General features: G+C 62.3%; 99 protein-coding genes, 2 tRNA genes and 2 CRISPR repeat arrays (2 of these 103 cut by a window edge). Of the genes, 46 read left to right on the top strand and 55 right to left on the bottom strand.

Translation table 11 applies throughout. The annotated features are described in order from the left end of the window. Positions 1 to 1,061: the 3' portion of a quinone-dependent dihydroorotate dehydrogenase gene (locus ABGM93_RS09675; protein WP_321499054.1), read on the top strand. Its footprint begins 16 nt before the window's first position; only the last 1,061 of its 1,077 coding nucleotides appear in the window; the start codon falls outside the window, past its left edge; it ends in the stop codon at positions 1,059 to 1,061. Positions 1,062 to 1,072: 11 nt separating this feature from the next. Here ABGM93_RS09675 and ABGM93_RS09670 read toward each other — a convergent pair whose 3' ends face one another. Next, complete coding sequence (locus tag ABGM93_RS09670) at positions 1,073 to 2,419, bottom strand: MATE family efflux transporter (RefSeq protein WP_321499053.1); 1,347 nt, start codon at positions 2,417 to 2,419, stop codon at positions 1,073 to 1,075. Positions 2,420 to 2,594: 175 nt separating this feature from the next. On the opposite strand from ABGM93_RS09670, the gene ABGM93_RS09665 reads away from it, so the two are divergent. Beyond that, positions 2,595 to 3,497 carry a histone deacetylase gene (locus ABGM93_RS09665; protein ID WP_319772268.1) on the top strand — a complete coding sequence of 301 codons (903 nt, stop codon included), beginning with the start codon at positions 2,595 to 2,597 and terminating at the stop codon, positions 3,495 to 3,497. A gap of 19 nt (positions 3,498 to 3,516) precedes the next feature. On the opposite strand, the gene ABGM93_RS09660 is transcribed toward ABGM93_RS09665, so the two are convergent. After that, positions 3,517 to 3,795, bottom strand: a complete 279-nt coding sequence (locus tag ABGM93_RS09660) for a DUF6460 domain-containing protein (RefSeq protein ID WP_319772267.1) — start codon at positions 3,793 to 3,795, stop codon at positions 3,517 to 3,519. Positions 3,796 to 4,059: 264 nt separating this feature from the next. Between ABGM93_RS09660 and ABGM93_RS09655 the strand changes: the two genes are divergently transcribed. The 3 genes from ABGM93_RS09655 to ABGM93_RS09645 are packed head-to-tail and all read left to right on the top strand — an operon-like array spanning position 4,060 to position 6,459. Further along, on the top strand, positions 4,060 to 4,620 hold the full coding sequence (locus tag ABGM93_RS09655) for a dTDP-4-dehydrorhamnose 3,5-epimerase family protein (protein WP_321499052.1): 561 nt from the start codon (positions 4,060 to 4,062) through the stop codon (positions 4,618 to 4,620). Between the two features lie 11 nt (positions 4,621 to 4,631). Then, the gene (locus ABGM93_RS09650) at positions 4,632 to 5,549 is read left to right on the top strand and encodes a Gfo/Idh/MocA family oxidoreductase (RefSeq protein WP_321499051.1); all 918 of its coding nucleotides are present in this window, start codon (positions 4,632 to 4,634) and stop codon (positions 5,547 to 5,549) included. A gap of 1 nt (position 5,550) precedes the next feature. Further along, entirely contained in the window at positions 5,551 to 6,459 is a 909-nt protein-coding gene (locus tag ABGM93_RS09645) for a glycosyltransferase (protein WP_321499050.1), read from the top strand. Between the two features lie 156 nt (positions 6,460 to 6,615). Here ABGM93_RS09645 and ABGM93_RS09640 read toward each other — a convergent pair whose 3' ends face one another. From ABGM93_RS09640 to ABGM93_RS09615, 6 genes are all read right to left on the bottom strand, one after another. Then, on the bottom strand, positions 6,616 to 8,838 hold the full coding sequence (locus ABGM93_RS09640; RefSeq protein WP_321499049.1) for a 3-hydroxyacyl-CoA dehydrogenase NAD-binding domain-containing protein: 2,223 nt from the start codon (positions 8,836 to 8,838) through the stop codon (positions 6,616 to 6,618). 20 nt (positions 8,839 to 8,858) lie between these two features. Beyond that, on the bottom strand, positions 8,859 to 9,242 hold the full coding sequence (locus ABGM93_RS09635; RefSeq protein ID WP_321499048.1) for a cupin domain-containing protein: 384 nt from the start codon (positions 9,240 to 9,242) through the stop codon (positions 8,859 to 8,861). 2 nt (positions 9,243 to 9,244) lie between these two features. Continuing rightward, a complete protein-coding gene (locus ABGM93_RS09630; RefSeq protein ID WP_321499047.1) occupies positions 9,245 to 10,453 on the bottom strand; it encodes an acetyl-CoA C-acetyltransferase in 1,209 nt (402 codons plus the stop codon). A gap of 30 nt (positions 10,454 to 10,483) precedes the next feature. Beyond that, positions 10,484 to 11,641: an acyl-CoA dehydrogenase family protein gene (locus ABGM93_RS09625; RefSeq protein WP_321499046.1), complete on the bottom strand. Its 1,158-nt coding sequence runs from the start codon at positions 11,639 to 11,641 to the stop codon at positions 10,484 to 10,486. An 81-nt stretch (positions 11,642 to 11,722) separates the two neighbouring features. Beyond that, the gene (locus tag ABGM93_RS09620) at positions 11,723 to 13,519 is read right to left on the bottom strand and encodes an acyl-CoA dehydrogenase C-terminal domain-containing protein (RefSeq protein ID WP_321499045.1); all 1,797 of its coding nucleotides are present in this window, start codon (positions 13,517 to 13,519) and stop codon (positions 11,723 to 11,725) included. Between the two features lie 130 nt (positions 13,520 to 13,649). Continuing rightward, complete coding sequence (locus ABGM93_RS09615) at positions 13,650 to 14,105, bottom strand: MerR family DNA-binding transcriptional regulator (RefSeq protein ID WP_321499044.1); 456 nt, start codon at positions 14,103 to 14,105, stop codon at positions 13,650 to 13,652. A 412-nt stretch (positions 14,106 to 14,517) separates the two neighbouring features. Here ABGM93_RS09615 and ABGM93_RS09610 point away from each other — a divergent pair, with 412 nt between their 5' ends. From ABGM93_RS09610 to ABGM93_RS09600, 3 genes are all read left to right on the top strand, one after another. Continuing rightward, positions 14,518 to 18,738 (top strand): peptidoglycan-binding protein, encoded by a 4,221-nt coding sequence (locus ABGM93_RS09610; RefSeq protein WP_321499043.1) that lies wholly within the window; start codon positions 14,518 to 14,520, stop codon positions 18,736 to 18,738. A 192-nt stretch (positions 18,739 to 18,930) separates the two neighbouring features. Next, entirely contained in the window at positions 18,931 to 19,860 is a 930-nt protein-coding gene (locus ABGM93_RS09605; RefSeq protein WP_321499042.1) for a sulfite exporter TauE/SafE family protein, read from the top strand. Next, the gene (locus tag ABGM93_RS09600; protein WP_321499041.1) at positions 19,857 to 20,666 is read left to right on the top strand and encodes a TIGR02186 family protein; all 810 of its coding nucleotides are present in this window, start codon (positions 19,857 to 19,859) and stop codon (positions 20,664 to 20,666) included. Before ABGM93_RS09605 ends, ABGM93_RS09600 begins: the two co-directional genes overlap by 4 nt. Positions 20,667 to 20,672: 6 nt before the next feature. On the opposite strand, the gene pdeM is transcribed toward ABGM93_RS09600, so the two are convergent. Both pdeM and ABGM93_RS09590 read right to left on the bottom strand, forming a co-directional pair. Beyond that, on the bottom strand, positions 20,673 to 21,398 hold the full coding sequence (pdeM, locus tag ABGM93_RS09595; protein WP_321499040.1) for a ligase-associated DNA damage response endonuclease PdeM: 726 nt from the start codon (positions 21,396 to 21,398) through the stop codon (positions 20,673 to 20,675). Next, complete coding sequence (locus ABGM93_RS09590; protein ID WP_321505677.1) at positions 21,395 to 23,932, bottom strand: ligase-associated DNA damage response DEXH box helicase; 2,538 nt, start codon at positions 23,930 to 23,932, stop codon at positions 21,395 to 21,397. The genes pdeM and ABGM93_RS09590 overlap by 4 nt, the downstream gene beginning before the upstream one ends. 298 nt (positions 23,933 to 24,230) lie before the next feature. Here ABGM93_RS09590 and ABGM93_RS09585 point away from each other — a divergent pair, with 298 nt between their 5' ends. The 3 genes from ABGM93_RS09585 (at position 24,231) to ABGM93_RS09575 (ending at position 25,991) form a co-directional block, all read left to right on the top strand. Then, the gene (locus tag ABGM93_RS09585) at positions 24,231 to 24,620 is read left to right on the top strand and encodes a nuclear transport factor 2 family protein (protein WP_319772252.1); all 390 of its coding nucleotides are present in this window, start codon (positions 24,231 to 24,233) and stop codon (positions 24,618 to 24,620) included. Positions 24,621 to 24,765: 145 nt separating this feature from the next. Continuing rightward, positions 24,766 to 25,386, top strand: coding sequence for a 2-hydroxychromene-2-carboxylate isomerase (locus tag ABGM93_RS09580; RefSeq protein WP_321505675.1), 621 nt, complete (start codon positions 24,766 to 24,768; stop codon positions 25,384 to 25,386). Further along, a complete protein-coding gene (locus ABGM93_RS09575) occupies positions 25,383 to 25,991 on the top strand; it encodes a hypothetical protein (RefSeq protein ID WP_321505673.1) in 609 nt (202 codons plus the stop codon). The genes ABGM93_RS09580 and ABGM93_RS09575 overlap by 4 nt, the downstream gene beginning before the upstream one ends. A gap of 61 nt (positions 25,992 to 26,052) precedes the next feature. Here the strand turns inward: ABGM93_RS09575 and ABGM93_RS09570 are convergent, their stop codons facing one another. The 4 genes from ABGM93_RS09570 to ABGM93_RS09555 form a co-directional block, all read right to left on the bottom strand. Continuing rightward, positions 26,053 to 26,922: a thioesterase family protein gene (locus tag ABGM93_RS09570; protein ID WP_321505671.1), complete on the bottom strand. Its 870-nt coding sequence runs from the start codon at positions 26,920 to 26,922 to the stop codon at positions 26,053 to 26,055. 161 nt (positions 26,923 to 27,083) lie between these two features. Next, complete coding sequence (locus ABGM93_RS09565) at positions 27,084 to 28,043, bottom strand: alpha/beta hydrolase (RefSeq protein WP_321505668.1); 960 nt, start codon at positions 28,041 to 28,043, stop codon at positions 27,084 to 27,086. Positions 28,044 to 28,165: 122 nt separating this feature from the next. Next, the gene (locus ABGM93_RS09560; RefSeq protein ID WP_321505666.1) at positions 28,166 to 30,022 is read right to left on the bottom strand and encodes a VC_2705 family sodium/solute symporter; all 1,857 of its coding nucleotides are present in this window, start codon (positions 30,020 to 30,022) and stop codon (positions 28,166 to 28,168) included. Next, the gene (locus ABGM93_RS09555) at positions 30,015 to 30,275 is read right to left on the bottom strand and encodes a sodium/substrate symporter small subunit (RefSeq protein ID WP_321505664.1); all 261 of its coding nucleotides are present in this window, start codon (positions 30,273 to 30,275) and stop codon (positions 30,015 to 30,017) included. Before ABGM93_RS09555 ends, ABGM93_RS09560 begins: the two co-directional genes overlap by 8 nt. 395 nt (positions 30,276 to 30,670) lie before the next feature. Between ABGM93_RS09555 and ABGM93_RS09550 the strand changes: the two genes are divergently transcribed. Next, positions 30,671 to 31,336 (top strand): response regulator transcription factor, encoded by a 666-nt coding sequence (locus tag ABGM93_RS09550; RefSeq protein ID WP_321505662.1) that lies wholly within the window; start codon positions 30,671 to 30,673, stop codon positions 31,334 to 31,336. A gap of 156 nt (positions 31,337 to 31,492) precedes the next feature. Here the strand turns inward: ABGM93_RS09550 and ABGM93_RS09545 are convergent, their stop codons facing one another. Next, the gene (locus ABGM93_RS09545) at positions 31,493 to 35,056 is read right to left on the bottom strand and encodes a NahK/ErcS family hybrid sensor histidine kinase/response regulator (protein WP_321505660.1); all 3,564 of its coding nucleotides are present in this window, start codon (positions 35,054 to 35,056) and stop codon (positions 31,493 to 31,495) included. 666 nt (positions 35,057 to 35,722) lie between these two features. On the opposite strand from ABGM93_RS09545, the gene ABGM93_RS09540 reads away from it, so the two are divergent. The 3 genes from ABGM93_RS09540 (at position 35,723) to ABGM93_RS09530 (ending at position 38,949) form a co-directional block, all read left to right on the top strand. Then, a complete protein-coding gene (locus tag ABGM93_RS09540) occupies positions 35,723 to 36,883 on the top strand; it encodes a PAS domain S-box protein (protein ID WP_321505657.1) in 1,161 nt (386 codons plus the stop codon). Between the two features lie 27 nt (positions 36,884 to 36,910). Beyond that, the gene (locus ABGM93_RS09535; protein WP_319772242.1) at positions 36,911 to 37,525 is read left to right on the top strand and encodes a response regulator; all 615 of its coding nucleotides are present in this window, start codon (positions 36,911 to 36,913) and stop codon (positions 37,523 to 37,525) included. Between the two features lie 710 nt (positions 37,526 to 38,235). Continuing rightward, positions 38,236 to 38,949: a helix-turn-helix domain-containing protein gene (locus tag ABGM93_RS09530; RefSeq protein ID WP_321505655.1), complete on the top strand. Its 714-nt coding sequence runs from the start codon at positions 38,236 to 38,238 to the stop codon at positions 38,947 to 38,949. 150 nt (positions 38,950 to 39,099) lie between these two features. Here ABGM93_RS09530 and hemN read toward each other — a convergent pair whose 3' ends face one another. Continuing rightward, entirely contained in the window at positions 39,100 to 40,446 is a 1,347-nt protein-coding gene (gene hemN, locus ABGM93_RS09525; RefSeq protein WP_321505653.1) for an oxygen-independent coproporphyrinogen III oxidase, read from the bottom strand. An 859-nt stretch (positions 40,447 to 41,305) separates the two neighbouring features. Between hemN and ccoN the strand changes: the two genes are divergently transcribed. The 8 genes from ccoN (at position 41,306) to ccoS (ending at position 49,462) form a co-directional block, all read left to right on the top strand. After that, complete coding sequence (gene ccoN, locus ABGM93_RS09520) at positions 41,306 to 42,952, top strand: cytochrome-c oxidase, cbb3-type subunit I (RefSeq protein WP_319772239.1); 1,647 nt, start codon at positions 41,306 to 41,308, stop codon at positions 42,950 to 42,952. 13 nt (positions 42,953 to 42,965) lie between these two features. After that, on the top strand, positions 42,966 to 43,700 hold the full coding sequence (ccoO, locus tag ABGM93_RS09515) for a cytochrome-c oxidase, cbb3-type subunit II (RefSeq protein ID WP_321505651.1): 735 nt from the start codon (positions 42,966 to 42,968) through the stop codon (positions 43,698 to 43,700). An 11-nt stretch (positions 43,701 to 43,711) separates the two neighbouring features. Next, a complete protein-coding gene (locus ABGM93_RS09510; RefSeq protein WP_321505648.1) occupies positions 43,712 to 43,864 on the top strand; it encodes a cbb3-type cytochrome c oxidase subunit 3 in 153 nt (50 codons plus the stop codon). A 3-nt stretch (positions 43,865 to 43,867) separates the two neighbouring features. Then, a complete protein-coding gene (gene ccoP, locus ABGM93_RS09505) occupies positions 43,868 to 44,746 on the top strand; it encodes a cytochrome-c oxidase, cbb3-type subunit III (protein ID WP_319772236.1) in 879 nt (292 codons plus the stop codon). Positions 44,747 to 44,960: 214 nt separating this feature from the next. Continuing rightward, the gene (gene ccoG, locus ABGM93_RS09500; protein WP_321505642.1) at positions 44,961 to 46,418 is read left to right on the top strand and encodes a cytochrome c oxidase accessory protein CcoG; all 1,458 of its coding nucleotides are present in this window, start codon (positions 44,961 to 44,963) and stop codon (positions 46,416 to 46,418) included. Between the two features lie 14 nt (positions 46,419 to 46,432). Further along, positions 46,433 to 46,951, top strand: a complete 519-nt coding sequence (locus ABGM93_RS09495) for a FixH family protein (protein ID WP_321505809.1) — start codon at positions 46,433 to 46,435, stop codon at positions 46,949 to 46,951. Positions 46,952 to 47,070: 119 nt separating this feature from the next. Further along, complete coding sequence (locus ABGM93_RS09490) at positions 47,071 to 49,266, top strand: heavy metal translocating P-type ATPase (protein WP_321505640.1); 2,196 nt, start codon at positions 47,071 to 47,073, stop codon at positions 49,264 to 49,266. Positions 49,267 to 49,294: 28 nt separating this feature from the next. Continuing rightward, the gene (gene ccoS, locus ABGM93_RS09485; protein ID WP_319772233.1) at positions 49,295 to 49,462 is read left to right on the top strand and encodes a cbb3-type cytochrome oxidase assembly protein CcoS; all 168 of its coding nucleotides are present in this window, start codon (positions 49,295 to 49,297) and stop codon (positions 49,460 to 49,462) included. A gap of 90 nt (positions 49,463 to 49,552) precedes the next feature. On the opposite strand, the gene hemA is transcribed toward ccoS, so the two are convergent. Then, complete coding sequence (gene hemA, locus ABGM93_RS09480; protein ID WP_319772232.1) at positions 49,553 to 50,833, bottom strand: 5-aminolevulinate synthase; 1,281 nt, start codon at positions 50,831 to 50,833, stop codon at positions 49,553 to 49,555. Between the two features lie 237 nt (positions 50,834 to 51,070). Between hemA and ABGM93_RS09475 the strand changes: the two genes are divergently transcribed. From ABGM93_RS09475 to ABGM93_RS09455, 5 genes are all read left to right on the top strand, one after another. Beyond that, entirely contained in the window at positions 51,071 to 51,505 is a 435-nt protein-coding gene (locus ABGM93_RS09475) for a response regulator (protein WP_321505807.1), read from the top strand. A gap of 336 nt (positions 51,506 to 51,841) precedes the next feature. Continuing rightward, entirely contained in the window at positions 51,842 to 53,128 is a 1,287-nt protein-coding gene (locus ABGM93_RS09470) for a response regulator (protein ID WP_321505637.1), read from the top strand. Between the two features lie 67 nt (positions 53,129 to 53,195). Then, positions 53,196 to 53,819: a bifunctional 4-hydroxy-2-oxoglutarate aldolase/2-dehydro-3-deoxy-phosphogluconate aldolase gene (locus tag ABGM93_RS09465; RefSeq protein WP_321338550.1), complete on the top strand. Its 624-nt coding sequence runs from the start codon at positions 53,196 to 53,198 to the stop codon at positions 53,817 to 53,819. A gap of 167 nt (positions 53,820 to 53,986) precedes the next feature. After that, positions 53,987 to 54,727, top strand: coding sequence for a sulfite exporter TauE/SafE family protein (locus ABGM93_RS09460; RefSeq protein ID WP_321505634.1), 741 nt, complete (start codon positions 53,987 to 53,989; stop codon positions 54,725 to 54,727). A gap of 549 nt (positions 54,728 to 55,276) precedes the next feature. Then, a complete protein-coding gene (locus tag ABGM93_RS09455; protein ID WP_321505632.1) occupies positions 55,277 to 56,590 on the top strand; it encodes a threonine/serine exporter family protein in 1,314 nt (437 codons plus the stop codon). 180 nt (positions 56,591 to 56,770) lie between these two features. Here ABGM93_RS09455 and ABGM93_RS09450 read toward each other — a convergent pair whose 3' ends face one another. Next, the gene (locus ABGM93_RS09450) at positions 56,771 to 58,162 is read right to left on the bottom strand and encodes an MATE family efflux transporter (protein ID WP_321505629.1); all 1,392 of its coding nucleotides are present in this window, start codon (positions 58,160 to 58,162) and stop codon (positions 56,771 to 56,773) included. A 1,131-nt stretch (positions 58,163 to 59,293) separates the two neighbouring features. Then, positions 59,294 to 59,750: direct repeats of the CRISPR family, unit length 29 nt; unit sequence GTGTTCCCCGCACGCGCGGGGATGAACCG. A gap of 127 nt (positions 59,751 to 59,877) precedes the next feature. On the opposite strand from ABGM93_RS09450, the gene cas3 reads away from it, so the two are divergent. The 8 genes from cas3 to cas2e all read left to right on the top strand — a co-directional run bounded on the left by cas3 (position 59,878) and on the right by cas2e (position 68,878). Beyond that, the gene (gene cas3 / locus ABGM93_RS09445; protein ID WP_321505627.1) at positions 59,878 to 62,622 is read left to right on the top strand and encodes a CRISPR-associated helicase Cas3'; all 2,745 of its coding nucleotides are present in this window, start codon (positions 59,878 to 59,880) and stop codon (positions 62,620 to 62,622) included. A 192-nt stretch (positions 62,623 to 62,814) separates the two neighbouring features. Next, on the top strand, positions 62,815 to 64,443 hold the full coding sequence (gene casA / locus ABGM93_RS09440; protein ID WP_321505625.1) for a type I-E CRISPR-associated protein Cse1/CasA: 1,629 nt from the start codon (positions 62,815 to 62,817) through the stop codon (positions 64,441 to 64,443). Further along, on the top strand, positions 64,440 to 65,051 hold the full coding sequence (casB, locus tag ABGM93_RS09435; protein WP_321505623.1) for a type I-E CRISPR-associated protein Cse2/CasB: 612 nt from the start codon (positions 64,440 to 64,442) through the stop codon (positions 65,049 to 65,051). The genes casA and casB overlap by 4 nt, the downstream gene beginning before the upstream one ends. 12 nt (positions 65,052 to 65,063) lie before the next feature. Next, positions 65,064 to 66,140: a type I-E CRISPR-associated protein Cas7/Cse4/CasC gene (cas7e, locus tag ABGM93_RS09430; protein WP_321505621.1), complete on the top strand. Its 1,077-nt coding sequence runs from the start codon at positions 65,064 to 65,066 to the stop codon at positions 66,138 to 66,140. Beyond that, the gene (cas5e, locus tag ABGM93_RS09425) at positions 66,137 to 66,886 is read left to right on the top strand and encodes a type I-E CRISPR-associated protein Cas5/CasD (RefSeq protein WP_321505619.1); all 750 of its coding nucleotides are present in this window, start codon (positions 66,137 to 66,139) and stop codon (positions 66,884 to 66,886) included. Before cas7e ends, cas5e begins: the two co-directional genes overlap by 4 nt. Then, positions 66,883 to 67,632 (top strand): type I-E CRISPR-associated protein Cas6/Cse3/CasE, encoded by a 750-nt coding sequence (gene cas6e, locus ABGM93_RS09420; RefSeq protein ID WP_321505617.1) that lies wholly within the window; start codon positions 66,883 to 66,885, stop codon positions 67,630 to 67,632. The genes cas5e and cas6e overlap by 4 nt, the downstream gene beginning before the upstream one ends. A gap of 2 nt (positions 67,633 to 67,634) precedes the next feature. Beyond that, positions 67,635 to 68,594: a type I-E CRISPR-associated endonuclease Cas1e gene (gene cas1e / locus ABGM93_RS09415; RefSeq protein WP_321505615.1), complete on the top strand. Its 960-nt coding sequence runs from the start codon at positions 67,635 to 67,637 to the stop codon at positions 68,592 to 68,594. After that, on the top strand, positions 68,591 to 68,878 hold the full coding sequence (gene cas2e / locus ABGM93_RS09410; RefSeq protein ID WP_321505613.1) for a type I-E CRISPR-associated endoribonuclease Cas2e: 288 nt from the start codon (positions 68,591 to 68,593) through the stop codon (positions 68,876 to 68,878). Before cas1e ends, cas2e begins: the two co-directional genes overlap by 4 nt. Positions 68,879 to 68,959: 81 nt before the next feature. Further along, positions 68,960 to 69,476: a CRISPR direct-repeat array (repeat unit 29 nt; unit sequence GTGTTCCCCGCACGCGCGGGGATGAACCG). 287 nt (positions 69,477 to 69,763) lie between these two features. On the opposite strand, the gene ABGM93_RS09405 is transcribed toward cas2e, so the two are convergent. The 10 genes from ABGM93_RS09405 to ABGM93_RS09360 all read right to left on the bottom strand — a co-directional run bounded on the left by ABGM93_RS09405 (position 69,764) and on the right by ABGM93_RS09360 (position 77,020). Beyond that, positions 69,764 to 69,839, bottom strand: a tRNA-Phe gene (locus ABGM93_RS09405). A 703-nt stretch (positions 69,840 to 70,542) separates the two neighbouring features. After that, positions 70,543 to 70,743: a DNA gyrase inhibitor YacG gene (gene yacG, locus ABGM93_RS09400; RefSeq protein WP_321505805.1), complete on the bottom strand. Its 201-nt coding sequence runs from the start codon at positions 70,741 to 70,743 to the stop codon at positions 70,543 to 70,545. A 119-nt stretch (positions 70,744 to 70,862) separates the two neighbouring features. Next, positions 70,863 to 71,498: a Maf-like protein gene (locus tag ABGM93_RS09395; RefSeq protein WP_321505609.1), complete on the bottom strand. Its 636-nt coding sequence runs from the start codon at positions 71,496 to 71,498 to the stop codon at positions 70,863 to 70,865. A gap of 55 nt (positions 71,499 to 71,553) precedes the next feature. Continuing rightward, entirely contained in the window at positions 71,554 to 71,772 is a 219-nt protein-coding gene (infA, locus tag ABGM93_RS09390) for a translation initiation factor IF-1 (RefSeq protein WP_319772216.1), read from the bottom strand. A 276-nt stretch (positions 71,773 to 72,048) separates the two neighbouring features. Further along, positions 72,049 to 72,507 carry a low molecular weight phosphatase family protein gene (locus ABGM93_RS09385; protein WP_319772215.1) on the bottom strand — a complete coding sequence of 153 codons (459 nt, stop codon included), beginning with the start codon at positions 72,505 to 72,507 and terminating at the stop codon, positions 72,049 to 72,051. Between the two features lie 7 nt (positions 72,508 to 72,514). Then, entirely contained in the window at positions 72,515 to 73,003 is a 489-nt protein-coding gene (locus tag ABGM93_RS09380) for a UPF0262 family protein (protein ID WP_319772326.1), read from the bottom strand. 212 nt (positions 73,004 to 73,215) lie between these two features. Beyond that, a complete protein-coding gene (gene hisD, locus ABGM93_RS09375) occupies positions 73,216 to 74,508 on the bottom strand; it encodes a histidinol dehydrogenase (RefSeq protein ID WP_321505607.1) in 1,293 nt (430 codons plus the stop codon). Positions 74,509 to 74,603: 95 nt separating this feature from the next. Beyond that, on the bottom strand, positions 74,604 to 75,056 hold the full coding sequence (locus tag ABGM93_RS09370; protein WP_319772213.1) for a DUF2948 family protein: 453 nt from the start codon (positions 75,054 to 75,056) through the stop codon (positions 74,604 to 74,606). A 143-nt stretch (positions 75,057 to 75,199) separates the two neighbouring features. After that, positions 75,200 to 76,492, bottom strand: a complete 1,293-nt coding sequence (gene murA, locus ABGM93_RS09365; protein ID WP_319772212.1) for a UDP-N-acetylglucosamine 1-carboxyvinyltransferase — start codon at positions 76,490 to 76,492, stop codon at positions 75,200 to 75,202. A 318-nt stretch (positions 76,493 to 76,810) separates the two neighbouring features. Then, a complete protein-coding gene (locus ABGM93_RS09360) occupies positions 76,811 to 77,020 on the bottom strand; it encodes a hypothetical protein (protein ID WP_321505604.1) in 210 nt (69 codons plus the stop codon). 280 nt (positions 77,021 to 77,300) lie between these two features. Between ABGM93_RS09360 and ABGM93_RS09355 the strand changes: the two genes are divergently transcribed. The 3 genes from ABGM93_RS09355 (at position 77,301) to purU (ending at position 80,198) form a co-directional block, all read left to right on the top strand. Continuing rightward, positions 77,301 to 77,375: transfer RNA gene (locus ABGM93_RS09355), tRNA-Thr, on the top strand. A gap of 1,009 nt (positions 77,376 to 78,384) precedes the next feature. Further along, positions 78,385 to 79,095 carry a hypothetical protein gene (locus ABGM93_RS09350; protein WP_321505602.1) on the top strand — a complete coding sequence of 237 codons (711 nt, stop codon included), beginning with the start codon at positions 78,385 to 78,387 and terminating at the stop codon, positions 79,093 to 79,095. A 242-nt stretch (positions 79,096 to 79,337) separates the two neighbouring features. Further along, positions 79,338 to 80,198, top strand: coding sequence for a formyltetrahydrofolate deformylase (purU, locus tag ABGM93_RS09345; protein ID WP_321505599.1), 861 nt, complete (start codon positions 79,338 to 79,340; stop codon positions 80,196 to 80,198). An 18-nt stretch (positions 80,199 to 80,216) separates the two neighbouring features. Here the strand turns inward: purU and ABGM93_RS09340 are convergent, their stop codons facing one another. The 3 genes from ABGM93_RS09340 to ABGM93_RS09330 form a co-directional block, all read right to left on the bottom strand. Next, positions 80,217 to 81,227 carry a D-cysteine desulfhydrase family protein gene (locus ABGM93_RS09340; protein WP_321505597.1) on the bottom strand — a complete coding sequence of 337 codons (1,011 nt, stop codon included), beginning with the start codon at positions 81,225 to 81,227 and terminating at the stop codon, positions 80,217 to 80,219. 158 nt (positions 81,228 to 81,385) lie between these two features. Next, entirely contained in the window at positions 81,386 to 81,823 is a 438-nt protein-coding gene (locus ABGM93_RS09335) for a peptidylprolyl isomerase (protein WP_321505595.1), read from the bottom strand. Positions 81,824 to 82,332: 509 nt separating this feature from the next. After that, on the bottom strand, positions 82,333 to 82,791 hold the full coding sequence (locus tag ABGM93_RS09330; RefSeq protein WP_321505593.1) for a hypothetical protein: 459 nt from the start codon (positions 82,789 to 82,791) through the stop codon (positions 82,333 to 82,335). 80 nt (positions 82,792 to 82,871) lie between these two features. Between ABGM93_RS09330 and ABGM93_RS09325 the strand changes: the two genes are divergently transcribed. Further along, positions 82,872 to 83,336: a MarR family winged helix-turn-helix transcriptional regulator gene (locus ABGM93_RS09325; RefSeq protein ID WP_321505591.1), complete on the top strand. Its 465-nt coding sequence runs from the start codon at positions 82,872 to 82,874 to the stop codon at positions 83,334 to 83,336. Between the two features lie 190 nt (positions 83,337 to 83,526). On the opposite strand, the gene ABGM93_RS09320 is transcribed toward ABGM93_RS09325, so the two are convergent. Beyond that, positions 83,527 to 83,931: a hypothetical protein gene (locus tag ABGM93_RS09320; RefSeq protein WP_321505586.1), complete on the bottom strand. Its 405-nt coding sequence runs from the start codon at positions 83,929 to 83,931 to the stop codon at positions 83,527 to 83,529. A 176-nt stretch (positions 83,932 to 84,107) separates the two neighbouring features. Between ABGM93_RS09320 and ABGM93_RS09315 the strand changes: the two genes are divergently transcribed. The 3 genes from ABGM93_RS09315 (at position 84,108) to ABGM93_RS09305 (ending at position 87,569) form a co-directional block, all read left to right on the top strand. After that, a complete protein-coding gene (locus tag ABGM93_RS09315; protein WP_321505584.1) occupies positions 84,108 to 84,956 on the top strand; it encodes a helix-turn-helix transcriptional regulator in 849 nt (282 codons plus the stop codon). A gap of 316 nt (positions 84,957 to 85,272) precedes the next feature. Further along, the gene (locus ABGM93_RS09310) at positions 85,273 to 85,542 is read left to right on the top strand and encodes a hypothetical protein (RefSeq protein ID WP_321505582.1); all 270 of its coding nucleotides are present in this window, start codon (positions 85,273 to 85,275) and stop codon (positions 85,540 to 85,542) included. 593 nt (positions 85,543 to 86,135) lie between these two features. Next, entirely contained in the window at positions 86,136 to 87,569 is a 1,434-nt protein-coding gene (locus tag ABGM93_RS09305) for a caspase family protein (RefSeq protein ID WP_321505581.1), read from the top strand. Between the two features lie 198 nt (positions 87,570 to 87,767). On the opposite strand, the gene ABGM93_RS09300 is transcribed toward ABGM93_RS09305, so the two are convergent. Both ABGM93_RS09300 and ABGM93_RS09295 read right to left on the bottom strand, forming a co-directional pair. Further along, positions 87,768 to 88,895: a 5-methyltetrahydropteroyltriglutamate--homocysteine S-methyltransferase gene (locus tag ABGM93_RS09300; protein ID WP_319772199.1), complete on the bottom strand. Its 1,128-nt coding sequence runs from the start codon at positions 88,893 to 88,895 to the stop codon at positions 87,768 to 87,770. A gap of 237 nt (positions 88,896 to 89,132) precedes the next feature. Beyond that, positions 89,133 to 90,179: a DUF1402 family protein gene (locus ABGM93_RS09295; protein WP_321505580.1), complete on the bottom strand. Its 1,047-nt coding sequence runs from the start codon at positions 90,177 to 90,179 to the stop codon at positions 89,133 to 89,135. A 543-nt stretch (positions 90,180 to 90,722) separates the two neighbouring features. On the opposite strand from ABGM93_RS09295, the gene ABGM93_RS09290 reads away from it, so the two are divergent. Continuing rightward, entirely contained in the window at positions 90,723 to 91,418 is a 696-nt protein-coding gene (locus ABGM93_RS09290) for a response regulator transcription factor (RefSeq protein WP_321505578.1), read from the top strand. Here ABGM93_RS09290 and ABGM93_RS09285 read toward each other — a convergent pair. From ABGM93_RS09285 to ABGM93_RS09250, 8 genes are all read right to left on the bottom strand, one after another. After that, positions 91,346 to 93,676 (bottom strand): NahK/ErcS family hybrid sensor histidine kinase/response regulator, encoded by a 2,331-nt coding sequence (locus ABGM93_RS09285; protein ID WP_321505576.1) that lies wholly within the window; start codon positions 93,674 to 93,676, stop codon positions 91,346 to 91,348. The genes ABGM93_RS09290 and ABGM93_RS09285 overlap by 73 nt on opposite strands. Further along, the gene (locus tag ABGM93_RS09280; protein ID WP_321505574.1) at positions 93,673 to 94,845 is read right to left on the bottom strand and encodes an FIST N-terminal domain-containing protein; all 1,173 of its coding nucleotides are present in this window, start codon (positions 94,843 to 94,845) and stop codon (positions 93,673 to 93,675) included. The genes ABGM93_RS09285 and ABGM93_RS09280 overlap by 4 nt, the downstream gene beginning before the upstream one ends. A gap of 354 nt (positions 94,846 to 95,199) precedes the next feature. Further along, entirely contained in the window at positions 95,200 to 95,535 is a 336-nt protein-coding gene (locus ABGM93_RS09275) for a hypothetical protein (RefSeq protein WP_321338672.1), read from the bottom strand. 35 nt (positions 95,536 to 95,570) lie between these two features. After that, positions 95,571 to 96,275, bottom strand: coding sequence for a hypothetical protein (locus ABGM93_RS09270; protein ID WP_321505572.1), 705 nt, complete (start codon positions 96,273 to 96,275; stop codon positions 95,571 to 95,573). Positions 96,276 to 96,277: 2 nt separating this feature from the next. Further along, positions 96,278 to 96,904: a hypothetical protein gene (locus tag ABGM93_RS09265; protein ID WP_321505570.1), complete on the bottom strand. Its 627-nt coding sequence runs from the start codon at positions 96,902 to 96,904 to the stop codon at positions 96,278 to 96,280. A gap of 4 nt (positions 96,905 to 96,908) precedes the next feature. Beyond that, positions 96,909 to 97,358, bottom strand: coding sequence for a copper-binding protein (locus ABGM93_RS09260; RefSeq protein ID WP_321338501.1), 450 nt, complete (start codon positions 97,356 to 97,358; stop codon positions 96,909 to 96,911). 31 nt (positions 97,359 to 97,389) lie between these two features. Continuing rightward, positions 97,390 to 98,349 carry a YVTN family beta-propeller repeat protein gene (locus tag ABGM93_RS09255; RefSeq protein WP_321505802.1) on the bottom strand — a complete coding sequence of 320 codons (960 nt, stop codon included), beginning with the start codon at positions 98,347 to 98,349 and terminating at the stop codon, positions 97,390 to 97,392. A gap of 55 nt (positions 98,350 to 98,404) precedes the next feature. Beyond that, entirely contained in the window at positions 98,405 to 99,703 is a 1,299-nt protein-coding gene (locus tag ABGM93_RS09250; RefSeq protein WP_321505568.1) for an ABC transporter substrate-binding protein, read from the bottom strand. A 449-nt stretch (positions 99,704 to 100,152) separates the two neighbouring features. Here ABGM93_RS09250 and ABGM93_RS09245 point away from each other — a divergent pair, with 449 nt between their 5' ends. Both ABGM93_RS09245 and fghA read left to right on the top strand, forming a co-directional pair. Beyond that, positions 100,153 to 101,283 (top strand): S-(hydroxymethyl)glutathione dehydrogenase/class III alcohol dehydrogenase, encoded by a 1,131-nt coding sequence (locus tag ABGM93_RS09245; protein ID WP_321505566.1) that lies wholly within the window; start codon positions 100,153 to 100,155, stop codon positions 101,281 to 101,283. Positions 101,284 to 101,413: 130 nt separating this feature from the next. Further along, positions 101,414 to 102,253: an S-formylglutathione hydrolase gene (gene fghA / locus ABGM93_RS09240; protein WP_321505564.1), complete on the top strand. Its 840-nt coding sequence runs from the start codon at positions 101,414 to 101,416 to the stop codon at positions 102,251 to 102,253. A 28-nt stretch (positions 102,254 to 102,281) separates the two neighbouring features. On the opposite strand, the gene ABGM93_RS09235 is transcribed toward fghA, so the two are convergent. The 13 genes from ABGM93_RS09235 to ABGM93_RS09175 form a co-directional block, all read right to left on the bottom strand. After that, positions 102,282 to 104,303, bottom strand: coding sequence for a hypothetical protein (locus tag ABGM93_RS09235; protein ID WP_321505562.1), 2,022 nt, complete (start codon positions 104,301 to 104,303; stop codon positions 102,282 to 102,284). A 149-nt stretch (positions 104,304 to 104,452) separates the two neighbouring features. After that, a complete protein-coding gene (locus ABGM93_RS09230; protein ID WP_321505560.1) occupies positions 104,453 to 105,262 on the bottom strand; it encodes an ABC transporter permease in 810 nt (269 codons plus the stop codon). Next, positions 105,259 to 106,017: an ATP-binding cassette domain-containing protein gene (locus ABGM93_RS09225; RefSeq protein ID WP_321505558.1), complete on the bottom strand. Its 759-nt coding sequence runs from the start codon at positions 106,015 to 106,017 to the stop codon at positions 105,259 to 105,261. The genes ABGM93_RS09230 and ABGM93_RS09225 overlap by 4 nt, the downstream gene beginning before the upstream one ends. Positions 106,018 to 106,377: 360 nt before the next feature. Continuing rightward, positions 106,378 to 106,917, bottom strand: coding sequence for a DUF3280 domain-containing protein (locus tag ABGM93_RS09220; RefSeq protein WP_321338488.1), 540 nt, complete (start codon positions 106,915 to 106,917; stop codon positions 106,378 to 106,380). After that, a complete protein-coding gene (locus ABGM93_RS09215; protein ID WP_321505556.1) occupies positions 106,914 to 107,759 on the bottom strand; it encodes a quinoprotein dehydrogenase-associated SoxYZ-like carrier in 846 nt (281 codons plus the stop codon). Before ABGM93_RS09215 ends, ABGM93_RS09220 begins: the two co-directional genes overlap by 4 nt. Next, positions 107,756 to 108,745 (bottom strand): quinoprotein relay system zinc metallohydrolase 2, encoded by a 990-nt coding sequence (locus ABGM93_RS09210; protein WP_321505554.1) that lies wholly within the window; start codon positions 108,743 to 108,745, stop codon positions 107,756 to 107,758. The genes ABGM93_RS09215 and ABGM93_RS09210 overlap by 4 nt, the downstream gene beginning before the upstream one ends. An 81-nt stretch (positions 108,746 to 108,826) precedes the next feature. Beyond that, complete coding sequence (locus tag ABGM93_RS09205) at positions 108,827 to 110,248, bottom strand: quinoprotein dehydrogenase-associated putative ABC transporter substrate-binding protein (protein ID WP_321505552.1); 1,422 nt, start codon at positions 110,246 to 110,248, stop codon at positions 108,827 to 108,829. Continuing rightward, positions 110,245 to 110,706, bottom strand: a complete 462-nt coding sequence (locus ABGM93_RS09200; RefSeq protein WP_321505550.1) for a c-type cytochrome — start codon at positions 110,704 to 110,706, stop codon at positions 110,245 to 110,247. The genes ABGM93_RS09205 and ABGM93_RS09200 overlap by 4 nt, the downstream gene beginning before the upstream one ends. Positions 110,707 to 111,034: 328 nt before the next feature. After that, on the bottom strand, positions 111,035 to 112,843 hold the full coding sequence (locus tag ABGM93_RS09195; protein ID WP_321505547.1) for a methanol/ethanol family PQQ-dependent dehydrogenase: 1,809 nt from the start codon (positions 112,841 to 112,843) through the stop codon (positions 111,035 to 111,037). Between the two features lie 400 nt (positions 112,844 to 113,243). Further along, positions 113,244 to 113,600 carry a hypothetical protein gene (locus tag ABGM93_RS09190; RefSeq protein WP_321505545.1) on the bottom strand — a complete coding sequence of 119 codons (357 nt, stop codon included), beginning with the start codon at positions 113,598 to 113,600 and terminating at the stop codon, positions 113,244 to 113,246. Between the two features lie 96 nt (positions 113,601 to 113,696). Then, positions 113,697 to 114,398 (bottom strand): ATP-binding cassette domain-containing protein, encoded by a 702-nt coding sequence (locus tag ABGM93_RS09185; RefSeq protein ID WP_321505796.1) that lies wholly within the window; start codon positions 114,396 to 114,398, stop codon positions 113,697 to 113,699. Positions 114,399 to 114,405: 7 nt separating this feature from the next. After that, positions 114,406 to 115,113, bottom strand: a complete 708-nt coding sequence (locus ABGM93_RS09180; protein WP_321505794.1) for an ABC transporter permease — start codon at positions 115,111 to 115,113, stop codon at positions 114,406 to 114,408. A gap of 130 nt (positions 115,114 to 115,243) precedes the next feature. After that, positions 115,244 to 115,343, bottom strand: the end of a protein-coding gene (locus ABGM93_RS09175; protein WP_321505543.1) for an ABC transporter substrate-binding protein. It continues 1,028 nt past the right edge of the window; only the last 100 of its 1,128 coding nucleotides appear in the window; the start codon falls outside the window, past its right edge — the gene reads right to left on this strand; its stop codon occupies positions 115,244 to 115,246.

Raw genomic sequence — 115,343 nt, 5'->3', positions numbered from 1 at the left:
TCAACCGGCTGGGCCGCAAGGCGATGTTCCTGTTCGAGCCCGAAACCTCGCACCACCTTGCGATGCGGGCCTTGTCCCGCGGACTGGTGCCGGGCACGTCATTCAAGGTCGACCCGCGTCTGAAACGAACGCTTTTCGGGCTCGATTTCCCAAATCCGGTCGGCCTTGCCGCCGGTTTCGACAAGAACGCCCAGGCGCCTGACGCGCTGCTCGGACTTGGCTTCGGCTATGTCGAGGTCGGCACCGTCACGCCGCTCGCCCAGCCTGGAAATCCCTCGCCGCGCATGTTCCGCCTCGCCGAGGATCGCGCCATCATAAACCGGATGGGCTTCAACAACGATGGTCATGCGGCGATGCGCGCCCGGCTGGAGCGTCGCCGTGCGCGCGGCGGGCTCGTGGGCGTCAATGTGGGGGCGAACAAGGAAGCCGCGGACCGCGTTGCCGACTATGTGGCGGGCATCACGGCTTTCGCCGATCTCGCATCCTTCTTCACGATCAACATTTCCTCGCCCAACACGCCGGGCCTGCGCGATCTCCAGGCGCGCGAGAGCCTGCGTCCGCTCCTGCAACAGTCGCTTGTCGCCCGCGATGATGCGATCGCTCGCGTGGGGCGCAGCGTCCCGGTCCTGCTCAAGATTGCCCCCGACGTCGACGAGGCGGGGCTGGAGGACATCTGTGCCGAAGTGCTGGAATGCGGCATCGATGGTCTGATCATCTCCAACACGACGCTGTCGCGCGATGGCTTGCACGATGCGGCCAAGGCGCAGGAGGCGGGAGGCCTTTCCGGGCGTCCGCTTTTCGAGCTCTCAACCCGCATGCTGGCCCGTGCGCGCGGTCTCGTCGGGCCGGATCTGCCGTTGATCGGCGTCGGCGGCATCGATACGCCGGAAGCCGCCTGGGCGAAGATCGCCGCGGGCGCGGATCTCATCCAGCTCTATACCGGCTTCATCTATGAAGGCCCGGAGCTTATCGGGCGCATTCTGGATCATCTGGCCGCGAAGCTGGACGAACGGGGCTTTGCCACGCTGGCCGACGCCGTGGGCTGCGACCTGCGCGCCTGACGCGGAGGTTTTCAGCCGCCGCGCTGTTCGGTTGCGCCAAAAGCCTCGCGCGCCCGGATCCCGCATATGGCCCAAAGAGTGATCCCGCGCGCGCCCAGAAAGATCTCCAAAGCCAGCCAGAGCCCGTGATTGCCCATGAGCGGGAAGAGCACGTAATAGGCGGCGAGATAAAGCGCCATCGAGAGCAGCATCATGTTGCGCATGTCGCGCGACCAGGTCGCTCCGATGAAGACGCCGTCCATCTGAAAGGCCATCACCCCCAGAAGCGGCGTCAGCACAGCCCAGATCATGTAGATCCGCGCGGTGGCCCTGACCGGCTCGCTGGTCGTCATCAGATCGATGAGCCACGGCCCGCCGATCCAGAAGGCGAGGGTCGCGATGCCGGCCAGCGCAAAGCCCCAGGTGACGGTCAGGCGTACGGCGCGATCGAAGGCGGGCCGGTAGCGCGCCCCAAGCGACCGTCCCACGATCTGCTCTGCGGCGGTGGCGAACCCGTCGAGGAAATAGCCGCCCACCATGAAGAACTTCTGGAGGATGGAGTTCGCCGCCAGCATGACATCGCCCTGCGCCGCACCGCGCGAGGTGAAGAAGGCGAACGCGAAGAGCACCGTGAAGGACCGGATCATGATATCGCGGTTGACGCCCAGCATCCGGGCGAAACGGTGGCGGTTGAAGATCCGCTGGAGCGACGGCAGTCTCGCGCCTTTGAAATGCTGCCAGACAAGCACCAGGCCGACGATGGTCGTGGAGGTCTCCGCAATGACTGTGCCGATCGCAACACCGCTCACACCCCATCCGAGCCCCATCACGAACAGGATGGAAAGCACGATATTGGCCCCGTTCAGCACGCTTTGCAGGGCGAGCCCAAGTCCGGCGCGTCCCAGGCCAAGAAACCAGCCGAGAATGGCGTAGTTGGCGAGCGCGAAGGGCGTGCCGAGGATGCGCCAGGAGAAATAGCTGCGCGTGGCCGCCTGAACCTCATCACTGCCGCCCAGCAGATAAAGGCCGATCTCGATGATCGGCCATTGCAGGGCAAACATGGCGAGGCCAGCCGCAAAGGCGATGATGAGCGCGCGCAAGGGGATCGCGCGCACTTCCTTGCCGTCGCCTGAACCCGTGGCCTGCGCGGTGAGGCCGGTGGTGCCGGAGCGCAGGAAATTGAAGGTCGTGAACAACAGATCGAAGATGATCCCGCCCACGGCGATGCCGCCGACAAGGGCGGCGGAGCCCAATTGCCCGATCACGGCCGTATCGACGACGCCGAGAATGGGCGTGGACAGGTAGGCCAGCGTCATCGGGATTGCGAGTGCCAGAACGGACCTGTTCGTCACCTCGAAGGGGCGCTGGACGGCGGACATCTTGGGTTCCGTATGTGGGGCGTGATGCTGAGAAACGACTCAGAACCGTGATCATAACGGGCGCGCGGGAAAACCATGAGCGGAAACCACGCAAGGGAATGGAGGCTGCCTATTGCATTTCCCCACCCGGTACCAGCCGACTTTTCATTCATCGCACTTCGCCTAGACTGGCGCGATGGCACTATCGATTGTTCATAACCCCGATTACAACGCCGAATTGCCACAAGGGCATCGTTTCCCCATAGGCAAGTTCCGCCGCGTGGCCGAGATCCTGATGGAAGACGGGCTGGCGGCTCCGGGGAGTTACCACATGCCCGCCCCCGCGCCGGCAGACTGGATCGCGCTTGCCCATGAGCGCGGGTACGTCGATCGTGTCTTCCATTGCCATGTGGAGCCTTCCATCGCGCGTGAGATCGGGTTTCCGATGGTGGAGAGCGTGGCGCGCCGCGCGCGCTGTGCCACAGCCGGTACGGTGCTGACGGGGCGGCTTGCGCTGGAGGAGGGCATCGCCTGCAACACCGCCGGTGGCAGCCACCATGCGCGCTTTGAACATGGGGCCGGGTTCTGCGTCTTTAACGATGTGGCGGTGGCGATCCGCGTGCTTCAGGCCGATGGGGTGATCGAGCGGGCGATGGTGATCGATCTCGATGTGCATCAAGGCGACGGCACCGCGGCGATCTTTTCCGGCGATGACAGCGTGTTCACCCTGTCGGTACATGCGGAGAAGAACTACCCGGTCCGCAAGAAACCCTCCGATCTGGATATCGGCCTGGCCGACGGGGCGACCGACGACACCTATCTGGAGGCCTTGCGCTCAGCCCTGACCGGGCGGGTTGAAGCCTTCAGGCCGGATATCGTCTTCTACAACGCCGGTGTCGATCCGCACCGGGATGACCGCCTCGGCAGGCTGGCGCTCTCCGACGAGGGGCTCGTTGCCCGCGATCGTTTCGTGATCGAGACCGTGCGCGAAGCGGGCGTTGCTCTGGCAGGTGTGATGGGCGGCGGCTATTCCTTCGATATCGATGCGCTGGCGCATCGCCACGCCGCGTTTTACCGGGTGGCTTCGGAATTCACCTGATTGCGAGGACCCCCGGGGGTTACGGTTCGCCGCGTCCGATCTTCATGAACCGACCGATCAGCCAGATCGGGACCACGACCATCGCGCCCAGCAGGAAGTAGCTGCCGAAGCGGCGGATGGCGTCAAAGCCCATGTTCCAGATCCCGCGCACCACGTCCTCGATCCAGTAGATCAGATCCATCGGATAAAGATCGATGGACGACATGATGATGCCGACCACGAAGGAAATGACCGCAAGACGCAGGACCACATGGCCCGGCGAGCCTCCAAAGAAACGGGTGAGCTTTTCGTTGCGCATCTGTCGCTCCGTTTGGCCGGCCACTCTTTCTGGCAGCAAATCTTGAGAATAGGCGGCTTTCGCCGGTCGATCCGACCGCTAATATGGGGCGTGTCTTCGCGAATGTCATCGGTTCGCCGTGCGAATGCCGTGCTGGGGCCGCGTGTATTCGGCAAGAGCGATGGTGCATGCAAGGGTCGCGTTTTGCCGTTCGCGCGATCGGAAGTTGACCTGTTCAGGAATTCGGGCAACCCTTCCTGCCGATGGGGAAGCTTGGGAGGGGGCATGGGGGAGACACTGCGCGATCTGCCGGATGGCGTTGAACTGCGCGTCTTGACACCGCATGCCGACGGGCGCGGCGTCTTTCTGGAAATGTATCGCGAGGAATGGGCGATTGGCGGCGATCTCATTCAATGGAATGCGGTCCACAGCGCGCCGAATGTCCTGCGCGGTGTGCATGTGCACGCCAATCATGTCGACTATCTCATTCCCGTTGCCGGAACGCTGGTGCTCGGGCTCTACGATTTGCGAACGCAGAGCCCGACCTCCGGCCGTTCGGTCATGCTGGAAATCGATGGCGCGAAGCCGAAAGCGGTCTCCATTCCGATCGGCGTTTGCCATGGCTTCTATTTCCCGGTGCCCTCCGTCCATGTTTATGCGGTCAGCAGCTACTGGGACGGGTCCGACGAGTTCGGATGCCGCTATGACGATCCGGGACTTCGCCTGAACTGGCCATCTGTCGATCCGCTTCTTTCCGAAAAGGATCGTGACGCCTGTTCGCTGGAGGAGATGCGAGGCCGGTTCCTTGCGCATTGGAACGCGCATAATCCCGGAAAACCGCTCTAGGAGGTCATGTCATGGGTCCGTCAATCGGCCTCGCGGGTTTCGGGCGTTGGGGCAAGCTCATTTTCCGCGACCTCAGAAAACTCGGGGCGCATGTCCATGTGGCGGTGCCCAGCGATGCCTCGCGCGAGGAGGCGCTGGCGCAAGGGGCCGTTTCCGTGTGCGCGCGGACGCAGGACCTGCCGGCGCTTGACGGCTATGTCGTCGCGGTGCCCACCGTATTCCACGCCGAGGTGCTCGGTATGCTGGCGGAGCGGGAAAAGCCGATTTTTGTCGAAAAGCCGATGACCTGCGATGGCGCAAGCGCGCGTGAACTTTCGGCGCGACATGGCGAACGCATCTTCGTCATGGACAAGTGGCGCTATCACCCCGGCATCGTCGCCCTGGGCCAGATGGTCCGCAACGGCGAGCTCGGTGAAATCCGGGCGATCAATACCTATCGCCTCGGCTGGGGAAATCCGCACTGCGATGTGGACGCCTGCTGGATCCTCATGCCCCACGATCTGTCCATCGTTCTGGAAATTCTCGGGCACATACCGGCAGCTCGTCAGGCCGTCGCGTATGGCCAGGCACAGGCATGCAGCGAGATGACTGCCATTTTGCAGGATGGGGAGGAGGGGGCCCGGGTGAAGGTCGAGGTGTCCGCTCTCCATCCCGTGTCGCGGCGCTCGGTCGTTGTCATCGGGACAAAGGGCTCCGCGCAACTTGCGGATTCCTATGAGACCGCCCTGGTGCTTCGCGATGGGGCTCCGGGTGAAAACGCGGCACGAAAGCGCGAATGCCCGGTCGGTGACGCCATGCCGCTGCTTTTGGAACTTGAGGCGTTTCTGGCCCATGTGCGGGGCGGTCCGCCGCCGAAATCGAGCGCAGCCGAAGGGGCCCTGGTCGTTCAACGCATAGAGGAATTGCGCGCATTGGCCGGGATCGGGTGAGATGAGCGGACCGCTTTTCACCATCCTGCTTCCAGTCCTGCGCCCACCGGATCTCCTTCCCATCGCGATCGACTCTGTCCTGGCGCAGACGGTGCGCGATTTCGAGCTTTGCGTTGTCTGCGATGGCGCGCCTGCGGAGACGGCGGATTGCGCGCGTCGCTACGCCGAACGCGATCCGCGCGTGAAGGTGTTTATCTTCGAGAAAGGTGAGCGCCACGGGGAGGTCCATCGTCATGCCGTTCTGGAGCAGTCCTGCGCCCGCTATGTGACGCATATGGGCGATGACGACCTCTGGTTTCCCGACTATCTGGCCCAATCGGCGAAGCTGATGGAGACGGCGGATTTCGGCAATCTGTTGCAGCTGGAAGTCGTTCTCTTCCGCGGCTTGCAGCTTCGGGAAGGCGATCTGGCCGATCCCGCAACGCGGCAGAAGATGCTGGACGAGAAATGGAATTTCTTCGGCCCGTCGGTTGCGAGCTATCACCTGTCGGCCTATCGCGCTCTGCCCGTCGGCTGGGCCCCTGCGCCGCCGGATGTGTGGACGGATCTACATATGTGGCGGAAGTTCCTGCGTGCCGAAGGGCTGACCTTCGCAACCCGCTTCGTCATTGAAGCCGTGAAATTCGCCGCCGATGGCCGCCAGAACATGAGCATGGAGGAGCGGCGGGAGGAAATCCTGCCCTTTGCCGAAGCATTCGCTCGTGAAGAGGACCGCGCAGACCTGCGAGAGGCCGGTTTTCGGGCGGGGCTGAACCGAATGTACGAAAAATGTGATGCGTTCAAGACGAAAGGCGATGCGCTTCGCGGTCAGCGCGACCGCTTGCAGGCGGAACTGGAGCTTTCACGGCAGAAGCTGGATCGCCTGACACTTGGCCCCATGCGCCGTTTCCTGTCCGCGCCATTCCGTTGAAAGGGTTGCCTGCTCCCGCTCGTTCAAGGGCAGGAACGCGACCGGCAAGGGCTTGCAGGAAGATCAAGGCTTCGGCTCGCGCCGTCCGAAAGACATGAGGGGGCGGGATGTTCCCGCCCCCTCAAGAGACTTCATTTACAGGAAAACCTGCGGGCCTCAGGCCACCTGCTTTTCCTCTTCCTGCGCGGCGGGTGCGAAACGGCCATAGAAGGTCTCGCCGTTCTTCGCCATTTCGCGCAGCAGACGGTTCGGTTTGAAGCGTGGGCCCCATTTCTTCGTGAACTTCTTGCAGAGCTCCACGAAGGCTTCCGTGCCCATGGCGTCAATATAGGAGAGTGTGCCGCCGGTGAACGGCGCGAATCCGAAGCCGAGAATGGAGCCGACATCGGCCTCTCGCACGTCGGTGAGCACCTTCTCTTCAAAGCAGCGCGCGGTCTCCAGCGCCTGCATCACCAGAAGACGTTGCTTCAGTTCCTCCACGTCGAAGGCATCCGCCGCCTTGGGCTTTCCGGCAACTTCCGGGATGCCCGGCCACAGGTGCTTCTTGCCGCCTTGCGGGTAGTCATAAAAGCCCTTGGCGTTCTTGCGCCCGAAGCGTTCCCGCCTGATCACCATCTCTTCCAGGATGTTGTCGAGCGGCCCGGCGACGTATTTGTCGCCCAAGTCCTTGCGGGTCGCGGCAACGATCTTCCAGGCAAGATCGAGCGCCACTTCATCCGCCAGCGAAAGCGGGCCCACGGGCATGCCGGCCATGCGGCCCAGGTTCTCGATCATCGCCGCCGGAACGCCGTCGCCCAGCATCATCAGGCCTTCGCGGATATAGGTCATGACGACGCGCGAGGTGTAGAAGCCTCGGCTGTCATTGACCACGATGGGCGTCTTCTTGATGGCGCGGATATAGTCGAGCGCCATGGCCAGCGCCTTGTCGCCGGTCTTCTTGCCCATGATCACTTCCACCAGCATCATCTTGTCGACGGGCGAGAAGAAGTGGATGCCGATGAAGTTCTTCGGTCGCTTGGAGGCTTCCGCCAGCGAGCTGATCGGCAGCGTGGAGGTGTTGGACGCATAGACGGCCCGCGGCTTGATGACCGCCTCGGTGGCCTCCGTCACGGTCTTCTTGATGTCCCGGTCCTCAAACACCGCCTCGATGATCAGATCGCAGGGCTCAAGGTCGGCGTAGTCGGTGGTCGGCGTGATGCGGGCAAGCAGCCTGTCCTTGTCCTCAGCGGTTGCCTTGCCGCGCTTGACCGCCTTGGTCATGAGTTCGTCGGAATGGGCCTTGCCCTTTTCCGCAGCAGCCACGTCGCGGTCGAGCAGGATGACGTCGATGCCCGCCTTGGCGGTGACATAGGCGATGCCCGCGCCCATGAAGCCCGCACCCAGAACGCCGACGGTCTTGATCTTGTTGGGACGCTGATCCGCCGGGCGGCGGGCCCCTTTGTTCAACTCCTGCATGGAGACGAAGAGCGAGCGGATCATTGCCGCCGCCTCCGGGCTCTTCAGAACGCTCGCGAAATAGCGGCTTTCAACCTGAAGCGCGAGATCCATCGGCAGTTGAAGGCCTTCATAGACCGACTGCAGAATGCCGCGCGCACCGGGGTAATTGTCGAAGGTTTCGCGGCGATAGATGGCGTTGGCCGCGGGCCAGAACTGGAAGCCTTGCGGGGAATACACTTTCCCGGACGGAGACTTGAAGCCCTTCTTGTCCCACGGCTTTTTCGGATCGACGCCCGCCTTCAGGAGCTTCTTGGCGGCCTCGATGAGTTTCTTCTTCGGCGCGATCTCGTCAACGAGACCCATGGCCTTCGCCTTGGTGCCATCGAGGGTTCGGCCCTGAAGCAGGAATTGCAGGCCCGCCTGCGCATCCGTCATCCGCATCACGCGCTGTGTGCCGCCGGCACCGGGGAAAAGGCCGACCTTGACCTCCGGCAACGCGATTTTCACCGCATCGGCGTCGGAGACGACGCGGGCATGACAGGCAAGCGCCAGTTCCGTCGCACCGCCCATGCAGACGCCGTTGATCGCCGCAACCCAGGGCTTGCCGCAGGTCTCAAGCGCCCGGTAGAGCAGGGACATGCGGCGCGACTGCGCCAGCAGTTCCTTGGCCGCGGCTTCCGGATCCCGGCTGCTCTCGGCATGGAACTGGCGCAACAGGCCTTCCAGCATGGTCAGATCCGCACCGCCGGAAAAGCTCCCCTCCTTGCCGGAGGTGACGACGACGCCCTTGATCGCATCATCGGCGACCGTCTGGTTCAAAACCGCCTCAAGCTCGTCCATCACCTCCATGTCGAAGACATTCATGGACTTGCCCGGCATGTCCCAGGTGACGAGGGCGATGCCGTCGGCATCGGTTTCGATGGTGAAGTTCTTGTAAGCCATCAATCTGTCTCCTCCCGGCTTCACGTTACGACCGGTTGCAGGTGGGCGCGCTGTTCGGCACCGGAACGGGTGAGATCGGCATCCACATCGCCGGTATGTCTGGTGTCGGCTGGCTCGAACAGCATCAGCCAGCATTCCTCTTCGGCGATCGGGTTGTGCTCGATCCCGCGCGGCACGACATGCATGTCGCCGACGCTCAGCACCGCATCGGCGCGGTCGCGATATCGGATCGTCAGGCTGCCTTTGATGATGAAGAACAATTCGTCCTCATCGGCATGGTCGTGCCAGACGAATTCTCCTTTCACCTTGGCGAGCTTTACCGACTGGCCGTTGGCATCGGCGATCACACGCGGTGACCAGTGCTCGGTGATGCGCGAGAATTCCTCTTCGATATTGACGGTCATGGCTAAACCCGCTCGATGATCGTGGCGGTGCCCATACCCGCGCCGATGCAGAGTGTCACGAGCGCGGTGTTGAGATCGCGCCGCTCCAGCTCATCCAGCACCGTGCCCAGGATCATTGCGCCGGTTGCGCCCAGCGGATGGCCAAGCGCGATCGCGCCGCCATTCACGTTGACGATATCGGCATCGAGGTCGAGCGCCTGACGATAGCGCAGCACCACGGAGGCAAACGCCTCGTTGATCTCGAAGAGGTCGATGTCGGAGGTCGTCATCTTGGCCCGCTTGAGGAGCTTTTCGGTAACGTCCACCGGGCCGGTCAGCATCAGGGCCGGATCGGACCCGATATTGGCGAAGGCCTTGATACGTGCGCGGGGCTTGAGGCCCGCCGCCTTGCCGCCCCGGCGGCTGCCGATGAGAACGGCCGCCGCGCCATCCACGATGCCGGACGAATTGCCCGCATGATGGACGTGGTTGACCGCCTCCACTTCCGGGTGCGCCTGCACGGCCACCGCATCGAAGCCACCCATGGAGCCCATGAGTTCAAAGGACGCGTTGAGCGAGGCGAGCGACTGCATGTCCGTTCCCGGACGCATATGCTCGTCGCGATCGAGGATTGTGATCCCGTTGATGTCCTTCACCGGGACGACGGACTTGGAAAAGTAGCCCTTTTCCCAGGAGTTCGCCGAGCGTTTCTGGCTCTCCACGGCATAGCCGTCCACGTCATCGCGCGAGAAGCCGTATTTCGTGGCGATGAGATCCGCGGAAACGCCCTGCGGCATGAAATAGGAGGGCAGGGCCACCTGCGGATCGACCGCCCATGCCCCGCCCGATGCGCCAATGCCGATGCGGCTCATGCTCTCCACACCGCCGGAAACGACGAGATCGTGCTGGCCGGACATGATCTGACCGGCCCCCATGTTCACCGCGTCGAGACCGGAAGCGCAAAAGCGGTTGATCTGCATGCCGGGCACGCTGTCGGCATAACCGGCCGCGAAAACGGCGGCGCGGGCAATGTCTCCGCCCGCTTCGCCCACCGGATCGACGCAGCCCAGAATGACGTCATCGATCAGGCTGGTGTCGAGTTCGTTGCGGTCCTCGATGGCTTCCAGAGCCACCGAGGCGAGACGCACGGCGGGAACCTCGTGCAAGGCGCCGTCCTGTTTGCCGCGACCGCGCGGCGTGCGCACATGATCGTAAATATAGGCTTCGGGCATGGATCACTCCCGTCAATGGTTTGCCGCAAGCTAGAGGCTGCGGGCGATCAGAACTTTCATGATTTCATTTGTGCCCGCGTAGATGCGCTGAATTCGGGCATCCTGATACATGCGGGCAATCGGGTATTCGTTCATGTAGCCATAGCCGCCATGTAGCTGGAGGCATTCGTCAACGACCTTGCATTGCAGATCGGTCGTCCAGTACTTGGCCATCGAGGCCGTAGTCGGATCGAGTTCGCCCTTGAGGTGCCGGGCGATGCAATGATCGACAAAGACCCGTCCGATGGTCGCTTCGCTCTTGAGTTCGGCGAGCTTGAACTGTGTGTTCTGGAAATCGAGAATGCGCTTGCCGAAGGCCTTGCGCTCCTTGACATAGTCAAGCGTTACGGCGAGCGCGCGCTCGATCATCGACATGGCCTGAATGGCCACCAGAAGGCGCTCCTGGGGGAGCTGCTCCATGAGCTGATAGAAGCCGCGGCCTTCTTCGGGGCCCAGAAGCGCATCGGCGGGAACACGCACGTCGTCGAAGAACAATTCGGATGTGTCGTTGCCCTTGAGGCCAATCTTGTCGAGGTTGCGCCCACGCCGGAAGCCGTCCGCCTCGTCCGTCTCCACCACGAAAAGAGAGGTGCCCTTGGCGCCCATCGATGGGTCGGTCTTGGCGACGACGATGATCAGGTTGGCGAGCTGACCGTTGGTGATGAAGGTCTTCTGACCGTTCAGCACATAGTGGTTGCCGTCCTTGACCGCCGTGGTGCGCACACCCTGAAGATCGGAACCCGCCGCAGGCTCGGTCATCGCGATGGCGCCGATATATTCGCCGGAAACGAGCTTCGGCAACCAGCGGTGCTTCTGATCTTCGGAGCCGTAATGCGCGATGTAGGGGGCGACGATGGTGGAATGCAGCGCCACGCCGAAATGATCGAGCCCCTTTTCGCCCAGGATCTGGGCCACGACCGCATCATGGGCGAAGGTGCCTCCGGCCCCGCCATAGGCCTCGTCGATTTCCGCGCACAGCAGGCCTGCGGCCCCGGTCTTTTCCCAGGCCTCGCGGGTCACGCAGCCCGCTTCCACGAAATCCTCGTAGTCGGGCGCGATTTCCTGATCAAAGAACCGGCGCGCGGCGCTGTCCAGAAGGACGAGATCCTCGTCCATCCACTCCGGACGCGGCACCTGTATGGCTGTCATTCGTCCATTTCCTCCCAATCATTCTTGTAGGCAGAAGCTCTCCGGGCCGGCCTCCCAACCGGCCCGTCTGCGTCATGCAGATCAGAAAGCTTCCGCAGGCAGTTCCATCACCGTGTCGCAACCGGCGGAGATGCGTGCGAGCCGCATGGCGGTCTCCGGCATCAGCCGCTCCATGTAGAAACGGGCCAGCACCAGCTTGGTGCGATAGAATTCCTCCTTGCTGTCACCGCCTTCTGCCAGCTTGGCGGCGGCGACCCGCGCCATCTTCACCCACATGAAGCCCATGGCGACGAGACCGAAGAGGTGCATGTAGTCGACCGAACCGGCCCCGGCATTGTCGGGCTTTGCCATGGCGTTCTGCATGAACCACATGGTGGCCTTCTGCAGATCGTCAACGCCTGCCTTCAGGCTTGCGGCAAGCGGGGCGATCGTTTCTTCCGCGCCTGCTTCCTGCAGGAACGTGCCGACCTCGTTGAAAAAGCCCATGATCGCGCGGCCACCATTGGCGGGCAGCTTGCGTCCAACAAGATCCAGCGCCTGAATGCCATTGGCGCCCTCATAGATCATGGAGATGCGCGCATCGCGCACGAACTGCTCCATGCCCCATTCCGCGATATAGCCGTGACCGCCGAACATCTGCTGGGCCATGACCGCATTGTCGAAGCCGCGATCGGTGAGCACGCCTTTCAGAACGGGGGTCATGAGACCCATCATGTCATCACCGGCCTGGCGGGCCTTCTCGTCGTCGGATCGGTGCGAGACGTCGCCCTGAAGGGCTGTCCAAAGGACCAGCGCACGGCCTGCCTCGTTGATCGCGCGGATCGACATCAGCGTGCGGCGTACATCCGGGTGAACGATGATCGGATCTGCGGCCTTGTCTGGCGCCTTTGCGCCGGTGAGCGCACGTCCCTGGAGCCGGTCCTTGGTGTAGGCGGCGGCATTCTGATAGGCGACTTCCGACTGCGAAAGCCCCTGAACCGCCACGCCGAGCCGCGCTTCGTTCATCATCGTGAACATGGCGCGCAGGCCCTTGTTCTCTTCGCCGATGAGCCAGCCCTTCGCCCCGTCGTAATTCATCACGCAGGTCGAATTGCCGTGAATGCCCATCTTCTCCTCAAGCGCGCCGCACACGACCGGGTTGCGCTCGCCGGGCTCGCCATTCTCGTTGAGAACGAATTTCGGCACGATGAAAAGCGAAATGCCCTTGGTGCCTTCCGGTGCGCCCTCGATGCGGGCCAGCACAAGATGAATGACGTTCTGCGAAAGGTCGTGATCACCCGCGGAGATGAAGATCTTGCTGCCGGAAATGGCGTAGGAGCCATCGCCCTGCGGAACGGCCTTGGTTCGGATGAGGCCCAGATCCGTGCCGCAATGGGCTTCGGTCAGGTTCATGGTGCCGGTCCATGCGCCGGTCAGCATGTTTGGCAGGTAGGTCTGCTTTTGCTCCGGCGAGCCGTGGGCCTGGATCGCGGCAATCGCGCCCTGCGTCAGGCCCGGATACATGGAAAACGCCATGTTGGCCGAGCACAGATATTCGTTCATGGCGACGGTGAGCGTGCTGGGCAGGCCCTGGCCGCCGTAATCCGGATCAGCGGAAAGGCCGATCCAGCCGCCTTCGGAAAACTGGGTGTAGGCATCGCCGAACCCCTTCGGCGTTGTCACCGTGCCGTCATCCGTGCGCGAGCACCCCTCGCGGTCGCCGCTCTGGTTGAGGGGCTGAAGCACCTCCTCAGCGAGCTTCGCACCCTCAACGAGGATCGCCTCGACAAGGTCGGGCGTGGCGTCGGCAAAGCCGGGCAGGTTGGAATATTTGTCCATGCCGAACACGTCGTTCAGCAGGAAAAGGGTATCTTCGACCGGAGCGCGATAGCTAGGCAAAACTCGTTCCTCCCGAGGCTGGCCACCATACGTAGCGTTGACGTAACATTACGTTTGCGTAAACGTCAACTCCTATCCATTATCCTCTCTCCGTCTTGTGTGAGGCCCCTCCCAAAGCCTCTGCGCGGGCTCACTTTTCGGCTGCTTCGCGCTCTTTCAGCATTCCGGAAACAACTTCCACCGTCCTTGATAATTCGTCGATCGCCGTCTCGATATGGCTCTTCTGCTCCTTGAGCACGTCGATCTGCTGGTTGAACTTGTTGAGCGCCACGCGAAGCTGCACCACCTGCCCGTCGCGAAGGTCGTAGAGATCGAGCATGTCGCAGATCTCGTTCAGCGAGAAACCGACCTTCTTGCCCATCAGAACGAGCTTCAACCGGGCCCTGTCGCGCCGGTTATACATCCGGTTCTGGCCGTCGCGTTTGGGGTTGATAAGTCCCTTGTCCTCATAGAAGCGCAGCGTGCGAAGGGTGATATCGAACTCGCGCGCGAGCTCGCCGATGGTGAAGGTCTTCTTCTTGCCGGTTGTGTCGTTGGGGGTTGCCGCCGGAACGGCGCCGCCATCCATCGATAGTGCTTCACTCATCACAGTGTCTTCCGCTTGTCGCAGTGTTTGTGCTTGTCGCCTTTCCCCCGTGATAGCTTACGTTTGCGTCAACGTCCAGAGACGGACAATGCCAGCCTGTCAATGTGGCCGATGGTGTGCGCCGGGCTGGGATTTTCCGGAATTGGCATCGCGGCCGCTTATGGTTAACCGAAATTTGCGCGATATCGCTTGAAGATAGCAGGCATTAACCCGGCGTTTACCGTGAAAGGAGGAAATTGACCCATCGGATGATGCGCTGAAGGGCGTTCAACTGTCGTTTGCCGGCCATCGCGTGACGCGCGCCAATAAGCGACCAAGTGAAAACTAGCGGGGACTGCTCATGTCATGGAGCATTCGTGACCTGGACAACGATGCTCGGAAGAGAGCGGTCGAGGCTGCTGAACGCGCCGGCGTGACAGTTGACGAATGGCTGAATTCCGTGATCCGCGCCGAGACCGGTCACGCCCGCGACGCCGTGCCCCCCGAAGCCCGGCGCGACAGGGTGCGTCCCGAATACGAAAGAGCTGAACGCCTTCGCGACAGCACCGCCGCGTCTCCGCGTTCCGTCTCGCCCCGCGCCACAGACAAAGACAACATCTCCGAGATTGCCAGCGCGCTCGACCGCCTCCTGGCGGAAGCAGGCGCACAGGCCGAGCCTGCGGGTGCCCGCCAGCAAGCCATGCGCCCCCTCTCGCCCGCGGACCGCCGTCGTGCGGATGCGCGGGATTCCTCCTCTTTCGCGCCCCAGCCGACAGAAGAGGCGCGCAAGCGCACCCCCGATGTCTCTCCGCAGGAACGCACCCAGCGCGTGGAGCGTGTTCTGGAGGCTTTGGGCAAGCTCGACGAGCGCGTGCGCTCCCTGTCCGATCGCCCGCAATCCGCCCCCGCCCCCCGACACAAGGAAGAGCGCCCCGTGCAGGATCGTCGCTTGAGCGAGCGCCGCGCCTCCGCCGACCCGCGCCCCGCTGATCTTTTCCGGCAGCTTTCGCCTTCGCCCACGCGTCAGGAGGCGACTGCGGAAACGCCCCGCCGCCGTGCCTCCGATTTCCGTTCGCAGGACGCGGACAATCCGCCCGCCGGACGTCGCGGCTATGATCGCGACCCGCAGCGTGAAGAACGCATGCGCGACTATGACAGGCGCAGCACCGCAATCGAGCGCAATGACGGGCGCGAACCGCCCGTCCTGTCGGGCGGCCATGGCTTTTCCGGCGGACGTGATGCGCCGGGCGGCGTGGACTTCGAACGCCACTTCCGCGATCTCGCAAACCGCATCGATTCCCTGCGCGAGCCGCAGGACGGCGCATTCACCGATCTGCGTGACGAGATTTCCGATCTGCGCCGCTCCATTGAGCGGCGCGAGCGCAACGGCCTGAGCGACCGTGATCTGGGCGACATCTCGCGCCTGATCGCATCGGTGGAACGCATGCAGCGCGAGGCGCCGGACCCGGATCTGAGCGCCGACGTGCGCGCCGAGATTGCCGACCTGCGCGATCTGGTTCTCAGCCAGAACATTGATGGCGCGATGAAGACGCTGGAATCCGGCTATGCCCACATGGTCGAGCGTCTCGACGACATGCGGCGTCAGGTGCAGGATCCGCATCTGTTCCGGGCGCTCGATCAGCGTCTTGACGATATCGAGCAGGGGCTCGCCGATATTCCGCGTGCCAGCACCTTTGCCGCCTATGACGATCGTCTGGAAGATCTTTCCCACCGGCTGGAGACGCTTGTCTCGCGCGGCGTTCTGGACGGACTGGAAGGTCACGGCAATCTCGATCACCTGGAACACGAGATGCGGGAGCTGCGCGCCGCCATCGGTGATCTGGATGTCCGCGATCTGGTGCGAAATGTGGACGGCCAGTTGCGCGACATGGCTGCCCGCATCGAGGACATGATGGCGGGCGCTCCGGGCGACCTCCACGACCGTCTTCTCGCCTTCGAGGACCGCCTTCCGGAGCCCGGGCTCTTCAACAAGCTCAACAGCCGTATGGAGCGGATTTCCTCCATGCTCGCGGAGGACAAGTCTTCCTCCGGCGGCGTCTCGCAGCGCATGGATGATCGTCTCGGCGAGATCCTCGGGCGCCTGGACCGCATTGAGCGGCAGGGCGGGAATGCCGGCGAGTTCGAGAAGGCGCTGGGCCTTCTGGAGGGCCGGATCGAGAGCATCACCGGCAAGCTCGACGCGCTGGACGGAATTGCCATCGACACCCGCCCCCTGAACGATGCCATCGCCCGCATCGATGCGGCGGCGGAGAGGGTCGGGACGGACAAGCTCGATGAGCTTCATGCACAGGTCGCAGCCATAGCTGGCTCACTGGAGACAGGTGGGCTGGCCAGTCCTTCGTCTTCCGATATCGCCGCCTTGCGCGAAGATGTCAGTGCGCTGCGTCAGGAATTCACGCAGAACGGGTCGCTTGCGGCCACGATTGAACCGCAGATCCAGCAGCTTGCGCGCTCGCTCGTCATCGACGCGGGCGGTGCGGCCGACGATTCCAAGCTGCAGCGTATCGAGCAGCAGATCGCGGTCATTGCCGGACAGCTTGATGCCACCGAGGACCGTCTTGCCGGTCTCGGCCATATCGAAGCGGCCCTTGAGCGTATCGATGCCGCGGTTGCCGGAGGCGGCAGCCTTGCGCAGCCGGGCGAGGCGCAGGCCGCACCCGGCTCCAGGGACGCCATCGACGCGCTTCGCGGAGATCTGTCCCGCCTGTTCGAAGCCGCGCAGGACAATCGCCGCGAAAGCGATGACTCGCTCGCCAAGGTCCAGTCGGTCCTCAATGACATTGTTGCCCGCCTTGCCCATCTGGAGCAGGACGCGGAAAGGGAAGGCAACCTGGGTTACGCCGAAGTGGCCATGGGCGGCGGCGGTCGCCGGGTGTTGATGAGCCGGTCGTCCCTTCCGCCGCGCAACCCGCCCCTTCACGGTGATCGGGAGAAGGACGCGGCTGAGGGCGAGAGCGCGGACGGCTCGGCCGCGCCGGATCTTTCGAGGGTCGAGGATCTGCCGCTTGAGCCGGGAAGCGGCAAGCCCGACCTTGCTGCCATTCTGCGCGCGCAGGCCTCAGAAACCAGCAGTCGGATGGGAAGCGGTGATCGCAAGGCCGATTTCATCGCTGCCGCCCGCCGCGCCGCCCAGATGGCGGCCGCCGAGGTTTCTGGCGGGGCCGATCAAACGGATGAGGGCGATGGCGAGCGTCGCGACCGCGGCGCCTGGCTGCGTGATCGGCTGAAACGTTCGCGCAGTGACGATACGGTTGCGCCGGTTTCACCGGAAGAGGCCTCCGAACGCGCGCCCATGACCAAGGCCGAAAAGGTCAAGGCGAAGGCGGCCAAGGCGCGCAAGGCGGCGGATCTGGGGCAGGAAACGCCCGCAAAGTCCGGCTCGCGTCTGCGCCGTCCGCTGATTTTCGCCGCCGCCGCTGTGATCCTCACCATTGGCGCGCTTCAGGTTTCCCGGATGCTCTCGCCCGCCAGCGATGCGCCCGCCCCGCAACCTGCCCCCATTGCGGAGGGCACAGACACGCCCTCCGAGCGCCCGGCGGTCCCGTCCGCAGGTGCGTCTGAGGAAAAAAGTGTTGCGGCGCAGTCCAGCGCAAACGAAGGCAGGGTCATCCCGCCAGCCGCCAGCAGCACGCCAGGCAAGTCGGTGACATTCGAGCCCCCGGCAGCAGCTCCTGGGCGCTTCGGGGCTCCCGACGCGGTGCAGCCCTTCGGTCGGTTCCAGCCGGGAACGGACGCATCTGCGGGAGCGGACGCGCCGCAAGGAGAAAGCACGCCCTCGAAGCCCATGCCCGACACCGCAGTTGGCCCGCTGGCCTTGCGTCTGGCCGCCACCGATGGTGATCCGCGCGCCCAGTTCGAGATTGCGCTGCGCTATACCGAAGGCAAGGGCGTGACCGCCGATCTGGCGAAGGCTGCGCAATGGTATCGCCGTGCGGCCGAGGGTGGTCTTGCTCCGGCGCAGTATCGCCTCGGCAGCTTCTACGAGAAGGGCCGCGGTCTGTCCCGTGACCTTGATGAGGCGCGCAACTGGTATCAGCGCGCCGCCGATCAGGGAAATATCAAGGCCATGCACAATCTGGCGGTTCTGCTTGCCGATGGCGGGCTGGGCAAGCCCGACTTCACCCGCGCCGCCCGCTGGTTCAGCATGGCGGCAGAACATGGCGTGCGCGACAGCCAGTTCAATCTTGGTGTGCTCTATGCGCGCGGACTGGGCGTGCCGAAGGATCTGGCGGCTTCCTACAAGTGGTTCGCCATTGCCGCCCGGCTCGGCGACAGCGATGCCGCTTCCAAGCGCGACGAGATCGCAAACACCCTGCCGGAACCCCAGCTTGCAGCAGCCCGCAAGGCGGTAAGCAGCTGGCAGCAAAAGGCGGTGAGGCCGGAAGCCAACACGGTTGAAATCGACGATGCCTGGAAGGCCAAGCCGGACAATGCCGCCGACAGCAGCCAGAACCTCGTCAAGCAGACACAGGCGCTGCTCGGGCGTCTGGGCTATGACGCGGGGCCTGCCGACGGTGTTCTGGGGCCACGTACGGTTGATGCGGTGCGTGCCTTCCAGTTTCAGGCTGGCCTGCCGGTCGATGGTGCCATCAACTCCCAGCTGGTGCGCACGCTTGCCGGCCGTTCCATCTGACATTCTGCCTTGGTGGTGGATGGTGCGACCATAAGGCGTTGCAGGCGCGACGGCGAAAGGTGAAAGTAGAAGACGCAGCGATCATGAATCGATTAAAGGTGCCGCGATATTGGCATTTTTGAACGTCATGATCGTCTGAGCGAGTTAGCGGTTCACATCGAAGCGCCGCGCCCCGAGCACCGGACCGGACCGTTGCAGATTTACCTCCCCATAGCCGAACTGCCGGTCAACATCTTCATGATTCTCTCGATGGGGGGCGTCGTCGGCTTTCTGTCGGGCATGTTCGGTATCGGCGGCGGCTTCCTGCTGACGCCGCTCCTGATCTTCACCGGCATTCCACCGGCCGTGGCGGTTGCAACCGTCACCACGCAGATTGTGGCATCCTCCTTTTCCGGTGTTCTGACTTACTGGCGGCGAAAGTCGATCGATTTGCCATTGGCGCTGGTTCTCCTGTCCGGCGGCATCGTCGGCTCTGCCATCGGTGTCTGGCTGTTCTCGCTGCTGCAATCGGCAGGGCAGCTCGATCTCACGATCTCCATCGCCTATGTCTCCTTCCTGAGCCTGATCGGCGGTCTGATGCTGGTGGAATCCGTTCGCGCGATTTTGCACAGCCATTCCGGCAAGCCGGTCACGCTGCGCCGTCCAGGGCAGCACAACTGGGTGCACGGCCTTCCTTTCAAGGTTCGTTTCCGTCGCTCGCGCCTCTATGTGAGCGTCATTCCCATTGCGGGCATTGGCATCGCAATCGGCTTTCTGGGGGCTGTGCTGGGCATCGGCGGCGGCTTCATCATGGTGCCCGCTCTCATTTATCTGCTGCGTGTGCCCACCAATGTGGTGATCGGGACCTCGTTGCTGCAGATCCTGGCGACCATGGCGGTCGCCACCATGCTGCATGCCGCGACGAACCAGTCGGTCGATGCGCTTCTGGCGCTGATCCTCATGGTCGGGGGCGTGATCGGAGCCCAATTCGGCGCTCAGGTCGGCCAAAAGCTGCGCGGTGAGCAGTTGCGCGCGCTTCTGGCACTTGTGGTTCTGGCCGTTGGCATGCGCTTTGCGGTCGATCTGGTGCTCGAACCGGCAGATTTCTTCTCCCTCTCGGTGTTGTCGGGAGGCGGCGAATGACCCGGCTTTCATCCGCTTTGAAAAAGGCAATGACCACCGCTGGCGTGCTGCTGGGCGGTGCGGTGGGCTTTGTCTTGCAAGCGGGCGATGCGAAAGCGGAAACGCTGGTGACGGCCCTGTCGGAACCGGCCATCAGCATCACGTCCAATTTCACCGGGGCCGATATCGTCGTGTTCGGCACGGTGGAGCGTGATGCGGTGACCGTGGAACGCCCCGATCCCTACGATATCGTTGTCACGGTCCGCGGGCCGAAGGAGACGACCGTCACCCGCCGCAAGGGGCGGGTATTCGGCGTCTGGGTGAACAACGACGCTGTCCGGTTCATCGACATCCCCTCTTTCTACGCATTGCATGCGACCCGCCCTCTTGAGGAGATCGCCGACACCGCCGTGCTGAATTCGCGGCAGATCGGTGCCGAGTACCTGCCGATGCGCAGCGATGGCTCCGGGCAGGAGGATGCCCAACGCATCGCAGAGTTTCGCAAGGCCTTGTTGCGCCTGAAGCTGCAGGATGGCCTTTATGCGGAACGCACGGATGCGGTGACCTTTCTCTCGCCCTCGCTTTTCCGCACCACCGTGCCGTTGCCAGCCAATGTGCCCGTCGGCAATTACGAGGTTGAGGTGACCCTGTTCCGCGGTGGGGCGCTTCTGACGAGCCATAGCGGAAGCTTGAAGATCGGCAAGGCCGGGTTTGAGCAGTTCACGTTTGAACTGGCTCACACCAATCCCGTTATCTACGGGTTGGCGACCGTGCTCATGGCGCTCGCCACGGGCTGGCTCGCTGGCGTCATTTTCCGAAGGGAATAGGCGCGTTCAGTCGCCGCGCAGACGGTTTGAGGCGATCGGATATATCCGGTCGTCCCCGATCAGGTAGGCGGTAAAGGCATCGCTGGGGAAAATCTCGTCCCAGGCCTCTTCCAGCACGTTGAGGCCGCCGGTAAGTGCGCCGAAGGCAGGAAGCACGAGGCGGGTTCCATCGCCCGCAAAACAGCGCCGACGAAGGGAGCGACCATGCCTGCGCACCCGCGCCGCCGGATGCAGGTGCCCGGCAATCTCGCCCATCACCCGATCTTCCAGCGGCTCGTGCCGGAAGATGATGCCTGCCAGATCGATTTCTTCGCAATGGTCGCCGAAACACCCTGAACTGGCTTCCGGGTCGTGATTGCCGCTGATCCAGACCCATTCGCGCCCAAGCTGCATCATGGCGAGGTGGGTCTGGTCGCCCATCGTCATGCGCGCCACCGCATCTCCATCGTGAAAGCTGTCGCCCAGCGAGATGACGCGCGCAGGCTGGAAATGGTCGATGACCGTCGCCAGCCGGTCAAGCGTCACGGCCGTGTCATAGGGGGGCAGCATCACGCCGCGACGGGCATAGGATGACGCCTTTTCCAGATGCAGGTCGGAGACGATGAGCGTGCGCTGGCTTTCCCACCACAGCGCGCCGGAGATGTGCAAGGTCATGACTTCGCCCGCAACGGTCACGTCATGCCGGTCAACGACCGGCAAATGCCGCCAGATGGCTGTTGCAGCGAAATTCACGTCATGGCCTCCGCGATGAGTTCATCTGCGAATTCGGCGAGGAGCGCTTCGTTGGCCTCGCCATGAACCGGCTCGCGACCGATCTCAAGCATGACCGGAACCGCGAGCGGCGATACGTAACCGAGACGAGTATGTGTGATTCTCGCCCGGATCCGATACAGAAGCCCTCCCAGACGTGAAATGTCGAGAAGGCCGGTCGCCGCATCTGCCCATGTTGCACTGAGCAGGATGTGGTCCGGTTCATGCTCACGCAAAACGTCATAAATAAGGTCGGAGGAAACGGTGACCTGGCGCCCGCTCTTTTCCTGCCCGGGATGTCGCCGTTCTATCAGCCCGGCAATGACCGCGCAGTTGCGGAAGGAGCGCTTCAGCAGCGCAGATCCGGCAAGCCACGCATCCAGATCGTCGCCGAGCATGTCCTCATCGAACAACGCGTCGAGCGACAATTTGCCTGTGTGAATGGCCTCTCCGATATCGCGAAGACCCCAAACCGCGAGCGCGTAATCGTTGGCGACGAAGCCCAGCGGGCGCAACCGTGCGCGCTCCAGTCGGCGCGTCAGCAACATGCCCAGCGTCTGATGGGCAAGCCGTCCCTCGAAGGGATAGCAGACCATGTAGAATTTCGAGTTCCTGGGAAACGTCTCCACCAGCAGCCCGTCGCGTTCCGGCAGGCGCGACTTCTCGCGCTGGATCTCCAGCCATTCGCGCACCTGATCCGGCAGCACCTGCCAATGCTCCGCCTCCGCCAGCATCGCGCGCACACTTGCCGCCAGATAGGTGGAGAGCGGAAACTTGCCGCCCATATAGGCGGGCACCTTCGGATCGGCTGAATGGGCGCGCGACACATGCGCCTCGTTTTCGCGCAGGGCTTCGAAACGCAGGATCTCGCCTGCAAAAACGAAAGTGTCTCCGGGGCTGAGCTGTTCAATGAACCACTCCTCGACCTCGCCCAGAACGCGGCCGCCACGCCCCACGGGCGTGCGTCTGCCTTGCGAACGCGAGCGCCCGAGCCGCACCTTGAGCATCGGCGCCTCCACGATGGTGCCGACATTGAGCCTGTATGCTTGCGCAAACCGGGGGTGGGCAAGTCGCCAGAGCCCGTCCGGCCGCCGCTTCAGCCGGGCATAACGGTCATAGGCGCGAAGCGCGTAACCGCCGGTCGCCACGAAATCGATGCAGCGCAGGAAGGTCTCGAAATCGAGTTCGCGATAGGGCTCGGCGGAGGCGATTTCGGTGAAGGTCTCCCGCTCCTCAAACGGGCCTGCACAGGCAAGCCCGAGAATGTGCTGGGCCAGAACATCGAGCCCGCCCGCCCGGCCCGCCGGCGCATCCTGCGCGCCTGCTTTCGATGCCTCAAGCGCGGCCCGGCATTCCAGCACCTCGAACCGGTTGGCCGGCACCAGCAGCGCCTTGGAAGGCTCGTCCATGCGGTGATTGGCCCGCCCGATGCGTTGCGACAACCTGCTTGCGCCCTTGGGAGCCCCCACATTGACGACAAGATCCACATCGCCCCAATCGACCCCGAGATCGAGCGATGAGGTGCATACGACGGCGCGCAGTTGCCCGGCTGTCATCGCGGCTTCCACCTTGCGCCGCTGTCCCGCATCGAGCGAGCCGTGATGGAGCGCAATGGCGAGAGTGTCGTCATTGATCCGCCACAGCTCCTGAAAGAGCCGTTCCGCCTGACTGCGCGTGTTGACGAAGACGAGCACGGTGCGATGCGTGCGGATCGCCTCGTAAATGTCCGGCAGAGCATAGGCTGCGGAATGACCGGCCCAGGGAATGCGGGCCTCGGACGGCAGGATGGTGATGTCGGGTTCGGCCCCCTCAGCCACCGTCACCAGTTCGGCAAGGGCGCGGGGTGCGTCCTTGCCCGGTCTCTGTGGGGCGAGATAGGCGCGCAGATCATCCGGTTCCGCCACGGTTGCCGAAAGCCCCGTCATGCGAAGGTTCGGGGCGAGTTTCCTGAGCCGGGCCAGCCCCAGCGCCAACAGGTCTCCGCGCTTGGAAGTCACAAGCGCATGCAATTCGTCGAGAATGACGGTGGTGAGATCGGCAAAGAACTCCGATGCCTGCGGGTCGGCGATCAGCAGGGCGAGCTGCTCCGGCGTCGTCAGCAGGATGTCGGGCGGCACCCGCTTCTGGCGCTGGCGCTTGTGAGCGGGCGTGTCGCCGGTGCGGGTCTCGATGGTGATGGGAAGCCCCATCTCGGCAACCGGCGTCTCCAGATTGCGCGCGATATCGACGGCCAGAGCCTTGAGCGGTGAAATGTAGAGCGTATGCGGACCGCGGCGCGGTGTGCGCCTTTCTGCCGATGCGCCGTCTTGGCGGGCGAGATCGATGAGGCTTGGCAGGAAACCGGCGAGCGTCTTGCCCGCACCGGTCGGGGCTATCAGCAGGACCGAGTTTCCACGCGCGGCATGATCGATCAGTGCGAGCTGATGCGCGCGCACCCGCCAGCCACGTGTCGCGAACCACGCGGCAAAGTCGGGTGGAAGCGGGGCAGGCCCATTCTCCTGCACATCCTTGTCCAATGGCCGGTCCCTGGTGGTGATTACAGCGCGGAACCGCAATCGAGGTGGCGTCTTTCCCGTCCTTTCGACGGCGCTCATGCCTTGTAAGTGTAGCTCTGCGGAACGATGTGCAAGGGAGGAAACTGTTCCCCATCGCCTTGGCAGGTGCGACGGGGTATATCGGTCTGTAACCAGTGTTCAGATCATCGCTTGACGGAACTGGACAGCGTGGCAGGCTGCCACGCGCTGCCCCGGATACGCGAAGCGCGTAACGGCAGAAACGCGCGACAAGAAGAGTGACCAACGAAAGACGACGCCGATGACGACCGAAACGGATACGAGTGCTATTCAGGACCTCTTCGCGGCCTATGCCAGCGGGTTCGACGATTTCGACGCCGATGCCATCGCCGACCTTTTCGCCTATCCGGTCGTGATCTGGCAGTTCGACCGTGGAAACATGTTCGAGGATGACGAAGACCTCCTGGAAAACATCGAGGCCCTCTTGAAGGTGCTCGAAAGTGAAGGTGTCGTTCAGTCCGAGTATGAGGTTCAGGCGCTCAGCGTTTCCGGCCCGACAGCACTGGCCAGCGTGAGCTGGAGCCAGCAACGCGCAGATGGCGAGGTTGCTCTTGCCTTCACCTGCCACTACCACCTGGTCAATATTGAGGGCGAGTGGCTGATCGCCTCGATCTTCAACGAAAACGTCTGATCGACGTCCCGCACTTGTGTGTCCGGGGTGTCGGAGTTTCGCCTCGGGGACATTGCGGATCGTGGATTCACTTGCCCTGAAGGGTTGCCGCGGCCATGCTCTGGTGGCGCGCAACGACGCGCCATGTCCTCAGGGAGGTTCCTGTGTGAGCGCGACGATCGATTATTACTTCACTCTGATTTCGCCATTTGCCTATCTCGGTCACGATCGATTGCTTGAGATCGCGGAAAAGCATGGGGCTTCGCTGCGCTTTTTCCCGGTGAACCTGGGCGCGGTTTTCTCCCAGACCGGCGGTCTTCCGCTCCCCTTGCGCCATCCCGCGCGGCAGGACTATCGCTGGCTGGAACTACAACGGTGGCGCGAGATCAGGAGGCTGCCACTGAACCTTCGTCCGGCCCATTTTCCAACCGACCCGACGCTTGCCGATTGCACGGCAATCTTTCTGGCGCAAAGCGGCGGCAAGGTTGCGGAATTCGCGCGCCGTGCCTTCCGGGCCTGTTGGGAACTGGACCGCGACATTGCCGATGAGCACGTGATTGCGGGTATTCTCGACGATCTGGGCGCGCACAAGGGCGACCTGATCACGGCGGCGCTTTCGGAAAACGTCAAAGAGATCTATGCGGAGAATGCGCGCCAGGCCGCGGCCGCAGGCGTTTTCGGCTCTCCGTGCTACATCTTGAACGGGGAGCTTTTCTGGGGGCAGGATCGTCTCGATCTGCTTGAGGACGCGCTCGCCTCAGGCCGCGCGCCCTACAGGCCGATTTGACCAGCGAGCCGGATATCACCGGTTCGCATTCGCGCGCGCAGGCGCCGATGATCGCGCCCACGGGGGCCGACCTGACCCTCATGCCGGAGGTTTCGATGCGACTGATCGTGACGTTTTTTCTCGCCAGTCTGGCCATCGCACCGATAGGGTCCGCACGCGCTGGCCCGGATGAAGCGAACCCGGCCGCCCCAGACCGATATACCCTGCGCGAAACCGCCAATGGCTGGTTGCGGCTTGACCGAGAGACGGGGCAGGTTTCCTTGTGCCGTGCGAAGTATGGCGGCTGGATATGTGCGCCCGTGCCCGACGCCACTCAGGTCTACGAAGCGGAGGCGAAGGCTCTGAAAGAGGAGCGCGATCGCCTGAAGGCGCGGGTATCGCAACTCGAAGCGCGTCTTGAGGCGGCTCGCGGCAACGCCCCCGGGGACACGGAAGCGAATGACCCGAATGAAGCCGCCCCACCGAAGGCCGCGCCTGCGCAGCCGCTGATCACCCCGGAAGAAGAGCGTGAGTTCGACCGCTTCATGGCGTTTTCCGAACGCGCCATGCGCCGCTTCTTCGGGATGGTGAAGACGCTTCGGCGCGAGTTCGACGACCGGATCTGACAAGGTCCCGTGGCGGCTTTGGAAGGCCGCCACGCCCTGTCGGGTCTCATGTTGTCGCCGATCAGCCCAACATGTGGGAGCGAAGGCCGTTGCGCGCGTCTTCTGACAGCTTCACGGCCTTGCGGTTTTCCAGATCCATGATGATCGCGGTCACATCCATCACCGCGATGAGGCGCTGGGAGGCGCTTTCGAAAACGTGATGGCGGAAGGTGAAGGTCTTGTCGCCCACGCTCGTGATGCCGGACAGCACATGCAGCACCGTGCCCGCCTTGATCGGCATGCCGCGTGTCAGCTTCATTTCCAGCGCCACGCGCCCATAGTCGTTCTTGTCGAGCCAGGGGCGCGTCATCCCGGCGCTTTCCCAAAGATGGGGCGCACCGTCGGTGAGGCAGGCAAGCACGAAACGGTCGTCGGCATTTCCGTCAAGCACGCAATCGCGCGGCAGCACCGTGGCCCTCGTAATGAGTTGGGCATTGGCGGCCCGCAGCTCCGCGTCCTTTGCATCGAGCGAGGCGGGCACCGCCTCGAAGGAGCGCGGAGCGGCGACGGCGGGCATCTCCTCGATCACGTTGTCCAGGCGCTTGCGAATGTCCTTGATGGCCCGATCGGAGGGGGCATAGCCGTCAAGCGCCGTCGCCGCGATGCGTCCGGTGGACCGGTCGCGCATCACATGAACGATGCTCAGCATGTAGGGGCCGTCAAAGGCCGCATGGGAGGTGATTTCCACCAGTGACCCGACGAACATCTCGCCGTGATAGCGCACATGGCGCACACGGCGCGGCCCCGCTTGCGCTTCGCTGAACCCCGTCATGAAACGGAATTGGCGGTCGGCCTCCTCGAATTTTGCAAAATAGAACTGAACATTGAGATGATCGTTCTCGTCGCATTCCCAGGTGTTTACGAAGGAGCGCAGCGTTTCGAGGGCGGGCATGGATATTCCGATTCTTCTTTTGGCCGGTGGCCATCAGCCATCGTGCGATTTCAGGCGCAAACCGTATGACAGGCCATCGCCGTATATCGCCTGAAAAAAATGGTGTCCTGTCCATCTATAGAGAACCGAGCGATCCTGCAATTGTTTCGCGCCGGGGCAGGCTAGCGTTTCCCGGCGAAGGCAGCCCGGATGAAGGCGTCGATCTCGCTATTGCTCTGTCTGGAAATTTCCAGAGGGAAGGCCTGGAATACATGGCACCCGCCGGGATGGATTGAAAGTTCGGCATCGTTGCCCGCCGCCAGCCAGCGCTGGGCCATGAACAGGCTGTCGTCGAGCAGGGCGTCTCTCGTGCCGACGGAGAAGAGCGCGCGCGGCAGGGCATGAAGGTTGGCGCGAAGCGGCGAGATGTCGGCGGGCATCGCATCTCCGTCCGCGCCCAGAAAGCAGCGCACGAAATTCGTGATGTCGCGGGTGTTGAGGATCAGCTTTTCCGTTCCCCAGTTGCGCGCGCTCGGCGTCAGCGAGAGATCGTAGCATCCGGCGGTGAGCACCGCGCCTGAAAAGGGCGTCATGCCGTGGCGGTCTCGCAGGCGCACCATCGTGACGACGGAGAGATGCGCCCCGGCAGATTCCCCGCCAATGACGACCGGCAGATGAGCAAAGGGCGACTGATCGAAAAGCCACAGAGCCGCTGTCTCGCAATCGTCGGGTCCGTGCGGATATGGGCTCTCTGGCGCCAGCCGGTATTCGATGGAAAGAGCGACCGCGCCGGTCGTGCGGGTAATTTCCTCCAGCCGGTCATCCTGACCATCAGAGGAGCCAAACGTCCAGCCGCCGCCATGGATATGGAGATAGACGCCGGTAGGCTCCCCGCGTTCCGGCAGGATCTGGCGGATCTGGATCGGGCCATGGGGACCCTCGATCGTCAAAACCTGTGCGCGCGGGCACTTGGGCGGCATCGGGAAGGCGCCGCGCCCCTGGGCCCTGAGTTCGCGCACCACCGCCGGCGGAACGCTCCAGCTGTCTGGCAGGGCTTCCAGCTCGGCAACCTTCTCCGCGTTGAAACGTCGGGTCTCTTCGCTGATGGCGCTACCGAGGAAAAGGGCGGGATCGATCTTCATGGTTTGCAATCTCTCAGCGGTTCTGTCGTTGAGGGACGCTAACGGTCCCTGTTGTAACTGCCAAGTCGATTACGTAGCGTCCATTGACGTCACGCGGGCGGGCGCGCCAGCTGCGGTCCGCGTCAAACCGCACGGTCGCGCGCTGTCGGCGGCTTTGTGCCGCCGCGGATCATTGTCACGAAATCGCGCGCCTCCTGGGACGGAGGTGAGGTGACGAGGCTGCCGGCGACGAGTGCGCAGACACCTGCGAGAAGTCCGAAGAGAATGGCCGGGACCGTGCGACCGGGCAGCGGCAGCATTCCCGCATCTGCGAAAGGCAGATCCACCGCGCCTCCCGTGGCCAGCACGACAATCGCGACGGTCACCCCGCAAAACATGGCGGCAACCGCGCCGCTCATGTTGGTGCGCTTCCACCAGATGGCCCCCACCAGCACCGGAAACAGTCCGGAAGCCGCAATGGCGAGCGCCCAGAAGGCAGGCAACAGGTTTGCGGGAAGGGCGTTTGCCTGAACGGCCTGCTGCGCGACATAGGCTGTGAGGGCTGCAATCGGGATCAGCAGGATGCGCGCCATGAAGAGCCGCGCCGCAGCCGGGGCCCGCGGGGCAAGGAGCTTGTGAAAGCCGTCATGGCACAGCGTGTTGGCGACGGTCAGCAGCAGGCTCGCCGCGCTGGACAGCGTGGCCGCGACAGCGCCCGCGGCGAGCAGGGCTTCCAGCGTCATGCTCATGCCCGCGATGGCCGGAAGGCCGAGGACGACCGCACGCGGGTCCAGCGAGACATCCGACATGGCGAGCGTGGTCTGCGTGATGGTCCCGTCCCCGCACGCCTGGGCGATGGCCTCAGCAGAGATCGCGGGCGCACCGCAGATGGTGAAAAGGCCCTTGGAGCCAAGCTCGATGACCCAGTCGGGCACCATGTCGATGGACGCGCCATCGATACCAAGCAGGATTTCGAGCGTGACAAAGGCGGCAAACAGGGGCGCCGCCGTCACGATCGGGACGACGAAGCCCAGCCCCCATGCGGCACTGCGCCGAGCCTGCGAGGGACTGGCGGCCGCCAGAAATCGGGTCAGAATATGGGGAAGGCTCGCACTGGCCAGAATGAGGCAGAGCATGATCGGCAGATCGAAGCCGCCTTGCGCGGCCGTCGCGCCAGCGGCGGGGCCGTCCGATCCGACGATCCTCCCGATCTCGCTCAGCACGGTGGCAAGCGCGAATTGGGGAACCGGTTGACCGTCAGATCCCATCGAGAGCACCGCAAGCGGCAGCAGGAAGGCAACCGCGATCAGGATGTACTGGGCGATCTGCGACCAGGTCAGCGCGCGCATGCCGCCAAGCAGGGCGATGATGACCGCAAGAGACGCTGTTCCCACAATGGCCGTCTCGCGCGCCAGGGGCAGGAAATTCGCGGCAATGAAACCGGTCAGGATGAACTGGGCGGCAAGAAGGGGAAGCGCGGTGGCGACAATCACGGCCATGGCAATCCCGCCGACGGCGCGGTGAGAAAAGCGCGTGGTGAGAAAGTCGGGAAGCGTGAGCGCGCCGGATCGGTTGAGATAGGGGGCAAACAGCACCGCCATCAAGACAAGGCCCGCGCAGGAAGCGACCACATAGGGGGTCGCCGAAGCGCCCTGCGTGTAGAGCACCGCGGCAAGGCCGAGAAAGAGCGAACCGGAAATCCAGTCGGATGCCATCGCCATGCCGTTGTGCAAAGACGGCAACTGCCGTGCCGCCACGAAATAGTCCGTCAGGCGCATGGTCGCGGCAACGAGGCTCGCCACGACAAAGACAATCAGGCTGACGGAGATGATCGCAAGGCTGATCAGAACCTGCGGAAGCCCGAGCCGCTCCAGCACCAGAAGCGCAAACAGCATGAAGGCGAAACTGGTGGCGAGCGCGACATGGAACAAGACGCGCCCGCGCACACGCGATGCCGCCCCGTCTTCTGCCGAGACGCCCGCAAGATCCGTTTCAGCCATTTTTGCGTATCCCGTGCTTGCGCTCGATGCGCGATTGCAGCCTGCAGAAGAGAAAGACAATCCCGATCATCACGACTGGTGCCCCAAGCGCGGGATTGAGGAAAACCGACGTTCCGGCAAACGACGGGGCCTGCTTGAAGGCCCAAGCGTCAATGAGCGCGCCGAAACTCACCACCGCCCAGAGCAGAAGCGTTGCCGCTGCGAGCAGCGTTGTTTGCGTCCATGCCTTGAGCGCGGATTCTCTCTGCCTCACAACCTGTCCTCTGAGTTATTTGTGCGTACAATATCGCCGCACACCGATCCTGACCGCTTTATCCATGAAAACCTGCACGCAGGGAAGACCAAGCGGGCATCGTCACGCGTCAGTCGAACCTGACCGAAAAACAGGTGTTTGCCTGTTTGCCCCGGAAAGCTTATCACTATTATCAGGCCGGTTTGGAACGTGACAATAACGGTTGCCGGCAGGACGAACGGCGCGGGCCTCGGTGGCGGCTTCGATGCCTGTTGCCGGGACCGTTAAACGTCCAATGTCGTAAGGGCGCGTGTGGCAAGGTGCCGAAGGGATGAGCCGGGAGGTCGCAACGACGATCGTCTTGGTTGGCTCCGAAAATGGCACGCGCGTCCGGGGGGTAAGGGAGGACATGCGGTTTGGCGGACAAGCCATCGTATAATTTCATCATCGCGGATGATCATCCGCTGTTTCGTGGCGCGTTGCGCCAGTCGATCGAGAGCATGTATCCGGGCGCGAACATCCTCGAGGCCGGGACGCTGGAAGACGTATGCGCGCGTCTTGAAGCCAGCGGCGATGTCGATCTTGTCCTGCTCGATCTGACCATGCCGGGCATGCGCGGCTATTCGGGTCTGATGTATCTGCGGGCCCAATATCCCGGCGTTCCGGTCGTCATTGTTTCGGCGAACGAAGAGCCGTCCGCCATTCGCAACTGCATGGAATTCGGCGCGGCAGGCTTCATTCCCAAGTCACTGGGCATCGATACGCTTCGCGATGCGGTGGAAATGGTCATGGCCGGAGAGGTCTGGACGCCCACCGATGTGGATATGGGGGCGGACGACGAGACGGCGGGACTTGTGCAGCGCCTTGCAACGCTCACGCCGCAACAGGTGCGCGTCCTGATGATGCTGAGCGAAGGGCTTCTCAACAAGCAGATCGCCTACGAGCTTTCTGTTTCGGAAGCCACGGTGAAGGCCCACGTCTCCGCCATTCTTCAAAAGCTCGGCGTGGAAAGCCGGACACAGGCCGTGATTGCGGCCTCCAAGATCGAAAACGGTCAGTGGCAGGCGGCAGTGACCGAATAGGGCGTCTGGCGGCCCGGCCTCGCGTTGGCGCCGCCAGTCCGGCACTGCGGCCCGCCGAATGGTTGCCCTTTCGCGGGGGGCGTCTTTTCCATCCAGTCAGAAGTGAGTTCCGGGCGATAGCCGTGTCGGCCCGCTTGGCTGCCTGTGGCGCGGCCCCTATTGGGCGGCCGGTTCCGTCGCCCTGGCAGGTTTGCGCGCCTCGCTGCGCAAACGTGTCAGGTAGGCCCTAAGAGCCGCCGGTTTGAGGGGCTTGTTGAGAAGGTGGATGTCGCGGGAATCCGCATCCTTGCGCACGGCCGGTGTGCGATCCGCGGTGATCAGGATGGCCGGGATATCCGCCCCGAATTTCCACCGCAGTTGGACGATTGCGTCGATACCGCTGCCATGGTCCAGATGGTAATCAACCAGCAGCACCTCGGGGGTCTCGCCGAAATCGGCGATCTTCATCGCAGCCTCCGCGGGATCGAGTGCGGTTAACGTCCTGCACTGCCAGCCCGCCAACAGCGCCTCCATGCCAGCCAGGATGCTTTCTTCGTTGTCGAGCGCGGCCACCAGCATGCCCTGCAGGCTGGAGTTCTTCGGCAAAGGCTGGCTGGCGGGCGGTTCTTCAGCCGGAATGGTGGCGGCCAGCGGCACAGTCACCGCAAAGCGCGATCCACTCCTGCCACGCGAGAGGCCGCCATTCACACGCGATGTGAACGACACCGGGTGATCCAGAACGCGGGAGATGCGCTCCACGATGGAAAGACCGAGACCAAGTCCGCGCGCCACGCGTGCACCGTCATCCAGCCGGCGGAATTCCTCGAAGATCTCCTCGCGCTTGGAAGCGGGAATGCCAATGCCCGTGTCGAGAACCTCGATATTGACGCGATTGCGATGCCGGCGGCAGCCCACAAGGATACGCCCGGAATTGGTGTATTTGATCGCGTTGGAGACGAGGTTCTGCAGCAGGCGGCGTAACAGGCGCCGGTCGGAGCGTACGGTCAGGTCTGTCGCCAGAATGCGCAGGTCGAGGTTCTTCTCCCGCGCCACAGGCTCGAATTCCCGTCGCAGCTGGTTGAGGATCGTGTCGAGGCGGAAACTTGAGATTTCCGTCTGCATCTGGCCGGTGTCGAGACGGGAGATATCAAGCACAGCCCCCAGGATTTCCTCCACCGAATCCAGCGACAGCTCGACATTGCGCACCAGGTCGAAATCTCGCCCGGCCTCGAACCGTTCCATCAGGCTGGCCGCATAAAGGCGCGCGGCGTTGAGCGGTTGCAGGATGTCGTGCCCTGCGGCGGCCAGAAACCGGGTCTTGGAGAGATTGGCCTCGTCCGCCTCCCGCTTGGCGCGCACCAGTTCCTCATTGACGTGGGTCAGTTCCTCGGTGCGTTCGCGCACGCGCCGCTCAAGCGTCTCGTTGGAACGCGCCAGTGCCTGTTCCGCATGAACCTGCTCGGTGATGTCGGTATAGGTGGTCACGATCCCGCCGCCGGGCATGGGGCTGGTGCGCACTTCCAGAACCGTCTGGGTGGAGGCGATGCGGTCCTGGAACGTATCCATGCGCACCGCCAGCCCTTCCAGCCGTTCATTGACGAGCGTCTCGACGGGGGCGAGGCCGAATTCTCCGCGTTCCGCATTATAGCGCAGGATCGCGTCGAGCGGCGTTCCCACCTGGCCATATTCCGGCGGCAGGCCCAGCAATTCGCGAAATTGCCGGTTCCAGCAGATCAGCCGCAGGTCCTGATCGAAAACGGAAATGCCCTGTTGCACCTGATCGAGCGCGGTCTGGAGCAGGTCGCGGTTGTATTGAATGGCTGCGGAGGCGTCGTCCAGCAGCTTCATCGCCCCCTTGGTGGCCGGATCGCGCCGTTTCACAAGCAGGGACAGAACAAGACGCGAGGAGGCCGCACCAATGGCGCTCGCCAGGAGCTGTTCGGCAAAGCGCAGCATGCGCGCTTCGGCCTGCGCGTTGGGATCGAGCGGAATGGACTGTTCGCGCGCGAAGCGTTCAAACGAACGGTCGGTCCGCTCTGCGCCCAGATAACGCGCGACGGTACTGCGCAGGTCACCCACGGTCACAGCGGTGCGCCAAAGCCGCAGGGAGGGGGACGGGGAGAATTCGTCGGGCAGGAACAGGTTGGCCTGAAGCCGCTCGATGGGTTCCGGCGCCCGGCTCAGGGAGCCGAAGACATAAGCCAGGATATTCAGCGCCAAAGCCCAGAGGAAACCATGCACCAGCGGATCGGCATCGATGCCGAACAACGCCTGTGGCCGCAGGAAGAGGATGCCGAGCGGACCGTCGGTCAGCCAGGTGCTGGGCAGGAGGCCGGAATCGGCGAAGGTTGGCAATAGCAATGTGTAGCACCACATCGCAAAGCCCACGGTCATGCCCAGGATGGCCCCGCGCGCAGTCGCGCGCCGCCAGAACAGTCCGCCGAAAAAGGCGGGCGCAAACTGGGCGATCGCGGCAAAGGAAAGCAGGCCGATGGAGGCGAGGGCGGCGCTGTCACCGGCGGCCCGGTAATAGGCATAGGCCAGAAGCAGGGTTGCGAAAATCGCGGTGCGTCTGACATGAAGCAGAAAACGCCCCATGTCCCGCATGGTGTCGGGATTGTCGACCCGCCTGCGCAAGACCAGCGGAATGACCAGATCATTGGAAATCATGATCGCAAGCGCCACGCAGGCCACGATCACCATTGCGGTCGCGGCAGACAGGCCGCCGATGAAGGCAAGCATTGTAAAGATCGGCTGGTCGGCAACCATGGGCAGCGCGAGCACGAAGATGTCGGCGTCGACCGCGCCGCCGAAGGTGAGCAGTCCTGCGGCGGCGATCGGTACGACAAAGAGATTGATCAGCACCAGATAGAGCGGAAACATCCAGCGCGCGAGGCGAAGCTCGCCCACATTGTTGTTCTCCGTCACGGTCACGTGAAACTGGCGCGGGAGCATGATGGCGGCGAACAGAGAGAGCGTCGTCATCACCATCCACATGTTGCCGTTCATGGGGGCGGTGAAGACGTTTGCGGTGGTGGGGATTGCCTGTGCGGCCTTGAGCAGATCGCCAGGGCCGTCGAACATGCCGAAGGTGACGTAGAGCCCTACCGCGAGGAAGGCGATCAGCTTGACGATGGACTCGGTCGCAACCGCCAGCATCAGCCCCTCCTGATGCTCCGTTGCATCGATATGGCGGGTGCCGAACGCCACGGCGAAGACCGCCATGCCCAATGCAACCAGCAGCGCGATATCGCTGATCATCCAGTCCACCGGCATGCCGGCGGGGGCCCCCGCCCCCACGAAGAGGGTCGTCGTGGAAAGGGAGACGGCCTTCAGCTGCAAGGCAATGTAGGGGATGGTGCCGCACACCGCGATGATGGTGACGACCGCCGCGACCCATTGGTTCTTGCCATAGCGCGCCCCAATGAAATCCGCGATGGAGGTGATCCGCTCGGCTTTCGCCAGCCTGACGATCCGCCTGAGCAGCGGGAAGCCGAGCGCGATGACGATGGCCGGGCCGATATAGATCGTAAGGAACTGCAGTCCGTCTTGCGCGGCCTGTCCGACCGAGCCGAAGAAGGTCCAGGAGGTACAGTAGACGGCGAGGGAAAGGGCATATATGACCGGACGCCCCGCAGGCCGTCTCTTGTTTCGCGCGACCCGGTCTCCATAGCTGGCTACCGCGAAAAGGAGGCCGATATACACGAGCGCCGAGACAACGACGACCCAGCCTTGAAGCATATGTCCTCACAGCCCTGTCGGAGACCTGTCGCAAACCGGCAGGGTGTCGGCTTGCAGTCCTCTCGACCGTTTCCTCATCTGGTTTTTTGCGGATTCGAGCATAGTTCCAAATGGAAGTCCATGTCCCGCGCGACGATGATTGTTCCGCGTCGTGATTCCTCTGCGGAAGCGACAGCGAATACGTAGAAGCCCGATACGAAACTTCCCGCAAGTTTTTATAGCGCAGGTTGCAGCCCGCCAGGATTGCTATGCATGATAAGATAAAATTGTCATTTATTGCAATGTCATCATCTTCTTAAAGGGCTTCTCACCTGTCGATATGCCTGTTAGTCTCGATATTCGGAATATGATTTGGGATTTCTTGTTGAATAGAAAGCCGCAAACTTGTTCTGGGGAAGCGAAGGCTTCTGGAGGGTCTTATAAATACCGTTTGGACGGCACCTAGGCTCTGCATGTCGTATGTGATGGTTCTCCGTCGGCGCCTGTCGAGATTGGATCGGGTGGAGGCTGGATCCTTTAGGTCCCGGCGATTGCTGGGTTGGCTGGCGACATGAGGGAAGGCGCGGGACATGCGTTTGGGCATCTGAAAAGGCGGGTTGGATATCGGCCGAAACCGCTGGGTGCGCTGCTTGGCAAGTTGTCTGGTTCGGGGGGCTGGAGATTGTGATGCGGCAAGAAATATCGGGCCTGGCGGCGGGCCAGCCTTCGGTTTCCGAAGCGCGGCTGCTGAGTATTCTCGACACCGCAGTCGACGGCATTTGCGTGATCGACGAAATGGGCAGGATCCTGTCCTTCAACCGGGCTTGCGAGCGGTTGTTCGGTTACACGGCTGCCGAAGTGGTCGGCGAGAATATCAAGCTTCTGATGCCGGAAGAATTCGCCTCCAGGCACGATGAAACCCTCGGTAATTACCTCCGTTCCGGCGAAGCCAAGATCATCGGTTACGGTCGCGAGGTCCGTGTCAGACACAAGAGTGCCCGGGAGTTCCCTGTGGAGCTGTCGGTGGGCGAGGCACATACACCGGAAGGGCGTCAGTTCGTCGGCATCCTGCGGGATCTCCGTCCGCGCAAGATCCAGGAAGAGCGGCTCAACCGGATGCAATCGCAATTGGTCCACTTCGCCCGCGTCAACGCGATGGACGAGATGGGGGCGGCCATTGCGCACGAGCTCAATCAGCCGCTAACGGCGGTCATGCTCTACCTTCAGGCGATTACCCGCAAGGCGCATTCCGACGGCGACAATCTCGATGCGCGCATCGTCGACATTCTCGGCAAGGCCGTACGCGAGGCGCACCGTGCCGGCCAGATCATTCAGCGAATGCGCCAGTTCGTCGAAAACCGCGAAGCGGAGCGCCGCAGCGCCAGCGTTGGGGATTTGATCGACGAGTCACTCGAACTGGTCCTTCTTGGCCAGTACACGCTGAGCGTCAATGTCGTGCGCGATGACGAGGAGAGCATTCCGCCGGTCGATGTCGATCCGGTGCAGATCCAGCAGATTCTGGTGAACCTCATCCGCAACGCGCTGGAAGTGGTGAAGGATGCAGAGGAGCGCTGGATCCGGATCTCTTCACGCCGGGTGGAGGAGGATGTGGTGATCCAGGTGGCCGATAGTGGTCCGGGCATTTCGTCCGTCAATTTGAGGAACCTGTTTCGCGCCTTCTCCAGCACGAAGAAGAAGGGGCTTGGCCTTGGTCTGGCGATTTCAAAGTCTATTGCCCAGAGCCATGGTGGAGATCTGACCGTCGACCCGGGAGGAAATGGTCGTGGCGCGGTCTTCACGCTCAGGCTCCCGCTCGACCGGGGCGGTGCCCCCAACGCCGATATTTGAACAGAAAAGATAGCGAGGAAATCCGGAATGTCCGAAGAGTCGAACCTGATCTACATCGTTGATGATGATCCTTCCGTTCGCGATGCCCTGTCTGTCGTGTTCGAAATGGAGGATTTCCGGGTGGAAACCTTCGACAATGGTGATGCCTTCCTGATGGCTGCCGCCCGCAAGGAACCGGCCTGCGTGATCCTGGATGTGCATATGCCGGGTCGCTCGGGGATCGACATTCTCAAAAGCCTCAATGCGGAGGAATATCCCGCGCCTGTCTTCATCATTTCCGGACAGGGAGACATCCCCATGGCGGTGAACGCGATCAAGCAGGGCGCCTTCGATTTCATCGAAAAGCCCTTTGATGCCGACACCGTTGTCCAACGTGTTCGCGACGCCGTGGACGCCATGGCTCGGCGCGGCGACTTCGGTGAGAAGATGCGCAACTTCCCCGGCGCGGAAACCCTCACCCCGCGCGAACGCGAGGTGCTGGAGCAGATCACCGGTGGCGCGTCCAACAAGGAAGCCGGGCGCACACTCGGAATCAGCCCGCGCACCATCGAAGTGCATCGCGCCCGCATCATGGAAAAGCTCGGCGCGCGCAATGCCGCCGACCTCGTTCGGATCGTTCTGACGGGCGAAAAGTCGGATTGAGCTCTGGGCGGTGCCGGCTCTCTGTCAGGGGTGGCGCCGTCTTGTTTTGCCGAAAAGGCAGATCCCTTCGCGTAGGGCCGATGTCTTCTGTGTCGCGCGCTGTACCGGCGCCCCCGATTGTCGTCGAAACGGGTGCGGCAGGCTGGGTGTGTGTCTTTTGTCATATCGCTGGCGGGCATCACATGGCCGACGGGACGATGGTGATCATGTCTGTGTTGTGTGGCGCGCCGATGTATCGGCGGGGCGACCGCGCCGCTGAGGCGGATTTGAAGACGCGGTTTGATCGTCGATTGGTAAGGGGAAATACTTGCTGTGTGGCTGCGCAGCCTGTCGCCGAGTGGCGTGAGTGTTTGCGGATAGCGTAGCGGTAGGTGCGAGAAAAGAGGGGTTGCCTCTTCCGGTTGCGGTGTGGATACGCTCCGTGAGCGCCGCTCTGTGCGGTAGTAATTTGCTGGTCGAATTTGTTGTTTGAATTGTCTATCGTGTTTTTTAAGTGGGCGTTTTCCCGTTTTCGTATCCCGAAAATCCCGGATAGAGTACTCTGGTCACTGAGAGATTTGGGATCGGACGCGATCCTGCTGGGCCCTGCGGCATTTTGTGGAATGTTGCGGTGGCCTGTAAACTCCGACGGTGCCGCGTGATTTAGTGAATAGACTGGCGTCGGAATGGGACGGATTTCGCCGCTTGTCGTCGTGATGGAGGGGATTGGTATGACCTTTCTCGAGCAAACGTCACAGGCTCATGATCAGGCTGCGGCCGACATGGGCCTTGCTGACGTGGCTGCTGTGTGGGCTGACTATGTGAATGGCCCAAAAGTCCGAAAACTCGACCTCGCTCCCCATGAAGCCGTTTTCTATGAAGGTGATCCGGCCGACCATATCTATGAGGTCGGGCGTGGAACGGTGATGCTGTACAAGCTTCTGCCCGACGGGCGTCGTCAGGTGGTTGAGATCCTGAAAGCGGGCGATCTTTTCGGTTTCCAGTGCGGGCGGATCTACGATTGCACCGCGGAGACGCTCTCCGGGGCTGAAATTCGCGCGCTCGGCCGCAAGGACATCGATCTTTCGCTCAGTCTGCAGCGCTATGTCGGCGAACGCATGCTGGCCAAGATGGAAGCCCTGCACGATCATGCCATGCTGCTGGGCCGCAAATCCGCGATGGAGCGGGTGGCGAGTTATCTCATGCATTTCGTACCGGGGCGCGGCGTTGTCGATTGCCTGGGGCCGGCCGGCGATGTTGACGAAGGGGTGGTCGAGCTTTCGATGACCCGGCAGGAGATCGCAGACTATCTCGGCCTGACGATCGAGACCGTGAGCCGGGCAATTTCCGAGCTGAAGCGCCGGGGCTTGATCCGCATCGAGAAACAGGATCGAATTGTCATTCCGCGTATCTGTGGTCTGTGCCGCCTGACCGGCATGCACTAGGGGTGGCCCTGTAAACGAGATGGGGCATGGCGGCAGCGGGGAAATGTCCCGTCCGCCACTGAAGCTGCAGCCCCGCAGGGGGGGAAGGCGCGGAAGATATCCCCGCCTTGGGCAGCTAAGGGCGCCAGACGTCGTCTCACGCCAAGCCTGTCACACGGCAACCGAATGCCTGGCGGAACCGTTGGCAAGGTAACTGTCGAAGGCCGCCGCCGCGACACGGACGAAGGGCTTTCCGGCGTCCGTCACCCTGACGGTCCAGCCTTCGATCACGGCCAGTCCGTCATCGACCATCTCCTGCAGGCGCTCGAAGCCGTCGGCCAGTTGCTCCGGCTCCATCCCGTGCCGCCGCGCGATTGTCTCCACATTCGCCTCGTAGCAGGTCATCAGCATCTCGATGATGTCGGCGCGGGTGCGGTCATTCTCGTCAAGCGCGATGCCGCGCACGACGGGTGGGTGACCGGCTTCGATGGCGCGTTCCCATCCGCCCACATCGGGCGCATTCTGGATATAGCCCTGCGGCAGCCGGCCGATGGAGGACGCGCCCAGTCCGATCAGGATCTGCGCATCGTCGGTTGTGTAGCCCTGGAAATTGCGGTGGAGCGTTCCATCGCGCAGCGCGATCGCCATGGGGTCGTCCGGGCGCGCGAAGTGGTCGAGCCCGATGGCCACATAGCCGGCCTCCACAATCGCCTCACGCGCGGCATCCGCCAGCTCACGCCGTGCCTGCGCTTCCGGCAACTCGGCCTCATCGATCAGGGTCTGGTTTTTCTTGAACCACGGCACATGGGCATAGCCGAACAGTGCGATACGGCCCGGTTCAAGAGCAAGCGCGCGCTTCACGGTCTCGCGGATTGCTCCGAGCGTCTGGCGTGGCAGGCCATACATCAGGTCGAAGTTGATCGCATCGATGCCTTCGCTGCGAAGCAAGCCGACGGCGGTGGCCACGGTGTCGAACGATTGAAGCCGCCCGATGGCCTCCTGTACGGTTGCATCGAAATCCTGAACGCCGAGGCTCGCCCGCGTCACCTTCGACAGGGCGAGGGTGCCGGCTATCTCCGCTGTCACCGTGCGTGGGTCGAGTTCGATGGCGTGTTCGTGACCGGGGGCGAAGTCGAAGGCCTCGTGCAGCGTCTCCATGATGCGCAGGAACGAGGTCCGCGGCATCAGGCTCGGGGTTCCGCCGCCCCAATGGATGTGGCTCACGCTGCGCCGCGCGCCGATCAGCGAGCGAACGAGCCGGATTTCCCTGATCAGGGTCTCGCCATAGGCGGCGATCGGCTCATCCTTGCGGCTCGCCTTGGTGTTGCATCCGCAATAGTGGCAGATCTCCCTGCAAAAGGGCACGTGAAGATAGAGCGACAGCGGCGCGTCGGGCAGGTTGGCGAGCCATCCGGCATAGGTTTGCGGGCCGACCTGCGCATTGAAATGCGGCGCGGTCGGGTAGGATGTGTAGCGCGGAACGTTACGGTTCGCGTATCGTGCTTCTATCCGTGTCATGGGCGCGATTAGACCTGAACTTGTGTGCACCACCTTGATGTGGGTCAAGCGCCCAAAGACGCAGCGTCAAAAGGGCTGGCTTGTCCAGACATCAATCACCGGCAAGCCGCCTCAGTCAGAAGGCTCCGCCCGATCGGGGGGGGCACTTTGCGTCGGCTTCTGGCCTTTCCTACTTAGGGCAAGGCCGCGTGCAATGAAAGCCGTCGCGTCATTCGAGGGGCAGGCTGGTAGGGCGATCTGGCAAGGTGGTCCGGCAGCAAGGCGCGCGATTTCGAGCTTGGCCCGACCGGCGCGCGTTGCTGGTGAAGGGGCCTCCACAGGTGTCCGCGCTCACAGCGTTGCGAATTCGCAAGCCTGCGGCTTGGGGCTCTTTTGACGGGGTAGGGCCTGTACATGGCGAGGGGGAGGTGCCCCAGCGGAGCATCCTGCGAAGCGATGGGCTCCTGAGTGATTCTCGGGAATAACCGATGCAAGAGACGGGTTTTCGTGCAAGAGTGTGGAAAAAATGACGAAGGGTTGCTGCGTTCAGCATTCTGTCGCTGACGTTGTAGTCTTGACGATAACTCGCAGAAAATGGGCCTGTGCGGACCACGCGCAGGCAGGCAGACCTCACCTGAAACCAGTAATTGGCAGGGCGGAGGGACAAAAGGCCGCACCTGGAAGGCTCCATTCAGGCGGGAGGCCGATTGTAAATCCGGCAAGGGTCTGCTTTTTCATTTGTCTAACCTGAGCGTATTGACGCATGTCAAGGCGGAGCCCCTGATGCGTCACTACGCCTCGGAATGGAGGCTCGGGGGGTGCGTCTTGATCGCGCTAGTCGAGTGTTCGGATTTTTTGTCCAAACTCTGGGGCTGACAACATGGCTCGACCGACACATGCCCGCTACCTGACGATGGAGCAGGGCGGTTTTGCCCTCTTCCTGGTTGTGGTGGCGTTCGCCTGCCTGATCGTTTCCGGCAAAACCTATGACAGCGTCATGGCATTTCACGCAGCGTTCGGGGCGCTCGTGACTGCCGGTGGTGCGTTTTTCATTCTGAAAAGCTATTTCGATGCAGACGGCGCCGCACCGGCCCAGATCATCGATGGCCGCCCGAACTACAATATGGCGCCCGTGAAGTTCGCGTCTGTCGCGGCAATGTTCTGGGGGCTGGCCGGCTTCACCGTGGGGCTGATCATTGCCCTGCAGCTGGCTTTCCCGGCACTGAACTTCGATCTTCCGTGGACCAATTTCGGGCGTCTTCGCCCGCTGCACACGTCCGCGGTGATCTTCGCCTTTGGCGGTAACGTCCTGCTGGCGACGTCCTTCTATGTGGTCCAGCGCACCTCGCAGGCGCGCATGCCCGGCATTGTCGCGCCCTGGTTCGTGATCATCGGCTACAACGCCTTCATCGTGATCGCCGGAACCGGCTACCTGCTGGGTGTGACCCAGTCCAAGGAATATGCAGAGCCCGAATGGTACGCCGACCTGTGGCTGACCGTCGTGTGGGTGGTCTATCTGCTGGTCTTCCTCGGCACGCTCTGGAAGCGCAAGGAGCCGCATATCTATGTGGCGAACTGGTTCTACCTCGCATTCATCATCACCATCGCGATGCTGCATATCGTCAACAATCTGACGATCCCGGTCTCCGTGTTCGGGACCAAGTCCTACATCGTGTGGTCGGGCGTTCAGGACGCCATGGTGCAATGGTGGTACGGCCATAACGCGGTGGGCTTCTTCCTGACCGCCGGCTTCCTGGCCATCATGTATTACTTCGTGCCCAAGCGGGCCGAGCGGCCGGTCTATTCCTACCGCCTGTCGATCGTTCACTTCTGGGCGCTGATCTTCCTCTACATCTGGGCCGGTCCGCATCACCTGCACTACACCGCCCTGCCGCAGTGGGCTTCCACCCTTGGCATGACCTTCTCGATCATGCTGTGGATGCCGTCCTGGGGTGGCATGATCAACGGCCTGATGACGCTTTCGGGTGCCTGGGACAAGCTGCGTACCGATCCGGTCCTGCGGATGATGGTCGTCTCGGTTGCCTTCTACGGCATGTCGACCTTCGAAGGGCCGCTGATGTCGGTGCGTGCGGTCAACGGACTGTCCCACTACACCGACTGGACCATCGGCCATGTGCATTCCGGTGCGCTGGGCTGGGTCGGCTACATCTCCTTCGGTGCCCTCTACTGCCTCGTCCCGTGGCTGTGGAACCGCAAGGGCCTCTACTCGCTTCGGCTGGTGAACTGGCACTTCTGGATCTCCACCATCGGCATCGTCTTCTACATCACCTCGATGTGGGTTTCGGGCATTCTCCAGGGTTTGATGTGGCGCGCCTATGACGCTCTCGGCTTCCTCGAATACTCCTTCGTGGAAACGGTTGCGGCGATGCACTGGTTCTATGTGCTGCGCGCGTTCGGCGGCGGTCTGTTCGTCGTCGGTGGCTTCATCATGGCCTTCAATCTCTGGATGACCGTGACACGCGGTGAGGCGGAAGTCGCCGAACCTGCTCTCGCGCCGGCGCAATAGGGGATAACGATCTATGTCTCTCTGGCACAAACACGAGATCTTCGAAAAATATTCGATGGTCCTGGTGATCGGCATCCTTGTGGCTGTCGCCATCGGCGGGCTCGTCGAAATCGTCCCGCTCTTCTATCTGAAGAGCACCATCGAAAAGGTGTCGGGCATGCGGCCCTACACCCCGCTGGAACTGGCCGGACGCAACATCTACATCCGCGAGGGCTGCTATCTCTGCCACTCGCAGATGATCCGTCCGATGCGTGACGAACTGGAGCGTTACGGCCATTACTCTCTGGCGGCTGAATCGATGTACGACCACCCCTTCCAGTGGGGGTCCAAGCGCACCGGTCCGGACCTTGCCCGCGTCGGCGGCAAGTACTCCGACGAATGGCATCGCGACCACCTGCGCGATCCGCGCTCGGTGGTGCCGGAATCGGTCATGCCCGGCTATCCGTTCCTGCTCAAGGCAAAGCTTGAGACCCGGGACATCGCGGATCACCTGAAGGTCAATTCCATCGTCGGCGTTCCCTACACCGAGGACGCGATTGCCTCGGCCGGGGACGATCTCCTGGCCCAGGCCAATCCCGACAGCGATGGCGTTGACGCCCTTCTGGAACGCTATCCGAACGCGGTCGTGCGCGATTTCGACGGCAATCCGAAAATGGTCAGCGAAATGGATGCGCTTGTCGCGTACCTGCAGGTGCTTGGAACGCTCGTGGATTTCTCGATCTACGACGACAAGGCCAATTTGAGATAGGGGGCGCTCGGATGGAAAACTATACCCAAGCGGCAGAGTTCGCACAGACCTGGGGTCTTCTCTACTTCGTCCTGATTTTCCTTGGCGTGCTCGTCTATGCGTTCTGGCCGCGCAATCGCGACCGGTTCGACGACGCGGCCCATATCCCGCTGAGGGAGGACTGATCGATGGCTGATGATCACAAGAAACACGTGGACGAGGTCTCCGGTGTGGAGACCACAGGCCACGAATGGGATGGCCTGCGGGAGCTGAACAATCCGCTTCCGAAGTGGTGGCTCTATCTGTTCTTTGCATGCTGCATATGGTCAGTGGGCTACTGGGTGCTGATGCCGTCCTGGCCGCTCATCTCCAGCTACACCGCCGGCATGCTGGGGGCATCCCAGCGTGAACAGGTTGCCGTGGCCCTGGAGACGGGCATTGCCGCTCGCAACGAGATGGGCGCCGGCCTCGCCGACGCCTCGCTGGAGGAAATCAACAGCGACAGCAGCATGCTGGAATTCGCGATGGCCAGTGGCCGCGCGGCATTCGGCGACAACTGCGCGCCCTGCCATGGCTCCGGCGCAACCGGCTCGCCCGGTTACCCGAACCTGCAAGACGACGACTGGCTGTGGGGCGGTACGCTCGATGACATCCACTACACCATCGAGAACGGCATCCGCTCCACCGGCGATGACACCCGCATGGGTGACATGCCGGCCTTCGGTCGCGATGAGCTCCTCTCGCGCGAGGAGATCACGCAAGTGTCCAACTATGTCTACACGCTGTCCGGCGGCACGCCTGAACAGGGTGTCGACATGGCGGCGGGCGAGACCCTGTTTGTTGACAATTGCGCGGTCTGTCACGGCGAAGACGGCAAGGGCATGCAGGAGTTGGGAGCTCCCAACCTCACCGATGCCGTCTGGCTCTTCGGCGGCTCGATCGACGACATCAAGGCGCAGGTCACGAACGCCCGCAATGGCGTGATGCCGACCTGGAGCGGGCGTCTCGATCCCGTGACGATCAAGTCGCTTGCCGTCTATGTGCATGCGTTGGGCGGCGGCGAATAGCAGCCGACGCGCAAGGCGCAATAAGCTGGTAGGACGGCGGAACGCCGCCGTCCTCCAAAACCATTTCAGGCCGGGGTAGGCCCGACCGGGACTTGCGGATTGCGTAACGCCACTTCGGGCGCGCGCCACCGATATCCGGTCACAGTTGAGTGCTGGTGCGACCGAGGCTTTTCCGACGAGCCCGGGCAACGTCACGCAGGAAGGAAGCGCAAGGATGCGCAACGATCGCGAAGCGAACCCGGTACATGGCGAGCCAGACGAGTGGTTCGCGTCCGCCAAGAAGATCTACCCGATGGCGGTTCATGGCCGCTTCCGCAAGATCAAATGGGCCATTCTGGTCCTCACGCTCGGCCTGTACTATTTCTTGCCCTTCATCCGCTGGGACCGTGGCCCGGATGCCCCTGACCAGGCGGTTTTGATCGATCTGGCCGGACGGCGCGCCTATTTCTTCTTCATCGAAATCTGGCCGCAGGAAGTCTATTACGTCACCGGCCTTCTGATCCTCGCCTCAATGGGGCTGTTCCTGATGAATGCGGTCGCGGGTCGCCTGTGGTGCGGGTATCTGTGTCCGCAGACGGTGTGGACCGATCTCTTCATGGCCGTGGAACGCTTCGTGGAAGGCGACCGGCGTGAGCGTATCTATTTCGACAAGGCTCCCTGGACGGCCTCCAAGGTGGCTCGCAAGGCCACAAAGCACTTCCTGTGGCTGATGATCGCCTGGTGGACGGGCGGTGCGTGGGTGCTCTATTTTAACGACGCGCCGACCCTGGTCCGCGAGCTGGCGACCGGCCAGGCCCCGCTGGTGGCCTACACCTGGATCGCCATCCTGACCTTCACCACCTATGCGCTTGCCGGACACATGCGCGAGCAGGTTTGCGTGTTCATGTGCCCGTGGCCGCGCATTCAGGCGGCGCTGACCGACGAGCATGCGCTGAACGTGACCTATCGCTGGGACCGGGGTGAGCCGCGCGGGTCGCTGAAAGAGAACCTGAAGCTTCAGGCGGAAGGCCAGAAGGCGGGCGATTGCATCGACTGCTTGCAGTGTGTCCATGCCTGTCCGACCGGGGTCGATATTCGCAACGGCATGCAGCTTGACTGTATCCAGTGCGGTCTCTGCATCGATGCCTGCGACAACATCATGGAGAAGATCGGCAAGCCCACGGGGCTGATCGGCTACGATAACGACATGAACGTGGAAGCGCGTTCGGAAGGAAAGTCGGTCGACTATCGGCTGGTCCGCCCGCGTACCGTCATCTATGCGGGGCTGATCACCATTGTCAGCTGCGTCATGCTCTATGCGCTGGTGACACGGACCTTCGAGGACATCAACGTCCTGCACGACCGCAACCCGATTTTCGTCAAGCAGTCCGACGGCACGATACGCAACGGCTATACCGTGCGCATTCTCAACAAGCGCCCGAAGGAACGCGACTTCGTGTTCGGGCTTGAGAACATGCCGTTTGGTACCCGTATCGAGGTGGTGGGCGCACAGGGTGAGATCGGCGGCTATCCCTTTGTGACCGTGGGGCCCGACAGGACACGCGAGCTGCGCGTGCTTCTCTTTTCGCCGCTCGGCGTCGATTTGCCCAAATCCACCCCCATCACATTCCGGATTGTCGACATGCGCACGGGTGACACCGCGCGCGCGGACGACTATTTCAAAGCGGAGTGACCCTCAACGTGAGCATGATCGCCGAGCCCATGACCGAAACGCACAAGTCTGAGAAGCGCATGACCGGCCGTACGGTTCTGGCCTGGCTCATCGGCTTCTTCCTGGTGATCTTCGCCGCCAACGGCGCGTTCATCTATCTGGCCCTGTCCAGCTGGACGGGCGTGGAGGTGGAGAGCTCCTACAAGGCGGGGCAGGCCTATCAGGGTGAAATCGATGCGGCCAACGCGCAAAACGCCCGCGCATGGCAGGTGGATGCCCATCTGGAACGCGATGCGGCGGGGCTTGCCACGATCCGGCTTGAGGCGCGCGACAGGAACGGCGCGCCCCTTTCCGGCCTCACCTTCAACGCGCTTCTGGAGCGTCCCACCCATCGCGCGGACGATCGATCTGTCATGCTCGCGGAGAGCGAGACCGGCGTCTATGTCGGCACACTCGAAAAACTCGCCCCTGGCCAGTGGGACATGCGTCTTGAAGGCGACGACACAACAGGTGTCGTCTTCCGTTCGCGCAACCGGGTCTTCGTGAGCCAATAGAACGCAACGGCCCGAGCGTCGGAACGAGGTCGGCGCGCAACCGTCTGGTGATGGAAGTTGCGCGCGCGCCTGTGAAGGCGCAGGATTTTGCTCCGCGAAGGGCGTTGCGGGAGGATGCCATGAACGTGCATACGCGAGACTGGAGTGCCTTCGTCACGACGGGGCCCCAAGGCGCTGCTCATATCGAGCTTGCCGTGGAAGGGGTCCATTGTGCTGCCTGTATGGCCCGCATCGAAAAGGGGCTGGGCCGTCTGGAGGGCGTGGAAAATGCACGCCTGAACCTGACCACCCATCGCCTTGCCGTCGACTGGCAGCCAGATCGCACCAATGCCGGCGCCGTGGTGGACAAGCTGGAAGGCATGGGCTTCAAGGCGCATCCCTTCGATCCCGGAACCGTGCGCGGGCGCGACGAGGCCGTCAGTCGCGAGTTGTTGCGCGCCCTTGCAGTGGCCGGGTTCGGCGGCATGAACATCATGCTTCTGTCGGTTTCCGTCTGGTCCGGCAATGTCACCGACATCACGCCGGAAACCCGCGATCTGTTCCACTGGATTTCTGCGCTCATTGCGCTGCCGGTGGTCGCCTACTCCGGACGTCCCTTCTTCGCCAGTGCATGGTCGGCTCTGCGGTCGCGCAATGTGAACATGGACGTGCCGATCTCCATCGGCGTCGTGCTCGCCGTCTTCATGTCGCTGTTGCAGACGATCCAGCACGCCCATCACGCCTATTTCGACAGCGCCGTGATGCTGCTGTTCTTCCTCCTGATCGGTCGGTTTCTCGATCAGAACATGCGCCGTCGCACCCGTTCATTCGCGGAGAACCTGGCGGCCTTGCGGGCGGAAACCGCTCGTCTCATCCGGCCCGACGGCACGACGGTGGATGTTCCCCTGTCGCAAGTGGAACCGGGTGCGCAGGTTCTGATATCGGCAGGCGAACGCGTCTCGGTCGACGGGGTGATCGAGCAGGGAACTTCCGAAATCGATCAGAGCCTTGTGACAGGGGAAACGCGCCTTGCGGACGTAGGGCCTGGCGATGTCGTTCACGCTGGAACTCTCAATGCGGCAGGGGCGCTCACCGTTCGGGTGACGGCAGCCGCCAAGGGCACACTCCTTGATGAGGTGACGCGCCTTCTCGAAACCGCCTCGCAGGCCAAATCCCGCTATATCCGGCTGGCCGATCGCGCAGCCCAGCTCTACGCGCCTTTCGTCCATACGGCCGCCGCTGTCACGTTCCTCGGCTGGCTTCTTGCCGGTATCGGCTGGCAGCCCTCGCTGGTGATCGCCATTTCGGTGCTGATCATCACCTGCCCCTGCGCCCTGGGTCTTGCCATCCCTGCGGTGCAGGTCGTCTCAAGCGGGCTTCTCTTCAACAAGGGCATCCTGCTCAATTCCGGTGATGCGCTGGAGCGCTTTGCCGCCGTCGACACCGTCGTCTTCGACAAGACCGGCACATTGACCCTGCCGGATGCCACGCTCGCCAACCAGGACGAGGTGAGCGATGCGGATCTCGCGCTGGCGGGGCGACTTGCGCTGGCAAGCCGTCATCCCTTGGCAACGGCCCTCGCGCGCGCAAGCGGTGCGAAGGAGCCCGTTGCCGGTGCGCGTGAAGCGGCGGGCTCGGGTGTCGTGGCAAGCGTGGAAGGCGCGGACTGCAAACTCGGCAGCCCGCGGTTCTGCGGCGTCGAGGAGAACGCCGTGGCCGATGCGCTCGCCGATCATCCCGATGCGTCCATCATCGCGCTCAGGCACGGCGATGCCGATCCGGTGCTTTTCGTGGTGCGCCAGGCCATCCGTCCCGATGCGGGCGAGGTCATCGCACACCTGAAGGACAGTGGCTTGCGGATCGAGATCCTGTCCGGCGACCGCCAGGCGGCGGTCGCAATGGTCGCCAAGGAGCTCGGCGTGGCGGACTACACGGCCGAACTTGATCCGCGCGGAAAGATCGCCAGGCTCCAGGCTCTGAAGGAGGCGGGTCATACGGTGCTGATGGTGGGGGACGGGCTCAACGATGCGCCCGCCCTTGCGGCGGCCCATGTCTCCATGTCGCCCGTTTCCGCCGTGCATTTGAGCCAGGCGGCGGCCGATGCCGTCTTCCTCGGCGAAAGCCTTGCAGCGGTGCGTGTCGCACTCCACACCTCACGCCGCGCCCATGCGGCGATGCGCCAGAACCTTATGCTGGCATCCGTCTACAATCTGATCGCCGTACCGATCGCGGTCGCGGGCTTCGTGACACCCCTGCTGGCGGCTCTTGCCATGTCGGCGTCCTCCATCGTCGTGACCCTGAACGCACTGCGTCTGCGCTTTGGGGCCGCCGAATGAACCTGCCAGCCTGAAATGGATCTGAGCCATGGAAGTCGTCATCTATCTGATCCCCATCGCCTTGTTTCTGGGCGGGCTTGGCCTTGTCGGTTTTCTCTGGTCCCTGCGCAGCGGGCAGTATGACGACATGGAAGGTGCGAAGTGGCGTGTCCTGTCCGATGACGACCTGCCGCCCGACCAGCGTCCGCATCACTAACCCGGATCCTGTAGGGTCCAGATACGGAAAAGGCCCGCGCCTGATCGGCGCGGGCCTTTTCCGTTTTTCGCTTTGAACACGTGAAACCTGTCAGCCGCCCGAAGCGGTGAAGATGTCCTGGTCCAGCTTTTCGGCCATGGCGGTCACGTCCTGCGAGGCGGTGCCGAGCGGCAGCTCCAGCCGCGTCCACACATCCACCAGTGCTTCGCGCAGATGCTCGATCAGCGCATCGTTGTGGAACGGCGTCGGCGTGATCCGCAAACGTTCGGTGCCGCGCGGAACGGTCGGGTAGTTGATGGGCTGGATGTAGATGCCGTGATCGGCCAGCAGGATATCGCTCGCCGCCTTGCACTTTTCCGGGTCGCCCACCAGAATTGGAACGATGTGGGTTTCCGACGGCATGACCGGCAGCCCGACGGCGGCCAGCATGTCCTTGGTGTTCTGCGCCTGCCGCTGCTGGCCCTCGCGTTCGACACTTGACGTCTTCAGGTGGCGAATGGAGGTGGCGGCTGCCGCGGCAAGTCCCGGCGGGATGGCGGTGGTGAAGATGAAGCCCGGCGCATAGGAGCGCACCGCATCCACCAGCGCCGCAGAGCCCGTGATGTAGCCGCCCAGAACGCCGAAGGCCTTGGCGAGCGTTCCCTCGATCACGTCGACCCGGTCCATCACGTCGTCGCGCTCGGCAATGCCTGCGCCACGCGGGCCATACATGCCCACCGCATGAACCTCGTCGAGATAGGTCATGGCGTTGTACTTGTCGGCCAGGTCGCAGATCTTCTCGATCGGGGCGATGTCGCCATCCATCGAGTAGACCGATTCAAAGACGATCAGCTTGGCGCGGTCGTTGCCCGCCGCCTTGAGCAGATCTTCAAGGTGCTCCAGATCATTATGCCGCCAGACCTGCTTGTGCATGCCGGAGCTTTTCACACCGGCGATCATGGAGGCGTGATTGAGCTGGTCGGACAGGATCAGGCAGTCCGGCAGAAGCTTGGCTATGGTGGAGATCGACGCCTCGTTGGAGACGAAACCGGACGTGAAAACCAGCGCGGCTTCCTTGCCGTGCAGATCCGCCAGTTCCGCTTCAAGCTGAACGAGGGGGTGATTGGTGCCGGAAATGTTTCGTGTGCCACCGGCACCGGCGCCCATGCGATCCACCGTCGATTTCAGGGCTTCGAGAACCTGCGGGTGTTGTCCCATTCCGAGGTAGTCGTTCGAGCACCAAACAGTGATTTCACGCTCCAGACCGTTCTCCGCGCGCCAGATGGCGTGGGGGAATTTGCCGGCAATGCGTTCCAGATCGGCAAAGACGCGATAGCGTTTTTCTTCGCGTAACGCATCGACAGCAGTCGCGAAAATGGCCTGATAGTCCATTCGTCCGTCCTTTAATTCATTCTAAGGTGAACACTAGCGCGGATCGGCACCCATGTCGAACATCCGTTGATCCGGAAAGGACCGGAATTGGGTATGCGTGGCATCGATGGTCGCACCGCCCAAACCTAACGCTCCGTTCACCTTTTTATCGGATAAAGCAGTGCGATACGGAGGGTTTTTGTGGTGAGTCTTGATCTGGCTTCGCTCACCTTTCTGCTGGTCGAAGATAGCGCTTACATGCGTACGATCTTGCGCACGATGCTGCAAGGCTTCGGGGCGAGACGGATCGTCGAAGCAGAAGATGGGGCCTCCGGTTTGGAGGCGATGGAACGTGCCAATCCCGATATTCTCATTCTGGATTGGGTGATGCCCATCCTTGATGGCGCGGATATGGTTCGCATGATCCGCACGCCACAGAACCCGTTCGCCTATATTCCCATCATCATGGTGACCGGCCATACGGAGCGCAGCCGCATTATCGAGGCGCGACGTCTGGGTATTCATGAGTTGCTCTCAAAGCCGATTTCGGCCAAGGCCCTGTATCAGCGCGTTTCGGCGGTGATCCTGCATCCCCGCGATTTCGTGAAAACGCCCAGTTACTTCGGTCCTGCGCCGCGTGAGATCCGCAATCGCCAGAAAATCTGGCAGGATACGGCCTCCGCAGGCGGCTAGGCTTTCAAAGAATACGCATTAATACTTAATAACCCGCAAGGTAGGCAAATTAATCGCCGTCTCTGCGTATTCCCTGTTATCTGCGCGATGATGACGTAGTGGTATGGTTCGGAACACCACGCGAGTGGGATAATAAAACGCTTCGTTTGAAACTCGCGGCTTTCGGTTCCTCACCCCCCTGAAACTGTGGCCGCTTTCTTTCTTTATTCGAGAATGGTCTGAGTATCGCCGCTTCTCTCGAACAGTCTTCCTGTTTTGTTTGCGTCGCACATGCAGCGCTGATGTCGGCCCCTCGCGCCGGCAAAGGTCTCATCAGGCGAAAGGACATTTGCGAAGATGAAGCCTCGCTCATTCGCAGGCGGAGATGGTGGCTCGGGTGCGGCGGAAGGCCGCACCGTCGATGGAGGCTTCGCACCCAATCAACTTTCCGCTCGCAACAGTTCCGGCGCACACGCGCGGGAAGGAATTGACCTGCGTCGCGCGCGCCGCGCCCTGTCCGTCATGCTCATCGACGCCGATGCGGTTGATGCCAAGTATATCCGTTGGCTGCTGGAGAGCATGGGGCGTTATGAGGTGCAGGTCGTTGTCGCCCCTTCGGTGGGGGAGGCGCGACGCCTGAGCGCGACACGCGATTTCGACGTCTACCTCTCTGACTTCTGGTTGAATCAGGAGACGTCCATCGCCTTCATTCGCGAAATCGCCGTGCGTCAGCCAAAGGCGGCCATCCTGCTGCTGACCAGTCTGGGGAGCGAGGATATCGAGGAGCTGGGCTTGCGCGCCGGTGCGCACGGCTTTCTCACCAAGTTCGAACTGTCGGAAAAGGCACTGGAACTGGGGATCTCCGCCTGCTTGAGCCGGAGCGAGGCGCTGCATGCCATGCGCCAGCGCATCCGCTTGGTCGAGCAGCGGTATGACGGCGTGCTCGGCACGGCCGCGGCCGAGCGACTGGGCTTCCTCGCGCGTCTTGATGATTTGTGCCAGCTGGCGAAGGTCGGGGCTGGCGAGGGCGCGCGGGACATCTTGCAGGACCTGGCCGGTTCGCTGGCGGAGTTGCGCCGCGATTTGCTGGATGGCCTGTCGGGCGAAGGCCATGGCGACCGGGCGAAGCCGGCGGTGGGGGAGCCGGTTCAGGCCGAGTTCGATTTTCTGCGCGACATCGAGACGGAGCGGGCGGGGCCGGAGGCGGAGGGGGAGGAGACGTGCGGGCAGGCGGTGTCGCAGAGCGGCACGGATCTGCGCGATATCGTTGCTGAGGCCGTCGATTTCTATGGCTTTGAGGCGCAATTGAAGGGCGTGGACGTGTCGGCGGTGGGCGCAGAGCAGGAGGTTCTGGTCGGCGGGGATCGTCTCATCTGGGTGGCCGCCCTGGTCGGTATTCTGGAATGGGTGGCGAGCATGTGCCCGACCGCGATCACCTTATGGAGCCATCCCGCGCGCGATGGGATCCCGGCAACGGTTCGCATCCTGGGGCGCGCGGTCGCGGCTGGCGGGGATGTCGAGGACGGCGTCCTGGCCTGGCCTTCGCAGTTGTTCCTGCCGCTTGGGGCAACGCATGCCTGCGAACGCAGCTCCGACGGGTCGGTCGCCGTCGTCCTGGGGTTGCCGAACAGCCCCGTGTCCTAACCCACCCTTCTCATTCGTCTGCATTCGCGTTAAACCCGCAATAAATTCCTACACAAGGGAAACGCGCATGCCTTTGCTGCTTGAAGATTTCGCCCGCGCCCGCATCGTGCCGGTTGTTCGTACCTCCACCCGCGCCACAGCCGAGTTCGCAATCGAATGCCTGGTGGAAGCCGGGTTTCCGATCATCGAGATGACGCTGACCACGCCCGAGGCGGATGCCATCATCGAACGCTTTGCCCGCGAGCCCGGCGTCGTCATCGGGGCGGGAACGGTCCTGTCGGGCGAGCAGGCGCACCGCATGGCCGATTGTGGTGCCGAATTCCTCGTCTCGCCCGCCCTGCGCCCGCGTGTTGCCGATGTGGCGCGCGACATGAAGCTGCCCTTCTTCCTCGGAGCCGCGACGCCGAGCGAGGTTCTGGAAGCCCATGAAATGGGCTCTACCGGGGTCAAGCTCTTCCCCGCCGCCCAGCTCGGCGGACCGGCCTTCCTGAAGGCCGTGCGCTCCATCTATCCCAATATTTCGCTGATGCCGACCGGTGGCATTTCCGCCGATAACGCCAAGAGTTATCTGGATGCGGGCGCGTTCTGCGTCGGTATGGGCGGCAAGCTCGTGGATGAAAAGGCGCTCGCCGCACGCGACAAGGCCGCCGTCCAGGCCGCCGCCAGACAGGCGCTGGACGCGGTTGCCTGAGAAGGCCGGAGCGAAGACCCGGTGCGCCTTGAGCCCCGTTCTTTGCACAGATGCAGATTGGATCCCGTGTCTTGCGTGACGCAGGGGCAGGCTTTACTTGTTAAGTCTGCCCCGTTTCGTTTCGCGTTCCGACGTCCTTCCTGTCTTCCTGCATCTCAAGGCCTCCCATGCTTGTCACGGAACTCCTCGTCATCTTCCTGTGTCTTGCCGCGGGCGGCGTTCTGAAGGGGGCGACGGGGGCGGGAACGCCGGTATTGGCGGTTCCCGCGCTTGCAATGTTCTTCGATGTGAAGACGGCGGTCATCATCCTGCTGCTGCCCAATCTGATGACCAATGCGAGCCAGATCTGGCGTTATCGCAGCTTTCTGCCGAAGCGGTCCTTCCTGAAGCTTTTCCTTTTCGGAGGCACGGTGGGCGCGGGGCTTGGCACATGGGCGTTGACCCAACTTTCCGCCGAGGTCCTGGAAGTCGGGGTGGGGATCGTGGTGCTTGTCTATATCGCCTTTCGGCTTCTGCACCCGCACTGGAAACTCAGTGACCGGGTCGGCACGGCAATATCCCTGCCCGCAGGCGTCCTTGCCGGCATTCTGCAAGGGGCCTCCGGCATCTCCGCCCCCGTGAGCATCACCTATCTCAACGCGATGCGGCTGGAGCGTTCGGTCTTCATTCCCTCCATCTCCGCCCTGTTTTTGCTTTTCGTGGCAGTGCAGATCCCCGCGCTTGTCGCGACAGGGGACATGACGGCGAAGCTGTCGCTGATCAGCGCGGTCGCCGTCGCGCCGGTCCTTCTTGCCATGCCGCTGGGCAGCCGGTTGGCGAAGAGTGTCTCGCCCGTGGTTTTCGATCGAATCATCCTCACCCTTCTTGCGATCCTTGCGATCAAGCTGGTCTGGGGCGGGCTTCTCTGAGCGGTCCTCAGACCACACAGCTCGGCCAAACCGTTCGGTGCGTCTGTCTGACACCTTGGAATTGGTGCCCTTCCGCCTGAACTATGCGCGTCTTCCGCCATCGGGTGTTTCTCCGTGGCGGAATGAGAACGTGTTGCAGGCTGGCTCTTTGCGGCTTTTGAAAAAGACGAACGCCGACTGGCCGGGCTGCCGACTTGGATCGGCCGCGCGGGGCACCTGCGCCGATGATGCGGCGATCGCCAAGGCTGCAAGGGGACCTGAGAATGCGTTTGGGCGAGAAGCCGACCAGGGCAGAACCAGGAGCTCACTCCCTGGTAGACCGGTTGGATGCGGTCAGAAGTATTAGTGAAAAATACCAGTGGTATTCAAACGCATTTGTCAATCCCGCGTATCACCTTAAAACCCCAAGCTCCGTCACCGCTGTCATGCCCAGCCGGGAAAAGGCGTTCGAGCCCTGCTTTGAGAGCAGATCTCCTATGAGCCGACCCCACTTCGACGCAAGGTTCTTCAACCATACATTGTGCCGACAAGGCTAGGACCGATCATCCCATGTCGATTATCAAAGGTTTTGAGATGACGACCTCGCAGGCGCTCGACCTGGGCGAAAAACAGCCGCTGGACTTGGCGTCTATCGCGATGGCGGCTCTGGAAGCCGGTCGGATGCTGTTGTCCACTGGCGCGAAATGCACGGTCGTACGCAGTGGCATGATCATGGTCGCAACAGGACTTGGTGCGGACCGTGCGGATGTGCGTGTCGGCTTTGCGTCCATCTCCGTCACGGTTGGCGACGGACCTCGCACCGTGACGCGGATGCTCGGTGTGGGCCATCACGGCGTGAACATGAAGCTCAGCCATCGGTTGCGCAGTATCTGTGCCCGGGCTGCGCGCGGTGAAATGACGTGCGAGGAGGTCCACGCAGAACTGGCTGCGGCGGAGAAGGCGTCCGTCCGTTATCCCGCTATCGTTGTTGCCCTGGCTTCGGGTATTGCCTGCGCCGCCTTTGGACGCCTATTGGGCGTTGACTGGCCTGCCTTCATGCCGATCCTCGTCGCAGGCACCCTCGGCCAGTGGGTGCGCATGCGCATGGTGCACATGCACGTCAATGGTTTCGTCATTGCTGGCACCGTTGCCTTTCTCTCCTCCCTTCTTGCCGCTTTCATGTCCATTTATGCGGGCAGCGGTCTGATCCAGGTTGCCATGACGGCAGCTGTCCTGATGATGGTTCCGGGCATTCCAGCCATGAATTCGCAGATGGACATCATCGAAGGCTATCCCACGCTTGGCAGTGCGAGAGCGCTCAGCGTCGGCATGATCCTCATCTTTCTGACGATTGGCGTCGGGCTCGCCCGGCTCTGCCTCACGGGGCCCGACATGAGCATGGAGCCGCTGCGCAATGGCATCGTCCATCAGATGGTCTTCGGCGCGATCGCGGCGGCGGGTTTCGGCGTCCTGTTCAATTTCAACCACGGCAATCTCGTTCTTTCCGGCGTTGTTGGCGCAATCGCATTGGGCGTACGCACACTGGGCATGGAGGAGGGGTGGAACCTGGCGACAGCCTCCTTCGTGGCCGCGCTCGCGGTCGCCCTCGTCGTGGAGATGGTCGGCTTCCTGCCCACCAACAAATATTGTCAGGCGGGCAAGGCGCTGGCGCTGGCGGGGTGTATCCCGATGATCCCGGGCAGTGCGGCGGCCCACTGGCTGATCGGTCTTTTTGGCCTGATGTCGCATACCCCGGTCGATGCGGTGCCCGTGCTGACCGCAGCCATTCAGAGCGGGCTTCTGGTGATTTTCACGATCGGCGGCATCGGCTCTGCTCTGGCAATCGTGTCCTCGCTCGCCAGGCGCCCCGAATTTCCCGAATAGGGCAATAGCATCCGGCTCGCCTTGCTTGAGACGGGGTCATCGAGGATTGGTGGTGCTTCAGGGCAAGGTGTCTTGCTCCTCAAGTGGTGGCACTCGTGGGATTTTCGGAACGGGCAGCGAGAACGGCTCTCTCCGACAAGAGCCGTTCCCGCCCACCTGAGCCTCCACATCATCCAATGATCATGCGGGGTTCTCCACTTTAGAGGCCTGCGCGGCGGCGCTGCGCAATGCTTTGTATCCGATCACTGCGGCGAGCAGCAGAATGACTGCATCCGCCATGGGGAAGGCGAACCAGATGCCGTGCACCCCGAAAGCGGCAGAAAGCGTCAATATGATCACCGGTGTGAGCAGCCACGGCTTCACCAAGGTCAGCGCCGCCGTCCGTCCGGGTTGACCGAGAGCCTGGAAATACAGCGCCAGGACAAGGATCGGGCCGGACGATGCGTAGAGCCCCATCATGGGACGCAGGATCTTCGCAATGGCGTCGATCACCGCGGGATCCTTGCTGAACCAGCCACCAAGGGGGGCTCCCGCAAAGATGCCCACCAGAACCACCGACAGGCACCACAGAAACGCGGCCCCGAGCGCCAGCCACAACCCGGCCCGCGCCCTGTCATGCAAGCCTGCACCGGCATTGTTTCCGGCGATGCTCTGCGTCGCCAGCGCGATTGCCATCTGCGGCAGGAAGGCAAACCCCAGGAGCCGGGTCACCACGCCATAGGCCGCGATCAGGACGGCATAATCCGCCCCGGCATGAAGCCGTAGCGATAGCATGACGGCGCTGGCGACCACGGCGATGCCGATGAAGCTGAGGCACAGCGGCAGGCCAAGGCGCACGATCCGCGACCATGCGTCCAGCCAGCTGTGTTTGAGCAGACCGGATAGGGGCAGGAGTTTCCTGCTACGCGCCCTCACGCCCAGAACCAGCGCCAGGCCCAGGGCTTGTGCCGCAACCGCGCCAAGGGCGGAACCGGAAATTCCCAGACCGAGAACGACGATTGCCAGCCAGTTCGCGCCGATATTGAACAGGTTGACCAGAACGGAGAGCGCGGCAACGAGACCGGCGCGCCCCTCGTTGCGAAGGGCATCGGCGTGCAAGCCGAGTATCAGCTGCGCCGACGCGCCAAGGATCACGATCCGCAGGTAGTCCTCCGCCAGTTCGGCGACATCCGCGTTGTCGGCGGCCATGGACTGGACAAGCGCGGGGCCGATCATCGCCCATAGCAGGGCAAGCGCGACGGATATTGCCAGCGCAAGCCCGTGCGCCCCGGCAAAGACGCGCCCGGCACGCATCCGCTCCCCAGCCCCCAGATGTCGCGCCATCAGGCTCGACATGCCGCCGCCCGCCAGGGTCGTCAGCGCGGACAGAACCATGACCACGGGAAAGGCCAGGCTGATCGCTGCGAGCGCATCGGGCCCGATGAACCGGCCGACGAAAATGCCATCAACGACAGTGAGAATGCCGCCCATCGACATGACCACGGCCATGGGAACGGCGTTGGATAGAAACAGCCGCCCGATCGGGGCGGTCAGAAAAGGATTAGCCTGCTGTGCAGCGTGCCCCATAGACATCGCTCACTCCTCTTGCGAGGCATTTCGAGATGGATGGGGCCTGCGTTGCCACCGCGCGAAATGCTTCGAGGGTGAGGGCGTCTTGGCAGATCCGGGCTTCACCGTGACTTTCGTCCGCAGGCGGCAGGTGCCGGAACCTTGGGCGCAGCTCATAGGCGAAAGGAGGCTGTCGGGTCAACCATTGTCCGGTGCCCGCGTGATGGCGCGAAAGACAAATGGTGCGTGCAAGACCGGCCGTGCTCGCGCAAAAGCCACAAGGCCAGCACCCCCGTTGTGAAGCCCCCTGCAAGGATCGGCAGGGTCGGCAACTATCTCACAAAGCACGAGATTTTCGCGATCTTCACCTCAGATGCCCGATCGCGCGAGACGGAACCCAAGATCATCAATTGCAAAAGTCGGGTGGCTTCTGACTGTCTGGATAAGGGGGATTGGCGCCAGGGGGGGGCGCGATTTCAAGATAAGCTAATGATATCGAGCCGACATGAAGAGTGTGATTTCGCTCGGTGCCAACGGACATGCCGACAACAGTTTTTCTGGATCGTTGGGGGGATGAAGGCGGAACCGACAGGCGCTGCCATTGGAGGCGGCCAACCCTGAGGGCATCTCCTGGCGATGATGCCAGTGGCCTAATCGCGCCGGGGCGCATCGCGAAGGGTCAGACCATCCGTATCCAATCCGCAACAGATGCCCCACGGTCGAGCGGTTGTCACAGAGGGGATTTAGCCGCGATTGGTCGGTTCGCAACCGTGGTGCATTGGAGCGACGATCATGGCAAACACAGGAAATGCGAAAGAAGTCCTTTATCCTCCAAGGCGCCCGGTGAAGTGACATGCCGCACCGCGACGCAAGGTCATGACGCTGCACCGGGCGTGTGCCTTCGAGACGGTGGCAGCAACCTGGAAATCGATGTTCGGGCACTGGCATTCTCGGGCACAGATCGCGTGGACGGCACGCCCGGCTGCAGGTTACGATACTGCGTCATGTGAAGTGAAACGGCGGATGCCGGTGGCATCTGGCCCCTTGAAACCCTTCGCAGGTTGCCCGCATTTGGGCGGAGCATCCTGCTGCCAATTTGGCGGTACTCGCCCGGTCTTTGAAAATATGCAATGAATCCAACTCTCTCTGAGAAGGGTGTTCCCCGCACGCGCGGGGATGAACCGGCCTACATCTACTTGCAGGCCAATGGCGCTGTGTGTTCCCCGCACGCGCGGGGATGAACCGCGCAACAGCCCATCATCCGCCGAACACGCGCAGTGTTCCCCGCACGCGCGGGGATGAACCGTTCCCGCGGTGGGCAAAGTGGGCTGATATCTACGTGTTCCCCGCACGCGCGGGGATGAACCGTTGCTCGCGCAGGCGTTCAGGCTGGCGGGTGAGTGTTCCCCGCACGCGCGGGGATGAACCGGCGGGGGGCAGGGTCGTGCGCGGCCTCGTCGCGTGTTCCCCGCACGCGCGGGGATGAACCGGACGCGGCGGGATCGATGCGGGGTCGAGGGCGGTGTTCCCCGCACGCGCGGGGATGAACCGCGCTGGGGCCGACCGATGGTCTCCGCCTTGCAGTGTTCCCCGCACACGCGGGGATGGAGTGCACACCGCTCTGAACTTGCCCTGACCGGCGTCCGGAGCTTTAATCCAGGCGGCATCGTCTAAAGGCCTGAAGAGCTTCCCGTTCGGTCGATATGCCGGAATAAAGGGACGATTTTGAATGAGCGAATATGTCGACAGATCTGGGATGCGGTGATCTCCAAGGGGCGTTATCCGGGGCGACGCTGGAGTTCTGGGGGAAGTCGCGCGAGGACGAGCTTCTGCGCAATGGAGATCGTTCGCCGCTTTTCAAACCGGTTCTTCATCACCTGCTCGATGTTGCTGCGGTCACCCATGTCTGGCAGGCGGTCAGCCCCGCGCGATGCGTTCGGGATGCGGAAGCGTTGAACGTGCCGCCCGAGGCGCTGGCCCGGATGAATACGTTTCTTGTCGGCCTGCATGATCTCGGCAAGTTCTCGCGTTCCTTTCAGTGCAAACGGGCGGACTTCTGGCCTGAGCGCGTGCTCGGGCCCTTCAGATCCTGCGCCGATCGCGGTCATTGGCGGAATACGGCCATCCTGCTTCGTGCAGACAGGATGGCGGCTGCGCTTGCAGACCTTCTCTACGGTTCCGCGCATGCAGGCCGTGCCGATCTGCTGACCCCTGTCATCGCGGCAATCTCCGGCCATCACGGGCGTCCGCCAGGGGCGGAGGAAATCGGCGCGCGAGCATGGTCGGCGGCCGATGACCTCCAGATCGGTTCGCAATGTGTTGCTCATGCCGAAGCGGCTTTCGCGTTGCTTCGGCAAGTCGTGGCGCCCACAGCTCTTGACCTGCCGCCACGTCTTGCCCCAGCCGTTTCCTGGTCGTGGCGCTTGTCGGGCCTGACCACGCTGGCCGACTGGGTCGGGTCGGATGCGGCGTTCTTCGGTTTTCAGCCGCTCGATATGCCGTTGGATCGATATTGGACCTGGGCTTGCGAGCAGGCGCGGGACGCTTTGCGGGCCAAGGGGCTTATGCCGCCTGCTCCGTTCAGCGCTCCGGGGCTTGCACGGGTTGCGCGCGAGGCGGCTGAAAAGCCGCGTCCCATGCAGGCGCTCGCCGCCAGTCTGCCATTGGAGCCGGGACCTCAGCTTGTCATTGTGGAAGACACGACAGGCGCGGGAAAGACAGAGGCCGCGCTCGTTCTTGCGGCCCGGATGATGGCTGAGGGCAAGGGCGAAGGGCTGTTCTTTGCCATGCCCACCATGGCCACGGCGAACGCGATGTACGAAAGGCTGTCGCGGGGCTATCGCGCGCTTTTTGAAGACCATGCAGCTCCTTCGCTCGTGCTGGCGCATGGCCGTTCGGATGTTTCCGGCACATTCCTCGAAACGATCGGGGCTGGGATGACGAACGGGGCGGGCGCGGAGGAGACAGCCGCAGCCTTCTGCGCCGGTTGGCTTGCCGACAGCCGCAAGAAAGCTTTCCTTGCCGATGTCGGGGCTGCCACGATCGATCAGGCGTTTCTCGCCGTCTTGCCCAAGAAGCACCTGACCTTGCGCCAGTTTGCGCTGGCTGGCCGCATCCTCGTTATCGATGAGGCGCACAGCTACGACGCCTATATGGAGGAGGAGCTTCGCGCTCTTCTCAGCTTGCAGGCGATGAGCGGCGGGTCGGCGATCATCCTTTCAGCCACGCTTTCCGGGGCTCAGAAGGGCGCACTGGTCACGGCCTTCGGCGAAGGGTTGGGCCTGCGCGATCCGGAGGATCTGGCAGAGGAAATCCGCAGCGACGCCTATCCGCTGGCGACGAGCCTCGCCAAGGCCGGCGTTAGCGAAATCGCGCCGGGTTTCGATGCGGCCCTGGCGCGCGAAGTGACGATAGAGCGGGTGTCCGGCAGGCCCGACGCCGTGGCGCGGGCGCTGGAGGCAGCCGGGAAGGGGGCAGCCGTTGCGATCATCTGCAACGCTGTTGATGAGGCCATTGCCGTTCACGAGACGATCCGCGCGGCAATCGATCAACGGGCGCATCTGTTTCATGCGCGATTTGCGCAGGGCGACCGGCAGGAAATCGAAGAGGCGATGCTTGCCCGCTTCGGCAAGAAGGCGACGGCGGCGGATCGCGCCGGGCATGTCCTGGTGGCGACCCAGGTAATCGAGCAGAGCCTGGATCTGGATTTCGACCTGATCATCACCGATCTGGCCCCCATCGATCTTCTCATCCAGCGCGCGGGTCGGTTGTGGCGGCATATGGGGGAGCGTCCGACGCGCGTGCGCGCGCTCGATGCCCCCCGCCTGCTCGTTGTTTCGCCGGACCCCGCTCTGGTGGAGGACGAGACATGGCTTGAGCCGGTTCTTGGAAAAGCTGCCTTTACCTACGCCCACCCCGGCATCATGTGGCGCACGGCCCGCGAGATATTTGACGCGGGCGCAATCCGGACGCCGGAGAGCTTCCGACCAATGATTGAGGCGGTCTATCGCGGCGATGACTGGAGCGACGTGCCCAAGCCGTTGGGGCCCCGGCTGACCGATGCGGAGGGAACAAAGGCGGGCCAGAAAAGCCTTGGCCGCATGAATGTCATCAAGCTCGCGGATGGCTACGGTGCCTTGTCCGACAGTCTCGGCGTGGATGAGGATATCGGCACGCGGCTGGGGGAGCCGACTGTCACGCTGCGGCTGGCGCGTATTGAGAGCGGTCGTCTACTGCCCTGGTTCGAAGCCCAGGATCAGGTTTCGGCCTGGGCCCTGTCGGAGGTGCGGGTTCGAACAAAGTGGCTCGGCCTGTCGCATCCCTGTCCTGACGATGCCTTGCGCCGGATGGCCAAGGCGGACTGGCCCGAATGGGAACAGGGCATGCCGATCGGGGTGGTGGATGAAGACGGCAAGGTAACTGTCGGTGCGAATGTGAACGCCCAGCTGTTCTACGGAAAGATCTTGGGTTTCAGGCGATCATAGGCGCCATCTGCGATTAGCCAATTGCGGCTCGGGAGAGCGATGTGTCAGTATTGACGAGTGACAAATACGCATAGTTTGAGTGCGGTCCTGAGATTTGCCGCCTCATGGCGGATGATGGATTAGAAAATGCCTTTCAGTCTCCTGAATGACAGGGCGTTCCCTGTCGTTTGCCGATCCGGCGCGCGGCGGTGGATGGCATTTCCCGAAATCGCTGCGGCGGTCGATAATCCCGAGAGCGACTATGCGGTCGAATTTGGCTGGCCGCGTCCGGATCTCGATATGGCGTCCTTCGAGCTTTGCGTCGGCATCGTTCATCTTGCCTTTGACATTCGCGATGAGGATGACTGGAACGCGTTGTGGAGCAATCCGCCCGATGCGGCGGTTGTGACGCAGAAGCTTCAGCCGCTTCTGCCCGCCTTCACGCTCGATGGCGGCTCGGACGGCGACGATCCGCGTTTCATGCAGGATCTGGAGCCGTTGGAGGTGGGGGCGAAGGCGGCGGACATCAATCCCGTCGAGGCGCTGTTCATCGATACGCCGGGGCAGAATGGCCAGAAGAAAAACGCCGATCTGCTGACCCACCGTGACCGGTACGCAGCGCTTGGTTTGCCCGCTGCAGCCATCGCTCTCTATGCGCTTCAGGCTTATGCGCCTTCGGGTGGTGCGGGCAATCGCACCTCGATGCGCGGAGGCGGGCCGCTTTCCGCGATTGTGATCCCGGTGGCGCGGGCGGATGGACCGCCGGTGTCGCTGTGGCGCAAGATCCTGGCCAATGTCTGCCATGCCGAGCGCCTGAAGCCGGCCGATCTGGCGAAGGCGTTGCCCTGGCTTGCGCCGACGCTGACATCCGACAAGGCGAGCGGCGGACGTCTGGTCAACCCGGACAAGGCCGGGGACGCGCATCCTCTTCAGGCATTTTTCGGTATGCCACGGCGCATCCGGCTCGTTATGGCCGAGGCTCCGGGACGTTGCGCGTTGACCGGAGAAGTAGGGCCTCTTGTGACCGGCTTCGTACAGAAGCCCTATGGCGTCAATTACGGTGTCTGGCAGCATCCGCTAACCCCTTATCGCCGTCAGAAGGAAGCCTCTGAACCCTATTCCTTGAAGCCGAAATCGGGGCGTTTCGGGTATCGCGATTGGATCAGCGTGACGGTTGGGCGGGAGGAGGGGCTTCTCAGCGAGCCGGCTCAGACAATCCGGCTGGCGCGGCGGCAGCGCGCTCATGCTTTGGCTGATGGTGGGGCGGATCCGCGTGTCAGGGTTGGCGGCTGGGCCATGAACAACATGGAGGCCATCGCCTACCTGTTCGCCGAGCAGCCGCTTCATCTCGCCTCCTCCGCGCCGAAACCGGTCGCGCTCGATGACATGGCACGGCGGCTTGCCGCCGCGGGCGATCTTGCAGCCGCACACTTGCGAAGCGCGATCAAGCTGGGGCTCTTCGGTCCGGCGAGCGCCGGAACGGATCAGGGCGTTCTCGCGCTGGCGCACACGACGTTTTACGAGGAAACGGAGGCTGAGTTTCACGACCTCCTTCAGGATCTGCTCGCCAGCGCGGATCGGGAGCCTTCCGCCGATCCTGCTCTCGATCTTTCGCGACGCTGGCTATCCCGCATGCGCCATGTGGCGCTCGATATCTTCGATCGGCTGGCACCGGTGCCTCTGGATGACATGGAGCGCGCCGCGCCGCTGACCGCCGCCTATGGACGGCTGCGTGCGATGTTCGAAGGTCGTGGCAAGGATGGTGCCGCTCTCTTCACCGAATTGCAGATGGCTGTTCCGGCGGGGGCTAAGAAATCCCGGACGAAGGAGGACGCGACATGAGGCTCGCGCGTGAAGACGAAACGGCGATGACGGCCATCATCGGTTGGTGGCGGATGCTGCATCCTGACGCTGACGGCAGCGGCGGGGATCGCGCCGGACGTGCCCGGTTGAGGCGCGCGACATCGCCGCTGGACGCCCTTCTTGAGCCGGAAACCCATGCCTTGATCGCGCGCTTTGCAGCCGCTGCCGGTGGCCGCTGGCCGAAAGGCAAAAACGAGAGCGCGACACTGGAGATGCGTCTTGCCGTGCTGGCTCTGGCTCTGGCGCAGATCGAGCCGAACCAGACGTCGGCAGAGCGTTTCGCCTCTGCCGTCGGACGGACGCCGGATGGGCGCTATCCGGGCAAGGATGACCGGCGACGTCTGTCACCGGCGCGCTTCGGTGCCTTGCTCAGGGCGTCCGACGATCCGGAGACCTTCGCGAGGCTTCTGCGGCGAGCACTGCGCGTCCTTCGTCAGGTTCCCTTCAATGTTCCGCAGTTTATTCGCGACGTTCTTGCCTTCGACGATGAAGTCCGCCGCGACTGGACCTTCCAATACCACCATACGCGCCGTGACGCGGACGAGTTTGCCGAAACCGGCGATGCGCTCGAAGCTAGTGACGCCTGAGGAGATTTCAGCATGAACCGGTTTTTGCAACTGCATGTCCTGACCGCCTATCCGCCGTCCAATCCCAATCGCGACGATCTCGGTCGGCCCAAATCCGCCATCATCGGCGGCGTGCAGCGCATGCGCATCTCCAGCCAGGCGATCAAGCGTGCGATGCGGCAATCCCCTGCCTTTGTCGAGGCGCTGACGGATAGCCTCGGCAAACGCACCCAACGGCTTGGCGAAGTCGTCAGGGCCCATCTCGTTGAAAAGGGTGCGGATGAGAAGACGGCGGTGGAGATCGCCCGCGATATTGCCGCTGTCTTCGGCAAGCTCAAAGGGGACAAGGACGGGCATCCGACCTACATCGAACAGCTCGCCTTCATCTCTCCGGATGAGCGGGCTGCGGCGCTCAGTTTTGCCGACAAGATGCTCTCTGGCGAAAAGCTGCCCGGTGAAAAGGAATTGGTGAAGATGTTGCTGAACACGGCTGACGGAGCCGTCGATATCGCAATGTTCGGACGCATGCTCGCCGCCAATCCCGACTATAATCGGGACGCGGCCGTACAGGTGGCGCATGCTTTCACCACCAACCGGGTGACCATTGAGGACGACTATTACACGGCCGTCGACGATCTGAAGCAGCCGAGCGAGGATGCCGGGGCCGGGTTCATTGGCGAGGCCGGCTTTGGTGCCGGTATCTTCTATGTCTATGTCTGCGTCGATCGCAGGTTGCTCGTCGAGAATCTTGCCGGTGATGGCGCCCTCGCCGCGCGCGGCATCGAGGCGCTGGTGCGCGCCGCTGCGATCAGCTCGCCTTCGGGCAAGAAAAACGCCTTTGCCAATCATGTGCGGGCCGAGTTCGTGCTGGCGGAACTCGGCGACGGCCAGCCGCGCACCCTTGCTTCCGCGTTCACCCGACCGGTTTCCGGCGCCGATCAGATGGCGGCGTCGGTCGACGTCCTGACCGGCATGCGGGAGGCGTTTGCACGCAGTTACGGCAAGGACTGGACGGACGAACGTCTGTTGCAGGTGGGCAACCCCGACGGTGTCACGCTCGATGATCTCGCATCCTTTGCCGCTTCAGGCGTTGCGGACGCTGCCGCATGACCCGCTGGCTCGTCGTCACCCTGGCCGCGCCCTTCGCCAGTTTCGGCGAGGAGGCTGGCAACGCCCAGCGCGGAACGGCGGACCGTCCCACCCGATCTGCGCTTGTCGGGCTGGCGGGCGCGGCACTTGGCATTCGGCGCGCGGATGCGGAGGCGCAAACCGCGCTCGCCGCCTCGCTTGCCGTAGCCTCGTGGACGCTGGATGCGGGAAGGCTGTTGAGCGATTTCCATACCTACCAGTCTTTGCCGAATGCGCGTGGAGGCCGCGCCACACGTGCGTTGGCGCTGGCGAGCGCGAACGAGCTAGTGACCTCCATCACAAGGCGGGAATACCGTTCGGACGTGCTCTATTTCGCCGCCTACCGCGAGACGGAGGCCGCCAGCGTCTCACTGGACAAGTTGTCCGCAGCTTTCGCGCAACCGGTCTTCAGTCTTTATCTGGGTCGCAAGTCGTGCCCCGTCTCTCGCCCGCTCAATCCGGTGGTCGTCGATGCCCCGAATGCGGCCACCGCATTCAGGGTCTATGCGCGACGAGATGCGCGTCTGGCCTTGCCGTCGGGCACACGCGGCACGTTGGCAACCGAGGCGCGCGAGGATCTGGGCGAAACGGATGCGCCGCATCGCGTCCATCTGCGTGTCGATGATCCAGGCGACCGCGTTGTCTGGCAATTCTCGTCGCGCCGCGAATATGTGCGCGGTCTCGCCCTCGACAGCGCCTCAGCCACGTCCGGGGAGGACCTCACATGACAGCCCTGCACATGTCCCGCCTGACATTGCGCCGCGACAGTTCTGCGGTCGCGCCGTTGATTGATGTGCTGCGCCCTCGGGCAACCGGTGAGCAGATGAACCTCGACCACAAGTTGCTCTGGACCGTGATGCCGGAGGCGATCCGCGCGGGCCGCGAGACCGTGGGCGAGGATGCTGGGGCGCGCACCGCAGCCTTTCTGTGGCGACGCGATAGCGGATCCGACCGGTTCTATTTGCTCGGTCCCCGGCCGGAGACAAGTTCCCCCTTCTTTGATGTCGAGACGAAACCGTTCGAACCCGTTCTTGCTGCTGGTGACCGGCTCGCTTTCGATCTCAGGGTCAATGCCACGGTGAACCGCAGGATCGCAGTCGACGCGGCGGGCAAGGCCGTGCGTCAGCGTTGCGACATCGCGATGGACCTTATGGCCCGAGAAAAGAAGCGCCTGGGCGGTGGCGAGAACTGGTATGGCGAAAACCGCGAGCGGCTGGCCGAGGAGGCTGCCCGCGAATGGTTTGCGCGCCAGGGCGAGGCGAACGGCTTTGCCGTTGCTGCCGTGGCGCTTGATGGCTACCGCACCCAGACGATGCCGCGCGGACGGGGGCGGCCGGCGCGCTTCGGCGTCCTTGATCTCAAGGGGATCGTAACGGTCATCGATCCGGTCGCCTTCACACGTCGCCTCGCTGCTGGCTTCGGTCGCGCCAAGGCTTTCGGCTGCGGCCTGATGCTGATCCGCAGGATCTCCTGACGGTGGCCGCGAAGGAAACACCACAAAAGATACCGGGGGCGCCGCCGCCCAAGCCGATCCCACTGAAGGAACGTGCCACGATCATCTTCGTGGAGAAGGGGCAGCTCGACGTGATCGATGGAGCCTTTGTTCTCGTCGATGCCAACGGCGTGCGCATGCACATCCCCGTCGGCGGCCTCGCCGCGATCATGCTGGAACCGGGAACCCGCACCAGTCACGCCGCCGTCGCTCTGGCCGCGCGGGCAGGCACCCTCCTCATTTGGGTGGGAGAGGCGGGCGTTCGCCTTTATGCCTCCGGCCAGCCGGGGGGCGCGCGGTCCGACAGGCTGTTGTGGCAGTGCCGGCTTGCGCTCGATCCTGACGCCCGGCTCAGGATCGTGCGTAAAATGTTCCAGATGCGTTTCGGCGAGACGGCGCCGGAGCGGCGCTCGGTCGATCAGTTGCGCGGTATCGAGGGTGCGCGCGTGCGCACCATCTATGACGGGCTTGCCAAACAGTTTGGCGTCACCTGGAAGCGCCGGAAATACGACCCCGGCGACTGGGACGTTTCCGACGTGCCGAACCGCTGCCTGTCGGCCGCGACCTCCTGCCTCTATGGGCTGACGGAGGCGGCCGTGCTGGCTGCGGGCTATGCGCCGGCGATCGGTTTCCTGCATACCGGCAAGCCGCTTTCCTTCGTTTACGACATTGCAGACATCTTCAAGTTCGAGACGGTTGTTCCCGAAGCCTTCCGCATTGCCGGTCTCCATGCCAAGGGGCGGCTTTCCGGTCATCCCGATCGTGAGGTGCGGATCGCCTGCCGGGATGCCTTCCGCCGCACCAATCTGCTGTCGCGCCTGATCCCCTCCATTGAGGACGTTCTGCTGGCGGGCGACCTGCCGATGCCCGAAGCGCCGGAGGATGCCGTGGGCCCTGCATTTGCGGATGAGGCGCCCACCGGTGACATGGGACATCGCTCATGATGGTCGTCGTCACCAACAACGCGCCGCCGCGTCTGCGCGGTCGACTGGCCGTCTGGTTGCTGGAGGTGCGGGCCGGCGTCTATCTCGGCACCTATTCGGCGCGCACCCGCGAGATGATTGCTGAACAGGTGCGCGACATGATTGCCGATGGCGATGCCGTCATCGCCTGGACGGCGCGCAACGATGCCGGATTTGACTTCGAAACCTATGGCTCGAACAGGCGGATGCCGGTGAAATTCGACGGCTTGAAACTCGTTGCGTTCCACCCCGTGGAACCTGTCTGAAGCGAGGCGTTTTCCGTCTGAAAAGCTGGTGCTCGCCGGGTCTTTGAAAATGTGCAATGATTTCATGCGTCTCTGACAAGAGTGTTCCCCGCACGCGCGGGGATGAACCGCGCCTTGCTGTTGCGGCACTATTGCTATGTTCGTGTTCCCCGCACGCGCGGGGATGAACCGTTGGCTTCCTGCCGTCCAATGGCGACTAGCCGGTGTTCCCCGCACGCGCGGGGATGAACCGACGGCCCGGCCAGATCTTCCGCCAATCGGAAGGTGTTCCCCGCACGCGCGGGGATGAACCGCATCCGCGATCGCGACCATCGTGTTCCAACGTGTGTTCCCCGCACGCGCGGGGATGAACCGGCGCCTACCGGAAACTGAGGACGGGTTTGCTGGTGTTCCCCGCACGCGCGGGGATGAACCGTTCTCTACGGATCTGCGATGCAGCCTCGCAGGGTGTTCCCCGCACGTGCGGGGATGAACCGCAGGACGAGGACGGGCGGCAGGTCTGGCCGTCGTGTTCCCCGCACGTGAGGGGATGAACCGTTACCCGTGGCCCGCAACAGTCGGGTTGCAGCGTGTTCCCCGCACACGCGGGGAAGTACCGGGGAGAGGCACCAGAGGCGGGAACCCGTCGGCTGGACGAGCAGAAACAGACCTCGCCATCACACAATTTCTGAGGTCTGGGAGACGCCTTGATCTGGCGGATTTGCGTGTTGTTGAGGGGTATACGTTGGTATCGGCGTTGGGGCCCGAGGCTTGATCCCAACAAATTTCCCCGATGCCAGCGGACGCAATGAAGCGCCATTCGACGGCGTGTCCGCGAAAATCGAATGAAATCAGAGGCTTTTCGGGCTCTGTCGGACTTCTTCGGACTGTCTGGATTAGGGGAAGTGGTGCCCAGGGGCGGAATCGAACCACCGACACGCGGATTTTCAATCCGCTGCTCTACCAACTGAGCTACCTGGGCTCACGGGGGACGTGGCGCCGGTCGGCGTTCCCCTGAAAGTTCGCGTTTTATAGAGAACCCATTTGCGCCTGTCCAGCCGGTGAATGCGATTTTCCAAGGCTTCGCCGAATAAGTTTTCCAATGAGCCGCGCAAGCCGTGGAAAACCCGACATTCGGCGCCGATTGCCAAGTCGCCTTAAAGGCTTGGCGTCGCTACGGCTTATGCGATATCTCCGGCCCCTCTTCCCGCCTCTATGGCAATTGATGCCGCCATTTGGGCAGCGAATCTGCGGGCCCGCGATGCGTTGACGCGGTCTGCAAACAGCAGGCGCAGGGCTGTTGCCGACGCAGCCTTCGCGGCCAGTCCAGTTTCATCCATCGGGCCAAGCCCAGAGGCATGCGCAAAGCCTGTTTGCCCATGTGGATGCCCGCGGCGGTGTGGGGGCGCTTGATTCGATTTGGGAGACCGGACCCTCCATCCAAGCGGCGGATCCTGGCCGTTGCGCGATCGCCCCCGCAACACATGAAAAAAAACCGCTTGTGAGGAGGGAAGGGCGGACAGAGCCAATTGCAGGGGGAAGGGGCGTGACGCGCGGCGACACGTTGTGCGCCCATGTGCCTTGCAACACACATGGCAGAGCCTTTCGACGCGGGTCATCCGTGCGGTGGAAACGTGCCGACAGTCTTGTCCGGGATGAAAAGGGCGCTCCGGGAGCTGTTCAGGCTAACGGTCGTTCTGCCTGTCGGGGGCGTGCATACTGGCCAGTGCGCCCAGTTCTTCCGGGTCCACGTCGTCAAGCTCGACGGCGGGGATGGCGTAATTGCCCGAAAGCCAGCTATGCAGGTCGACATCCGCGCAGCGCGCCGAGCAGAAGGGATAGTATTTTTCCACCGAGAGCTTGCTGCAGTGCGGGCAGGGGCGCACGGGCCGCTTGGTCCCGCCGACGTCCTGCGCGGTGCCCGGTGTCTTGCCCAGTGTCTTGCCAGGTGTTTTGTCTGTGCTCATGGCCTGATCGCGGGTGCCTTGCTTTGCGTTTCGCGGGTCTATTCGCTCATCGCGAGCGTGTCGGCCCAGTTCCGGCGCACCTGGTAGCCCGCTCCGGACAGCATCGAAACCGTCTCGTGAATGGGAAGGCCGACCACATTGGGATAGGACCCCACGAGTTTCACCACGAAAGATCCCGCGAGCCCCTGGATCGCGTAACCGCCAGCCTTGCCGCGCCATTCGCCGCTGGCCAGGTAGTCGGCTATCTCCGCTTCGGACAGCCGCTTGAAGCGGACCCGCGTCTCCACCAGCTTGTGCCGGGAAGCCCCGCCCGCTGTCGCCACGCAAATGCCGGTATAGACCCTGTGCGCGCGACCTGAGAGAAGACGCAGGCATCTCTCTGCCTCGTCCGTCAGTTCCGCCTTGGGCAGGCTCCGGCGCCCCACGGCGACCACGGTGTCGGCGGCGAGCACGAGCGCACCGTCATAATCGGGATCGCGCTCGATCGACCGGCGCACGACTTCCGCCTTGGTGCGGGCAAGCCGGGTCGCGAGTGCACGCGGCGTCTCCCCGCGTGTCGGCTCCTCGTCGATATCGGCGGGAAGCAGATAGTCGGGGCGGATGCCGACCTGCTCAAGCAGCGCCAGTCGCCGCGGCGAACCGGATGCGAGAACGAGTTTTGTACGATCCGTCATCGGCATCAACCGTGCTGACCGCTCGGGGCCGCCTTCGCGGCCCGCAGCGGAAGGACTACTTGAAACGATAGGTGATACGACCCTTGGTCAGGTCGTACGGGGTCATTTCGACGAGCACGCGGTCGCCTGCCAGAACGCGGATACGGTTCTTGCGCATGCGCCCCGCGGTGTGGGCAATGATTTCATGTTCGTTTTCAAGCTTCACGCGGAATGTCGCGTTGGGCAGAAGTTCCGTGACGGTGCCCGGAAATTCCAAGACTTCTTCTTTCGCCATGCGGTTTCCCTGGCTCTCCTGTTCGGTCCTGCAGATCCGGAAAAGTGGAAACCGGCTTTTCCAAAGGGGTCTGCATTCAAGGTAATCTTTGCGGCGGAGGACCGGGGATGTGGCTGCCGGTTCCGACGTAGTTCGCGCGCGAACCTAACGGATTGGATGTGGAAAGTGAACAGGCCATAAACATGCCGGTGACAATGCGGCGTTGCAACAGGTGCAGGGCTCGTCGTTCTGCCTGAGAAAAAGTCCGTATTTCCTGCAATTGTGCGCGGATAATGCCTATCCGGCCGGGGCGGCGCTCCATCTCAGCCGCTGCTTGATCCGTTCGGTCAACTGGTCGCGCACCATGCGATAGGAATCGAGGATCTGCTCGCGGCTTCCCGTCGCAAGGGTCGGATCGGCCGTCGGCCAGTATTCCACCTCAAGCGATTCCGTGCGGGTCAGCTCAAGCGCCCAGTGATGCGCCTCCGGCGCCAGAGAGATCACGAGGTCGAAATGCGTGTCCTCCAGTTCCTGCACCGTCTGGGGTTGGTGTTCGTCGATATTGAGGCCGATTTCATTCAGCACCGCATCGACGAAAGGGTCGCGTTCTCCCTTCTTCACGCCCGCGGAGGCGACATAGATGCGCTGGGGAAAAAGCTGACGGGTAATCGCGCCGGCCATGGGGGAGCGCACGGCATTCATGCCGCATACATAGAGAATGGCACTGGGCAACGTTCGCAAGGCTGCCGCGGGCATCTCCGGATCAGCCCTTCTTGTAAAGGGCGCAGATCAGCGTGAACAGCCGACGCGCCGTGGTGTGGTCGACCGAAATCTTGCCTTTCAATCTCTCTGCGAGCAGATCAGAAGCTTCGTTGTGGACGCCGCGCCGCCCCATGTCGATCGCCTCGATCTGGCTTGGCGTGGCGGTGCGGATCGCGGCGTAATAGGTCTCGCAGATCAGGAAATAGTCCTTGAGGATCTTGCGCAGCGGACCGAGCGCCAGGACATGCAGCACGACGTCCTCGCCGTTCTCGCGCGTGATCGTGAGATGCAGGCGCTTCTCGATGACCGCGATGTCGAGATGATAGGGGCCGCCCTCTTCGTCTCCGAGGGGCTGGAAATAATTGTCGTCCAGCAGATCGAAGATCGCGACCTCGCGCTCGTGCTCGATATCGGGCGAGGAACGCTCGATTGACGACTCATCGAGCGTCACCTTCGTGATGCGAGCCTTGTCTGAGTGCTCCGTCTCCATGCAACCGTCGCTCATGTCGATATGATCTCAGTCGGGGCCAGGTCCTGTCATGTCTTTGTGCCAGATGCCGCTGGGGCATCTGGCCGAAACACCGCCAGCCTATGCGCAAGCGACCCGATCAATCCAGCCCGCTTGCGCTCTTGCGAGCGAATAATGCGTCGCGCTTGCCTGTAGCGCGGGGTGTGTTGCCCCCGCGTGGCCGGTTTCACCGACTAAAGGTTGAGGCGAAGCCCGATGGACCGCCCATGGGCGTCCAACCCCTCGGCATCGGCCAGTCGCATCGCGGCGGGCCCGATCATCCGCAGCGTCTGGGGATCGCATTTGAGGATCGAGGTGCGCTTGACGAAATCGAGCACCGAAAGACCGGAGGAAAAGCGCGCCGAACGCGCCGTCGGCAGCACGTGGTTGGACCCGCCCACATAATCGCCCACGGCTTCCGGCGTGTAGCGGCCCAGGAAGACCGCGCCCGCGTTGCGAACCTGGTCCAGCAGGCTCTCCGGATCCTCCACCGCGAGTTCCAGATGCTCCGGTGCGAAACGGTCGATGAGCGGCACCGTTTCCTGAAGACTGCCGACAACGATCGTCGCGCCGAAATCGCGCCAGCTCGCGCTCGCGATGTCGCGACGGGGGAGGGTGGCGAGCTGACGCTCGACAGCCGCCTCCACCGCATCGGCCAGCTTCGCGTCGTCGGTGATCAGCACCGACTGCGCCGAAGCGTCGTGCTCGGCCTGCGCCAGAAGATCGATGGCGAGCCAGTCGGGATCGTTTTCCCCATCGGCCACCACGAGCACTTCCGAAGGACCGGCGATCATGTCGATGCCGACCGTGCCGAAAACCTGCCGCTTGGCGGCCGCCACATAGGCGTTGCCGGGGCCGACGATCTTGGCGACGGGTGCGATGGTTTCGGTGCCATAGGCAAGGGCTGCTACCGCTTGTGCGCCGCCGATGCGATAGATCTCGGAAACACCCGCCAGACGGGCGGCAGCCAGCACCAGCGGGTTCAGCGCGCCGTCGGGGCTCGGCACCACCATCACGATGCGCTCAACGCCCGCAACCTTTGCAGGCACCGCGTTCATGAGGACGGAACTGGGATAGGACGCCGTGCCGCCGGGCACATAAAGACCGACGGAGGCGACTGCGGTCCATTTCGATCCGAGTTCCACGCCGATTGCGTCGGTGTAGCGATCATCGGCGGGAAGCTGACGGGCGTGATGGGATTGGATGCGGTCGCGGGCGAGCTTCAGCGCGTCCATCGTCTCCGGATCGACCGCGGCGATGGCGGCATCCACTTCGTCCGCCGTGACTGCCATGCCGGTGGTGGAAAGGTCGAGGCGGTCGAAGCGGTGGGTGTATTCGATCACCGCCGCATCACCGCGCGCGCGCACGTCGTTGATGATGGCGCGCACGGTATCGTCCACATCCTGCGAAACCTCGCGCTTGGCGGCGAGAAGGTCGGCAAAGCGGCTTTCGAAATCCTCGTCTGCCGTCGTCAGGCGAATGGCCACAGCGTATGCTCTCCTGAATTCATGGGCGGGAAGGTGAGAGACGGCGTCTGGGCGCGTCCTCGTCCGGCCGCTTTCGGGGCGGTCGTGTCCCCGTATCAGTTCTCTTCGATATCGTGTTGCGGCTCGCTGCCGGTCGCCCAGGCCGCGCCCAGATCGGCAAGCTGGGCCTCGATGCACTCCACATCGAGCCGGATCTTCCCGCCTCCGGCAAAATCAAGCAGCAACCGGCCCGCAGGCGCATCCCCCTCCTCGAAGCGGATTGCCAGAAGAACCAGAACGGCTTCCTTGTTGTCCTGTCTGAGGCCCGTCGCCGACACCTTCTCCACCCGGTTGAAATGGAGCATCGCGCGGCGGCGCTCGAATTCCTTGACGCCCTTGCGCGTGGTCTTGGGCGTTGCTTCGCGCACGAACCGGTTCATGGTGAGCATGAAGCGGTTTTCAGACGCAAGCCAGCGCAGGTCGCCGACTTTCAGGACAGCATCCTGCACATGGGCGGAAACGATGGCGAGATCGTCGCTGTCCAGGGCGACCAGTTTCAAGTCGGGCATGGGAATATGGCTGCTTGATTACAGGGATAGGCTCGTGCGAGCGGTGCTCTAGAGGTAGTCGCTCCCGCGCTCCGACGCAATGACCCAGGCATGCTGCGGGGCCTTGCGCGTGCAAAACGCCCCGGCTGACAACGATCGCCGCCTCAGGAGGCGGCGATGCGCTCGATTTCCGCACCGCAGCGGCGCAGCTTTTCTTCCAGCCGCTCGAACCCGCGATCCAGATGATAGACGCGGTTGACGGTGGTCTCGCCCTTGGCCGCAAGCCCCGCAATGACGAGCGACACCGAGGCGCGCAGATCCGTCGCCATCACCGGGGCGCCCTTCAGGGTTTCAACGCCGGTGACGGTCGCCACCTGGCCGTCCAGATGGATGTCCGCGCCAAGGCGCGCCAGTTCCTGAACATGCATGAAGCGGTTTTCAAAGATCGTCTCGGTGATCCGCGACTTGCCCTTGGAGCGCGTCATCAGTGCCATGAACTGCGCCTGAAGGTCTGTCGGGAAGCCGGGGAAGGGGGCCGTCTCGATATCGACCGGCTCAATGCCGGAGCCGTTGCGCTTCACGCGCAGGCCGGAATTGGTCTCGGTGATTTCCGCCCCCGTCGCCCGCAACGTGTCGAGCGCGCTGTCCAGGAGATCGGCGCGCGCGCCTTCCAGCGTGACGTCGCCGCCCGTCATGGCAACGGCCATGGCGTAGGTGCCGGTCTCGATGCGATCCGGCACCACCGGATGCGTGTGACCGTGCAGGCGATCAACGCCCTGAATGTGAATGGTCGGGGTTCCTGCGCCCTCGATCTTCGCGCCCATGCCGATCAGGCAGTTGGCGAGATCGACGATTTCCGGCTCGCAGGCCGCGTTTTCGATCACGGTCTCACCGCGCGCCAGCGTCGCCGCCATCATCACCACGTGGGTGGCGCCGACGGAGACCTTCGGAAAGACGACGCGGTTGCCGACAAGGCCCTTGGGCGCGTTGGCGATCACATAGCCGCCCTCGATATCGAGATTCGCGCCCAGCGCCTGCAAGCCGTCGATGAAGAAATCGACCGGGCGCGTGCCGATGGCGCAGCCGCCAGGCAGCGAGACGCGGGCCTTGCCCATGCGCGCGACCAGCGGCCCGATGACCCAGAAGCTCGCCCGCATGGTGGAGACGAGTTCATAAGGCGCCGTGGTGTCGACGATATTGGCCGCGTTCAGATGGACGGTCTGGCCGGTCATGGCGTCTTCGCCCGCGCGCTTGCCATTGACCGAATAATCGACACCGTGGTTCGACAGGATGTGTGTGAGCTGCGCGACGTCGCGCAGCCGCGGCACGTTTTCCAGCGTCACCGCCTCATCGCTCAAAAGGCTGGCGATCATGAGCGGCAGGGCTGCGTTTTTCGCGCCCGAAATGGGGAGGCTGCCATTGAGCTGGTTGCCGCCGACAATCCTGATCTTGTCCATTCAAAGCCTCGAATTGCATGGCCACGCAGGAACCTTACCCTCCCGGTGTCGCCCGAAGGAGCGGCGAAGGTGTGCGTGGCAGAACTGATTTTGGAGCAAACGCGAGGTTCGCAAGCCGCGTTCCGGCTTGACGGCAAACCCGTCCCATTCGCGCTGCTCTAGCCCAAGCTTGTGGCCGAGACAAGGCGGAGTTCGGCCATTGTTTGCTTGTGCCGCGCGCCGCGGCAGGCGCGCATATCCGTCATTTCGCGTCCGCACCGGTTTGGCAAGCCGGAGATGGCATCTCCATGCGAGGGCTTCGGCGAGGCATTTGCCGCCTCACGAATCGGTCGGGTCGCCGTCCTGCGCGGCGCTTTTTCGCTCGCGTTGCTGTTCCTTGCGCCGTTTCAGGTTGGCGCGCAGCGCCGCCGCAAGCCGCTCTTCGCGCGAAGAGCGTTTGGCCTGTTTCGCGCCGGGGGGTTTTTCCGGGGCGCATTTTGCCGCGCCTGACCCGGATTTGTCTTTTTCAGTGTCGTCGATGTCGGTCATGGCCTTGTTTTTAGCGAAAAACGCTGGGGAGCGGAAATGGAAAGCGGGGGAAAAGCGGCGGCTGGTCTCGCGCGGGTTCCCAGCATTCATGCGGGAAACCGTGTGTCTGTGTGGTCTGATGATCCACAGGCCTATGGAAAAGCGCATTGAACGCGAATGTCCTCTTGCGCGCGGTGCCCTCCTATGGCAAAAGCGCCGCGTCCGACGGACTTCCGGCCAGCGCTTCGAGCGGCGCGACGCCTTTTCGATCCCGCTACGGGGTCAACCGTCCAGACAGATTGCTGCCGTAGCTCAGGGGTAGAGCACTCCCTTGGTAAGGGAGAGGTCGAGAGTTCGAATCTCTCCGGCAGCACCATTCTCCACCGTGGAAATCCGAAAAACCTTGCGCAGCCTTGCTGCGCTCGAAATCGCGTGCTGCAAAGCCGCGGGGCCCATGTCGGTCATCCCGATTGGCCATGGCTCACGAGGGATGTCTGCCTGACGGGGGCGGCGCTCTATTTCCGGGGTTTCTCACCAATCAGATCGGCCCGCCGATGCCCATTGCATCATTATCGGCTCTGTAAGGCGGCCCGAGAGTGCCGTTTTCCGGAATGGTGTATTACGCATCGGCTTGGATGGGTCGCTCAAAAGTAAAATTGTGAATAACTTGCGTGTAAAGTCGGGAATGGCTCGTAATATTAAATAAAAATGTCGTGATATGGCGATTATTTAATATATATAGTTAAAAAAATCAAAATAACATATTTCAGTAACAGTAAATATATACGTATTAGCATTTTTGGAATTGGTTCGTCTCAAGTTTGTCCGGGCTGTAAGCATATCAGAAGAGTAAGTTTCTTGAGCGCTTATGACAGCGTATTGTAACTGTCAGATAAGCTAGCGAGAGAAGAAAATACGATCGTGACAAACACAGAAGGAATTCCTACCATAAAGCCAAACCAACGGGGATCTAATGGAAAAGACCCCAAAGACAACGATTCCCAAATGCCCCACCTATTGGCGTACAGTAACCGGATCTATTACATAAAGCAAAAATTGGCGAGCGACCACATATAAAAGCACGATATGCAGAATGCGTATTTTGATTGTGCATGTCGCGACAAAAAGTAGCGTGAACGATACGAAATATACTATGGTTAGTGCTGTCTGAACTGCGATATTTATTGAATATATTTGTATATAGAATACGTAATACAGAAAGTATGGGTGAGGTAGTGGTCCTATACTGAGAGATCGGGGGCAGATTGTCGGCGTAGCGGAATGGCGTAGAAAGAATGAAGCCAATATTCATATTGGGTCTAGGGGCTCAGAAGTCAGGGACGAGTTGGCTTCATGCGACCCTGAATAAAAACAAGAATGTAAATATGGGTATTTTGAAAGAATACCATGTCTGGGACTACATATATCTGGATTCCTTCAAGGAACTAAAAGCAGATATAGAGAGCGGCGCTTCGACGGAAGTAATGCGCGGCCATATGCAGGCGGAAGAAGGCGTATATATTAAATATTTCCAGGAACTGATCAATTCAGATGTGCGCGTGACCGGTGACATCACGCCCAGCTATGCTCTGTTGGGCGAGGGTGCCCTAAGAGAGATAGTGCAGCGCATTGAAGACGGTGGATTTGAACCGAAAGTCATGTTCTTGATGCGTGATCCCGTTGAAAGGATCTGGTCTGCAGCAAGAATGGAAGGCCGCACTCGTCGCGAAATGGGGTATCAATTAGACGAGAGCGTTGTTGAAGAAATTGTCTATGGGTACTTGGAAGACGAGGCGCAAATGGCGCGATCAGACTACAAGACAGTAGTAAGAACGATAGATAGGGTCTTCAGTTCGGACCAAGTGCATTTTGAGATATATGAGAATCTATTTAAAAATTCGAGTATCGAGCGCCTCTGCGCGTTTCTCGGATTTCCCTTGGAGAACGTGAACTTCGATCAAAGAGTGAACGCCTCACCGATCTTCGCAAGATCAGAAAAGACGACAAGGGACATCATGAGGAGAATGAAGCCTCAATATGAGTTCTGCAGCGACAGGTTCCCGATAACAAATGGTCTTTGGCAATCTGGTTTGTAATCCTCTTGAGTAAGGTTTGTGAGCTGGACCCGAGGCATCGCTGGCCCAGAAAACTGGCTGGAGATCTGACCGCGCGAGCTTTCCAATGAGGCAATGGCGATGACGGGCGGGCGTGGAGCGCCTGTCCTTCCCGCACGCGTACCAGTTCGGAATTTTTCCCGTGCATTCCGCGCATCTCTGACCTAAACACGACATCCATCCCGCCCGGCATTTCTGGTTCATTGCACAAGATTGTTTGCCACATGCTCGATAACGCTCCCTGCTATGTCCTCAAGCTTCAATGCCCCGATCGCCCCGGCATCGTTGCCGGTGTCGCCAGCGCGCTGACGCGCGGCGGGGGCAATATTCTGGAAAGCGCCCAGTTCGACGATCTGAAGACCGGCCTGTTTTTCATGCGGGTCTGCTTCACGGCGCCGGAAGGCGTACCGCTCTCCTCCTTCGAGGACCTGATCACCCCGGTCGCCAATGCCTTTGGCATGGACTGGTCGCTGCACGATCAGGCGGTGAAGCCGCGGGTTCTGATCATGGTCTCCAAATTCGACCATTGCCTCCAGAACCTCGCCTATCGCTGGCATATCGGATCGCTGCCTGCCGATATCGTCGGCATTGTCTCCAACCACGAGGAAGCGCGCTCCTGCGCCAGCCATTACGGGCTGCCCTTCCATTACTGGCCGGTGACCAAGGAAAACAAGGTGGAGCGCGAGGCGCAGCTCATCGATCTGATCGACAAGGAGAATATCGATCTGGTCGTGCTGGCGCGCTACATGCAGGTGCTCTCCAACGATGTGTGCGGCCGCTATCCTGGCCGCATCATCAACATCCACCACTCGTTCCTGCCCGCCTTCAAGGGGGCAGCGCCCTACAGCCGGGCGCATGAGCGCGGGGTGAAGCTGATCGGCGCAACGGCCCACTACGTGACCTGCGATCTCGACGAAGGCCCGATCATCGAGCAGCACGCCGAGCGCGTGACCCACGCCAACTCGATCTCCGAGTTCGTTTCCATCGGACGCGATATCGAAGCCCGCGCCCTGTCACGCGCCGTCATTTCCCATTGCGAACACCGCGTGTTCATCAACGGCATCAAGACGGTCGTCTTCTCGTGAAATGACAGACTGGTGGGCCTAAAGGCCCGCCAGCTCCTGCGCATAGGCGAAGATCGCCGGCGCACCGCCCGTGTGCCAGAAGAGAACGGTGTCATCCGGGCTGAATTCACCGGCCCGGATCATGGCGACAAGCGCACCGAAAACCCGGCCCGAATAGACCGGGTCCACCAGAATGCCCTCGCATCTGGCCAGAAGCGCGATCGCCTCGCGCTCAAGCTCCCCGACAACACCATAGCCACCGCCCAGAAACCGCTCATCGAGGATGAAATCGGTGGGCATGTACCGCCGCTCCACCCCGTGGAGGGCTGCGGTCTCGTTGGTCAGGCCGGTCAGCCAGTCGCGATAGGGGAGCCCGCCATGCTCCTCCTTGTCGATGGCGATGCCGTGGATTTGCGCCGTGATGCCGTGAAGCTCCGCGCCCACGACCATTCCCGCATGGGTGCCGCCGGAGGATGAGGCGAAGACGATGTGGCTCGGCATGGGGCAGGCGCCCATGCGCACCTGATCGGCCAGTTCCCCCATCGCGGCCACGAAGCCGGACGCCCCCACCGCGCTTGAGCCGCCATAGGGCACGAGGTACGGCTTGCGGCCCCGGCGTTTCAGGTCTTCAACGATGTTCGGCAGGTCCTCGCCCTTGCGGTGTGCGCCCGCCCAATGGATCGTCGCTCCGAAAAGCTGATCGAGCAGCAGGTTCCCGCGCGCCTCATCCGGCGCCGCGCCACCCAGGACCAGATGACACTCCATCCCGCTCATGGCCGCTGCTGCCGCCGTCTGGCGGCAATGGTTCGATTGCTGAGCCCCTGCGGTCACGATGGTGTCGCAACCCTCTGCCTCAGCCTGACCGATCAGGAATTCCAGCTTGCGCACCTTGTTGCCGCCCATGGCAACGCCCGACTGGTCGTCCCGCTTGATGAAGAGCGACGGGCTGGAGCCATCGTGCGCGAGTTTCTCGCGCAGGCGGGTGAGCGGATGAAGCGGTGTCGGGAAGAAGCCCAGTTCGGCACGGGGCAGGGGGAGCGGCTGGGGCATGGTTGACATCTTGCGTGACGCGGTTGGCGGGGCCCCAGTCTGCGCCATCGAACAGAAAATGCCCAGACGCGTCGTACCGCATGAAAAGCGTCACACCGGCCCTGCCCGCTCAAACGGGGCGGGCCGGTATGGTCTTGCCGGGGCGGGTTCGCCGGTCCTCACGCGGACTGGGCGATCTCCACCAGCGAAATCTTGAAGGTCAGGTCCTCGCCTGCGAGCGGGTGGTTGGCGTCCACCTTCACAATCTCGTCGCTCAGGCTCACGACCTTGAGCGGCACCATCTGGCCGGTGGAGGTCTGCATCTGCAGGTGGCAGCCTTCGGTCAGCGGAACGCTGTCGGGGATCTGCGCGCGCGGGATATCGTGCAGCGCTTCCGGATTGACCGGCCCGTAAGCCTCGTCGCAGGGCACCACGACGGTCTTTTCCTCGCCAACACTCATGCCGGGCATGGCCTTGTCGAGACCGGGAATGATCTGCCCGCCGCCCACGGTGAATTCCAGCGGATCGCGGCCTTCCGAAGAATCAAAGACAGAACCGTCATTCAAGGATCCCTTGTAGTGAATCCGCACGGTATCTCCAGATTTAACTTCGCTCATGTGGCAACTTCCGTCTTTGATTGTGTATTGTTTGACCTGCTTAAGGGCGCGGGTCGATGAACATGATGCTCACCCTAAAAGCTCATGTGGCAATGTAAAGGCAGGGCGGGGGAGAAAATTACCGGAAAAATTGTCGCGCGCTTCAAATTTGACCGTATGAACACTGAAGGGCGGGCGAGGAACCGGTTCGCGCTAGGGATATTACATAGAAAATACCGTTGCACGATTTACGCCCGGTCAAGCGCCTGACAAGGGCATGGCGAGCGGGCAAGAGGGGCTGCTTTAGCGTCCTCAAAGCTGACGATGCCGCTTGCGCCGCAGCATCTCCAAAGCGGCACGTCAATCATATCCGCAGGTGCCGCCTGAAATGAAGTGGCTTCGCGACCGCCGGCTTTCTGGAAACGGATCGCGACACCTGCGGTTGCGAAAAGGCCGATCCGGGGCGACCCGCTCCATGGCAAGCGAAGGGGACGATCAGAAGGGGCGAGCTTGGTTCCGGGAGGCCGGCATCATGGCTGCGGGGCTTTGGCGCGGGCTTTCAGTCGCCTGGTCAGTCTGTAACCGTCTCGCATATTGAGGCTTAGAAGAACCAGGTTTGTCGCTCCCGCGATCAGTTCGAGCGCCTGCACCCCATAGAATGCCGCATCGAACTCCCCCGCCTCAGCCTTTGAGGCGAGGAACAGCGCGGCCGGGATCAAGACCAGCAATCCGTTGGCCGCGATAAGTGGCATGCGCTTCAGTTTGGCGGCGATCAGGCCCGCCTTCCGCCCCTTGGCCAGGGAAAAACCCGTGCCACCCGTGGCAGCAAGGGCAGGGATGAGCAGGAAGAAGCCCCACGGGATCGCCGTCTTGACGGCAATCACAACCTCCTTCGAACCGATCAACTCGCTGAGCGCCGTCGAAAGCCAGAACGCCGCTATCGTCAGAAGCGCGATCGCGCCCGCAATTGGATGGATCAGCTTTTTCATGGTCACGCGTCCTTGGTTGCGATATTGTCACCAAGAAGCATCATTGACATGATGATGTCAATATAAATGTAAGGTGTCATATGGCGAGTTCGATTGGACAGCCGAAAGCCGAAGCGTTGACCGAACTGCTCCTGACCATGTTTCGATCGAACAATGCGACGCTTGCGTGGGGAGACCGCATTGTTTCCCCGCTCGGCCTCACGAGCGCCCGCTGGCAGATTTTGGGAGCGATCGTTATGGCCGACCGGAAACAGCCGGTCGCATGGCTGGCGCGGGATCTGGGAGCGAACCGGCAGAACGTGCAGCGCATTGTCAACGACCTGCAGAAAGACGGACTGGTCTCGTTTGAGCCGAACCCGCACCACAAGCGGGCACAGCTTGTGGTCCTGACCGCCAAGGGGCGGCAGACCTACGAGGCTGCTATGGATCTCTATAATCCGCTTGTTGAGGAATTGGCGGAGAGCTTGCCTCCAGAGGACGTTCAGGCCGCGCAACGTGTCCTGTCGGCATTGCGCACGAAGCTCGAAACCTCCACTGCCCAATAGAGCAGCTCGATACTCCGGACCGGTCTTGCTGTCGGTTCGGTGCGGTGAGCAACGAAGGCGACGCCGCCTGCTTCAAGGCATGGCGAGGATCCGGCAGGCATCGCGAACTGACGCTTCCTGAAGTCCGTGAGCGCGTGGTTCGTTCTGTGCTGGATAAGGACGGCCCCGCAGCGGCGGAACCGCGAGTTTGTCAGGCTGTTGCGCAGCCGGAGTGTTCCGACAGCAGTTTTCCGGCGATCTCCATGGCCTCCTCGCGAGACGAGGCGAGCTTCATCGGATAGCCCCAGAATTTGGCAAAGGCCACACCGAAAGGCTTGAATGTCATGCGCTTGGCGGCGTTCGGCTCAATCACGATCATCGCCAACACGAGTGTTCTGAGCTCGGTCTTGTGTTTCTTCATCCAAAGAGCGGTGCGCTTCTTTTCTTCCTGACTGTGCGCGTGGTTTTCGCTCGGAGCGCTGTCGGTCAAGATCACGAAAGGCGTGCCGCGCCGAAGGGTCGCCTCCAGCTCCTCGAAGTCCTCGTCATGGTCGTGATCGGGCGTCTCGTCATAACTCATCCAGACGCGCGGGAAATCGGTACTGTCCAAAGGCATCTATCGTCTCCTTGCCGGAATCGAGGCTTTCAATTCGGGTGGATGTGTCGCCTCAACATGATTGCCGTATGACCTCTCTGCCTGAAAACAATACGTCGGTTGACAGTTGGCGGCATTGCGCAACCCGGCCATTGAATGTTTCAATCCGGCCAAGATGGAAAATGCCGGGGCCTTTGATGTATCTGGACGTCCGCAGCGATTGGCTTTCCTATGTGGATGAGATCCCTCGCGCTCTCGTCGCGACCAACGCTGTCGCCAATCTTGAAGCCTTGGAGCAATCGCCACGGCACCACCATCAGAAGGCGCAACTGCTTTTCACGGTCCGTGGCGTCATCAATTGCGAAGTTGAAGAGGCGGTCTGGATCGTGCCGCCGCATTGCGCCGTGTGGATTCCCGGCGGGGTGCCCCATACCGTTTTTGGCTCAGGCGAGGTGGAGTGCATCTCCCTCTTCATCGAGCCTCTCGGGTCCGCAAACCTGCCGAACGAATGCTGCACGATTACGGTGTCGAGCCTGTTCCGCCATCTTCTGATGCGTGCCAATGCGCTGCCAGAGCTTTATGACGTCGACGGTCCGGATGGCCGCATCGTGTCTGTAATCTTCGACGAATTGGCTGTGGCGCCGGTTGAAGATCTCCGCCTCCCGATCCCAAGCGATCCACGACTGAAGAAGCTCACCGATCTGTTGATTGCGGCGCCTGCGGATCATGCGACCGTCGCGCAGTGGGCCTCCCGTATCGCACTCAGCGAGCGCAGCCTGAACCGTCTGCTGGCGGAAGAGGTGGGCATGAGCTTCGGTCGCTGGCGCAGGCAGTTGCATGTTGTCCTTGCCTTGCGGCATCTGAGCGCCGGCCAGACGGTCCAGGCTGTTGCAATGGATCTCGGCTATGAAAGCACCAGCAGTTTCGTGACCATGTTTCGAAAGATGGTCGGCAAGCCGCCAAGCCGCTACCTGTCCGAGCGGCTTGGGCCCGAGCCGCGCTCATTGAGCCAGAAACATGCCCATGATGGGTCCCATGGCGCTTAAGTGGGGTTGAAACAGATAGTGCCCTCCCGGCCCCTTGTGCTCTTCCCCCTTCCATTAAAAAAAACGGCCCCCACCTCCCGGCGGGGGGCGCTTTCGTCTCTTAGCCAAATCCGAGCTGAGGCTTACTTGTCGACGCCGCCCCAGATGGCCTCTGGCGTTTTGGCCACCAGTTCCAGCTTGCGGCGCTGGTCGTCCATGGTGACCTTGTTGCCTTCTTCCCTGGAGGAGAAGCTGAACTGCGCACGAAGCTCGAAACATCCACTGCCGAATAGAGCCGCTCGACACTCCGGACCGGTCTTGATGGCGGTTCGGTGCCGTGCGCAACGAAGACGACGCTGCCTCCTTAAAGGCATGGCGTCCGGTCGTCGACCGCCCGATCCACCTCGACCGCCTGACGGTGGAGGCGGGACGCGTCCACGGCTTCAACGGCACGGATGCGGGGCTTCAAAAGCGGCTGAAGGATCACATCAAGGCTGTGACGGGCGTGGGCGCTCAGATCTCTATTCGGGAACCCGACACCTTGCCCCGCGCCACCCACAAGGCCAAGCGGGTGGAGGACACGTGCGGCCAGGTCTGGATGGCGTGAGGGAAGAGGCACAAGCGGCGGCGTCTCGGGGAGGGACGTCGCGGGCGGAGGTGGAGGCCGTCCTTGTTCTGCATGACGAGATTGTTTGTCCCCTCAGCGCAAGCGGCCCATCCTTCGAGACGGCATCTGCGATGCCTCCTCAGGATGACGTTATCGTGTTGTTATTTCGCCGAGAACCGACAGCCACCACAACGTCATCCTGAGGAGAGCCGAAAGGCTCGTCTCGAAGGATGCGCGACTTGCTCCTGCGTGCTCCGCGGGCAGAGGAGGGGGATTGGGCGTCGGGGCCGGTTTGCGCCGCCAAGTCGGACGTTTGCAGGATTTCGGACCGACCTATAAACTGCCATTCGTTGCGCTACGTTCGAATGGTCTATAGAGGGCGGGGAGCGGACATTCACTGCGCTTGCACACAAAAAGGCGCTCCCGTGGACGCGGATGCTCACGGTGGTCTGGCACAGCAACGCTGCACGTCTCAATGCATGGGAGTAATGCGATACAATTACCCCAACCGTCACGCGTTGCCCCTTCCATAGAAATGAAAGAGGAAATACCGTAGCTGGGTTGACTGATAGTATGATTAAGGAATCCTAAGCATGGCTGAGAGTGTTGCGATCCTTGTAGGAAATTCTAAGTACAACTCTCTCCATCAGCTGGATTGCGTAAAAAATGACGTCGTCGAGATGAGAAAGCTCATTGCCGCGACAAATAAATTTAGCAATATTTCCGTATATTTAGACAGGCCTATATCTGACGTAAAGGGTGAGCTGAAGGCGCTTGCCAAGTCGCAAAACCAAACATCTGAAATATTATTCTATTTTTCGGGGCATGGGGCGTCAGATCAGGACAACTTCTATATGTGCTTCTCTGACTTCAACGCAGATATACCCAACCGCAGCGGCCTGTCCCGGGATGAGGCATACGATATACTCCGCGAATTTAATGCCAAACAGACCGTCATTGTGATAGATGCTTGCGCTTCGGGGGGGAACCTAATCAAAAGTGGAGCGGATTTTCTGAAGGCTGCTCCGAAAGGAAAGTTCAACGACTTCCTACAAATAGGCTCCTGTTTGAACGACCAATCATCCCGTGCCGGTATTGAGCTGAGTCGTTTCACAGACGCTTTCATCGAGTCAGCTCTGACCAAAGAAAGCGGAGTTGTCTACTATTCTGACATTGAGAGCGGCCTAAAGGATGCCTTTAAGAGATTCGATGACCAGACTCCCCATTTTGTTTCTCAAGGGACCGGGTTGGCAGAGTTCTGCGGCGACGCAGAAGCATTGAGTTCTCTTCGTGCGGAGTTCTTCTCCGTAGGCGACGTATCAGATCCAGTCGACCCCACCGAAATCGACACACTCAAAGCTGCACTCGCTGAAATTGATAGAATTGACGCAGAGGTTCCCGGGCGCGAAGGTGCGCAAGCCTTTATTGATGGAGTTTTCAAAATAGGTTTTGAGGACGGAGGAAGTCTAGGCGATATTTCGGAAATATTCGAGCAGCGCTTCGTGAAATACAACGACTATTCTCATGTCGAGAACAAAAAGGCGATATACAATCTTCTCCGACAGCGACCGGGTAATGATGTCTTCGTTGAGGCGAGTCGATGGGAAACCAACCCCAAACCTCAAGGATCGATTTTTGATCAAATGGTTGAGTCAGCTATTTTTCGGGGGCCGATTAATTATTCATACTCCTTAGAGAATCTATGCGAGCTTGAATCAGTTCACGTCGGGATCTACTTTGAGCCAAAAAGGAAATCTCTGAACCGTGTTTTCTCTGAAATAGTCTTTATACCGCGACTAACGGAATGTTTGATACTTACTTCGAATAGTATTGAGCTCCGGTCTGGGTGGGATTCGTTTAAGCCGTCTACGAGCACTAAGGAATGGAAATGGTCTCATCACCAATGGGCCGCAGACCCCTCAGAGGTCGTATCCTTAGATGTGCAGGATCCATACGATTTTCTAAGGAATTATGTTTTGCGGTTCAGCCAGAAGGCTGGGGAGGATCCTTCGAGAAAGCCCTTTTAGGGAATGCGCCGATGATCTGCTCTGCTTCATACGATCGTCCGCTCCGAGCCAGAAACTGCATTGACTCGGCCCTGACTGGAGGGCGGCTCTAGCGATATCGCATCCGAAACCTCCCCATCTTCCCCCCCCCAAAAAAAACGGCCCCCACCTCCCGGCAGGGGCCGCTCTCATTTTTCGGCTTATTTCGGAGCAAGCCGCTTACTTGTCGACGCCGCCCCAGATGGCCTCTGCCGTCTTGACCACCAGCTCCAGCTTGCGGCGCTGGTCGTCCATGGTGACCTTGTTGCCTTCTTCCGTGGAGGAGAAGCCGCATTGCGGGGCAATGCCGAGCTGGTCGAGGTCGCAGTATTTCGATGCTTCCTCGAACTTCTTCTTCAGGTCGTCGAGGCTCTCAAGCTCGGGCGTCTTGGTGGTGATGAAGCCCGGCATCACGCGCTTGCTGCCCTTGGGCAGAAGCCTGAGCGGCTCAAGCGAACCGGCGCGCTCGGAATCGTATTCCATGAAATAGATGTCGATGCCGGTCTTGTTGAAGATCGCGTCCGCCGCCAGATCGTAGGCGCCTTCGGCGGCATAGGTGGAGACGAAGTTGCCCCGGCACAGGTGCATGCCGATCTTCATGTCGGCGGGGCGGTCCTTGATCGCCTCGTTCATCATCCAGGCATAGCGGTCGATCAGCCAGTCGGGATCCTGCCCGAGCTTCTTCTTGTCCTCGCGGTGCTTGGGATCGCACAGATAGGCGAAGAAGATGTCATCCATCTGCAGATAGCGGCACCCGGCATCGTAGAACGCCTGAACCGCCTTGGCATAGGTTGAGGCCAGGTCCGCGAACAGGACGTCGAGGTCCTTGTATTCCGGCGGCGTTATGTCGTCGGGGGCCACGCGGAAATGGCAGCAGGAGGGGCCGGGGATCGAGATCTTCGGCTGAACCTTGGTCTTGGACGCGACGAACTTGTAGTGCTCGATCATCGGATGATCGGCCGGGAAGTCGAGCTTGCCGGTGATTGTGGGATAGACCGGCGGGATCTTGACCCCGTGGAACTGAACGCCTTCCTCGCGGGTGACGAGTTCGAAGCCGGTCAGCAGGCCCATGAAGTCATAATGCCAGAACTTGCGGCGGAACTCGCCGTCGGTCACGGCTTTCAGCCCGACCGCTTCCTGCATCTTGATGACGTCGATGATGGCCGCATCCTCGATCGTCGCCAGCTCTTCCGCGGACATGGTCTTGTTTTCGAAATGGGCCTTGCGGGCGGCCTTCACGCTGTCGGGGCGCAAAAGGCTGCCCACATGATCCGCGCGATAAGGGGCGCCGGTAACGGGGTCGCTCATGAATATCCTCCTTAGGCTGATTCAGACCATCGGCGCTCCTCCCGTCGCCAGGCTCCCCTCACGGGGCCTTCTCCGGGACTGGCCGCATCGCCAATGGTGCGCTTTCCGCCTGGCAACAAATGCCAATGCTTCAAACGCGAAGGGCGCGAGCTTAGGTCAGCGCGCGGGATGCGACAAGGCGTCGAGCCAAACGGCCTGAGGAAAGTTCGGATATTCTCTGCTTGGGCGCGAAGGGAGTTAGAGAAGGCCCTTCAGGTCCTCCAGCCGGTCGTTGACCAGCCAGCCGTAATAGTTTTCTTCCGGCCAGCGGGTCTGACCCTGCTGGCGGGCGCGGGTGTAGCGCACCGCCCGCTCCCAAGGCGCCCCCACATTGTAGAGTGTCGCGGTGATGCCGGGATTGGTGGAGATGTCCACCTTCGCGACCGCCTTGTAGGCCTCAATGGCATCCTGAATGACCGCCGCCATGTAATGCAGCGACTTGGACGGGTCCATGGCGGCCTGATAGATTTCCAGCGCGTCCTTCGGCTCAAGCTTGTCGAACCCGCTCACCTCATGCACCCGATCCGACATCTTCAGGATCGTCAGCGGCGTCAGCTGGCCAAGCCCGAAGCTCTGGCCCGCGAAAAGCGGCTGGAAAAACGTCTGGTTGAAGGTCTGGTTGGGGTAGCTGACCTTGCCGACCGTGCGGCCGCGGAAGCGGCTGTTCCACACGCGCTCGTAGCACGACCAGCTCACATTGCTGTCGCGCTGCATCTTGTCGGAGTGGCAGCGCTTGAACTGGTCGCGCTTGACGAAATCCGCGACCGGCTCGTCGGCATATTTGAAGCTGATGTCGAGCCCCGCATAGGCGGCGGCCTTGATGTAATAGCTCTGGGCGCTGTCCAGCGTGTCGTAATTGTAGGTGTGCTCGCCGACGATCGCGCCGATCATGTGGACCGGATCGATATCGTAGAGGGTCGCCACCTTCTTGATGGAGCTCATCAGCCGCCGGTCGCGGCGCAGCATCGCCAGCACCTTTTCGAACTTGCGGTCATAGCTGGACTTGAAGGCCGCGGTGCGCCGGGCGGAGGCGAAAGGCACGTCGGGCTGGGTCTTGTTGCGATTGCCCTCCGGCACAGAGGTGAGGGAGGCGGCGAGCGCGGTGGCCGGCGTCAGCGCAACCGGCGCAAGGGCCGACAGGGCAAGCGGCGCGCCAAGGGCGACGAGGCAGGCGGCACGCGCCACAGCCCGCACGGTGTGCGCGCGCATAAGCTTCAAGCCTTGCTTCATGGAGCAACCCTGCATTTGCATTCTCCCAGGCTGCCTTGCCAGTCGATCTTCCGGCAACCTGTTTTCCTTGCCATCCGGTGGTTTTCGCTCTCGTCGCCCGCGCGACAATTCGGTGTCGGTCGCATCCGCTTTATCGAATCCGAGCATCCAAACGACCCGTTCATGGCCCGCAACCTAGTCACAGATGTGGCCTGGTGTGCTCAAATCGCCGTGCGCTCGAAAAGTTATGCACAGCTTGGTCCGAGCCAAAACGATGCCGGGGGCAAAAACGCGCGCCCGGAGCTGCTTTCATTCATACCCCAAAGCGCATTGATGACGCGAGGGCAGCGTTGGGCTTGGCGCCGTTTCGCGTCGCAGTGCGACCTTGGGAACACACGGCACAAACCACAAGCCGCAGCGCTGCGAGTCGACCGTAACGACGCCTTCACCGTGATCTGCCCTTAGCCGAATGGACGGCGGCTTGGCGCTTGTGTCATTCTGTCGCGCGGGCATATTGTATACGTAATTTAACACTGGTACCGCGTGTAATTTAGCGGACGCCTTGGGAGGGGCGACGCCATGATTATTCTTATTGTGGATGACCATCCGCTTGTGTGTTCGGCGCTCGAAACAACGCTCATGAGCGGTATTGAGGGATGCCGGGTCATTCAGGCCCATTCCTGTGCCGAGGCTCTCGCCGTCATGCAAGACCGCGACGATATCGACCTCGTGCTTCTCGACCTCAAATTGCCGGATGTGGACGGTTTCCAGGGGTTGAGCCAGATCCGCCGCACCTCGCCGCGTCTGCCGGTTCTGGTGATCTCCGGGCTTGAGGATGCGCGCCTTGCGCAGCTTGTCTCCAGTCACGGTGCGCTTGGTTTCCTGAACAAGAAGGCGCGGGCGGAAGAGATTGTGGCCGCGGTCTCCAGGGTGCTGGCGGGCGAAACGGTCTTCTCGCCGATCACGTCTTGCACCAGGGCGGTGTCGGAGATCGACCCGGCGGTCGACGCCATTCGCACCCTCACCCCGCAACAGGCAGTTGTGCTGAGGATGCTGGGGGAGGGGCTTTTGAACAAGCAGATCGCCTATGAGCTGTCGATCAGCGAGTCCACCGTCAAGGCCCATGTTTCCGCGATCCTCAAGAAGCTCGACGTCTCCTCGCGCATGCAGGCGGTTCTGATGGCGCAGGGCGGCGTCTTCGATCAGGCGATGGGTTCCATGGCCATGCCGGTTCCCGAACTGGCCTCCGCCGCCTTCGCTGCCGCGGACAGGTGAGCGAGATAGGCGCGCAACTGGCCGGGCCTGACGGGCTTTGAGAAATACTCGATGCCCTTTTCCGCCGCGCGTTGGCGGATTTCCTGCGAGCGGTCGGCGGTCACCAGAATGCCCGGCACCTGGCGGCCCAGATGCGCGCGCAGCAGAATGATCGCGTCAATTCCATCAATGTCGCCGTCCAGATGCAGATCGGCGATGATGGCGCAGGGCACCAGCCCCTGCGTGCGTGCACGTTTCAGCAGCGCGCCATAGGACGGCGCCGTCACCGCCCGCATCTGCCAGGTTGCCAGCAGACGCACCATCGCGTCCGCAATATGGCTGTCATTCTCCAGAACGAAGAGCAGGCCGCTTTCATTCTGTTCGTCCGCGCCGCGCGGGGCGCCTTCGAGCAGGTTCTGGCCTTGCACGGTGGTGGTGGAGACGCGTGCCGGCGCAAGCGGCACCACCACCGCAAATCGTGACCCGCGGCCTGGCTCGGAATCCAGTTCGATATCGTGGTCCAGCAGGCCGGCTGCGCGTTTGACGATGGCCAGTCCAAGCCCCAACCCGCCCGGACGCTGCGGGCCGGTTGTCGTGGCGCGGCGAAACTCTTCGAAAATCGTCTGATGGTGTTCGCGCGCGATGCCGTTGCCAGTGTCGTGAATTTCCAGAACCACCGAGGCACCGCGCCTGCGAACCCCAAGCAGGATGCGTCCCGATGCGGTGTATTTCAGGGCATTGGACAGGAAATTCTGCACGATCCGGCGCAGCAGATGCGGGTCGGAGCGCACCACGGCGGACGAGGGTACGACCGTGAGGCGCAGGTTCGCCTGCCGGGCAAGGGCCCCGAACTCCGTTTCCAATATGCGCAACAGATCCCCCACCGGGATGTCGCAAAGCTGTGGCTCGTAGCCGCCCGCATCCATCTTGGAAATGTCGAGAAGGGCGCTCAGCAGGTCCTCGGTGGAATGGAAGGCTTGAGTGACATTGGCAAGCAGGTCGCGCGCTTCCGCGGTAATGAAACTGGTGCTGTCCAGCGCCGAAAGATAAAGCCGCGCCGCGTTGAGTGGTTGCAGCAGGTCATGGCTTGCGGCGGCCAGGAACCGGGTTTTCGAAAGGTTGGCCATTTCGGCCGCGCGCCGTGCGCGTTCCAGGTCGCGCGCCGTGGCTTCGTGTCGGCGCACCTCGTCTTGAAGCGCTTCGTTGAGTTCGGTCAGCGCGCGGGTGCGTTCCTCGACCCGCTGCTCCAGTTCCTCGTTGGACCGTTCCAGCAGGCGGGCCGCCTCATTCTGGGCGGTGACGTCGGTGAGCGTAATGACGAAGCCGTCATCGGGCATGGAACGGAAATTGGAGGCAACCACCCGCCCGCCGCGATAGGTGATCTCAAGGCGTAGTGGATAGCGGGTCTCCACGCGCGTGACCCAGGCAATCGCCTCATCCTTGCGCGCACGCGGCACCCGTGCCCCGTGCCGCCACACAAGGCGCAGCAATTCGCGCACCTCCATGCCCGCATCGATGTCCACATAAGGCAGGTTCAGCAGCATCGCGGCTTGCAAATTCCATGTCACAAGCCGCATGTCGGCATCGAAGACCACCACCCCTTGTGCGATGGAGGCGACGGTCGCGACCAGCAGGTCCGGCTGCCTGGACATGTCCGTCAGTCGCCGGGTCTCCTGCAGGCGCTTGAAGTGGGTGATCTCCGAGACGATGACGACGCGGCCGCCTTCCTCCGTGTCGCGTTCGCTGATCTGGATCCAGCGCCCGTCGGACAAGAGCTGCTGGAACTGGCAGTGCTTGCGCTTGTGGCGCTCCACGCGGGCAGCCAGCCAGGCTTGCGGGTCGGTCACGGCTTCCACGATCGCCCCGGTTTCCGCAGCGCGACGCACGATCTGCTCGAAATGCGCGCCCGCCACCAGAATGTCGGCGAGGCCGGGAAACAGTTCGCGATACCGTCGGTTGCACAGCACGATCTTGTCGTCGCTGTCATAAAGGATGAAGCCCTCGCCAATGGAATCGATGGCCTGCTGCAACTGGCGTCGCGCGATCTTGGCCTCGTTCATGGCGCGCGCCACGCGCTGGATGCGCTTTTCCACGTTGGTCTCAAGCTCGGCGACCGACTGGAACAGCTTGAAGGCGTTGCCGGTGAAATCGTGGCTGCGATCCACCTGCCGGATCAGCGCATCGCGAATGGTGCGCAGCTTGGCGTTTTCAGTCTCCAGAGCCCGCAATTGCTCCTGAAGCTGGCGACGCGAAAGGCCGGGGGCTTCGCGCGTGGTCATCGCTTGCCTCCGCCGATGGCGAGCCCGGTCAATGTCTGGCTGAGATGCAGGAAGCGGTACTGTTCGCCATAGGTGTTGAAGCCGATCATGCGGAAATGATCGAAGATCTGCAGAAGATCGCCGGTGATGCCCAGTCGCTCCGCTTCCAGCCGCCGCAGGATGCAGTCGAAGCACAAGGCGAGTTCAATTCCGCCGATGCGCTCGGATAGCCGGCCCATGTGCTGGCTGAGATTGTCCCGCATGTCCTGCGGGTGGGCCAGCGTCAGCACGATGCCCTCGTCTATGGCGCAGAAGAAATGCAGCGCGCCGTCGGGCGTGACCTTCTGGATGGCGCGGACGTGGTAGTCGCCGCCCACGCGCACCAGCAGCGGGTTGGCGGCGAAGATCTCCGGCGTCAGCGCGCCCACATCGGCCCCGATGAGCCTTGCATATTCGTCCGCCGCAGGTTCGGCATTGATCGACCACACGACGCGGCGTTGCGGGTCGGCGCTGGTGACCACCACCCGGTCTTCGGTGGGCGAGAAATGTTCCAGTTTGAACACCTCTACGGGTCGCGACGAGGCGCCCAGCACCACAAGGGCGGTGTCTTCCATAACCCGTCCATTCAGAAAGATCTGCGTGGTGTCGAAGTTCAGATTGTCGCCGGCGGACGCCCCGAAGATCGGCACCGCATCGAGCGCCGCATAGGTGGAAGCGGCGATTTCCTCTTCGCGCCGCGACAGGCCATCGACCAGCAGCATGGCGAAAAAGTGCTTCTGATCCGGGGTGAGTTCCTGCAGCAGCGAAAAATAGGCCGCCTCAATGGCCTCGCCGCTCTCCGCCATGGAAAAGGCGTTGAGGTGCGTCAGCGGGCAGATTTGGAAGGAAAAGGCGGAATGGTCAAAGGCCACCGCCACCGCGCCGTCTCCTTCGTAGGACGTCGCCGTCAGGCTGCCCGCCGTGGTGCAGCCCACAAGCTGGCTTTGCGGATAGGCGGCGGCCAGCGGCCCCACCACATCCTCGTAAGGCAGGTTGGAAGAGACGAACAGCGCGATCAGCGCCGGGTTGCAGGGGCCGAGGCCCTGCTTCAGTTCCTCCAGCATCCGCACGGGATTGCGCGACTTCGACCACGCCCGATAGACGACTTGGGCGTCCGCCTGGATGTTGATGTCGGCCTCGGCAATGGACATGGCCGCTCCTGCTCTCCCTTCACGATATCGGGCCGTCATGTTGAAACATGATCAAGCCGCGATGGCGCGTCCTTGAATATCAGCACCTGACGCAAAGTCTATCGTGTGGTCGGTAGCTTGGCTGCAATACTGTAGTGCTACAAGTGTAGGCGGCGAAGGAAACACTGCCGTCGCGGTGTTGGCGTTCTTTGCGCGCTTTGTTGGCAGGGCAACGGAAGGGAGGGCGGTGGACAGGCTGAAAGGTGAAACGCTCATGGTTAGACCCGCGCGCACGCCCGGGTTCCTTTTCGGCAAAGGTACGCGACGGATTTTGGGTGTTTCGTTACGTGTAACAGCACGTAATATGCGTCAAGCCTAGTAGAAACAGCGCACTTCCGCCTCCACCTGTGCGCGGCGAAGGCGCTCCACCATCACCTTGGTGGCCGGTGTCTCGCGGAAGATCGCCATCTTCTCGCCGCCGCCCGCCACCTGCCGCATGCGCAACACCGTTTCGGCAAGCGTGTAGTCGTCATAGGACAGAAGCGAGGCCACCACGTCGATGGAACAGGCACATTGGCGCAGTGCTTCGCCGGTATCGCCATTGGCCGCCATGCAGCCCAGCACATAGTCCGCCACGGCGATGGTCGGATAGTCGTTGGCGCGCGCGGGCGTTGCGGTGCTGGCAAGGGCGACGACCGCCCCCGCCACCATCGCGCCGACAAGCCTGCGGGGCGATACTCCCGGCATCACCGCACCTCCCGCAACTGATAGATCTCATGCAGCATCGGGCCCTCGCCGGGCTGGTCGGGGCGCGCGGGCGTCGCGGTTTCAAGCGCCACGATGCCGCCGGGGACCTCGTCGCTGATCGTGATCGAATAGCGCTTGGTCATCAGCTTGCTCATCTGCGCCTTGTGCGTGTCGCTGACAAAGGGCGTGAAGCTGATCTGGCGCGCCTTCACGGTCTTGCCGGCCACCTCTGCGGTCACGTCTTCGGCGTAAAATGCGCCTTTCATGCCCATGGAATGGCGGATCACATTGCGGAAATAGTGGCTTGATCCGCCGGTGCCGCGGCTCATCTGGTTCACGTCATGCTGGAAGAAGATCAGCAGGATCGGATTGAATTTGCTGGCGACCAGAGGTCCGATCTCGCGCGCAGCGCCTTTTGCGAAAAGCGTCGCCGCCACGTCATAGCCATGGTCGCCTTTCTTTCCTGCGCGCTTGAAGGCGAGGATCACTTCATCTGCAAAGGCCTCATCCACCATCCGGCCTTCCAGCCTATAGTCGAAGACGAGCTCTGCCTCCTCGCCCAGTCCCTTCAACTGGTCGAAGCCGTAGATCTCGGCGGCCGCGCTGTCGGGTGTCAGCCCCTCCATGCCATCCGCCAAAGCAGGGGAGGCGAGGCTTGTCAGAACCGCAAGGCACAGGGCGAGCGCATGCGCGCGAAGGGCCATGATTATCGCTCCGTTTCAGGTTGGAAAAGCGCGCCGATGGCGCGGCCGAGCGCAAAGGCGCGCTGTTCCAGAAGCACGGGCTGCTCGCAGAGATAGATCTGCGTCTTCTCCCGATCTTCGAAGATCCGCTGGTCCCATGTCAGGGCTTCCATGAGATCCTTGCGCTTTTCCTCTGACAGATCGTCTGCCTGAAGGGCGGCGCGTGTCTGTTGCACGCGCGCCGCCAGCCCCGCCTGTTTGCGGGAAAACCGCTTGATCCCGGCAATGAGTGAGGCGCGGTCGCGGTTGATCACCTGCAAGGCCCGCCCGAAGAGCGCGGTCAGGCGCGCCTCGCGCGTCTCACCGAGCCTCTGGGCGAAATGAGCGACCATGATTTGCGCGTCCTCAATCGACATGCGCCTTGCGGCAATGGTTGCCCCGAGCCGCGCGACCTCGCCATCGCGCTCCCACATGGCCGGTTCCGGGATCGGGCCCGACCAGACCTGCGCAGGGGAGATTTGCGGCACGAGACGTTGAATGCAGGGCCAGTCTTCATTGCCGCCGCCTGCCGCGTGAGCGGGGGCCGCGGCGCTCACATGCGCCACAGGCAAGGCGATACCCAGGATCAGGAAAAGCCGGGAAGGTCTCATCGGATCACTTCACATGGATGGTGACGACGGTGCCTTTTTCCAGCAGTCCGCGCGCATACATCTGATAGGTGCCCGGCCGGATGGGAACGAAGAAGATCTCCGCTTCGCTCTCGTCTTCGAATTCCAGTTCGTAGATCGAGTTGGCCTTGATCTCCATGTCGCCGGCCTCGACCTTGCGCAGCCAGATGTAGTCGAAGAATTCCGGAGCAACGAGCGCATATTCCTGATAGCCCGACGCCTTGATCTTGAGCGAATAGGACTGGCCGGTGCGCAGATTGTATTCCTTCGGCGAGACGTTGAAACCGATCATGTCGGTGCCGAGGACCAGATCCTCAAGTTCCTCCGGTTGTGTGGCGAGATAGCCATCCGCCTGTGCGCTGGGCACGGCCAGAAGGCTCGCCGCCGCGAGGCCGAAAAGGGCTGCCTGAAATCTCTTTGCGGTCTTGCGCATCATCGTTGTGTTTCCTCCCGTTGAATGAAATCGATCAGGGCTTGATCGCGACGCCCCACGGGAAGCTTCCCACGGGAATGGAGACGAGCGTTTTCAGAGCGGCGACATCGATCACCGACACGTCGTTGGAAACGCCGTTCGTTGCATAGAGCTGGCTCTCGTCGGGGGTGAAGGCGAGCTGCCAGACGCGCTGTCCGACGAGCAGGTAATCCTCCACCTCATAGGTTTCCGCGTTGATCACGGCGACCCGGTTTGCCGGTCCAAGAGCGACGAAAGCCCTGGAACGGTCGCTGGCTATGGCGATGCCGACCGGCTGAAGGGCTTCCTTTTGAAGGCCGGGCACGGAAAAGGAGATCTTGTGCTTGATTTCGCGGGTCGCCGCGTCGATCACGGACACCGTGCCGCCGATTTCCGAACTCACCCACACTTCCTCGCCGTCGGCGGTGAATTGCGCATAGCGCGGACGCTGGTCGACCAGCACGTTTGCGACGATCTCGAAGCTCTCCGCATCGATGAAATGCGCCATGTTGGTGGTCTCGGAGGTGTTGACGATGATCTTGCCGTCCGGGCTGACGCCCATGCCTTCCGGCTCCACACCGACCTGCACCTCGTTCAGTACATCGCCTGTTTCCAGATCGATCACGGTGACGAGATTGTCGTCCTCATTGGCCACGTATAGCCGCTTACCGTCGGGCGCGATGGTCATGAGCTCCGGATCGGGCCCGGAGGGAAGCGTGCCGATCATCTCCAGACTTTCCGTATCGAGCACCTCGATATGATCGGAATCGCTGGCGCAGATATAGAGAAGCCGGTTATCCGTGCTGAGGGCGATGCCGCGCGGGCGTTCGCCCACGGGGATGGTGTTTGTCACTTCACGCGTGGCAGCGTCGATAACCGTGATCGAGTTGCCTTTCTCGTTGGAGACAAACACGGTCTGGCCTTGCGCCACAGGCGTGAAGGCAAGCGCACTGGCAAGCGCTGCGGCGGCAGGCATGAGGCAGGTGCAGAGTTTCGCCAAGTCGGACATGCGATCTCCGTTTGCTGGTCGGTTATTGCAGGTTGCAGGACGTTTCCGGCTGGTCGTAGCCGAGGCTGTCGAGCTTGGTGCGCTGGTGCAGAAAGCCCGGTTGCGGCGAGACCGACACCAGAACGCGCTTGTTGGTGAGGATCACCGGCTGGCGCATCTGCTGGTTCCATGTGCGGAAGGAAAGCCCCACGCCCTTGAAGCCGCCAAGCGCGAAGTCTCCGGATCGCAAATAGGCGCGCACCGCGCCCGTGTCGGTGGTGTTGGTGCGGGTCACCGCCTCGCCGATGGCGCGCACCGCAAGCCATGCGCCGTAATCGCGTTCCTCCATCCAGCGCCCGGCCTCCGCCACAAAGCGGTTCTGGAACTGGGTGGAGCCCCATTGCTCCTGAACCCTGTGCCAGGAGAGCGGCGCAAGCCCTTGTGTGCCCGCAACCGGGCGCGGCGCATGGGTATTGAAGGGCAGGTATTCGCCGAAAAGGTCGTTTTCGTCCGCAACGATCAGCACATCGTAATCATCGCCCGCCCCTTGCGTCGCGACCGGCATCTGGCGCTGCACCTGGATGTGGCCGGAATCGGTCCGCCGCGCGATGGGCGAATAGGCGTAAGCTTCATCCGCTACAATTTCCGCGCCGAATTTCCGCGCCGATTGGCGGATCGCTTCGGCAAAGGCCGCGTCCCCCGGCCCCGTGCCGGACAGGAGAAAGACGTTCGCCCAGCGCTTCCAGACCAGAAACTGCATCAGCGCATCGCTGCGCTGAGCAAGCGACAGGGCGGTGTGGAAGACATGGTTGAAACAGGTGTCGGTGCGCAGATCCGTCTCGCCCGCCCGCCCGTTGAATATGAGCGTGCCATCCGCGCCTTCGGCCCGCGCGATGGCCAGAAGATCGTCATGGGCCAGATCCGCGATGAAATAGCGGTGCCCGCTTGCAACCTCCTGTTCGAAGGCCGCCGCAATGTCCCCGTCGGCAGGCACGACCACCTCGCGCAGGGAATAGGTGTGGCCGAGGAAGCGACCGGTGGTCTGGTTGTCCTTCAGTGCGAGCCTTGCGCCCCACACGCCGGGGTCTTCAACCTCCGGGTCCACGAAGGCAAGCGACAGCCGCGGCTTCTCCGCCCTGGTGAGATAGACCATCTCCAATGAGAGGCCCTGCGCCGCGTGGGTGGTTTGTGTGCCGCAAAGTGCAGCGAACAGACCGCACATGCTGGCAAGCAGGATCATCGCGCGTTTCAAAGGCCGCGCGGAACGCGCCTTCCCGGTGGGGGCAAGGCTGCGCGCAAATCCTCCTCGCGCAGCCGCCAGGCCACGTTGGATCGGTGTCAAGAAGTGTCCCTCCCGTGCCCCTCGCCAGGATTCGCGTTCGCCCCCGTTCCCTCCGAACCTCTTGTCGGGTTCACAATTTCGGAAGCGATTCAGGCCGCGATCCGGTCTGTCTTCGGGTCGTTTAACAGTAATATTGCAAAAGCTCCGTCGCGGTCCCATTGGCCTTAAGTGCCATAAGTGACCGGGAACGCTGCGGCAGTTTGTGGTCTTGTGAAAAGGCGCAAGGGAAGCTTGTGCGTAAAGCACGCGAAAACATGGCGCTATGGCGGGAAAAGGGTACTTTCGGACCATAGAAGCGCAGTGGGCGGATACCGTAAAAACTGTTTGACGGACAGGCTCTGGGCCCGGCATCCCCTGTCGGGTGGCTCCGGGTGATTCATGTGCCCGCCCTGATCTGACATGAGAGATCTCAGGGATCTGAGACGAAAATTCTAGGAAGGACGACTGCGATGGAAGTTCGTGCAGCCGTGGCCGTTGCGGCCGGAAAGCCGTTGGAAGTAACGACGGTCAATCTTGAGGGGCCGAAGGTTGGCGAAGTCTTGGTCGAGATCAAGGCGACGGGCATCTGCCATACCGATGAATTCACCCTGTCGGGGGCGGACCCGGAAGGCCTGTTCCCGGCCATTCTGGGGCACGAGGGCGCGGGCGTCGTGGTCGAGGTCGGCCCGGGCGTCACCTCGCTGAAGCCCGGCGATCATGTGATTCCGCTCTACACGCCGGAATGCCGCGAGTGCTATTCCTGCACCAGCCAGAAGACCAACCTGTGTACCTCCATCCGCGCAACGCAGGGCCAGGGCCTGATGCCGGACGGATCCTCTCGCTTCTCCACGCTCGATGGCGAGCCGATCCTGCACTACATGGGCACCTCTACGTTTGCCAACTACACGGTCCTGCCGGAAATCGCGCTGGCGAAAATCCGTGAGGACGCGCCCTTCGACAAGGTCTGCTACATCGGCTGCGGCGTGACGACGGGCATCGGCGCGGTGGTGAACACCGCCAAGGTGGAAGTGGGCGCGACCGCGGTCGTCTTCGGCCTGGGCGGCATCGGCCTCAACGTTATTCAGGGTCTGCGCCTGGCCGGTGCGGGCATGATTGTCGGCGTCGATCTGAACCCGGCCAAGAAGGAAATGGCCGAGCGCTTCGGCATGACCCATTTCGTCAACCCGACCGAGGTTGAGGGCGATCTGGTTCCCTATCTGGTGAACCTCACCAAGCGCCGGGGGGATCTCATCGGCGGTGCGGATTACACCTTCGATTGCACGGGCAACGTGAAGGTGATGCGCGACGCGCTGGAATGCGCGCATCGCGGCTGGGGTGAGGCCATCATCATCGGCGTTGCTCCGGCGGGCGCGGAGATCTCCACCCGTCCGTTCCAGCTCGTCACCGGCCGCGTCTGGAAGGGCACGGCCTTTGGCGGCGCGCGCGGGCGCACCGATGTGCCGAAGATCGTCGACTGGTACATGGACGGCAAGATCGAGATCGATCCGATGATCACCCACACCATGCCGCTGGAAGACATCAACAAGGGCTTCGACCTGATGCATGCGGGCGAGTCCATCCGTTCGGTGGTGCTCTACTGACGCGCGCTGGGCGCGCAGGGTCATAAGCCTCTGTCCGCCGGAGTGATCCGGCGGCGGATCAGGTCGACGGGCGGCGGCCAATCCGGCAGGCCGCCCGTTCGACACGAATGCAACAATCCGGAGTACCTTCATGTCCGTCTTTGAGGAACTGTCGAAAACGACCTGTTTCGGCGGCCGTCAGCTGACCCTTTCCCATGACAGCACCTCCACCGGCACGCCGATGCGGCTGTCGGTCTTCCTGCCGCCTGCGGCGGAAAACGGGCCTGTGCCTTGTGTCTTCTGGCTGTCGGGTCTCACCTGCACCGAAGAGAATTTCACCGTCAAGGCGGGCGCGCAGCGCATGGCTTCCGAGCTTGGCCTGATGGTCGTCGCCCCCGACACCAGCCCGCGCGGCGAAGGCGTGGCCAATGACGAGGCCTACGATCTGGGCCAGGGCGCGGGTTTCTATGTGGATGCGACGCAGAGCCCCTGGGCCCCGCATTTCAAGATGTATTCCTATGTCACCGAAGAACTGCCCGCTCTCATCCGCGAGGCGTTCCCGGTGCGCGAAGGCGGCTTCGGCGTGATGGGCCATTCCATGGGCGGCCACGGCGCGCTCACAGTGGCGCTGCGCAATCCGGATCTCTTCAAGTCCGTCTCGGCCTTCTCGCCCATCGTCGCACCGACGCAGGTGCCGTGGGGCCAGAAGGCGTTCACCGCCTATCTGGGCGAGGACCGGGAGGCCTGGAAGGCGCATGATGCCTGCGAACTGGTGCGCACACGCGGGTTCCCGACGCAGATTTTGGTCGATCAGGGCGATGCGGACGGTTTTCTGGAAGAACAGCTCCAGACCTCGCGTCTGGTCGATGCCTGCAAGGAGGCGGGTCAGTCCGCCAAGATCCGCATGCAGCCGGGCTACGACCACTCCTATTTCTTCATCGCCACCTTCATCGACGACCACCTGAGGCATCACGCAAGGATCTTGGGGTGAGGTGATCTGAACGGGCGCGAAGAGGATTTCACTTCTCTTCGCGCTTTACCAGTCCAGTAAAGCCGATGATGGTAATCGCCACCATGATCGCGCCGACAACCCGTTCGAATATCGCGAGAATGTGGGCGAACCATCCCACCGGAATGGAATGGATGAAGTTCCAAGGCTGCCAGCCGATGGACACGAGAGGCTTCTTGAAGGGCGGCGAAGCTGTCACGTCTGCCCGCCACAGCGTGTCCGAGCCGAAATCGAGGATCGGCACGAAGAGATCCAGCGAATAAAGAAGCGGTTGGAACGTGGGGTAGGGGGTGTTCTCGATATCGCCTTCACGCACCTGCTGGAAGAGCCTTTCCGGCCCGCAGGCACCATTGGAACAGGCGGCTTCCAAGGCCCAGAAAACAAGAGAAAAGGCTACGACAAGTGTTGCGCACCAAAGCGTCGCTTTGACCGGATTGTAGCCGTAGTCAGCCGCATGGTGCAGCAGGAAGCCCATGATGCGCGAGCGCAGGGGAATGCCGTCTGCGCGCCTTTGGCGCGTACGGCGCTCGATGGAAACCTTGTCCGCCGCCTTGTCGTAGCCCATGGCCCGCAGCACGGCGGACGTCATGCGCCAGGGTTGCGGGTTGAAGTGACCTTTCAGGTCGGCGGCGGACTGCCCCGCAAGCCAACGGACGCGCGCCTCGCCCACATGGTCGCCGGAGGGGCGAATCGTTCCTGAAGGGTGCTCGAAGTGCCTGCACTCGAACCCGTCGAGCACGATGTGCTGGATGTCGCGACCGCTTTCGGTATCGCAGAGCCGATCGTTGCAGACATCCTGCCCCGGTTCCAAATTCGGTGGCCAACCGCTCTCGAAGTCCTCAAGGGTATCGCAACGCGCCCGCGAAAGGTCGACGATGCCTTGAGGGCATACACGCGGCATGATCAGCCTGCCCTCGAAAACGGCCTCTTGTAACAGCAGGCAATAGCTTGGCATACGTAAGGCTTCAGATTGTTCCAACGCCTCTGCAACTATAAGCCCCTGCTTGCGCGCCTGCGCTGAGCAGATCAGCGCGGCACTGCGAAAATTAGCTGCACTGCGAAAACGTGTGCGTCTCGTGTCGATGGCGCCAAGAAATGTCGTGTTGAAGAACTGAACTGGTGCTTCGATGTTGGCATTGGCAAGGGTTAGGCAGCGGTCTAATGAGGGGGAAAGCGTTAGGCCGGTAAGCTGGAACCCTGTTTTAACCGTGGCTCGATCAAGGCGGATTTCCCCGTCGATACGAGTGTTCCCCCTAATCAATATTCCTCCGAGAAATCGACTGAATGAACCCCTGAGTGCTATTCCCGTTGGATTGCAGAAGGTGGCGTCTTCGGCGCCAAACTGACCAGAGATTTCCGCCCCGTTGATGGCGAATTCTCCCTCCACTGTCGCAACGTGCATGAACCAACTCGTCGCCTTGATGCCTTGCGCCCGTATTGCACGGCCGGCAGGGTTGCAAAAAATAGCGTTGCGGGAGGCGAACTGCCCAGCGATCTCAGAGCTGTTTATGGCGAATTCGCCTTCGACCTTCGCGTTATGCATGAACCAGCCTGCTGCTTTTATGCCTTGCGCAGATAAGGCTCTGCCACCGGCATTGAGAAAGGCGGTATTGTTTGCGCTAACTTGACCAGTAACAACCGTAGCATCGATGAGGACTTCGCCATTGAAAGTCGAATGGTCGAAGCGTATAGGACCCTCAATACGGGTGTTGGTCAGATTCACCCCCCTCTTGAACGCGCAGAATTCAAGAATAAGAGGGGCGGGAATGCGGCGGTTGGCGAGGTAGACAGGTTCCTCAAAGATCGCGCCGATGAGCTGAACCCCCTCCGGCGCGAGACGCCAGTCTGGATAATCCGAGTGCTGGAAGTCATCGGTGGTGACCGCGCGCAGGAGGCCGGGAGAGATAATCCTCTCCACTTCCGGAAAATCGCTACAATCCGAGATCTCCCCACTTCCCGCCGCTCCGATCAGGCATCGCTCAGCGTCGGTGGGACGGCCATCTTCGCGGTGGAATTCGTTGAAATCGCCCATGGCTGCCCCGCAACATCAGGAATCGCTTTGAAAGCAATGAAAGCCTAGATCGGCCTCATTATCGTGAATAGTGACAAACATTTGATGGCGTTGTGGCCACGAAGGCAGGCAACGCGGCACGACGGGTCTCATTGCGAAGGATGGATCTATCACCCAGCCCCCGCCCGTCCCGCAGCCGGCCCACCCCGCGCGGGGGTATATCCCACCACCGAGGCAGCCCCGAACACCGCCAGCGTTACCGCCACCACCATCAGCGCGAAGGTGTTTACCTGTCCGTAGAGCGCGAAGCGGATGGCTTCCACGATGTAGGTGAAGGGGTTCCACGCGCAGGCGTGGAAGAGCCAGAGGCTCGATTCCTTTACCCGCCACAGCGGGTAAAGCGCGCTGGAAATGAAGAACATCGGGAAGATCACGAAATTCATGATGCCGGCGAAATTCTCAAGCTGGCGGATCCAGGACGACAGGAACATGCCGATGGCCGAAAGCGTCAGCCCCGTCATGACGAGGACGGGCAGCATGGCGACAAGGCCGGGCAGGGGCAGGTCCGTGCCGAGAGCCAGGGCGATGCCCGCAAAGGCATAGACCTGAATGATGGAGACGAAGGTCGCTGCCATCATGCGGGCGGCCAGCACGAACCAGCGCGGCAGCGGCGTGGACAACAGCACCCGCATGGAGCCCATCTCCCGGTCATAGACCATGGAGAGCGAGGACTGCATGCCGTTGAAAAGCTGGATCATGCCGATCAGCCCCGGCACCACATAGACGTCATAGGTGATGTAGGTCTGATAGGGCGGGATGATCGAGAGGCCCAGCGTTGCGCGAAAACCCGCCGCAAAGACGATCAACCAGATGAGCGGGCGCACGAGGGCGGCCAGAAAGCGCTCCTTCTGCTGCACGAAACGCAGGATCTCGCGGGTCAGGATGGCGATGAAGGCGCGGGCGGCATGGGAGGGGGTCAAAGGCGTTCCTCCTCACGCATCGATGTGAGCCGGGTGAAGGCGTCATCAAGCCCATCCGCCCCCGCATTGCGAACCACCTGGCCGACCTCGCCGCGCGCAACGATGCGGCCCTTTTCCAGAACGATCAGGTCGTCCTCCGGCAGAACCTCGTCCACCAGATGGGTGGCCCAGAGAACGGCGATCCCGTCTTCGCGGGCGAGCCGGTGAACCTCGTTGACCAGCCAGCGCCGGGTGGCGATGTCGAGGCCGGTGGAGGGTTCATCGAGAAGCAGGAGGCGCGGTCGGTCGAGGAGGGCCCGCGCCACCTCCACCCGTCGCCTCTGCCCGCCGGAAAGCGCGCGCACCTTGGCGCGGCGTTGATCTGTCAGCCCCACCTGATCGAGCAGCGCGGCGATACGGTCCCCGGCCTGCCGCCTGCTTAAGCCCCGAAGCGCTGCGAAATAGCGAAGGTTGCGCTCCACTGTCAGGTCAAGATCCAGTGTCTGAGCCTGAAAGACGATGCCGAGGCCGGAAAGCGCCCTGGAGCGGTCGCGTTTCAACGCGTGTCCGTCAATGCGGATATGGCCCGCTCGGCTGTCGAAAAGCCCGGTGATCAGCGCGAACAGCGTGGTCTTGCCCGCCCCGTTCGGCCCCAACAGCGCGGTGACGCGGGCCGGTGCGAGTGTCAGGCTCACATCATCGAGCGCGCGTTTCGCGCCATAGGCATAGCTCACCCCCTCGATGGCGAGCGGCGCGCGCATCGCGAAATCGTCCATGCTTCGGCAGTCCTCCCTGCGCACTCTCCCCTTGCACGATTTGGGCAGTCTGGCGCAGATCGGAGGGGCTGGCTATGGGGCGGATGGGGGATAGGGAAGGGGAGCAGGCGCGTGTGGCAAGGGGGGAGCGTGTGGCAGGGGGGGGAGCGTGTGGCCGATCCTTCGAGACGGCATCTGCGATGCCTCCTCAGGATGACGTCGAGTGTGTGGCTGGCGTCCAGAAGAACCATTCCGCGAAACCAACAACGCAAAGAACGTCATCCTGAGGAGGTCGCCATGGCGACCGTCTCGAAGGATCGGCCACGCCCTCCCAAATTCGCCCCCTCCCAAACGCGCCACGCACCCAAACCGGCCGCTCCGCTAATCCTCAAGCGCGGCTTCCACGCGCGGTCCCCACCGCCGCCGCTGCGCGATGAAGGAAACCCCGCGCCGCCACGCCTCGTCGGTGTCGCCGCGAATGGAAACGGAGGCGTTTCCGAGCATCTCCTGTGTGTGGACGTCGTAGACGATGATCGTGATCGACTGGATGAGCGTGGAGACCTTGTGCACGAAGCCGGTGATCGCGATGTCCGCCCCAAGCTCACCCGCAAGACGCGCGCCGCAGGGCGGGCAGATCCAGGGTGGCTGAAGCGCGTCGATTTCCCCGCCATGCCCCGCAAGGTCGATCGGTGTCATCCCACGCGCCAGGAGAAGATCGGAAAGCTCCGCTGTGATCATGGCAAGCCGCGCGCGTTCCGCTTCCTTCATGCGGGCGGGCAGATGTTCCATCGAGGTATCGCGAAGAACGAAGGGCAGCACTGCAACCTTCGCCTTCCCGGCGAGGGCGGGTGCGGGAAGGAGCGCGGAAAGGATCAGCAGCGCGATGCCGCAAGCCACTGCTGGTACGCGGATGCATCTCACGAGCCCGGCTCCAGCTTGATCGTCCAGCTTTCGGTGAAGCTGCGTTCCTCGGTATCCGTCACCCGGGCTGTCAGCGTTGCCCCCTCTTCCGGCTTCAGGAAGAACCGCAGGCTCGGGTTCTCGCTCATGGAAATGTCGCCATCGAAGGCAAGGACCGGCTTGCCGTTGAGCGAAAGCTCGATGGTGCGCACATAGTCCGCCGGGATCCAGAGCTGGGTCAGCTGATCGGTCTGCATGCCGGAATAGTTCGGATGGCTCACCATCACCTGCGCTTCGGACGGCTCGCCCGCGCGCCATTCGCCGATCTGGCGGAACCGCATTTGGCCCAGCCGCGACATGGCAAGCTTATGGTCCTTTCCTGCCGGCGCCGAACAGCCGCCCGCCGCTTTCACGTAATTCGCCGCCATGAAGAGCTTGCCATCGCTCGTCTCCGCGATGGCGCGGATATTTGTATAGGCGTTGACGCGAACGCGGGTGGAAAGGCTGGCGATGCCGTTTTGCGGAAAGAAGCGGAAGGTGCCCACGACCGGGGCCGGGTTCTCGTCGACGATCAGCGTGATCTTCGTGATCGAACGTTCCGCGTCCTGCGGGATGAGCGCGGTGATTTTTATCGGAACCACCGCCGCATCATGGGCACGGTAGGGTGTTTCAAGCGCGACGACGCCCGCCGCATCGGCGATTTCGCGATCGCCGAAAACGCTGTCGCGGATATCGGGCCATGCGCTTTCGTCAGCTTGTGCATCGGGCGCGGCGAGGAAACCCGCAAGCAACAGGCTGCAACTGAGGACAAGGCCCGGCCAGAGAGAGAGCCGGGATCGACTTTCGGCAAATATGCGCATCATTCCCACTCCAGTTCGGTATAGGCGGTCACGATATTGCGGCCATGCGATCCATCGAAAAGCAGCCAGTCCCCGCGCCCCAGATCGGCCAGCCGGGTCACGGTTTCATCGATTGTGAGCCCCTGCGCGATGGCCTCTCGCACACCGCTTGCCAAGGCCTCCAGATAGGCGCGCTGACGCTGCAGCATCGGCCCCGGCGGGCCGACCTCCCCATGGCCCGGAACCAGCGATGCAGGCGCCAGTTCGACAAGCGTGCGGAGGGCGGCAAGCCACCCTGTCAGGCTGCCGTCGAGCACCGGAATGCGGCCATTGAAAACCAGATCGGAAGCCCAGAATGTGTCGGTCTTCAGGTCATGGATCGTCAGGTCATTATCCGTATGCGCGGCGGGCCAGGCGGTCAGGCGCAAGGCGCGGTTGCCCAGATCGATGGTCATCGTCTCCTGGACCAGCATCGACGGGGCGATGAAACGGGCTTCGCTCCCTTCCGGCGCAATTGCAGCGAGCCGCTCCAGATAATACGCACCGCGTTCCGCCAGCGCGCGCGGCAGGCGATGATGGCCCGCATTGGCGATGGTACCCGCCGCAAAGCCCTCCGCAAAGGCCCCGTGGCCGAAGCAGTGGTCGGGATGCACATGGGTGGCGATGACATGGCTGATCGGTTTGCCGGTCGCCTGCACGGCTTCGCGCAGGGCTTGACCCTGCCGGGTGGTGGCCCCGGTATCGATCACCGCGACGCTTGTCTGCCCGACAACGAAACCGATATTGGCGATCGCGCCATGGTTCTCGCCATCCATTTCCGCCTGCTTACCGGAGCGCATGAAGATGCCCGGCGCGATTTCTGCGAATGAAGGGGCCGGGGAAGCCTTCGCGCTCGCGGCAAAGGGCGCAACAGGCGAGGTCAGCATCACCCCGCCCGCCGCCGCAATGGCGGCCAATGCGCTGCGCCGTGTCGGTTCGCGCAGGTCCGTTCTGGGCGCGCCCGGTTTCATCCTGTTGCCGTCATGCCTCCCTACGTCTGGCCTCCCAAAGTCTGGTCTGGCAAAGTCTCGCCTCCCACGCTCTGACGTCACCTACTCCTGGGCGGATGGCCGCCAGGGCCGCGTTTCCTCCAGCAGCTCGCCCGCATCGTTCCATTCGCTCACGCCGCCGGGAAACCAGACGACCTTGTCGAACCCGTAGGACATGGCCCGCTTGGCGGCGTTCCACGACATCCAGCAGTCCGGCTCGCAGAAGAAGGCGAGCGTGCGCTTGCCGCCCTCGGACAGGCGGGAAAGCTCCGCCTTGAACGCCGCCTCCTCGTCCTCGTGAAGCTTGCCAACCCCCATATTGGCGAGCCAGAGCGCGCCCTTGATCGTCGCCCGCTTGGGCTCGCGCCAAAGCTGGTTGTTGCCCCGTCCTTCCGGCTTGCGGGCCGCCGGAAAAACATCGATCAGCGCGATGTCTTCGGTCTTGATCAGGTCGATTAGGGTTTCGGCATCCACCGTGCGCGCGCCTGTGAGCGTGCGGGGGACGGGCGCCCGGTAGGCCTCCATGCGGTAGCCGTCCGGCTCCGCAATGCTGGCTGCGGCGGGCTTTTCCCTCGGGGCTGGGGAGGCGGGCTTGTCCCTGGGCTGGGCCGCGACCTCGATCAGTTGCCCCTTGCGGTCGAGCATTGGCACGTTATAGGCGGTCAGCACCGCCGTGATATCGTCCTTGCGCTTGCGCAGGATCCGGTTGAGCGTGTGCTTCCAGTCGGGCTCATTGTAGCGGATGCCCATCGACATGAGGAACGAAAGCCGTGTTCCGGCCTCCGGCACGACGGGAACCATCCTCAGGGTCGGATCGATTTCCCGCACCCAATAGCCCGCAAGCGGCCCCCAGCCGAGCGCCACGTCGATCTCGCCGCTGGAAACGTCGGCCACCATCTGTCGGGCGGGTTTTTCCAGCCGGGTATCGACCACCAGCGGATAGGACTTCATGTGTCCCATCAGGCCGTGCCGGGCAAGGAGTGAGGCAACAGGGGTGCGCGGCTGGACGCCGATCTTCTTGCCTTGGAGTGCCGGATCGCCAAGCGAGCCGGTGAGATCGGTATCGGCGCGATAGACCATCACATAGGTGGATTTGTAATAGGGATTGGTGTTCTGCATCAGTTCGTTGGTGGCCGCGACCCCGATGATGAGATCGCACCGCTTTTCGCCGAGCGTGCGGCGCACGAAGCCGATGGTCTGCGGAAACCATGTATAGGCGATGGGAACGTCCAGTTCCTCCGCGATGATCTCCGCGATCCTGTTCTCGAACCCCTCCCCCTTGTCGTTGGAATAGGGCAGGTTGCCGGGATCCGCACACACGCGCAGTGTCGTGCGGTCCACCACATCCGGGTTCACGGTCTCCGCCGCCTGCGCATGAGGCGCAAAGCCGCCCAGCACCGCGCCTGCCAGCCAGATGGCCAGCAGGGCGATGCCAGAACGATGAACCACGCGGCTGATCGCGCGCAGGGCCGTTTCGCCCGTCATTGGCTCGCCTTCCACTCCTTGAAGACGGGATCCTCGCCCGCGGGGAGGCGCTTGGGCCGTCCGCGCCCCACTTCGTCATTGGAGCGGGCCTTCAGGTAGGCGTAGATGTGATCGATATAGAACATCACGTCCGGCACCTCTGCGAAGGAGGGCATGACGGAATCGGATGAGGCGTTGACCACCTGGCGTCCGTTGACGACGACTTCCAGAAAGTCGGAATAGGACATGGTCTTCAGGGATTCCACCAGCGCCGGCGCATAGGAGGATCCCAGACCGTCCGGTCCGTGACAGACGTGGCAGGAAGCGTGATAGCGGCGGAACCCGTTATAAACCCCGTAATCGACCTTTCCGTCCTTGATAATATAGGGCTTTTGCTCCCAGTCATCCGTGCTTGCATCCTGTGCCATGGCGTTGCCTGCCATGACCGCGCAAGCCGCGAGGGCGGAAAGCCACGTCACGCATCTGCTCCGTCTGCGAATGCCCCGTTCCCTGTCGTGTCCCAAACTCATCAAACTCGTCTCCCCGGATTGGCGCGCGCACCGGTTCTCGCCGGTGCTGCCATCTGCCGTTTTCTCCCTGAACGAAGCTTTCGGCCGACTTTCCCTTGCCGCCGCCGCCGTCGTTCCTCACCTTGATCGTCTTGTTTTCGCTTTTGTCGCCGGTGCTCCGGCGTACCGATTGTCGCCAAAAGGCGGGGCCGGCAGGTTGTGCCGGTCCCGCTTCTGTGTCTCGCCTTGTCTGGTTCGCCTCCCGCGCCGCCGGGACGAACCGTCCCGCACCGCTCCCTCAGTCGGGAAGAGCGAACACCGTCAGCTGACCGCCGAGATTGGTGTAGCTCGACAGCGAGCGATAGGCGCCCACGGCCCCAAGGCCCTCGGAGCCTTCCGTCAGGCCTGCCGCAAGGCCGATGCCCGCCCAGCCGCCGATACCGGAGAACACGCCGACATACTGCTTGCCGTTATGTTCGTAGGTGTTGACGTTGCCGATGATGCCGGACGCGGTCTTGAAGCGGTAAAGCTCCTTGCCCGTCTTGGCGTCGACCGCCTTCAGGTAGCCCTCCAGCGTGCCGTAGAAGACCACGTCTCCTGCGGTCGCCAGCGCACCGGACCACACCGAGAAGGGTTCCGGGTTGGACCAGGCGATCTCGCCCTTGGCCGCATCCCAGGCAATGAAGTTGCCGAGGCCGCCATGGCTGTTGGGCGCGGGGAACATGGACAGCGTCGCGCCCACATAGGGCTGACCGGCCGTGTAGGAGACTTCAAAGGGCTCGTAGTCCATGCAGACGTGATTGGTCGGCACATAGAACAGGCCGGTCTTGGGCGAATAGGCGGAAGGCTGCTGATCCTTCGTGCCAAGCGCCGCCGGGCACACGCCCTCGGTGTTCACGTCGGCGCCGTTCTGGTCGGTGGAGTACTGAGACACCACCTGCGGGCGGCCATACTGGTCGCTGTTGGGATCCATCACGACCTCGGTCGCCCAGTTGACGGCCGGATCGAACTTCTTGGCCACCAGCAACTCGCCGGTCACGCGGTCAAGCGTGTAGGCGAAGCCGTTGCGGTCGGGATGGACCAGCGTCTTGCGCATCTTGCCGTCGACTTCCATGTCGACGAGCATCATCTCGTTGACGCCGTCATAGTCCCACTCGTCATGCGGGGTCATCTGGTAGACCCACTTGGCCATGCCGGTATCGAGATCGCGGGCGAAGATGGTCATCGACCAGCGGTTGTCGCCGGGACGCTGGACCGGGTTCCAGGTGCCGGGGTTGCCGGAGCCGTAATAGACGAGGTTCAGTTCCGGATCATAGGACAGCCAGCCCCAGGTGGCGCCGCCACCCAGCTTCCACTGGTCGCCTTCCCATGTTTTCAGGCTGGAATCCTTGCCCACCGGCTTGCCCAGATGGGTGGTCTTCTCCGGGTCCATCATGATCTTGTCGTCCGGCCCGCTCGTATAGGCGCGCCAGGCTATGGTCCCGTCCGACATGTTGTAGGCGGTCATGTGGCCCTGAATGCCGAATTCGCCACCGGAAATGCCGACGAGAACCTTGTCGCCCGCCACCATCGGCGCCGAAGTGCCGGTTTCGCCCTTGGAGGCGTCGCCGTTCTGGGCGGTCCACTTTTCCTCACCGGTCTTGGCGTCGAGCGCCACCAGCTTTGCATCGGCCTGATGCAGGAAGATCATGCCGTTGCCATAGGCGACGCCACGGTTGACCGTGTCGCAGCACATCACAGGAATGACATTCGGATCCTGCTTGGGCTCGTATTTCCAGATGATCCGGCCGCTGTCATTGAGATCGAGCGCGAAAACCTTGTTCGGGAACGGTGTGTGGACATACATCACGTCGCCGATCACAAGCGGGCCGCCCTCGTGGCCGCGCAGAACGCCGGTCGAGAATGTCCAGGCAACCTGAAGATTGCCGACATTGTCCTTGTTGATCTGATCGAGAGAGCTGTAGCGGGTGCTGGAATAGTCGCCCAGCTGCATCACCCAGTCCTTCGGGTTCTTCTGCATTTCAATCAGTTCATCGTTGGCATGCGCGAACGATGAGATTGTCACGGCGGCCAGACTTGCGGCCGCCAGGAAGGTGAACCTTTGCATTTCCATCCCCTACGCTTTTTGTTGGCGCGCGCCGGTGGACCTTGTTGTCCTGCGGTTCCGGGAGCCGGATCAGTGAATGAAACGGGTCCGGGCAGGCACCATGTCGGTCGGCCGATCAGTCGCAAACGAGCATCAGGACTTTGTAAATTCACCAGAATATTGTCGATAGCACCATAGTACTAACCGATTGACGTCATTGATAAAGCTGGCGTTTCCGGGGTGATATAACAGGTAAAATGCTGGGGTGTTCACTCGGGTCTGTCGGTGTTTTCTGTTAGGCGTCGGCGTTTTGGCCGCATTTGTTTTCCGGGTGGGCGTTCCTTGCCGGTTGGCGGGGCGCGGTATTCAGATGCGGGTGGGGATTGGTTTGGCTAACTTTAGGTAAGTATGCGGCTGCGTTCTAGCCTGGAACGTGGGGCACGTCGCGTCGCAGGTCCGGTTCCGTGTGGATGAAGGTGAGGTTCAGGGACGCTGCAATCTCGTCCGCCCGAGAACTCGACTCCATCGAGATCGCATCGAGTTTGGCGATGCTCTCCTCATCCAGCCTGACGCCCAGCTCGACCATGCGCTGGCGCAACGTGGACAAGCGGTCCGGTGGCAGGGCGAAATGGAATGTCGTTGCAATGTTGGAGAACAGGGTGTGGCTCTTGATCCATCCTCCGACGCCCATCACGGCATCGTTGATGTCGGCGGTGATCTGATGACGGTTCTTTCGCGTCACACCGGCGAGCATGAGGATTTTCGATCGTCTGCTCACCTTCGTCCTCATGCGCTGTTCACGCAGTGCCATTCTCCGCTGAGCGACAAGATAGGCGATGCGAGAAAAGCGGTCAAAGGCGCCTTGGGGCGAACCCTAGATCTGGAGCATGTCAGGATAGGCCTTGCCAAGCTCATCGAGCAGCGCAGCCATACGCTCCGGTGTGCGCGCTTCCTGCATGAGGGGTAGTGGCACATCGCCGGTCAGATGTGCGGGGCGCCCACTGATCAGTAGCAGTCGGTCGGCGAGTGCCACCGCCTCACGCACATTGTGCGTGACCATCAGCACGCTCACGCCGCGCCCGCGCCACAGCCGCAACAAAAGCGCGCGCATCCGTTTCGCTGTCGCTTCGTCCAGCGATACGAAGGGTTCGTCGAGCAGCAGCACATCGGGATCGATGGCGAAGGCGCGCGCCAGCGCCACCCGGCGGGCGAGGCCCAGAGACAGCTCGCCGGGAAAATTGGCGCGAACGTCGCTCAGGCCCAATGTGTCGAACAGGTCATCGAGATCGGGCGTGGCGTCGTCGGGCAGGGCCAGCCGCACGTTCTGTTCCACCGTGCGCCAGGGCAGGAGGCGCGGCTCCTGAAACACGACAGCGATGCGCGCATCCTGGCCGGGCAGGCGGACGCTGCCGTCAAAATCGGTGTCGAGGCCGAGCAGAATGCGAAGCGTGGTGGTTTTGCCGGAGCCCGATGGACCGATCAGACAGGTGAAGCTGCCCGGTTCCAGCGAGAAGGCGAGATCGCGCAGCACGCAGACCTGCCCGCCTTCCACGCGCTCGAAGCTCTTTTCTGCGATGCGGACATCAAGCCGGCCGGATACGCCAGCGGGAGACGCGTTTTTCAAGGGGCTGCACCAGTGCATATTCGATGGCCAGCATCACCGCCACAAAGGCGAGCGCATAGCCGAGGATCGCGGTCACGTCGAAAAACTGGAAATGAAGATGGATCTGGAAGCCGACGCCATTGGAGCGCCCAAGCAATTCCACCACCAGGACGATCTTCCAGATCAGCGCCAGGCCGGAGCGCGAGGCGGCGGCAAGATAGGGCTGCAGTTGCGGCAGGATCACGTCGCGCACGCGTCTGGCCCGTGAAAATCGGTAGACCCGCGCCATTTCGGAAAGCGCCGGATCGAGGGCTCTTGCGCCCTCGCGCAAGGTGATCACCACGTTCGGGATCTTGTTGAGCGCAACGGCGGTGATTGCGGCGACCTCCGTCAGCCCGATCCAGATGTAGCAAAGAACGATCAGCACGAGCGCGGGCAGGTTGATGAGCAGGATCAGCCAAGGATCGAGCGCCCGGTCCGCCGCCCGGTTCTGGCCCATCAACAGCCCAAGCCCGGTGCCGATGAGCATGGACAGCGTGAAGGCCGCGACAACGCGGGCAAGCGTGATGCCCAGATTCAGAAACAAGGCGCCGGAAGCGGCCTCGCGCACCACGAACCTTGCAACATCGAGCGGGCCGGGGACCGTCGCGTCGTCGGCGAGATGGGCGGCGAGCGCCCACAGCGCAATGGCTCCCGCGAGGGAGAAAAGGCCAAGCGGAAAGCGCCGCGCGCGTCGCTGTCGCCGGCCGGACGGTCCGGCCTTCTGCGGATTTCGCGGGTGAGCGATGGAAAGGGGGGGGGCGCCGCCCGTCACCGGTTCACGACCCGTCTTCCAGCGCGCTCCAGAACGTGCCCGGTGCCAATTGTGTGGCCGGACCGACGAGCTTTTCGCCGCCAATTCTTGCCAGCAGCGCATAG

It is taken from the genome of Breoghania sp., from assembly GCF_963674635.1.
Classification (GTDB): domain Bacteria; phylum Pseudomonadota; class Alphaproteobacteria; order Rhizobiales; family Stappiaceae; genus Breoghania.
The sequence above is the reverse complement of the archived record's forward strand: the minus strand, read 5'-3'. Positions and strand labels throughout refer to the sequence as shown.

Coding starts and splice junctions, on each gene's coding strand:
- ABGM93_RS09670 (WP_321499053.1), bottom strand. CDS start 2,419: ATGTCCGCCGTCCAGCGCCCCTTCGAGGTGACGAACAGGTCCGTTCTG.
- ABGM93_RS09665 (WP_319772268.1), top strand. CDS start 2,595: ATGGCACTATCGATTGTTCATAACCCCGATTACAACGCCGAATTGCCA.
- ABGM93_RS09660 (WP_319772267.1), bottom strand. CDS start 3,795: ATGCGCAACGAAAAGCTCACCCGTTTCTTTGGAGGCTCGCCGGGCCAT.
- ABGM93_RS09655 (WP_321499052.1), top strand. CDS start 4,060: ATGGGGGAGACACTGCGCGATCTGCCGGATGGCGTTGAACTGCGCGTC.
- ABGM93_RS09650 (WP_321499051.1), top strand. CDS start 4,632: ATGGGTCCGTCAATCGGCCTCGCGGGTTTCGGGCGTTGGGGCAAGCTC.
- ABGM93_RS09645 (WP_321499050.1), top strand. CDS start 5,551: ATGAGCGGACCGCTTTTCACCATCCTGCTTCCAGTCCTGCGCCCACCG.
- ABGM93_RS09640 (WP_321499049.1), bottom strand. CDS start 8,838: ATGGCTTACAAGAACTTCACCATCGAAACCGATGCCGACGGCATCGCC.
- ABGM93_RS09635 (WP_321499048.1), bottom strand. CDS start 9,242: ATGACCGTCAATATCGAAGAGGAATTCTCGCGCATCACCGAGCACTGG.
- ABGM93_RS09630 (WP_321499047.1), bottom strand. CDS start 10,453: ATGCCCGAAGCCTATATTTACGATCATGTGCGCACGCCGCGCGGTCGC.
- ABGM93_RS09625 (WP_321499046.1), bottom strand. CDS start 11,641: ATGACAGCCATACAGGTGCCGCGTCCGGAGTGGATGGACGAGGATCTC.
- ABGM93_RS09615 (WP_321499044.1), bottom strand. CDS start 14,105: ATGAGTGAAGCACTATCGATGGATGGCGGCGCCGTTCCGGCGGCAACC.
- ABGM93_RS09600 (WP_321499041.1), top strand. CDS start 19,857: ATGACCCGGCTTTCATCCGCTTTGAAAAAGGCAATGACCACCGCTGGC.
- ABGM93_RS09585 (WP_319772252.1), top strand. CDS start 24,231: ATGACGACCGAAACGGATACGAGTGCTATTCAGGACCTCTTCGCGGCC.
- ABGM93_RS09570 (WP_321505671.1), bottom strand. CDS start 26,922: ATGCCCGCCCTCGAAACGCTGCGCTCCTTCGTAAACACCTGGGAATGC.
- ABGM93_RS09565 (WP_321505668.1), bottom strand. CDS start 28,043: ATGAAGATCGATCCCGCCCTTTTCCTCGGTAGCGCCATCAGCGAAGAG.
- ABGM93_RS09560 (WP_321505666.1), bottom strand. CDS start 30,022: ATGGCTGAAACGGATCTTGCGGGCGTCTCGGCAGAAGACGGGGCGGCA.
- ABGM93_RS09545 (WP_321505660.1), bottom strand. CDS start 35,056: ATGCTTCAAGGCTGGGTCGTCGTTGTCTCGGCGCTCGTGTATATCGGC.
- ABGM93_RS09540 (WP_321505657.1), top strand. CDS start 35,723: ATGCGGCAAGAAATATCGGGCCTGGCGGCGGGCCAGCCTTCGGTTTCC.
- ABGM93_RS09535 (WP_319772242.1), top strand. CDS start 36,911: ATGTCCGAAGAGTCGAACCTGATCTACATCGTTGATGATGATCCTTCC.
- ABGM93_RS09530 (WP_321505655.1), top strand. CDS start 38,236: ATGACCTTTCTCGAGCAAACGTCACAGGCTCATGATCAGGCTGCGGCC.
- hemN (WP_321505653.1), bottom strand. CDS start 40,446: ATGACACGGATAGAAGCACGATACGCGAACCGTAACGTTCCGCGCTAC.
- ccoN (WP_319772239.1), top strand. CDS start 41,306: ATGGCTCGACCGACACATGCCCGCTACCTGACGATGGAGCAGGGCGGT.
- ccoO (WP_321505651.1), top strand. CDS start 42,966: ATGTCTCTCTGGCACAAACACGAGATCTTCGAAAAATATTCGATGGTC.
- ABGM93_RS09510 (WP_321505648.1), top strand. CDS start 43,712: ATGGAAAACTATACCCAAGCGGCAGAGTTCGCACAGACCTGGGGTCTT.
- ccoP (WP_319772236.1), top strand. CDS start 43,868: ATGGCTGATGATCACAAGAAACACGTGGACGAGGTCTCCGGTGTGGAG.
- ccoG (WP_321505642.1), top strand. CDS start 44,961: ATGCGCAACGATCGCGAAGCGAACCCGGTACATGGCGAGCCAGACGAG.
- ABGM93_RS09495 (WP_321505809.1), top strand. CDS start 46,433: ATGATCGCCGAGCCCATGACCGAAACGCACAAGTCTGAGAAGCGCATG.
- ABGM93_RS09490 (WP_321505640.1), top strand. CDS start 47,071: ATGAACGTGCATACGCGAGACTGGAGTGCCTTCGTCACGACGGGGCCC.
- ccoS (WP_319772233.1), top strand. CDS start 49,295: ATGGAAGTCGTCATCTATCTGATCCCCATCGCCTTGTTTCTGGGCGGG.
- hemA (WP_319772232.1), bottom strand. CDS start 50,833: ATGGACTATCAGGCCATTTTCGCGACTGCTGTCGATGCGTTACGCGAA.
- ABGM93_RS09475 (WP_321505807.1), top strand. CDS start 51,071: ATGCGTACGATCTTGCGCACGATGCTGCAAGGCTTCGGGGCGAGACGG.
- ABGM93_RS09470 (WP_321505637.1), top strand. CDS start 51,842: ATGAAGCCTCGCTCATTCGCAGGCGGAGATGGTGGCTCGGGTGCGGCG.
- ABGM93_RS09465 (WP_321338550.1), top strand. CDS start 53,196: ATGCCTTTGCTGCTTGAAGATTTCGCCCGCGCCCGCATCGTGCCGGTT.
- ABGM93_RS09460 (WP_321505634.1), top strand. CDS start 53,987: ATGCTTGTCACGGAACTCCTCGTCATCTTCCTGTGTCTTGCCGCGGGC.
- ABGM93_RS09455 (WP_321505632.1), top strand. CDS start 55,277: ATGTCGATTATCAAAGGTTTTGAGATGACGACCTCGCAGGCGCTCGAC.
- ABGM93_RS09450 (WP_321505629.1), bottom strand. CDS start 58,162: ATGTCTATGGGGCACGCTGCACAGCAGGCTAATCCTTTTCTGACCGCC.
- cas3 (WP_321505627.1), top strand. CDS start 59,878: ATGTCGACAGATCTGGGATGCGGTGATCTCCAAGGGGCGTTATCCGGG.
- casA (WP_321505625.1), top strand. CDS start 62,815: ATGGCATTTCCCGAAATCGCTGCGGCGGTCGATAATCCCGAGAGCGAC.
- casB (WP_321505623.1), top strand. CDS start 64,440: ATGAGGCTCGCGCGTGAAGACGAAACGGCGATGACGGCCATCATCGGT.
- cas7e (WP_321505621.1), top strand. CDS start 65,064: ATGAACCGGTTTTTGCAACTGCATGTCCTGACCGCCTATCCGCCGTCC.
- cas5e (WP_321505619.1), top strand. CDS start 66,137: ATGACCCGCTGGCTCGTCGTCACCCTGGCCGCGCCCTTCGCCAGTTTC.
- cas6e (WP_321505617.1), top strand. CDS start 66,883: ATGACAGCCCTGCACATGTCCCGCCTGACATTGCGCCGCGACAGTTCT.
- cas2e (WP_321505613.1), top strand. CDS start 68,591: ATGATGGTCGTCGTCACCAACAACGCGCCGCCGCGTCTGCGCGGTCGA.
- ABGM93_RS09395 (WP_321505609.1), bottom strand. CDS start 71,498: ATGACGGATCGTACAAAACTCGTTCTCGCATCCGGTTCGCCGCGGCGA.
- infA (WP_319772216.1), bottom strand. CDS start 71,772: ATGGCGAAAGAAGAAGTCTTGGAATTTCCGGGCACCGTCACGGAACTT.
- ABGM93_RS09385 (WP_319772215.1), bottom strand. CDS start 72,507: ATGCCCGCGGCAGCCTTGCGAACGTTGCCCAGTGCCATTCTCTATGTA.
- ABGM93_RS09380 (WP_319772326.1), bottom strand. CDS start 73,003: ATGGAGACGGAGCACTCAGACAAGGCTCGCATCACGAAGGTGACGCTC.
- ABGM93_RS09370 (WP_319772213.1), bottom strand. CDS start 75,056: ATGCCCGACTTGAAACTGGTCGCCCTGGACAGCGACGATCTCGCCATC.
- murA (WP_319772212.1), bottom strand. CDS start 76,492: ATGGACAAGATCAGGATTGTCGGCGGCAACCAGCTCAATGGCAGCCTC.
- ABGM93_RS09360 (WP_321505604.1), bottom strand. CDS start 77,020: ATGACCGACATCGACGACACTGAAAAAGACAAATCCGGGTCAGGCGCG.
- ABGM93_RS09350 (WP_321505602.1), top strand. CDS start 78,385: ATGGGTATTTTGAAAGAATACCATGTCTGGGACTACATATATCTGGAT.
- purU (WP_321505599.1), top strand. CDS start 79,338: ATGCTCGATAACGCTCCCTGCTATGTCCTCAAGCTTCAATGCCCCGAT.
- ABGM93_RS09340 (WP_321505597.1), bottom strand. CDS start 81,227: ATGCCCCAGCCGCTCCCCCTGCCCCGTGCCGAACTGGGCTTCTTCCCG.
- ABGM93_RS09335 (WP_321505595.1), bottom strand. CDS start 81,823: ATGAGCGAAGTTAAATCTGGAGATACCGTGCGGATTCACTACAAGGGA.
- ABGM93_RS09330 (WP_321505593.1), bottom strand. CDS start 82,791: ATGAAAAAGCTGATCCATCCAATTGCGGGCGCGATCGCGCTTCTGACG.
- ABGM93_RS09325 (WP_321505591.1), top strand. CDS start 82,872: ATGGCGAGTTCGATTGGACAGCCGAAAGCCGAAGCGTTGACCGAACTG.
- ABGM93_RS09320 (WP_321505586.1), bottom strand. CDS start 83,931: ATGCCTTTGGACAGTACCGATTTCCCGCGCGTCTGGATGAGTTATGAC.
- ABGM93_RS09315 (WP_321505584.1), top strand. CDS start 84,108: ATGTATCTGGACGTCCGCAGCGATTGGCTTTCCTATGTGGATGAGATC.
- ABGM93_RS09305 (WP_321505581.1), top strand. CDS start 86,136: ATGGCTGAGAGTGTTGCGATCCTTGTAGGAAATTCTAAGTACAACTCT.
- ABGM93_RS09300 (WP_319772199.1), bottom strand. CDS start 88,895: ATGAGCGACCCCGTTACCGGCGCCCCTTATCGCGCGGATCATGTGGGC.
- ABGM93_RS09295 (WP_321505580.1), bottom strand. CDS start 90,179: ATGCAGGGTTGCTCCATGAAGCAAGGCTTGAAGCTTATGCGCGCGCAC.
- ABGM93_RS09290 (WP_321505578.1), top strand. CDS start 90,723: ATGATTATTCTTATTGTGGATGACCATCCGCTTGTGTGTTCGGCGCTC.
- ABGM93_RS09285 (WP_321505576.1), bottom strand. CDS start 93,676: ATGACCACGCGCGAAGCCCCCGGCCTTTCGCGTCGCCAGCTTCAGGAG.
- ABGM93_RS09280 (WP_321505574.1), bottom strand. CDS start 94,845: ATGTCCATTGCCGAGGCCGACATCAACATCCAGGCGGACGCCCAAGTC.
- ABGM93_RS09275 (WP_321338672.1), bottom strand. CDS start 95,535: ATGGTGGCGGGGGCGGTCGTCGCCCTTGCCAGCACCGCAACGCCCGCG.
- ABGM93_RS09270 (WP_321505572.1), bottom strand. CDS start 96,275: ATGGCCCTTCGCGCGCATGCGCTCGCCCTGTGCCTTGCGGTTCTGACA.
- ABGM93_RS09265 (WP_321505570.1), bottom strand. CDS start 96,904: ATGAGACCTTCCCGGCTTTTCCTGATCCTGGGTATCGCCTTGCCTGTG.
- ABGM93_RS09260 (WP_321338501.1), bottom strand. CDS start 97,358: ATGATGCGCAAGACCGCAAAGAGATTTCAGGCAGCCCTTTTCGGCCTC.
- ABGM93_RS09255 (WP_321505802.1), bottom strand. CDS start 98,349: ATGCCTGCCGCCGCAGCGCTTGCCAGTGCGCTTGCCTTCACGCCTGTG.
- ABGM93_RS09245 (WP_321505566.1), top strand. CDS start 100,153: ATGGAAGTTCGTGCAGCCGTGGCCGTTGCGGCCGGAAAGCCGTTGGAA.
- fghA (WP_321505564.1), top strand. CDS start 101,414: ATGTCCGTCTTTGAGGAACTGTCGAAAACGACCTGTTTCGGCGGCCGT.
- ABGM93_RS09235 (WP_321505562.1), bottom strand. CDS start 104,303: ATGGGCGATTTCAACGAATTCCACCGCGAAGATGGCCGTCCCACCGAC.
- ABGM93_RS09225 (WP_321505558.1), bottom strand. CDS start 106,017: ATGGACGATTTCGCGATGCGCGCGCCGCTCGCCATCGAGGGGGTGAGC.
- ABGM93_RS09215 (WP_321505556.1), bottom strand. CDS start 107,759: ATGATGCGCATATTTGCCGAAAGTCGATCCCGGCTCTCTCTCTGGCCG.
- ABGM93_RS09210 (WP_321505554.1), bottom strand. CDS start 108,745: ATGAAACCGGGCGCGCCCAGAACGGACCTGCGCGAACCGACACGGCGC.
- ABGM93_RS09205 (WP_321505552.1), bottom strand. CDS start 110,248: ATGACGGGCGAAACGGCCCTGCGCGCGATCAGCCGCGTGGTTCATCGT.
- ABGM93_RS09195 (WP_321505547.1), bottom strand. CDS start 112,843: ATGCAAAGGTTCACCTTCCTGGCGGCCGCAAGTCTGGCCGCCGTGACA.